At 62.9% G+C, this 115,343-nt stretch carries 97 protein-coding genes, 5 tRNA genes, 1 pseudogene, 1 CRISPR repeat array and 1 riboswitch (2 of these 105 cut by a window edge); of the genes and pseudogenes, 70 read left to right on the plus strand and 33 right to left on the minus strand.

The genetic code is table 11. The annotated features are described in order from the left end of the window. Positions 1 to 656, minus strand: partial view of a hypothetical protein gene (locus O6R08_RS09930; protein ID WP_271417959.1) — the beginning only. 1,780 nt of this gene lie to the left of the window's left edge; only the first 656 of its 2,436 coding nucleotides appear in the window; its start codon is at positions 654 to 656; its stop codon lies beyond the left edge, outside the window. Positions 657 to 1,237: 581 nt separating this feature from the next. Here O6R08_RS09930 and O6R08_RS09935 point away from each other — a divergent pair. The 3 genes from O6R08_RS09935 (at position 1,238) to O6R08_RS09945 (ending at position 4,644) form a co-directional block, all read left to right on the plus strand. Continuing rightward, positions 1,238 to 3,199, plus strand: coding sequence for a serine/threonine-protein kinase (locus O6R08_RS09935; RefSeq protein ID WP_271417960.1), 1,962 nt, complete (start codon positions 1,238 to 1,240; stop codon positions 3,197 to 3,199). A gap of 151 nt (positions 3,200 to 3,350) precedes the next feature. Further along, entirely contained in the window at positions 3,351 to 3,632 is a 282-nt protein-coding gene (locus O6R08_RS09940) for a pyrophosphorylase (RefSeq protein WP_271417961.1), read from the plus strand. Between the two features lie 487 nt (positions 3,633 to 4,119). Then, positions 4,120 to 4,644: a hypothetical protein gene (locus O6R08_RS09945; RefSeq protein WP_271417962.1), complete on the plus strand. Its 525-nt coding sequence runs from the start codon at positions 4,120 to 4,122 to the stop codon at positions 4,642 to 4,644. A gap of 147 nt (positions 4,645 to 4,791) precedes the next feature. On the opposite strand, the gene argS is transcribed toward O6R08_RS09945, so the two are convergent. After that, on the minus strand, positions 4,792 to 6,462 hold the full coding sequence (argS, locus tag O6R08_RS09950; RefSeq protein ID WP_271417963.1) for an arginine--tRNA ligase: 1,671 nt from the start codon (positions 6,460 to 6,462) through the stop codon (positions 4,792 to 4,794). A gap of 219 nt (positions 6,463 to 6,681) precedes the next feature. On the opposite strand from argS, the gene O6R08_RS09955 reads away from it, so the two are divergent. Beyond that, positions 6,682 to 7,503: an aldo/keto reductase gene (locus O6R08_RS09955; protein WP_271417964.1), complete on the plus strand. Its 822-nt coding sequence runs from the start codon at positions 6,682 to 6,684 to the stop codon at positions 7,501 to 7,503. Between the two features lie 114 nt (positions 7,504 to 7,617). Here the strand turns inward: O6R08_RS09955 and O6R08_RS09960 are convergent, their stop codons facing one another. After that, positions 7,618 to 8,247 (minus strand): SanA/YdcF family protein, encoded by a 630-nt coding sequence (locus tag O6R08_RS09960; RefSeq protein WP_271419361.1) that lies wholly within the window; start codon positions 8,245 to 8,247, stop codon positions 7,618 to 7,620. Between the two features lie 449 nt (positions 8,248 to 8,696). Then, the gene (gene pgi, locus O6R08_RS09965) at positions 8,697 to 10,379 is read right to left on the minus strand and encodes a glucose-6-phosphate isomerase (protein WP_271417965.1); all 1,683 of its coding nucleotides are present in this window, start codon (positions 10,377 to 10,379) and stop codon (positions 8,697 to 8,699) included. A gap of 255 nt (positions 10,380 to 10,634) precedes the next feature. Here pgi and O6R08_RS09970 point away from each other — a divergent pair, with 255 nt between their 5' ends. After that, complete coding sequence (locus tag O6R08_RS09970) at positions 10,635 to 11,564, plus strand: hypothetical protein (protein WP_271419362.1); 930 nt, start codon at positions 10,635 to 10,637, stop codon at positions 11,562 to 11,564. Positions 11,565 to 11,613: 49 nt separating this feature from the next. Here O6R08_RS09970 and O6R08_RS09975 read toward each other — a convergent pair whose 3' ends face one another. Then, complete coding sequence (locus O6R08_RS09975; RefSeq protein WP_271417966.1) at positions 11,614 to 12,291, minus strand: bifunctional 4-hydroxy-2-oxoglutarate aldolase/2-dehydro-3-deoxy-phosphogluconate aldolase; 678 nt, start codon at positions 12,289 to 12,291, stop codon at positions 11,614 to 11,616. 406 nt (positions 12,292 to 12,697) lie between these two features. Here O6R08_RS09975 and O6R08_RS09980 point away from each other — a divergent pair, with 406 nt between their 5' ends. Next, positions 12,698 to 15,289, plus strand: coding sequence for a DEAD/DEAH box helicase (locus O6R08_RS09980; RefSeq protein WP_271417967.1), 2,592 nt, complete (start codon positions 12,698 to 12,700; stop codon positions 15,287 to 15,289). Here O6R08_RS09980 and nrdG read toward each other — a convergent pair. Both nrdG and O6R08_RS09990 read right to left on the minus strand, forming a co-directional pair. Beyond that, the gene (gene nrdG, locus O6R08_RS09985; RefSeq protein ID WP_271417968.1) at positions 15,273 to 15,794 is read right to left on the minus strand and encodes an anaerobic ribonucleoside-triphosphate reductase activating protein; all 522 of its coding nucleotides are present in this window, start codon (positions 15,792 to 15,794) and stop codon (positions 15,273 to 15,275) included. The two genes, O6R08_RS09980 and nrdG, sit on opposite strands and share 17 nt — an antisense overlap. Before the next feature lie 10 nt (positions 15,795 to 15,804). Further along, positions 15,805 to 18,156 carry an anaerobic ribonucleoside triphosphate reductase gene (locus tag O6R08_RS09990; protein ID WP_271417969.1) on the minus strand — a complete coding sequence of 784 codons (2,352 nt, stop codon included), beginning with the start codon at positions 18,154 to 18,156 and terminating at the stop codon, positions 15,805 to 15,807. A 75-nt stretch (positions 18,157 to 18,231) separates the two neighbouring features. Beyond that, positions 18,232 to 18,434, minus strand: a riboswitch (cobalamin riboswitch). Positions 18,435 to 18,597: 163 nt separating this feature from the next. On the opposite strand from O6R08_RS09990, the gene O6R08_RS09995 reads away from it, so the two are divergent. Then, the gene (locus O6R08_RS09995) at positions 18,598 to 19,059 is read left to right on the plus strand and encodes a YbhB/YbcL family Raf kinase inhibitor-like protein (protein WP_271417970.1); all 462 of its coding nucleotides are present in this window, start codon (positions 18,598 to 18,600) and stop codon (positions 19,057 to 19,059) included. 265 nt (positions 19,060 to 19,324) lie between these two features. Next, on the plus strand, positions 19,325 to 20,380 hold the full coding sequence (locus tag O6R08_RS10000; RefSeq protein ID WP_271419363.1) for a cutinase family protein: 1,056 nt from the start codon (positions 19,325 to 19,327) through the stop codon (positions 20,378 to 20,380). A 4-nt stretch (positions 20,381 to 20,384) separates the two neighbouring features. Here O6R08_RS10000 and O6R08_RS10005 read toward each other — a convergent pair whose 3' ends face one another. Next, entirely contained in the window at positions 20,385 to 21,083 is a 699-nt protein-coding gene (locus O6R08_RS10005) for a hypothetical protein (RefSeq protein WP_271417971.1), read from the minus strand. Positions 21,084 to 21,209: 126 nt separating this feature from the next. Here O6R08_RS10005 and O6R08_RS10010 point away from each other — a divergent pair. Beyond that, positions 21,210 to 21,292 (plus strand) — tRNA-Leu (locus O6R08_RS10010). A gap of 1,074 nt (positions 21,293 to 22,366) precedes the next feature. On the opposite strand, the gene O6R08_RS10015 is transcribed toward O6R08_RS10010, so the two are convergent. After that, entirely contained in the window at positions 22,367 to 22,798 is a 432-nt protein-coding gene (locus O6R08_RS10015; protein ID WP_271417972.1) for a MarR family winged helix-turn-helix transcriptional regulator, read from the minus strand. 118 nt (positions 22,799 to 22,916) lie between these two features. Here O6R08_RS10015 and O6R08_RS10020 point away from each other — a divergent pair, with 118 nt between their 5' ends. Continuing rightward, the gene (locus tag O6R08_RS10020) at positions 22,917 to 23,345 is read left to right on the plus strand and encodes an organic hydroperoxide resistance protein (RefSeq protein ID WP_271417973.1); all 429 of its coding nucleotides are present in this window, start codon (positions 22,917 to 22,919) and stop codon (positions 23,343 to 23,345) included. An 83-nt stretch (positions 23,346 to 23,428) separates the two neighbouring features. Beyond that, the gene (locus tag O6R08_RS10025) at positions 23,429 to 24,433 is read left to right on the plus strand and encodes an NADP-dependent oxidoreductase (RefSeq protein ID WP_271417974.1); all 1,005 of its coding nucleotides are present in this window, start codon (positions 23,429 to 23,431) and stop codon (positions 24,431 to 24,433) included. 39 nt (positions 24,434 to 24,472) lie between these two features. On the opposite strand, the gene O6R08_RS10030 is transcribed toward O6R08_RS10025, so the two are convergent. Further along, complete coding sequence (locus O6R08_RS10030) at positions 24,473 to 24,817, minus strand: ArsR/SmtB family transcription factor (RefSeq protein ID WP_271417975.1); 345 nt, start codon at positions 24,815 to 24,817, stop codon at positions 24,473 to 24,475. A 95-nt stretch (positions 24,818 to 24,912) separates the two neighbouring features. On the opposite strand from O6R08_RS10030, the gene arsD reads away from it, so the two are divergent. The 9 genes from arsD to O6R08_RS10075 all read left to right on the plus strand — a co-directional run bounded on the left by arsD (position 24,913) and on the right by O6R08_RS10075 (position 35,601). Continuing rightward, positions 24,913 to 25,323, plus strand: a complete 411-nt coding sequence (gene arsD / locus O6R08_RS10035) for an arsenite efflux transporter metallochaperone ArsD (protein WP_271417976.1) — start codon at positions 24,913 to 24,915, stop codon at positions 25,321 to 25,323. 39 nt (positions 25,324 to 25,362) lie between these two features. Beyond that, complete coding sequence (gene arsA / locus O6R08_RS10040) at positions 25,363 to 27,132, plus strand: arsenical pump-driving ATPase (protein WP_271417977.1); 1,770 nt, start codon at positions 25,363 to 25,365, stop codon at positions 27,130 to 27,132. A 184-nt stretch (positions 27,133 to 27,316) separates the two neighbouring features. After that, on the plus strand, positions 27,317 to 27,889 hold the full coding sequence (locus O6R08_RS10045; protein WP_271417978.1) for a hypothetical protein: 573 nt from the start codon (positions 27,317 to 27,319) through the stop codon (positions 27,887 to 27,889). Positions 27,890 to 28,196: 307 nt separating this feature from the next. Then, entirely contained in the window at positions 28,197 to 29,321 is a 1,125-nt protein-coding gene (locus O6R08_RS10050) for an alpha/beta hydrolase (RefSeq protein ID WP_271417979.1), read from the plus strand. Between the two features lie 303 nt (positions 29,322 to 29,624). Then, the gene (locus tag O6R08_RS10055; RefSeq protein WP_271417980.1) at positions 29,625 to 30,383 is read left to right on the plus strand and encodes a hypothetical protein; all 759 of its coding nucleotides are present in this window, start codon (positions 29,625 to 29,627) and stop codon (positions 30,381 to 30,383) included. A 204-nt stretch (positions 30,384 to 30,587) separates the two neighbouring features. Then, positions 30,588 to 32,093 carry a polysaccharide deacetylase family protein gene (locus tag O6R08_RS10060; protein WP_271417981.1) on the plus strand — a complete coding sequence of 502 codons (1,506 nt, stop codon included), beginning with the start codon at positions 30,588 to 30,590 and terminating at the stop codon, positions 32,091 to 32,093. Further along, positions 32,090 to 32,956 (plus strand): TIGR03943 family putative permease subunit, encoded by an 867-nt coding sequence (locus tag O6R08_RS10065; protein ID WP_271417982.1) that lies wholly within the window; start codon positions 32,090 to 32,092, stop codon positions 32,954 to 32,956. The genes O6R08_RS10060 and O6R08_RS10065 overlap by 4 nt, the downstream gene beginning before the upstream one ends. Then, the gene (locus O6R08_RS10070) at positions 32,953 to 33,885 is read left to right on the plus strand and encodes a permease (protein ID WP_271417983.1); all 933 of its coding nucleotides are present in this window, start codon (positions 32,953 to 32,955) and stop codon (positions 33,883 to 33,885) included. Before O6R08_RS10065 ends, O6R08_RS10070 begins: the two co-directional genes overlap by 4 nt. A gap of 156 nt (positions 33,886 to 34,041) precedes the next feature. Beyond that, a complete protein-coding gene (locus O6R08_RS10075; RefSeq protein ID WP_333907895.1) occupies positions 34,042 to 35,601 on the plus strand; it encodes a polysaccharide deacetylase family protein in 1,560 nt (519 codons plus the stop codon). Positions 35,602 to 35,699: 98 nt separating this feature from the next. Here the strand turns inward: O6R08_RS10075 and murJ are convergent, their stop codons facing one another. Together murJ and O6R08_RS10085 are read right to left on the minus strand one after the other, a co-directional pair. After that, the gene (gene murJ, locus O6R08_RS10080; protein WP_271419365.1) at positions 35,700 to 37,508 is read right to left on the minus strand and encodes a murein biosynthesis integral membrane protein MurJ; all 1,809 of its coding nucleotides are present in this window, start codon (positions 37,506 to 37,508) and stop codon (positions 35,700 to 35,702) included. A gap of 7 nt (positions 37,509 to 37,515) precedes the next feature. After that, complete coding sequence (locus O6R08_RS10085; protein ID WP_271417984.1) at positions 37,516 to 38,790, minus strand: aspartate kinase; 1,275 nt, start codon at positions 38,788 to 38,790, stop codon at positions 37,516 to 37,518. A gap of 286 nt (positions 38,791 to 39,076) precedes the next feature. Here O6R08_RS10085 and O6R08_RS10090 point away from each other — a divergent pair, with 286 nt between their 5' ends. The 6 genes from O6R08_RS10090 to O6R08_RS10115 all read left to right on the plus strand — a co-directional run bounded on the left by O6R08_RS10090 (position 39,077) and on the right by O6R08_RS10115 (position 44,268). Next, the gene (locus O6R08_RS10090; RefSeq protein ID WP_271417985.1) at positions 39,077 to 41,605 is read left to right on the plus strand and encodes a transglycosylase domain-containing protein; all 2,529 of its coding nucleotides are present in this window, start codon (positions 39,077 to 39,079) and stop codon (positions 41,603 to 41,605) included. Between the two features lies 1 nt (position 41,606). Continuing rightward, positions 41,607 to 42,509 (plus strand): metallophosphoesterase, encoded by a 903-nt coding sequence (locus O6R08_RS10095; protein WP_271417986.1) that lies wholly within the window; start codon positions 41,607 to 41,609, stop codon positions 42,507 to 42,509. Between the two features lie 170 nt (positions 42,510 to 42,679). Next, positions 42,680 to 42,913, plus strand: coding sequence for a ribbon-helix-helix domain-containing protein (locus tag O6R08_RS10100; protein WP_271417987.1), 234 nt, complete (start codon positions 42,680 to 42,682; stop codon positions 42,911 to 42,913). A 79-nt stretch (positions 42,914 to 42,992) separates the two neighbouring features. Next, a complete protein-coding gene (locus O6R08_RS10105) occupies positions 42,993 to 43,232 on the plus strand; it encodes a type II toxin-antitoxin system PemK/MazF family toxin (RefSeq protein WP_271417988.1) in 240 nt (79 codons plus the stop codon). A 126-nt stretch (positions 43,233 to 43,358) separates the two neighbouring features. Next, a tRNA-Pro gene (locus O6R08_RS10110) sits at positions 43,359 to 43,435 on the plus strand. Positions 43,436 to 43,503: 68 nt separating this feature from the next. Continuing rightward, on the plus strand, positions 43,504 to 44,268 hold the full coding sequence (locus O6R08_RS10115; protein WP_271417989.1) for a YaaA family protein: 765 nt from the start codon (positions 43,504 to 43,506) through the stop codon (positions 44,266 to 44,268). Positions 44,269 to 44,542: 274 nt separating this feature from the next. On the opposite strand, the gene O6R08_RS10120 is transcribed toward O6R08_RS10115, so the two are convergent. After that, the gene (locus tag O6R08_RS10120; protein ID WP_271417990.1) at positions 44,543 to 44,788 is read right to left on the minus strand and encodes a type B 50S ribosomal protein L31; all 246 of its coding nucleotides are present in this window, start codon (positions 44,786 to 44,788) and stop codon (positions 44,543 to 44,545) included. A gap of 109 nt (positions 44,789 to 44,897) precedes the next feature. On the opposite strand from O6R08_RS10120, the gene rpmB reads away from it, so the two are divergent. From rpmB to O6R08_RS10230, 22 genes are all read left to right on the plus strand, one after another. After that, entirely contained in the window at positions 44,898 to 45,134 is a 237-nt protein-coding gene (gene rpmB, locus O6R08_RS10125) for a 50S ribosomal protein L28 (RefSeq protein ID WP_271417991.1), read from the plus strand. After that, positions 45,134 to 45,304: a 50S ribosomal protein L33 gene (rpmG, locus tag O6R08_RS10130; protein ID WP_002528180.1), complete on the plus strand. Its 171-nt coding sequence runs from the start codon at positions 45,134 to 45,136 to the stop codon at positions 45,302 to 45,304. The genes rpmB and rpmG overlap by 1 nt, the downstream gene beginning before the upstream one ends. Further along, positions 45,304 to 45,609 (plus strand): 30S ribosomal protein S14, encoded by a 306-nt coding sequence (gene rpsN, locus O6R08_RS10135; RefSeq protein ID WP_271417992.1) that lies wholly within the window; start codon positions 45,304 to 45,306, stop codon positions 45,607 to 45,609. Before rpmG ends, rpsN begins: the two co-directional genes overlap by 1 nt. Positions 45,610 to 45,613: 4 nt before the next feature. Next, positions 45,614 to 45,784, plus strand: a complete 171-nt coding sequence (gene rpmF / locus O6R08_RS10140) for a 50S ribosomal protein L32 (protein ID WP_271417993.1) — start codon at positions 45,614 to 45,616, stop codon at positions 45,782 to 45,784. Positions 45,785 to 45,858: 74 nt separating this feature from the next. Next, a complete protein-coding gene (locus tag O6R08_RS10145) occupies positions 45,859 to 46,224 on the plus strand; it encodes an FKBP-type peptidyl-prolyl cis-trans isomerase (protein ID WP_271417994.1) in 366 nt (121 codons plus the stop codon). Positions 46,225 to 46,248: 24 nt separating this feature from the next. After that, entirely contained in the window at positions 46,249 to 46,863 is a 615-nt protein-coding gene (locus tag O6R08_RS10150; protein WP_271417995.1) for a nucleoside/nucleotide kinase family protein, read from the plus strand. 187 nt (positions 46,864 to 47,050) lie between these two features. Further along, complete coding sequence (locus O6R08_RS10155) at positions 47,051 to 49,057, plus strand: urocanate hydratase (RefSeq protein WP_271419366.1); 2,007 nt, start codon at positions 47,051 to 47,053, stop codon at positions 49,055 to 49,057. After that, positions 49,057 to 50,259, plus strand: a complete 1,203-nt coding sequence (locus O6R08_RS10160; protein WP_271417996.1) for an allantoate amidohydrolase — start codon at positions 49,057 to 49,059, stop codon at positions 50,257 to 50,259. Before O6R08_RS10155 ends, O6R08_RS10160 begins: the two co-directional genes overlap by 1 nt. Next, positions 50,256 to 51,596, plus strand: a complete 1,341-nt coding sequence (locus tag O6R08_RS10165; protein ID WP_271417997.1) for a formimidoylglutamate deiminase — start codon at positions 50,256 to 50,258, stop codon at positions 51,594 to 51,596. Before O6R08_RS10160 ends, O6R08_RS10165 begins: the two co-directional genes overlap by 4 nt. Beyond that, complete coding sequence (gene hutI, locus O6R08_RS10170; RefSeq protein ID WP_271417998.1) at positions 51,593 to 52,783, plus strand: imidazolonepropionase; 1,191 nt, start codon at positions 51,593 to 51,595, stop codon at positions 52,781 to 52,783. The genes O6R08_RS10165 and hutI overlap by 4 nt, the downstream gene beginning before the upstream one ends. Before the next feature lie 137 nt (positions 52,784 to 52,920). Then, positions 52,921 to 54,456 carry a histidine ammonia-lyase gene (gene hutH / locus O6R08_RS10175; protein ID WP_271417999.1) on the plus strand — a complete coding sequence of 512 codons (1,536 nt, stop codon included), beginning with the start codon at positions 52,921 to 52,923 and terminating at the stop codon, positions 54,454 to 54,456. A 136-nt stretch (positions 54,457 to 54,592) separates the two neighbouring features. Then, positions 54,593 to 57,379, plus strand: coding sequence for a CRISPR-associated helicase Cas3' (gene cas3, locus O6R08_RS10180; protein WP_271418000.1), 2,787 nt, complete (start codon positions 54,593 to 54,595; stop codon positions 57,377 to 57,379). Then, positions 57,376 to 59,034 (plus strand): type I-E CRISPR-associated protein Cse1/CasA, encoded by a 1,659-nt coding sequence (casA, locus tag O6R08_RS10185; protein ID WP_271418001.1) that lies wholly within the window; start codon positions 57,376 to 57,378, stop codon positions 59,032 to 59,034. Before cas3 ends, casA begins: the two co-directional genes overlap by 4 nt. After that, positions 59,034 to 59,657, plus strand: a complete 624-nt coding sequence (gene casB / locus O6R08_RS10190) for a type I-E CRISPR-associated protein Cse2/CasB (RefSeq protein WP_271418002.1) — start codon at positions 59,034 to 59,036, stop codon at positions 59,655 to 59,657. Before casA ends, casB begins: the two co-directional genes overlap by 1 nt. Beyond that, positions 59,654 to 60,778 (plus strand): type I-E CRISPR-associated protein Cas7/Cse4/CasC, encoded by a 1,125-nt coding sequence (gene cas7e, locus O6R08_RS10195; RefSeq protein ID WP_271418003.1) that lies wholly within the window; start codon positions 59,654 to 59,656, stop codon positions 60,776 to 60,778. Before casB ends, cas7e begins: the two co-directional genes overlap by 4 nt. Before the next feature lie 29 nt (positions 60,779 to 60,807). Further along, a complete protein-coding gene (gene cas5e, locus O6R08_RS10200) occupies positions 60,808 to 61,482 on the plus strand; it encodes a type I-E CRISPR-associated protein Cas5/CasD (protein ID WP_271419367.1) in 675 nt (224 codons plus the stop codon). Next, the gene (gene cas6e, locus O6R08_RS10205) at positions 61,479 to 62,150 is read left to right on the plus strand and encodes a type I-E CRISPR-associated protein Cas6/Cse3/CasE (protein WP_271418004.1); all 672 of its coding nucleotides are present in this window, start codon (positions 61,479 to 61,481) and stop codon (positions 62,148 to 62,150) included. Before cas5e ends, cas6e begins: the two co-directional genes overlap by 4 nt. Positions 62,151 to 62,235: 85 nt before the next feature. Continuing rightward, positions 62,236 to 63,093 (plus strand): type I-E CRISPR-associated endonuclease Cas1e, encoded by an 858-nt coding sequence (gene cas1e / locus O6R08_RS10210; protein WP_271419368.1) that lies wholly within the window; start codon positions 62,236 to 62,238, stop codon positions 63,091 to 63,093. Positions 63,094 to 63,095: 2 nt separating this feature from the next. After that, the gene (gene cas2e / locus O6R08_RS10215; protein ID WP_271418005.1) at positions 63,096 to 63,440 is read left to right on the plus strand and encodes a type I-E CRISPR-associated endoribonuclease Cas2e; all 345 of its coding nucleotides are present in this window, start codon (positions 63,096 to 63,098) and stop codon (positions 63,438 to 63,440) included. Positions 63,441 to 63,494: 54 nt separating this feature from the next. Continuing rightward, a CRISPR array of direct repeats spans positions 63,495 to 67,428; the repeat unit is 28 nt; unit sequence GTTTTCCCCGCCTATGCGGGGGTGAGCC. A gap of 146 nt (positions 67,429 to 67,574) precedes the next feature. Continuing rightward, the gene (locus tag O6R08_RS10220; protein WP_271418006.1) at positions 67,575 to 67,880 is read left to right on the plus strand and encodes a hypothetical protein; all 306 of its coding nucleotides are present in this window, start codon (positions 67,575 to 67,577) and stop codon (positions 67,878 to 67,880) included. Positions 67,881 to 68,429: 549 nt separating this feature from the next. Next, positions 68,430 to 69,221: an ABC transporter ATP-binding protein gene (locus tag O6R08_RS10225; RefSeq protein ID WP_271418007.1), complete on the plus strand. Its 792-nt coding sequence runs from the start codon at positions 68,430 to 68,432 to the stop codon at positions 69,219 to 69,221. A gap of 6 nt (positions 69,222 to 69,227) precedes the next feature. Continuing rightward, complete coding sequence (locus O6R08_RS10230; protein WP_271418008.1) at positions 69,228 to 71,828, plus strand: ABC transporter permease; 2,601 nt, start codon at positions 69,228 to 69,230, stop codon at positions 71,826 to 71,828. A 146-nt stretch (positions 71,829 to 71,974) separates the two neighbouring features. Here O6R08_RS10230 and O6R08_RS10235 read toward each other — a convergent pair whose 3' ends face one another. The 3 genes from O6R08_RS10235 to O6R08_RS10245 form a co-directional block, all read right to left on the minus strand. After that, on the minus strand, positions 71,975 to 72,700 hold the full coding sequence (locus O6R08_RS10235; protein ID WP_271418009.1) for a hypothetical protein: 726 nt from the start codon (positions 72,698 to 72,700) through the stop codon (positions 71,975 to 71,977). After that, complete coding sequence (locus tag O6R08_RS10240) at positions 72,697 to 73,293, minus strand: sugar O-acetyltransferase (RefSeq protein WP_271418010.1); 597 nt, start codon at positions 73,291 to 73,293, stop codon at positions 72,697 to 72,699. The genes O6R08_RS10235 and O6R08_RS10240 overlap by 4 nt, the downstream gene beginning before the upstream one ends. Before the next feature lie 494 nt (positions 73,294 to 73,787). Next, complete coding sequence (locus O6R08_RS10245) at positions 73,788 to 75,035, minus strand: alpha/beta fold hydrolase (RefSeq protein ID WP_271418011.1); 1,248 nt, start codon at positions 75,033 to 75,035, stop codon at positions 73,788 to 73,790. A gap of 257 nt (positions 75,036 to 75,292) precedes the next feature. Between O6R08_RS10245 and O6R08_RS10250 the strand changes: the two genes are divergently transcribed. Next, the gene (locus tag O6R08_RS10250) at positions 75,293 to 76,315 is read left to right on the plus strand and encodes a septal ring lytic transglycosylase RlpA family protein (RefSeq protein ID WP_271418012.1); all 1,023 of its coding nucleotides are present in this window, start codon (positions 75,293 to 75,295) and stop codon (positions 76,313 to 76,315) included. Positions 76,316 to 76,460: 145 nt separating this feature from the next. Here O6R08_RS10250 and O6R08_RS10255 read toward each other — a convergent pair whose 3' ends face one another. Both O6R08_RS10255 and O6R08_RS10260 read right to left on the minus strand, forming a co-directional pair. Then, positions 76,461 to 77,390, minus strand: coding sequence for a PRC-barrel domain-containing protein (locus tag O6R08_RS10255; RefSeq protein WP_271418013.1), 930 nt, complete (start codon positions 77,388 to 77,390; stop codon positions 76,461 to 76,463). 206 nt (positions 77,391 to 77,596) lie between these two features. Further along, complete coding sequence (locus tag O6R08_RS10260; protein WP_271418014.1) at positions 77,597 to 78,766, minus strand: MalY/PatB family protein; 1,170 nt, start codon at positions 78,764 to 78,766, stop codon at positions 77,597 to 77,599. Positions 78,767 to 78,936: 170 nt separating this feature from the next. Between O6R08_RS10260 and O6R08_RS10265 the strand changes: the two genes are divergently transcribed. Both O6R08_RS10265 and O6R08_RS10270 read left to right on the plus strand, forming a co-directional pair. Then, positions 78,937 to 79,230, plus strand: a complete 294-nt coding sequence (locus tag O6R08_RS10265) for a type II toxin-antitoxin system VapB family antitoxin (RefSeq protein WP_271418015.1) — start codon at positions 78,937 to 78,939, stop codon at positions 79,228 to 79,230. A gap of 9 nt (positions 79,231 to 79,239) precedes the next feature. Beyond that, positions 79,240 to 79,791, plus strand: a complete 552-nt coding sequence (locus tag O6R08_RS10270; protein ID WP_271418016.1) for a LytR C-terminal domain-containing protein — start codon at positions 79,240 to 79,242, stop codon at positions 79,789 to 79,791. Positions 79,792 to 79,888: 97 nt separating this feature from the next. On the opposite strand, the gene O6R08_RS10275 is transcribed toward O6R08_RS10270, so the two are convergent. The 5 genes from O6R08_RS10275 to O6R08_RS10295 all read right to left on the minus strand — a co-directional run bounded on the left by O6R08_RS10275 (position 79,889) and on the right by O6R08_RS10295 (position 84,228). Then, entirely contained in the window at positions 79,889 to 81,391 is a 1,503-nt protein-coding gene (locus tag O6R08_RS10275; protein ID WP_271418017.1) for a potassium/proton antiporter, read from the minus strand. 125 nt (positions 81,392 to 81,516) lie between these two features. Next, positions 81,517 to 81,601 (minus strand) — tRNA-Ser (locus O6R08_RS10280). Positions 81,602 to 81,679: 78 nt separating this feature from the next. Continuing rightward, entirely contained in the window at positions 81,680 to 83,107 is a 1,428-nt protein-coding gene (locus O6R08_RS10285; protein WP_408640106.1) for a lipopolysaccharide biosynthesis protein, read from the minus strand. Further along, a complete protein-coding gene (locus O6R08_RS10290) occupies positions 83,104 to 83,553 on the minus strand; it encodes a nucleoside deaminase (RefSeq protein WP_271418019.1) in 450 nt (149 codons plus the stop codon). The genes O6R08_RS10285 and O6R08_RS10290 overlap by 4 nt, the downstream gene beginning before the upstream one ends. Before the next feature lie 36 nt (positions 83,554 to 83,589). Further along, entirely contained in the window at positions 83,590 to 84,228 is a 639-nt protein-coding gene (locus O6R08_RS10295) for a tRNA adenosine deaminase-associated protein (RefSeq protein ID WP_271418020.1), read from the minus strand. A gap of 575 nt (positions 84,229 to 84,803) precedes the next feature. Here O6R08_RS10295 and upp point away from each other — a divergent pair. From upp to O6R08_RS10310, 3 genes are all read left to right on the plus strand, one after another. Beyond that, complete coding sequence (gene upp, locus O6R08_RS10300; protein WP_271419369.1) at positions 84,804 to 85,430, plus strand: uracil phosphoribosyltransferase; 627 nt, start codon at positions 84,804 to 84,806, stop codon at positions 85,428 to 85,430. Beyond that, positions 85,427 to 86,170 (plus strand): acyl dehydratase, encoded by a 744-nt coding sequence (locus O6R08_RS10305; protein WP_271418021.1) that lies wholly within the window; start codon positions 85,427 to 85,429, stop codon positions 86,168 to 86,170. The genes upp and O6R08_RS10305 overlap by 4 nt, the downstream gene beginning before the upstream one ends. Before the next feature lie 214 nt (positions 86,171 to 86,384). Beyond that, the gene (locus O6R08_RS10310; RefSeq protein WP_271418022.1) at positions 86,385 to 87,569 is read left to right on the plus strand and encodes a tyrosine-type recombinase/integrase; all 1,185 of its coding nucleotides are present in this window, start codon (positions 86,385 to 86,387) and stop codon (positions 87,567 to 87,569) included. Here the strand turns inward: O6R08_RS10310 and O6R08_RS10315 are convergent. The 4 genes and pseudogenes from O6R08_RS10315 to O6R08_RS11470 form a co-directional block, all read right to left on the minus strand. Then, on the minus strand, positions 87,551 to 88,441 hold the full coding sequence (locus O6R08_RS10315; protein WP_271418023.1) for a P-loop NTPase family protein: 891 nt from the start codon (positions 88,439 to 88,441) through the stop codon (positions 87,551 to 87,553). The two genes, O6R08_RS10310 and O6R08_RS10315, sit on opposite strands and share 19 nt — an antisense overlap. A 243-nt stretch (positions 88,442 to 88,684) precedes the next feature. Continuing rightward, positions 88,685 to 89,779, minus strand: coding sequence for an FtsK/SpoIIIE domain-containing protein (locus tag O6R08_RS10320; RefSeq protein ID WP_271418024.1), 1,095 nt, complete (start codon positions 89,777 to 89,779; stop codon positions 88,685 to 88,687). A 421-nt stretch (positions 89,780 to 90,200) separates the two neighbouring features. Then, on the minus strand, positions 90,201 to 90,719 hold the full coding sequence (locus O6R08_RS10325; RefSeq protein ID WP_271418025.1) for a hypothetical protein: 519 nt from the start codon (positions 90,717 to 90,719) through the stop codon (positions 90,201 to 90,203). 172 nt (positions 90,720 to 90,891) lie between these two features. Continuing rightward, a pseudogene (locus O6R08_RS11470) lies at positions 90,892 to 91,083 on the minus strand (hypothetical protein); the annotation flags it as partial. A 467-nt stretch (positions 91,084 to 91,550) separates the two neighbouring features. Here O6R08_RS11470 and O6R08_RS10330 point away from each other — a divergent pair. The 12 genes from O6R08_RS10330 (at position 91,551) to O6R08_RS10385 (ending at position 103,228) form a co-directional block, all read left to right on the plus strand. Next, positions 91,551 to 92,966 carry a hypothetical protein gene (locus O6R08_RS10330; protein WP_271418026.1) on the plus strand — a complete coding sequence of 472 codons (1,416 nt, stop codon included), beginning with the start codon at positions 91,551 to 91,553 and terminating at the stop codon, positions 92,964 to 92,966. A 76-nt stretch (positions 92,967 to 93,042) separates the two neighbouring features. Beyond that, positions 93,043 to 93,888, plus strand: a complete 846-nt coding sequence (locus O6R08_RS10335) for a hypothetical protein (RefSeq protein WP_271418027.1) — start codon at positions 93,043 to 93,045, stop codon at positions 93,886 to 93,888. Continuing rightward, entirely contained in the window at positions 93,888 to 94,787 is a 900-nt protein-coding gene (locus O6R08_RS10340) for a hypothetical protein (RefSeq protein ID WP_271418028.1), read from the plus strand. The genes O6R08_RS10335 and O6R08_RS10340 overlap by 1 nt, the downstream gene beginning before the upstream one ends. Further along, a complete protein-coding gene (locus O6R08_RS10345; RefSeq protein WP_271418029.1) occupies positions 94,774 to 96,120 on the plus strand; it encodes an ATP-binding cassette domain-containing protein in 1,347 nt (448 codons plus the stop codon). Before O6R08_RS10340 ends, O6R08_RS10345 begins: the two co-directional genes overlap by 14 nt. A gap of 67 nt (positions 96,121 to 96,187) precedes the next feature. Next, positions 96,188 to 96,988 carry a hypothetical protein gene (locus O6R08_RS10350; protein ID WP_271418030.1) on the plus strand — a complete coding sequence of 267 codons (801 nt, stop codon included), beginning with the start codon at positions 96,188 to 96,190 and terminating at the stop codon, positions 96,986 to 96,988. Then, positions 96,981 to 97,970 carry an AAA family ATPase gene (locus O6R08_RS10355; RefSeq protein ID WP_271418031.1) on the plus strand — a complete coding sequence of 330 codons (990 nt, stop codon included), beginning with the start codon at positions 96,981 to 96,983 and terminating at the stop codon, positions 97,968 to 97,970. The genes O6R08_RS10350 and O6R08_RS10355 overlap by 8 nt, the downstream gene beginning before the upstream one ends. 2 nt (positions 97,971 to 97,972) lie before the next feature. Further along, positions 97,973 to 98,848 carry a DUF58 domain-containing protein gene (locus O6R08_RS10360; RefSeq protein ID WP_271418032.1) on the plus strand — a complete coding sequence of 292 codons (876 nt, stop codon included), beginning with the start codon at positions 97,973 to 97,975 and terminating at the stop codon, positions 98,846 to 98,848. Positions 98,849 to 98,850: 2 nt separating this feature from the next. Next, entirely contained in the window at positions 98,851 to 99,294 is a 444-nt protein-coding gene (locus O6R08_RS10365) for a hypothetical protein (RefSeq protein ID WP_271418033.1), read from the plus strand. Then, complete coding sequence (locus O6R08_RS10370) at positions 99,291 to 100,244, plus strand: vWA domain-containing protein (protein WP_271418034.1); 954 nt, start codon at positions 99,291 to 99,293, stop codon at positions 100,242 to 100,244. Before O6R08_RS10365 ends, O6R08_RS10370 begins: the two co-directional genes overlap by 4 nt. Then, positions 100,237 to 101,184 carry a vWA domain-containing protein gene (locus O6R08_RS10375; protein ID WP_271418035.1) on the plus strand — a complete coding sequence of 316 codons (948 nt, stop codon included), beginning with the start codon at positions 100,237 to 100,239 and terminating at the stop codon, positions 101,182 to 101,184. The genes O6R08_RS10370 and O6R08_RS10375 overlap by 8 nt, the downstream gene beginning before the upstream one ends. Next, complete coding sequence (locus O6R08_RS10380; protein ID WP_271418036.1) at positions 101,181 to 101,915, plus strand: hypothetical protein; 735 nt, start codon at positions 101,181 to 101,183, stop codon at positions 101,913 to 101,915. The genes O6R08_RS10375 and O6R08_RS10380 overlap by 4 nt, the downstream gene beginning before the upstream one ends. Then, entirely contained in the window at positions 101,909 to 103,228 is a 1,320-nt protein-coding gene (locus tag O6R08_RS10385) for a hypothetical protein (protein ID WP_271418037.1), read from the plus strand. Before O6R08_RS10380 ends, O6R08_RS10385 begins: the two co-directional genes overlap by 7 nt. A gap of 253 nt (positions 103,229 to 103,481) precedes the next feature. Here O6R08_RS10385 and O6R08_RS10390 read toward each other — a convergent pair whose 3' ends face one another. After that, the gene (locus O6R08_RS10390) at positions 103,482 to 105,899 is read right to left on the minus strand and encodes an immunoglobulin domain-containing protein (protein WP_271418038.1); all 2,418 of its coding nucleotides are present in this window, start codon (positions 105,897 to 105,899) and stop codon (positions 103,482 to 103,484) included. Positions 105,900 to 106,560: 661 nt separating this feature from the next. Here O6R08_RS10390 and O6R08_RS10395 point away from each other — a divergent pair. Next, complete coding sequence (locus O6R08_RS10395) at positions 106,561 to 109,878, plus strand: LPXTG cell wall anchor domain-containing protein (protein WP_271418039.1); 3,318 nt, start codon at positions 106,561 to 106,563, stop codon at positions 109,876 to 109,878. A 144-nt stretch (positions 109,879 to 110,022) separates the two neighbouring features. Here O6R08_RS10395 and O6R08_RS10400 read toward each other — a convergent pair whose 3' ends face one another. Beyond that, complete coding sequence (locus tag O6R08_RS10400; RefSeq protein ID WP_271418040.1) at positions 110,023 to 110,544, minus strand: YbaK/EbsC family protein; 522 nt, start codon at positions 110,542 to 110,544, stop codon at positions 110,023 to 110,025. 114 nt (positions 110,545 to 110,658) lie between these two features. Here O6R08_RS10400 and O6R08_RS10405 point away from each other — a divergent pair, with 114 nt between their 5' ends. Continuing rightward, positions 110,659 to 112,554, plus strand: coding sequence for an alpha-amylase family glycosyl hydrolase (locus O6R08_RS10405; protein WP_271418041.1), 1,896 nt, complete (start codon positions 110,659 to 110,661; stop codon positions 112,552 to 112,554). A gap of 73 nt (positions 112,555 to 112,627) precedes the next feature. On the opposite strand, the gene O6R08_RS10410 is transcribed toward O6R08_RS10405, so the two are convergent. After that, complete coding sequence (locus tag O6R08_RS10410; RefSeq protein WP_271419370.1) at positions 112,628 to 113,341, minus strand: type 1 glutamine amidotransferase; 714 nt, start codon at positions 113,339 to 113,341, stop codon at positions 112,628 to 112,630. 11 nt (positions 113,342 to 113,352) lie between these two features. Continuing rightward, positions 113,353 to 114,072 carry a glycerophosphodiester phosphodiesterase gene (locus O6R08_RS10415; RefSeq protein WP_271418042.1) on the minus strand — a complete coding sequence of 240 codons (720 nt, stop codon included), beginning with the start codon at positions 114,070 to 114,072 and terminating at the stop codon, positions 113,353 to 113,355. A 56-nt stretch (positions 114,073 to 114,128) separates the two neighbouring features. Here O6R08_RS10415 and O6R08_RS10420 point away from each other — a divergent pair, with 56 nt between their 5' ends. After that, positions 114,129 to 114,338, plus strand: a complete 210-nt coding sequence (locus O6R08_RS10420) for a PLDc N-terminal domain-containing protein (protein ID WP_271418043.1) — start codon at positions 114,129 to 114,131, stop codon at positions 114,336 to 114,338. 81 nt (positions 114,339 to 114,419) lie between these two features. Here the strand turns inward: O6R08_RS10420 and O6R08_RS10425 are convergent. Together O6R08_RS10425 and O6R08_RS10430 are read right to left on the minus strand one after the other, a co-directional pair. Further along, positions 114,420 to 114,492: transfer RNA gene (locus O6R08_RS10425), tRNA-Arg, on the minus strand. A 207-nt stretch (positions 114,493 to 114,699) separates the two neighbouring features. Continuing rightward, positions 114,700 to 114,792 (minus strand) — tRNA-Ser (locus O6R08_RS10430). Positions 114,793 to 115,041: 249 nt separating this feature from the next. Between O6R08_RS10430 and O6R08_RS10435 the strand changes: the two genes are divergently transcribed. Then, on the plus strand, positions 115,042 to 115,343 hold the 5' portion of the coding sequence (locus O6R08_RS10435; RefSeq protein WP_333907896.1) for an LCP family protein. 1,564 nt of this gene lie beyond the right edge of the window; the window shows 302 of its 1,866 coding nt (coding positions 1-302); the start codon lies at positions 115,042 to 115,044; its stop codon lies off the right edge, out of view.

Raw genomic sequence — 115,343 nt, forward strand, 5'->3', positions numbered from 1 at the left:
GACGCGCAGCCCTTCGAGTCGACACTCGGGGTGGGCGGCGTAGCTGTCGTATCGCCGAGCATGGCGTCCATCATGGCCACCGTCGACTGCATCTTGGAGAGCAGCATAGAGCGGCTGCTATTGAGAGTCGTAGACAACTGCTGATTGAGGCTCTTGAGTTGCTGGTCAAGGTACTTGACCGATGCCGCGACAGACGTCGTCGACCTGTTCAACTCGGCGATGGACTTGTCGCCCAGTGTCTTGGACGAGGCATCAAGATTAGAGCGAACATCGCCGATGGTCTTAGACGAGCGCGCCAGAACTTCATTGACCTGGCCGATGAGTTCGATGGTCTTGCGTTGCAACTCAATCTCAGAACCGGTGTCCTGATTAAACGACGAGTCCAGCAGAGCGGCGACAGAAGGATCGGTGACTAGGCCAGGCTGGACCGAAACGTTGAAGGTGGGGATCTCAAAGTCCTTGACGTCGGCGACCATGCGCAAAGTGGCGTTGGCATTCAACTGTGGCGGCGCCAGGATGGTCGCCCACTGCACGGTGGCCATTCCCCGCGAGTTGCGGCTAAGAAGCCCGTTTGTAACCTTGGCGTCGGTGAGGTCACCTGTGACAACGCCACCCGCAGGAGTGTTGTTCAAGACAGTGGAAGCGACGACTGTCATCGGAGCGCCAATGAGCGCAGTGCGGGTCTTACGGACGCCTGCGACGTCGTAGGCGACCTCGCGGGGTTTGACAGTGAGGTTCTCTACGGCCAGATCAATCTCGATTCGGCCACTGTAGCCCTTGAGCTCGTCAAGATTGGTGCCCGACCTATCCTTCGTTCGATAGGCGGTCTGAACGCGTACTGGCAGGTCACCTACGACCTCGCGTGGAGGGAAGGACGTTGTTACCGTGGTGGCCTTGGCAGGATCATCGGCAACCGACACGGTGGTGCTGCCGATGGTCTGGATCGACGCATCAGGCCCCATTCCCACCTCAACTGACTGCAGGACTCTGTGGACCGGCCCTTGACCCACATCCTTGGCACCGCACCCAGTACCTGCGGCCATCAACGCGATTGCTACAGCACCTGCGACAAGTCTGCTGCGTAGCGATGATCGTCCAGAGTCCTGTGAAGTCATACCGGTCCCTTCCAGATGCCAAAATCCCCGCTAAAGCATAGGCCCTGGAGGTTCACCGCCACACGATAGTCTGAGGCGCGACAGGATTTCGGGCCGGCGTCGGCATCGTGAGGATGAAGAACATGGAGTTCACTGCCCCGTTGGGGGCCAACTACCGCCTCGGGGACACACTGGGCCGTGGTGCGGCTGGTGAGGTACGGCTAGCCCAAGACGCCCGCACTGGCGAGGTGTTGGCGGCGAAACTCTTACACCGCGAACATGCGCAGGATCCCAAGTTGGTTGAGCGCTTTGTCCGAGAGCGTTCGCTGCTCATGAATCTTCATCACCCGAACGTCGTCGCGATCCACGACCTTGTCGTCGAGGGCGAGCAGTTGGCCATCGTGATGGATTACATGGACGACGGCTCCCTGCGCGATGTTCTACAGCATCGTCGAACCCTTCCCCCGGCACTCGCCCTGGTTGTCATGTCGCAGGTCTTTGACGCCATGGCAGCAGCTCACGCTCAAGGCATAATTCATCGCGACATCAAGCCGGACAACGTGCTGCTGGAGAAGGGCTGGGAAGACCTCCCCGGCGACGCAATCAAGGTCAGCGACTTTGGCATTGCTGGCATCCTGACTGCTCGTGTTCGCGCTACCACAGGCCTCCTCGGGACGCCGGAGTACATGGCACCTGAGATGATCACGACGGGCGACGGTGGCGCAGCAGCAGACGTCTACGCAGCTGGCGTCATGCTCTACGAGTTACTGGGAGGTCGCACCCCATTCGCCGGGCCCGGAACAGACTTTGCCGTCGCATACCGGCATGTAAGTGCCCTCGTGCCGCCCTTGCCGGTTTCTGAGGAGGTGGCGTCTCTTCTTACCAGGCTCCTTGACAAGGCGCCCGCCAACCGTCCCACCGCCAGTCAGGCTGCGGCGGCGCTGCGGAACGCTTCGGCCCACTGCCAGAACCAACCTGCGCTAACGCCGATAAGTGGCCCCGAAGACTTCGTGATGGAAGAACGGCCAGCAACCGCAGTTCGTGGCATCGTCACGGAGCGGCCCGCTGAGTCGCATGCGCCCATCACAATGGGAGAGGCACCCGATGTCGGCCGCGCCGAGGGTGCAACGATGCTTCGGTCTATGGCCCTAGTCCGAGCGCCGGAGCCCATCGCTGACCAGCCAGAACCCGCCCTGGTACTCGAGGACAACGAAGCCCCTTGGTACAAGAAGCCACAGCAACTCATCAGCGTGATTCTCGGGACTGTGCTGGTGGTAGGTGGTCTTGTGTGGCTGTCAATGACCATGAACAATCATGGCGACAAGCCGACCAACACGGTCAGCGCGAAGGCGGCTTCCGTCGATACCACGCTACCCAGCGGCCTGACGGTGCAGCGGTCCGCTGAGTCCAATGAATCTGGTGGGGCCGTCCTCACTTTTACCTTCTCCGCTCAGAAGGCTGAACTGCACGGCCCGATTCTCCAAGTCATCGGACCTTTAGAACAGGGCAAGCCCTGCCCGACCCTGTCATGGCAGGGAGATGTCAAGGCGACCCCCCACAAGGCGTCAACTACTGGCATCCAGGCCACGTGCGGCTGGAGTATCGATGATCTCACCATCCATAAAGGGGCCAGCGTCACCGTGAAGGCGGAGATCCTACCGGAGAATGGCTCAGCTCAGGACCTCCAAAAGTGGCTCGATGATCAGGCTACGGCTACGCAGAAAGCGATCACTGACGCGGAAACCAAGTCGGTGGCCTACCCTGTCCAGCGCCTCACTGATATCCAATTGATCGTCCCGAAACGCGCGGTTGGAGGCGAGACGATCCGCATCAGTCTAGTGCCTGTGTGGCCGAGCGGACCTGACCAGTTGAACGTGCTCTATCGCAGTCCCGCAATGGGGGAGGCCTCGACGATGCTCCAGACGGTGGGCGGCGAGAACACTGTTCGATTTGTGGATGGATGTGGCGGGGCTGTCAACGTCTCCGCCGATGGCCTCGTCGTCACAGCGGTCAACCCGAATCCCAAGTGTACGGTGCGAGCCAGCGTGGGTAACTTCACTGACCTCACGTCGCCTGAGTTTGCGATCGTCCCTCGAGGCGGCTAACAGGTAGTTATTGGGGAAGGCGAACCGGTTGAACCATCTCCCTGATAACGTCCTGCTTGTCTTACGCAGTTGGCTTTCCCACCGGGTAGGCCCTCCGCTAGACGTACATCATTAGCCCCGGCCCCACGGCCATCTAACCCAGGAGCAAAGAATGTCCCGAGTTCTTTCTACGGAAGAGGCCAAGTCGGCCATCAGCCAGATCCAGAGAATCATCCAGGGTGGTCTCAACGACCAGATCCAGGCGCTCGACGTCCAGGGCCAGATCCTGAGCCAGCCGAATGTCTGGGACGGCCCCCTGGCCCAGCAGTTCCGCTCAGAGACGTGGCCGCAGACCAAGTCCGCCCTTGACAAGGCCCAGCAGGAACTCGAGGAGTTGCGTGCCCAGTTGGAGAAGATCTCTCACGACATCTTCACTGCTGGCGGCGGCGCCTGAGCGACGCACCTCACGCTACTCGGCGTCGGCGGCCAGCTGGGCCGCCGACGCTTTTTGTTATCGCCCGTCATCGGCCCTTGGATCGCCTGGACATCTGGCGCCAATCACGGATAGACACGTGCTCTGCCGTACAAGGCGTTCTGAGCCCGACGATGAGATGGACCTTGCGTAGTTGAGCCGTCATACTGCCCCCTGGGAACAATGTGAGGGCTCAACTCCTGGGCGCGACTTGATCGAGTATGTCCTCCCAGTACCCAGTACTGCGGGCGTTGTCCACCATTGCAATCGCTATATCGATCGGCGGACTCTCGCGCCTATGAGCTGCAGATCACAGGCCGGGCTGACGGCTGCTGAGGCGGTGCGTCGGTTAGTTCCTGTGAAGATTAAGATCAGTCATGTCCTTGTATTCGATAATCTCGTTGTCTTGAACAGGAGATGATTTGTGATGTGGTCACTGGAGTGTGCTTGGCGGCCGTCTTCTCCGAGAATGGAGGAGGTTGCTGCGCGCGTGGTTGAGTGGTGTAACCAGGTAGGTGGTCTTTATCCTGAGTTGAGCGAATGGCGATTTACCGCAGACTCGAAACGGGCGGAGTTGGCCACACAATTGGCTACCGAGCATGAGTTGGCCCGAAGTCTCGTGGCCGACGGGGGCGTCGCGTCTATCTGGGCCCCGCAGGGTCATCTGCGCGTGGATGTCAACGCGGATGAGTATGCGAAGCGGAAGAATTTGTTTCGCTTTGTGGCAATGGGGAGATCACCGGGCGCCGTGGACGAGGATGATGAGGATGTGGCCATGATGATGACAGAGATGGCCTGTCGCATTTTTTCGCCTGAGTATGTCAACTGCGGGAACGCGAAAGCGGAGCCGATGATTGACGACGATGCTCTTGTGTCAGCGGTGAACTATGCGCGGCGAGACATATATGATTCGTATCCGGATTTCGTGCGGGCGGCGCGGGTCATACGTACCACAGCGGAGGGAGTGTTCTTCGCTCGCCCCGAGGAGGACTAACAGGTACTCGCGGATTGAAGGCCTCGACACCCTCATCTGTGAAAAGCCCATATACCGCGCAACACATACCTTTTCCCACCGCACCGCAAACGTGAATACCGCGGCCACAATGGGCCGCGGCATTCACATCGTCAGAACGTACAATGATCACATTCGATCCGGGGCGTCAATACCCAACAAGTCCAGACCGCGAGCGAGAACTCGACGAGTAGCCGCGCACAGAGCCAGGCGGGACCCGCGCACCTCACCGGTACTACGAAGCACCGGGCACTGCTCGTAGAAGACCGAGTAGGCGCCAGCCAGCTCGTAGAGGTAGGTGCACAACTTGTGCGGGGTCAGGTCGTTGGCGACGACCTCGACAACCTCACCGAAGCGCGACAGCAGCAGGGCCAGCTGCTGCTCGGCCGGCTCGTCGAGGACGCTGATGCGACCCCACACCATGGACTCCAGGTCGGCCTCGGGGTCGACGTTCGGGTTCGCCTCGGCGGCCGCCTTGCGCAGGATCTGGGACACGCGGGCGTGGGCGTACTGCAAGTATGGGCCGGTATCACCGGTGGTCTGCACCATCCGCTCGGCGTCGAAAACGTAGTCCTTTTGCAGACCGTTCGACAGATCGGAGTACTTGATGGCGGCCAGGGCGATATTCGGCGCGGCGTGGGTCTCGGCCTCGTCGAGCAGACTGGCCAGGCTGACCGTGCCACCCTCACGAGTCTTGAACGGACGACCGTCGCGGCCAAGAACCATGCCGTAGCCGACATGCTGGGCCTCGACGTCGTCAGGCAGGAATCCGGCCATCTGAGCGACCTGGAAGAGCATCTCGAAGTGGTGACTCTGACGCACGTCGGTGACATAAATGATGCGGTCGGCCTTGAGCGTGTTGACGCGACGACGAATAGCGGCCAGATCAGTAGCGTCGTAACCGAATCCGCCGTCCTTCTTGCGGACGATCATCGGGGCGTCCTGGCCCTCGACGAAGACACACAGGGCACCGTTGTCCTCGACGGCCAGGCCGTCGGCCTCAAGCTCGTCGACAACCCTCGGCAGATCGTCGTTGTAGGTGGACTCACCAGCGAGGTCCTCGTCAGTCAGCAGCACCGAGAGTCGAGCGTAGTTGGCGTTGAATCCCTGGAGGGAGACGTCGATGAGGATGCGCCAGATGCGCAGGGTCTCCTCGTCGCCACCCTGCAACTTGACGACGCGACGACGGGCGCGGTCAGCGAACTCGGGATCGGCATCGAAGGTCTTCTTGGAATCCTTGTAGAGCTGCTCGACCTCGGGCAGGTCGAAGGTGGAGACGTCCAACCGGTTCTCGACGATGTACTCCACGAGCATGCCGAACTGAGTGCCCCAGTCGCCCAGATGGTTCTGCGGAATGACGGTGTGACCCTGGGAGCTGAGTACCCGATTGAAGCAGTCGCCGATGATGGTCGAGCGCAGATGGCCGACGTGCATCTGCTTGGCGACGTTGGGGGCCGAGTAGTCGATGACGACGCGCTGAGGCTGCTCGACCTGGACGATACCGACGTGGGGGTCGGTGATGAGGTCGGATGCGACGCGGGCCAGCACGTCGGAACGCAGCCGCAGGTTGATGAATCCCGGGCCGGCAATGTCAGGGGTCTCACACAGGTCCTCGACATCGAGCTTGGCGACGATATCGGCAGCGACGTCGCGAGGCGGGCGTCCTTCCTCCTTGGCCAGCCGCAGGGCGACGTTGGACTGGAAATGCCCGAACTGTGGCTTGGTGGCGGGGCGCAACTGAGGATCAGTACCGGTGACGGCCTGGATCCGGGCAGCAAGCTGAGTAGGAAGAGACGACATGGCGCCATTCTCCCACGGCGTCGATCAGCTTCTCCACCCGGCGCGAGGCGGGCTGGAGAGGGGTCGGCATGGGCGGTGACACCGCGGAACTCCCATACTGACGCCCAGACGATGAGCGGAGGGGGACAAGGGTCGACGCCACCGTCGGGGAACAGATGAGACCGTTCCTACGTTGTCCTTGATGACCAAGCACGCGATCACCGATTCACAAGGAGGATCATGAGCGTTCCCACCATCACTCTCAACGACGGAATTACCATCCCCCAGCTCGGCTTCGGCACCTGGCAGGTTCCCGCCGACGAGGCTGAAAAGGCCGTCAGCAGCGCCTTGGAGGCCGGTTTCCGTCACATCGACACTGCCGCCATCTACGGCAACGAGGAGGGAGTTGGTCGTGCTCTCGCCGCCTCTGGTCTGGATCGCAAGGACCTCTTCGTCACCACCAAGCTGTGGAATGACGCCCACCACGCCGACGATGCCCGCAAGGCCATCGAGACCAGCCTGTCCAAGCTGGGCCTCGACCACGTCGACCTCTACCTCATCCACTGGCCTGCCACCGTCAAGTACGGAGACGCCTACATCGAGGCCTGGAACGCCCTGCAGGAGTTCAAGTCCGAGGGACTGACCCGTTCCATCGGCGTCTCCAACTTCAAGACCGAGCACCTCGACGCCATCGAGGGGGCCACCCCGAGCGTCGATCAGATCGAGATGCACCCGTCGTTCAACCAGGCGAGCTTCCGCAAGGAGCTGGCCGAGCGCGGCATCAACCCGGAGGCGTGGAGCCCGCTGGGCCAGTCGAAGGACCTCGACAACCCGGTGCTCGCCGACATCGCCACAGCGACCGGCAAATCCCCGGCCCAGGTCGTCATCCGCTGGCATCTGCAGATTGGCAACATCGTCTTCCCGAAGTCGGTGACCCCCTCGCGCATCGTCGAGAACTTCGACGTTTTCGACTTCGAGCTGTCCGACGAGCAGGTTGCCGCCATCGACGGCCTGGATCACGGCAACCGCATTGGTGGCGACCCGGCCACTGCCGACTTCTGATCCGACGCGAACTGAGGCGACGCGGGGACGGCTCGTCCCCGCGTCGTCGTTGGTGAACCTGCGTGGTTTTGTGACCCTGTCAGCGCTGCGGTCCCGCATGTGACGGGTTCCGCGTCAGGCTGCTTTGAGGGCTTTCTCCACACCGTCCTCATGCTTGCCCAGAACCGGGTCGCGGTGGGAGATGACGTCGATGATCATCTTTCCGCGCGCCCCGAACTCGCGGGCCCATCCTTTCCACCACACCTTGTCGCGAGGCTGCGAACGGTCCGGGGTGCCAGTGGCGTCCAGACCGGTCATTCGGCAGGTCGCGACGGTACGAACCTCGTGGTAGTCCTGGGTCACCATGATCGCTCGATCAACCCCGAAGATCCGTCGAGCCCGAACACAGGTGTCGTAGGTGTCGAAGCCAGCGAAATCCTCGACGATCTTGGCTTCCGGAACCCCTTTGCTGATGAGGTAGTCCCTCATCGCCTTGGGCTCGTTGTAATGGGTTTCTCGGTTGTCCCCGGATACCAGGATCACCTTGGCCTTGCCGCTGCGGTAAAGATCCGCGGCCACGTCGAGGCGTCCTCGCAAATAGGCCGACGGCGCGCCCGAGGGCAGGACTTGGGCGCCCAGGACGATGGCGACGTCGCGCGGTTCGGTGTCAGCGACGTCGTGGATACGCCCGGCACTGAGCCCTCCCGCCAGCCCCCAAGGCCCCAACAGCGCGACAAGGGCAACAATGCATGTCGACACGATCACGGTGCGAATTGGGTGTCGGCGGCGCGAACTCACCCTCCCACTGTATAACCCGTGTGCCACCTGCGGCGTGCGCCCCTGCGATGGCGTGTGGGAGCACGAAAGAGGTCACGACCACGCCAGGCCGCCTACCCAAAACCCTGTCGCTCGTCCTAACGCTTGCCGATCTTGCGAAGGATCGCCACCAGGAGACCAATGATGACCGCGAGAATAACGACTGCGACAACCAGCACCGCGATGATCAACAAATCATTCGACATCAACTACACACCAATGACCTAGACCTTTCATTCAGCCAACAAACAGTAATACTCATTAAGTATTACTTCCTCGTTGAAGAATCTTGTCACGGCCACAGATCAAACGAAACGTTCACGACCTGTACGAAAGTACAGATTTTCTCGGGGTGGTGTTTGACGGCATTAACACCGCCAAACACCACCCCGCCGTGATCACTGCCGATGCTCGCGGTACCAGGTCACCAACGAGGCTGTGGAGGAATCCTGGGCCTTCAGGGCGTCGTCGTCACCGGAAACGGCCGGGGCGATCTGGAGAGCCAGCTTCTTGCCCAGCTCGACACCCCACTGGTCGAAGGAGTCGATACCCCAGACGACGCCCTGCACGAAGGTGATGTGCTCGTAGAGGGCGATGAGCTCTCCAAGAACCTTCGGGGACAGTTCGTCGGCCATGATCGACGTCGTCGGCTTGTCGCCAGAGAACATGCGAGCCGGGACGATGGCCTCATCAGTGCCCTCCGCGCGCACCTCGTCAGCAGTCTTGCCGAAGGCCAGGGCAGCCGTCTGCGCGAAGAAGTTGCTCAGGAACAACTCGTGGACGTCGGTGCCGCCGTCCTTGGTCGGGTGGGCCGGGTTGGCCACCGCGATGAAGTCGGCGGGGATGAGGCGGGTGCCCTGATGGATGAGCTGGTAGAAGGCGTGCTGGCCGTTGGTGCCCGGCTCGCCCCAGAAGATCTCACCGGTGTCGGTGGTCACCGCCGAGCCGTCCCAGCGCACCGATTTGCCATTGGACTCCATCGTCAGCTGCTGCAGGTAGGCCGGGAAGCGGTGCAGGTACTGGGCGTACGGCAGCACTGCGTGGGAATGGGCATTCCAGAAGTTGACGTACCAAATGTTGAGCATTCCCATGAGCAGCGGGACATTCTGCTGGGGGGCAGCGGTGGCGAAATGCTCGTCGACGGCGTGGAAACCAGCCAGGAACTCCTCGAATCCCTTCGGGCCGATGGCCACGGCCAGCGAGGTGCCGACGGCCGAGTCGACCGAGTAACGCCCGCCGACCCAGCTCCAGAATCCGAAGGCGTTGACCGGGTCGATACCGAACTCCTCAACCTTGTCCAGGGCGGTCGAGACGGCGACGAAGTGCTTGGCGACGGCTGCGCGACGAGCGTCCTCGCTGTCCTCGATGGCACCGGAGGCGACCAGGCCGTCGAGCAGCCAGGCGCGCACGCACCGAGCGTTGGTGAGGGTCTCGAGGGTGGTGAAGGTCTTGGAGGCGATGATGACCAGGGTGGTCTCGGGGTCAAGATCAGCGGTCTTGACGGCGGCGTCCGTCGGGTCGATGTTGGAGATGAAGCGGCACTCCAGCCCCTCCTTGACGTAAGGCTTGAGAGCCTCATAGGCCATCACAGGGCCAAGGTCGGAGCCGCCGATACCAACATTGACAACGGTGCGGATCGGCTTGCCCGTGACCCCCTTCCACTGGCCAGAACGGACCTTGTCAGCAAAGGCATAGACCTTCTTGAGCACCTCGTGAACATCGGCGACGGCCTCCTGCCCATCGACGGTGAGGGAGTCGGACTCGGGTCGACGCAGAGCTGTGTGGAGGACGGCGCGGTCCTCGGTGACGTTGATGTGCTCACCGGAGTACATGGCGTCGCGACGCTCAGCGACCTTGGTCTGGTCGGCAAGCTCGAGGAGGACGTCTCGGATCTCGTCAGTGAGGAGGTTCTTGGACAGGTCGACGTGCAGGTCGGCGACGTCGAGGGTGTAACGCTCGGCGCGTTTCGGATCAGCGTCGAACAGGCGGCGGAGCTTGTGCGGTCCGTCGGCGAAGGCCGTCCTCAGGTCAGTGAGCTTTGCCCATGCGGGAGTCTTGGTGGCATCAATGGGAGTCTGCATACCCCCAGCCTAGGAGATGGGGTGGGCATGGTGCCCTCGATGCCTGTCATCAGCTGCTCTCGCCTATCATGTTTCCGATCAACCAAAGGAGGACGCGTGGCCGCGAGGTATCGCCGGGCTCTGGCCCTGACGTCGGTTCTCGTCGTCTTCACCATGACGATGCTGACCGGGTCAGTGTGGTCGGTTCACCTGCCCTGGTCGGCGTCGACGGCCCACGCCGCCCCGCCAGGCGCAACCCCACCTGGCGATCTGTCGGTGAGCGCAACCTTCGACCCCTCAGGCACCATGCGCACCACAGGGACCTTGAAAACCCAGACCGGACAAGCAGTTTCGGGTGCTCCCATCAACCTGGCGGTGGACGGCAAGATTCTCGCCGTCGCGGTGACGAACAACGACGGAACATGGGCCAACACCTTCCGGCTACCGGCCTCGATCCAGGGCGGCAGCCACGAGCTGTCAGCGACATTCGATGGCGGCGCTGGTATCGGGGCAGCCTCAGCGAGAGGCAGTTTCACAATCGCTCCAAAGGCCACCGTCCTGACGGCAACCGTGACACCGCCGACGGCCACGCCAGGAACGTTGCTCAACATCACAGGGGTGGTGACCCTGCCAAACCACCACCCTGTCACCGATGGTGCGGTGACGATTTTGCTTGGCCCTGACGGCCGTGATGCTCTCACCGCCCCCACAGATGCGCGGGGCAATTACCACGTCACGGCCCAGGTGCCGATGGACGCCCCCGATGGTCCCTTCACGGTCACAGTCAAGCTCGTGGACTCTCGGTACGCACCGTCTCAGAAAACCATGACGGTGCAGGTGAAGTCAGCAACTCCAACCCCCACCCCGACGCCAACCCCAACTCCCACGCCGACCCCGACTCCAACCCCCACGCCAACGTCGGCAACCCCGACCCCGACACCCACCGAGGACAACGGGGAATCCCAGGACGGGCGGATACCGTCGACCTCATCCAGCCCGGTTCCGGTGACGCACCGCAGCGTGCTGGATGCCTTCGGCGGGAGCACACGGTTGTTGATATTCGGTGTCGTTCTCGGCTTCCTGGTGCTCGGGGTTCTCGTCGGGTCGTTCACCTACAACCGCGGCGGCAAGGGCAAGGGCCGCTCACAGAACCCTGATGACGCCGGCTCCCTCTTCGACGACTGGGACCACTCACAGCGACACTGACACCGGGCAGCCCGGCACAGCAACGCCGGCGCCCAAGACGTGACCCGGATCAGGCCTCGGCGTCGGCAACGACCTGCAGAACCGACCGGCAACGCTCACGCAACGCCGAGACGACTCCGTCCGCGCACACATCCCCGACGAGAACCTCGTCCAGACAGACCGCCAGGGCACCGGAGGCCAGCCACCGACGCAGTGCGTAGGACCCGACTCCACCGCGCGGAACAAGGGCAACGCCAGGTGCCATGGCGGTGAGGATGTCGCCGTAACTGGCCGAGCCCATGTCGGCGGGGGCGACCTGGACGGCATCGGCACCGGCAGCCCACGCTGCGCGGACCTCGGTGGGCGTCAGGGCGTCGGGGGCAGACGGGATCCCGGCCTGCCGTAGGGCGTCAAGGAGTTCGGGTGTGGCGGCAACGGGAAGGGCGAAGGCGACCTTGTCGTCAACAAGTCCTTGAACGTCGTCGACGGTCATGACGCCGTGGACACCAATGACGGCGCGACGACGGTAAATCTTGAGCACCGCGCGACGGCGTTCGGCGTCGGCAACGGGGAGGGTGAAGGCACGGACCTTCTCCTGAATCATGACCTCGATCGGAGCCATGAGGTCCGACGAGGCGACGTCGGGGAGAACGGCGATGATCTTGGACGCCCTCACCTCGTCGGGGAACACCAGTCGTCCGTCGGTGGGGACGTCGATGGGACCAGGCTCGTCAACCTCTGCGCTCATGGATCACATCATGCCCCATCCTGGCGTCGGGGGTGAGGCCCGACCAGCTGAACCGTGGTGAGACCCAACCAGCCGAACCAGGGTGAGACCCCGACCAGCCGAACCAGGGTGAGACCCCGACCAACCAAATCCCTGCGCCGTGCATCCGATTCACCCCCTCTCCCCCTAGCTGCGCCAGTTGTGTCCCACCTGCGCCTCAAAAACCTGGCGCAGGTGGGACACAACTGGCGCAGCTGGAACCGGAGCGACGGTCGGTCGACGCAGGAGAACCCAGGTTGACGCAGGAGGACGCAGGTTAACCCGGGACAACTCGGAGGAACACAGGAGAACACAACCGGCACCGGTCACGTCCGAGCCCACCACTACATTGGAAGCCGTCCTGCCCGCCCCGACCCGAGGAGATACCGTGCGCCTGGCCGAAGCCCTTGACGACATGGTCGACGGCCGCGCACCCGTCACCACCGACCGTGGGGAGCGCGAACCGGGCTGGGACTCCCCCGGCGCCCGTCCCCTCGACCCCGACATGGCCCTAGACCACATCGAGCGGGCCGTTGCCCGTGACGGCATCTCCATGTACGAGCACCAGGAAGAGGCGATCCTGGAGATTCTGTCGGGCAACCACGTCATCGTCACCACCCCGACGGGGTCCGGGAAATCACTCATCGCCACCGCAGCACACTTCGCCTGCGTGGCCGCAGGTGGGCGCTCCTACTACACCGCCCCCATCAAGGCCCTCGTCAGCGAGAAGTTCTTCAGCCTGTGCGAAATCTTCGGAGCCGCCAATGTCGGCATGGTGACCGGCGACGCCTCGGTCAACGCTGACGCCCCCATCATCTGCTGTACCGCCGAGATCCTCGCCAACATTGCCCTGCGCGAAGGCCGTCACGCCCGCATCGACCAGGTCGTCATGGACGAGTTCCACTTCATCGGGGACCCCGATCGCGGCTGGGCCTGGCAGGTGCCGCTGTCGGAACTCCCCCAAGCCCAGCAGATCATCATGAGCGCCACCCTCGGCGACGTCACCGACCTGTCCGAGGCCCTGACGACCATTACCGGACGCCCCACCAGCGTCATCACCGGAGTCGTCCGACCCGTCCCGCTGCAGTACTCCTGGTCGATGCAGCCCGTTCACGAGGCCATTGAGGAACTCGTTGAGCAGCAGAAAGCCCCGGTTTACATCGTCCACCCCTCCCAGAAGCAGGCCCTGGAACGCGCCCAGTCCATGACGTCGATGAAGCTGGTGAGCACCGAGGAGCGTCACGCCATCGCCGCCGAGATCGCTGATTTCCGCTTCGCCAAGGGGTTCGGCTCGACGGTGCGCAAGTTCATCACCTCGGGCATCGGCGTCCACCACGCCGGGATGCTGCCGAAGTATCGACGCCTCGTCGAAACCCTCGCCCAGCAGGGCAAGCTCAAGGTCATCTGCGGTACCGACACCCTCGGTGTCGGGATCAATGTGCCGATCCGCACCGTCATGTTCACCTCCCTGACGAAGTTCGATGGCCGTCGCACCCGGGTACTGAAGTCCCGCGAGTTCCACCAGATTGCCGGTCGCGCTGGTCGCGCCGGGTTCGACACCGTCGGCTACGTCGTCGCCCAGGCACCCGAGCACGTCATCGCCAACGACAAGGCCCTTGCCAAGGCCGGGGACGACCCCAAGAAGCGTCGCAAGGTGCAGCGCGCCAAGCCCCCGGAGGGGTTCGTCAACTACTCCGAGGAGACCTTCACCAAGCTCATCGAGTCCACCCCGGAGACCCTGCACGCCCGGATGAAGATCACCGAGGCGATGCTGCTCAATCTGCTGCAGCGTGACGAGGACACCGCGCGGGCCGTCCAGCACCTGGTCGACGCCGCCACACCGGTCGTGGCCGAGCGTCGACGTCTCTACCGCCGCGCCGTGCAGATCGGCCTGTCCCTGCTGCGCTCCGAAGTCGTCCACCGCCTCCATGAACCGACCCCTGGTGGCCGCAAGTTCGCCATGAATGAGGCCCTGCAGGACGACTTTGCCCTCAACCAGCCTCTGTCAGCCTTCGCCAGCGAGGCCGTCGCAACCCTGGACCCGGAGTCCCCAACCCACGCCCTCGACGTCGTCAGCGTCATCGAGGCGACCCTTGACAATCCGATGACGGTCCTCATCGCCCAGCAGCACGCGGCTCGCGGCGAGGCCATCGCGCGCATGAAGGAGGACGGCTACGACTACGAGGACCGGATGGCCGCCGTCGAGGAGATCGAGTGGCCGCGTCCCCTCGAGGAGTCCCTCAACGCCTTGTTCGAGATTTTCGCTCCAAGCCACCCGTGGATTCCCGCCGACGCTCTGCAGCCCAAGTCGGTGGTGCGCGACATGTACGAACGCGCCATGACCTTCGGTGAGTTCTGCGCCCATTACAAGGTGCAACGCAGTGAGGGACTGGTGCTGCGCTACCTCACCGACGCCTACCGTGCGCTGCGTCAGACGGTGCCCGAGTCCGAGCGCACCGAGGAACTTGCCGACCTCATCTTCTGGCTGGGGGAGGTCGTCCGCTCCACCGACTCCTCCCTCATCGACGAGTGGGAGGAACTCACCCATCCCGTCGACGAGGAGCCTGAGGAGGTCCGTCCGGCGCGGACCTTCACCTCCAACCAGCGGGCCTTCACCGTCATGGTGCGCAATGCCATGTTCCGCAAGGTCATCCTGGCTGCCGACGACGACTTCGAGGCCCTCGGGGAACTCGAGCCTGACGGTTCTGCCATGACGACCAACGCCTGGGAGGACACCCTGGGCGACTACTGGGACGAGCATGACGAGATCAACGATGGCCCCGACGCCCGCGCACCGGGTCTGTTCATGATCGAGAAGGAGTCGGGACGCCGCGACAGCCGGATCTGGCTGGTTCGTCAGATCATCGACGATCCCGAAGGCAACCATGACTGGTCGATCACCGCAACCGTCGACCTCGACGAGTGCGACGAGGCCGAGGATCTGGTGTTGCGGACACGGGCTTTCAGCCGACTCGACTGACGGCTCCGTCCCCGGCCCACTCGACCGTCCGCCCCTCGCGCAGGGTCGCGGGGACGTCGACGATCCGCTGGTTGCTGCTTCCCCGCCACGGCAGGGTGAGAGTGCGGTGGGGCAGCTGGAAGGGCCCGTCGACGAGGACGTCCACCTGACCCAGCATCTGCGCCAACTCGTCACTATGGCGGGCCTGGCGCAGCAGGGCGTCCATGGTGAATCCGGACCACGCCCAGACGTCCCACCCCATCTGATGGGCGGCACGGGCCAACCTCGCGCACTCACCCGGTTGACGACTCGCCTCACCGCCTGACAGCGTCAATCCGCTGGCCAGCACTGACGACCTCATCGCAGAGATGATCTCCTTGACGTCAACCTCCTGGCCACCGCAGGGGTCCCAGGTGCCGGGATTCTGACACCCGGGACATTGCAGCGGGCACCCCTGCGCGAAGACCGTGAAGCGGATGCCGGGACCGTCGACGATCGACTCCGGCTCGATCCCGGCAACCCTCATCGGCGCGACCTCATCCGTGCTTGACCCGGTCGCGGACCTCGGCGCGTTTGGCGTCGTTGAATCGGTCCAGCCCGCCGACGAGGTAGCCCGTGATGCGGCGAATCCGATCGAAGGGCCCGGAATCCTCACCACGGCCGCACTGGGGGCACTCGTCGTCAATGATCCCGGTGTATCCGCACTGCGGATCCCGGTCGACCGGGTGGTTGATCGACCCGTACCCGATCCCGCTGGCAGCCATGTACCGCACGATCGCCTCGAAGGCGTCGACGTTGCGTGCTGGATCGCCTGCCAGTTCGACGTAGGAGATGTGGCCTCCGTTGGTGAAGGCGTGGTAGGGCGCCTCGATGCGAATCTTGTCCGCAGCGCCGATGCGGTACCAGACCGGCACGTGGAAACTGTTGGTGTAGTACTCCCGGTCAGTGACCCCCGGAATCTCCCCATAGCGCTGCCGGTCCATGCGCACGAACCGTCCCGACAGGCCCTCGGCGGGAGTGGCCAGGGCCGAGAAGTTCAATCCGGTGCGCTCAGCAGCCTCGTCCATCCGCTCACGCAGATGAGAGACGATCCGCAGGCCAAGCTGCTGGGCTTCCTCGGACTCGCCGTGATGAGAACCGATGAGGGCCGTCAGGGTCTCGGCCAGCCCGATGAACCCCACCGACAGGGTTCCGTGCTTGAGCACCTCGGCGACAGCGTCGTCAGCTCCCAGCCCCTCCGAGTCGATCCAGACCCCCTGCCCCATGAGGAAGGGGAAATTGCGCACCAGCTTGTGGGACTGGATCTTGAGCCGGTCAAGAAGCTGGTCAATGACGAGGTCGATCATCTGGTCAAATGAGGTGAAGAAGGCATCGACGTCGTGGTCGGCCTCGATGGCCAGCCTCGGCAGGTTGATCGAGGTGAAGGACAGATTTCCGCGTCCCCAGGTCTGTGCCCGCGAGGGGTCGTGGACGTTCGACATGACCCGGGTGCGGCAGCCCATGTAGGCGATCTCGGTCTCGGGGTGACCGGGCCGGTAGTACTCGGCGTTGAACGGGGCGTCCTGGAAGGAGAAGTTCGGGAACAGACGTTTGGCGCTCACCCGGCAGGCCAACCGGAACAGGTCGTGGTTGGGGTCACCGTCGTCGAGGTTGACCCCCTTGCACACCCGGAAGATCTGGATCGGGAAGATCGCGGTCTCCCCGCCACCCAGTCCAGCCTCGGTGGCCTCCAGCAGGCAGCGCATCACCATCCGCGCCTCCGGGCTGGTGTCGGTGCCGTAATTGATCGACGAGAACGGGGTCTGGGCTCCGGCCCGCGAGTTCATGGTGTTGAGGTTGGCGATGAGGGCTTCCATCGCCTGAGAGGTCTGACGACGAGTTTCCTCGACGGCCTGACGACGGATCCTCTCGGCAACACGGTCGGTGTCGTCAACGAGCCCGGCGAACAGGTGCGCCACCTGCTCCCTCTCCTGGGCCAGCGCGGCAGCATCTGGTTCCAGCACCCACCCAGACGCCGCCGAACGCACCTCGTCGAGACGGTCCGCGTCACCTCCAAGCACCTCAAATGTCCTTGTCAGCCCGGTTTGGGCAGCCTTGACGAAGGTCTTGGCAACACCTGGAGCCATGTCCCGGTCAAAGTTGGGCACTGCCTGGCCACCGTGCTGGTCATTCTGGTTGGACTGGATGGCGATGCAGGCCAGGGCGGCATAGGAGCCGATGGATTGCGGGGTTCGCAGCACACCGTGGCCGGTGGAGAAACCGTGCTCGAACAGATCGGTGAGGTTGATCTGGCAGCAGGTGGTCGTCAGGGTGAGGAAGTCGAGGTCGTGGATGTGAATGTCCCCGTCGCGATGGGCGGCAGCGTGGGCCGGGTCGAGTACCTCCAGCAGGTTGAACTGTTTGGCCGACTCGGTTCCGTAACGCAGCATCGACCCCATCGCGGAGTTGCCGTCGACGTTGGCGTTCTCCCGCTTGGCGTCAGCCTCCTCGGCCGATGCGAACGTGATCTCGCGCAGGGTGCGCATGAGGGCCGACTGCTGGTCACGAGCGACGGTGCGACGCTGACGGTAGAGGATGTAGGCCTTGGCGACGTCGTCATGCCCCTGGTTCATGAGGGCCTTTTCGACGAGGTCTTGGATGTCCTCGACGTCAGGGGTGTTCTCACCCCTCTCACTCAGTCGGGACAGCACCTCGAGGGCGACCTCGGAGGCCAATAGTTCGGGACCCTCAACCCCGCAGGCGACGAAGGCCTTACGGACGGCCTCGACGATCTTCGTCGAGTCGAATCCAATGACTCGCCCGTCCCTCTTGCGGATCGACGTTGGCACTGCTCGCTGCTGGCTGGTGGACGTGGGGTGGAAGGACGCGGAATGAAGGGTCGTCGACATGCTCTCTCCTCGAAGCAGCGCACGAGTGGAGCAGGTTCACCCCAAGACGTCCCGCGCGCCTGTTGTCGTACCGGGTCGCTGACCCGGGTCCTGGCAGGTCTTCGGACTTCAGGGCTCTCCGTCGTCAGACGGGTTCCTACCAAGCGATGCTTCCCAGCCGGATGGCCAGTGCGTGTGTCGCCGTCGTTCCCTGTCACCGCTGCGGGGCAGTTCCGGTTTCCCACCGGATTCCCTCTTTCCTCCCATCACCGCCGGATGCCGGGAAACCCCTACATCTGGTGTCTGGCGATGGGAACCAGCACAAGATGAAGGGTATACGCAGTTCGGGTCATGGGCACACTCGCCCCCCGCAATTCATCGTCGTCGCCCCTGGCCCGCCATGATGGCCCTTCATATCCCACAGCCGGCTGGCATCCTGGACACAAGGAAAGGACACACCTCATGGAGATCACCAGCACGTCCATCACCGAAGGCCAGCCGATCGACCTGGCCTACGCCCACGCCGATGCGGGCGGCAAGAACGTCAGCCCCCAGCTGAGCTGGACCCCCGGCCCAGATGGCACCAAGTCCTACGCGATCACCATTTACGACCCTGATGCCCCGACCGGATCCGGTTTCTGGCATTGGATCCTCGCCGACATCCCGGCCGACGTCACCTCCCTCGACGAGGGCGGCCCACTTCCCGCTGGGGTGCGCGAGTGGAGCAATGATTACCAGGAGGACGGGTACTCCGGCGCCTGTCCGCCTCCCGGACCGGCCCACCGCTACATCCACACCGTTCATGCCATGCCCAGCGAACATCTCGACATTCCTGACGATGCCGCCAATGTCCAGGTGCGCTTTGCCATCCACACCACGCAGTTGGATTCCGCGTCGATCACCGGAACCTTCCAGCAGTCCTGACGATCACTGGGGCGCCTGACCGGCCTCCCGCCAACGGGAACGGAACAGGTGCCGTCGACGACGTGTCGGCGGCACCTGCTTGACTGGCGTCGTGAAGCTTCGGCAGACCTTGCTCACCCTCCTCGTCACCCTCGGCCTGATGACGATGCCGCTTGCTGCCCGGGCGGAGCCATCAATCCCCACCCCGACGACCACGAGCACCAGCTACGCCAGCGAATCCGCCGAGTCGCCCACACCTGTGGCCCCCATCACTCCTGGAGCAGGGATGGGCTGGGACTCAGACCCGGTGTCGTCACAACAGGCATCCCAGATGGAGTGCGCCTCCGTGATGTTCGTCGGCGTCCGCGGCTCGGGAGAAACCCCTCCCTACGGCACCACCATCACGTCGATCCGCGACGCTCTGGCCCAGAAGTGGAAGAACAAGGGAACCGTCCGTCAGGTCTACCTGGACTATCCGGCGGCCGACCCTCACACCTTGCAAGACGCATCCTTGAGCGGTCTGCTCTTCGACGCCACCATGCCGTCGACCGAATACTTCGACTCGGCGGCTCTGGGAGCCACGAAACTCACCGCCCTCCTCAACGCCGAGAAGAAACAGTGCCCCGACGAGTGGGTCATTCTCGCCGGATTCTCGCAAGGCTCCCAGGCCATCACCCAGGCCCTCGCCTCGACCGACACCCCACAGCGTCTGGCAGGTGCCATTCTGGCCGGCAATCCCGACCACTACCCAGGCCAGAACGTCCAGGAACTCAGTGGAGATGCCGGTAAGTCGGCCATTGGTACCGCGGCCATCCTCTACTACCTGCGCGAGCGCGCCAATGCGACTCCCGGGGCCAACCGCGATGACCAGATGCGGGCCATCATCAAGGCCACCCTGGGGCTGAGCCAGGAGTCGGTCGACCAGGAGGCCCTGGAAGCTGACATGGCCAACGCCGGGGCCGCGATTCCCCCCGAGGCCTACGCGGAAACCTACTCGGTGTGCATGAAGGGTGATCCCGTCTGTGACACCGCGCCAGCCCTGACGCGCATTCTCACATTGCAATCGACGTGGCAAGACGAGCTCAATCAAGGTCGTCCGATCCACATGGGGTACACCCGCACTGTCCTGGAGGCTCCTCTGGATCGCATCGCCCAGCGCGCGAATGCCGTGGGAGCCGCCGAGGCCAAGGGCGCTCCCATCCCTCATGGACAGACGGTGACGGTCACAACTCGCGAATGGGGCCCGTGGCAGATCGGGGTCGCGGTCGGCGCCGGAGTGCTCGGCCTGGCACTGGGATGGCTCCTGGGACGAGCCGGCCGCCGTCGTCACCGCGGGAGGTGAATGTTCACAGCTGGAAGAACCACTGCCCAGTGGCCAGCACGCCCGTGACATCGGCCAATAGAAAGCATCCGCAAGCAGCAAGTAGTGCAGAGATCCCGCGATGGACCGCGACGGCGTGATCCTCGCGAATGCTCGTCACCATTTCGGTGACTCGGCCAGGCCCGCCGAGAAGGTAGGCGATGACGAGGCCGATGAGCAAGCTGTGACTGCAGGCAACCCAGATGAGGGATTCGACGACGGCCCAGCTGGCATGAGGAAGGTGTGCGGCATGGACGAGCATCGCCCAGAACGCCGGGTCAATGAGCGAGGACATCCCCACCAGGAGACCGCTGATGGCCAGAGCCCCGGGCGCCGTCGAACGAGGCGCAGCTGAGGTGTCCTCGTCGAGTTCCTGTGTGGCTGCCCCTGGACGCAGACGCCATGCCGCCCAGCCCAGAGAGCCCGCGCCAAGGATTGCCACCAGCCACACCCACACCACGTGCGGAACATGTAGCCCATGAATGCCCAGCCGGGCCAGCAAGGTTCCCAGACCGAGCACTCCGGCAACCCCGAAGATGGCAGAGGTTCCCACCGAGGTGAGCAGCAGGATGACGACGCCGCGACGTTTGACGCCCAGACCGAGAGCCGCCAGGAGTACGAAGGAGCCCAATGGGTCGAAACCGGCGATGCCCAGGGCGAGGGCCGCGGCAAGGAAGGACAGCACGGAGCAAGGCTACTCGGTAGGTGAAGCCATGTCGGCCCGCCGTGACGCGGCCCAGCCCTCTCGATTTCACTTCGGCGCCCGATCCGTGCTATCTTCTGCGAGTTGGGTTCGTCCAGCGAACTCAATGCGCGAGTGGCGGAATGGCAGACGCGCTGGCTTCAGGTGCCAGTGTCCCTTGGGACGTGGAGGTTCAACTCCTCTCTCGCGCACAGTGACCAGGCCCCCGCTGACTACGTAAAACACCAAGTCAGCGGGGGTTTCTTCTTGCCCTCATCTTCGCCATGAAGCGACACGCCTCGACATCAAATACCACTTGGAAGCATCCCGTTGAGCATCCCGCAACGGCGAGGGATGGCTGAACCGCGACCAGCGACGTATCGAGCGTGGCGACTGGGACGAGCCAGAGAGGCCGGGCGGCTCCGATGAGACGCCCCGCGTGCCCACTGTTGCCAAGCGGCTGGACGGGGCCATCGACCAGCTCACGCGCGGGCATGAGAAAACCCCGCAGGATCACCTACGGGGTTTCGGCTAGCTTGGTACTGCCGGTTCTACTCGTAGCACCAGATCAGGTCCGCGTCTTCACTGGGCCTTACGATCGTGCCGGAGTCTATGGCGTGTGTCCGCTTGTTGACGCTAGTCGTCCACATGAGGCCAGCGTCACTAATCTGGTCACCAGTGAGCTCCGACGGATATCCGAAGGTGAAGAACGTCTCAGTGTCGGACTCGTAGATGCCCAGCAGTGGAGCCTTGTTCCCTTGGCACATCCGAGCATCGTCGAGCCGCCACAATACGTCTGCCGGCACGGGCAGCTCGAGGTCAATGGGAAGCAGGGCATAGATATCGACAGGCAGGTCTCTGAGGTCTGCCCTGCCGGTCTTTTACCGGTCCGGGAACATCTCCGGCAGCCGCTTTCGCGCTGACTGATCCTTCTCCCACAAGACCCCCTAGCCTTGTAAATATCCTCGAACTCTGCCTGCTCCTTGTCGAATCGGCCTACGACTTCTTCATAAGCTGCACGACCGCGCCGGACGTCCTCCACGATACGCCGCGCTTCTGGGATATTCTTCCGATCCTCGGGCGTGAGGAGGGCTCGCTTGGCGTCCTCGATCACGATCTGGTCCGCTCGGGCTTCCACCTCGTCAAGATACATGCCCTTCATGGCTCTCCGGTTGGGAATAAGTCCTAGCCAGAGACCCTTTGTCATGTCTGGGAACACGCCACGCCTGGGAACATGCGCACGCGGCAATGTGGACCTGGCCCCCTGAATGGCGAGCTGACTGTCGTCACTCAAGTTGGCTGGACAGGTCGTCCAAGAATGCCTTCACCTGGACGAGTTTTTCTGGTGAGGCCGGGTACAGCGCGAGCACCTGCTCGGGCACTCCGGCTGCCTTGCCACGCAAGGATCGCCCCTCCGACGTCAGGCTGATCAGACGACGCCGGCCGTCATTGTCGCTCCAGGTGCGAGTGACGAAACCAGCTTGCTCCAGCCGTCGCAGCAGCGGGGTCAAGGTGCCGCTGTCGAGGTGCAACCGGGCTCCGATGTCATTGACGCCGACGGGGCCGTCGGCTTGCCACAGGACGAGCATGACGAGGTACTGGGGGTAGGTGAGACCGATGTTCTCGAGCAGCGGCCGGTAGGCGCGCGTCACCGCTCTGCTGGCCCGGTACAGGGAGAAGCAGAGCTGATGATCAAGGTCGGGAGTCGGGTTGCTCACATCCCAAAGCTACCGTGGGCACAGATGATTGTGCACAATTTAGTTGTGCGCTACGTTGTTGGTGGGACCGCCAAACACAGGCGGTCTCACAGCCAGATCACGCCAGCCAGGAGGCATCATGATTGAGATCGAGCCCGTATACACCACTGAGGCCATCGCCACCGGAGCCGGCCGCAATGGCCACGTCCAGACCGCTGACGGCCGGTTCTCGGAGGACTTGGCCGTCCCGGTCGAGATGGGTGGCAGCGGCAGGGGGATGAACCCGGAACAGCTGTTTGCCTCCGGCTATGCCGCGTGCTTCCACTCTGCGCTGCAGCTGGTGGCTCGTCAGGCACACAAGGACCTGGGTGACTCCTCGGTGGGTGCGCGGGTCTCGATCGGCCGGGCAGGACAGGGGTTCGGTCTGGCCGTTGCCCTGGAGGTCGTCGTCCCGAACCTGCCACATGACGAGGCGCAGCAGCTGGCCGATCAGGCCCATCAGGTCTGCCCCTACTCCAATGCCACCCGCGGCAACATCCGCGTCGACGTCACCGTCGTCGACGACTGACTCGACGAACAACGCCCTGACCAACAGCGCCCTGACCAACAGCGCCCTGACCAACAGCGCCCTGACCAACAGCGAGGAGAACGATGACCACCCGAACCCGCGAGATTCACCTTGCCTCCCGCCCCGTCGGGAAACCCACCCTGGACAACTTCCGCACCGTTGAGGTGGACCTCCCCGATCTTGACGACGGGCAGGTCCTCGTCCGCAACACCATCATGTCCGTGGACCCGTACATGCGGGGCCGGATGAACGATGTCGAGTCCTACGTGCCTCCCTTCCAGATTGACCGACCGCTGGACGGCGGGGCCATCGGTGAGGTGATCGAGTCACGTGTGGAACAGCTACCGGTGGGCACCAAGGTGGCGCACGGTCTAGGCTGGCGCGAACACGCCATCCTGGCTGGCGACGCGGTGCGACCGCTCACCGATCAGGGAGTGCCGGACAGCGCGTACCTCGGTGTGCTGGGCATGCCGGGCCTGACCGCTTACGCGGGCTTGTTGCTGGCCGGTGAGATGCACGAAGGCGATGTCGTCTTCGTCTCCGGCGCGGCAGGAGCGGTCGGCTCGGCCGTGGGGCAGATCGCCAAGCTCAAGGGCGCTTCCCGAGTCGTTGGGTCAGCCGGCACTGCTGAGAAGATCGCCCGTCTCAAGGAGCTGGGTTTCGACGCCGCCTTCAACTATCGCGACGGTGACGTCACCGAGCAGCTCAGGAAGGCCGCCCCCGAGGGCATCGACGTCTACTTCGACAACGTCGGCGGTGACCACCTGGAGGCAGCGATCGCGAACCTGCGTACCGACGGCCGCGTGGCGATGTGCGGGGCGATCAGCCAGTACAACACCACCGAACCGACACCCGCACCGCGCAACCTGGCGCTGGCCATCGGCAAGCGCCTGACGCTGCGCGGCTTCGTCATCGCCAAGTACGCCGAGCAGGCCAGAGCAGACTTCCAGAAGGACATGGCCACATGGATCGCCGACGGCTCCATCCAGTGGGACGAAACCACTCGCGACGGCCTCGACGCTGCACCCCAGGCCTTCATTGACATGCTGGACGGCGCCAACACCGGAAAGATGATCGTGAACCTGTGACCAGTTCACCAGAGGGTGTGGGAGCTCTTCGACCCAAGATCAAGGAAGATCAGCCAGAAAGGCACGAAGAGCTTCCAGCCCCTCTGGGCGCACCGTGAAATGGGCCCAGCGTCCCCGCATTTCCTTGTCGACCAGTCCCGCCGCAACGAGTTTCTTGAGGTGATGGGACAGGGTCGGTTGGCTCACCCCGAACAGGCCGTCAAGATGGCAGGCGCACACGCTGGCGCCGCTATTCGCTGCGATGTGATGGAAGATTCTCAACCGCACCGGGTCTGACAACGCCTTCGCCACGACAGAGAGCTCCTCGGCACGCGAAACTGGCAGAGGTGACGAGTCGGGCTCGCACTCATCGTCAGCCGACACAACGGGCAGCGTCGTCTTCATGCCGATCATCCTACCGTCGCCATATTGACGCCCATCAATACGACCTCCTATCATCCACATATCGACGTTTGTCAATGTGACCACAGGAGGTCCAGATGCCCACCATCCGCGTCTACGAACCCGCGCTGTGTTGCAACACCGGGGTGTGCGGCACCGACGTCGACCAGGAACTCGTGACCTTCACCGCCGACATCAAGGCCCTCCAGTCCCACGGAATCGACGTGGAGCGGGCCAACCTGGCCACCGACCCAACCCGGTTCGCCGAGAACCCGGTCGTCGTCAGTTTCCTCCAGACCGCCGGTTCCGAGGCCCTCCCCCTCACCCTCGTCGACGACGTCACCGTGCTCACCGGTCGTCACCCCAGCCGCGACGAGATGCTGCGATGGGCCGGCCGTACTGACAGCTCGCCACGTATGGAACTGCCCGTCATCGAGGACTGCTGCTCAGGCCAAGGGGCATCCGCGTCCTGCTGTGGTGATTCCCAACAGTCCTCCGGTTGCTGCTGACAAACCCCGCTGACAACACCACAACGCCAGGAGGTCCCGATGGCCACATTCCTCGACGACGCCCCTCGTCACATCTTCTTCACCGGAAAAGGCGGGGTCGGAAAGACGAGCGTCGCGTGTGCCACTGCGGTCGAACTCGCGCACTGCGGCAAACGAGTCCTCCTCGTCAGCACTGACCCCGCAAGCAATGTCGGCCACGTCTTTGGCCAGACGATTGGCAACCGCATCACCCCGATCGACGCCGTCCCCGGACTCGACGCCCTCGACATTGACCCGCAGCAGGCGGCGGAGGACTACCGCAATCGGATCATCGACCCGGTGCGCGCCATTCTTCCCCCCAGCGAGATCGCCGCGATCACCGAACAACTCTCCGGGTCATGCACCGTCGAGATCGCGTCATTCAACGAGTTCACCAACCTGCTGGCCGATCCGTCACGTACCGCCGACTACGACCACGTCATCTTCGACACCGCACCCACCGGCCACACCATCCGCCTTCTCCAGCTACCGGGCGACTGGACCGCCTACCTTGACGACGGCAAGGGTGACGCCTCCTGCCTGGGCCCCATGTCTGGCCTTGACAAGGCCAAGAGCACCTATCGAGCCGCCGTCGAGGCCCTCACGGACCCCGAGGTCACCCGACTTGTTCTCGTGGCGCGGGCCCAGCCGTCGAGCCTGCGCGAAACACACCGCACTCTCACGGAACTCGCCGAGATCGGCATACAGACCTCCCACCTCGTCATCAATGGCCTTCTTCCTCACGCCGACGACGCCGATCCCCTCCACCGCGCCATCGTGGAACGCGAACGCGCCGCCCTGGAGACCATGCCCACCAGCCTCGCTACCCTTCAACGCGACGACATAACCCTCAAGGCGACGACCATGATCGGTGTCGATGCCCTGTCCCACATGTTCGCCAGGGACGAGACCGATCACCGTGACGACGACGCCGACATCCATCTACCCGAACAGCCAGGTCTTGACCGGCTCGTCGACGATCTTGCCGACCAAGATCACGGCCTTGTCATGACGATGGGCAAAGGTGGGGTCGGAAAGACGACGATTGCTGCCGCCATCGCGACGGAACTGGCTCGGCGCGGCAAGAAGGTCCTTCTCACGACCAGCGACCCGGCGACTCACCTTGCCGCCACACTGGCTGGGGAGGTGGCCGGTTTGACGGTTGACTCCATTGACCCCGACAGGGCCACCGCAGCCTATCGCGAGCGCGTCATGGCAGCCCGGGGAAGCAGCCTTGACGAGGAGGGCCGCGCCGCACTTGCCGAGGACCTACGCAGCCCCTGCACCGAGGAGATCGCGGTGTTCCAGGAGTTCAGCCACGCGGTCAACATGGCGCGTCAGCAATTCGTCATCATGGACACCGCCCCAACCGGACACACCCTCCTTCTCATGGACGCCACCGGCTCCTACCACCGGGATGTCCTGCGTCACATGGATTCCACGCAACGGCTCCATGCGACGACCCCGCTCATGCGTCTTCAGGACCCCGAGCACACCAAGATCATCGTCGTCACCCTGCCGGACACCACACCTGTCCTTGAGGCGACATCTCTGGTGACCGATCTTGCTCGCGCCGACATCCACCCCTGGGCGTGGGTCATCAACAATTCGCTGGCAGCCGCCCGCCCCAGCAGCGCCCTCCTCAAATCTCGGGCCCGTCACGAAGTCGAACAGATCACAACCGTGACCGCACAGGCCCCGCGATGGGCTGTCGTGGCGACCCAGGCCGACGAACCCATGGGCCAAACACGCCTCAGGGCTCTCGTTTCGGGGTCGAGAAAGCCTTCCTGACGGCCACTCGTGCAGGTCCTCCCTCATCTGGGTGACCGTTCGTTTCCCCTTATCAGACGAAAGTGCAACAGTCTCGCCGCACGGTGGACCCGCCGAGCCTGAGCTTCTTACGTTAGTGGCGTCAGCCGGACCCCCGGCCAATGCACCCCACCAGGTGCCAACCACCACACAAGGAGGACACCCCATGATCAAGAATCGACTCATCGCCGCCAGTGCAGCTGCTGCCATCGCCACCGGAACCGCCGTCATGGCTGTCCCAGCCCACGCTGCCGAGGCCACGCCCGCCCCGGCTCCGTCTGCTCCGGCTCCGTCCGCCCCGGCCTTCGACACCTCGAAGCTCCCGATCCAGATCGACTTCGAGTGCCTCAAGAACAACGCCCACGAGCGTCACCAGATCGAGGCCAAGATCGCCAAGATCCTCTTCGAGAATGGCGCCACGAAGACCAAGACTGCGGCCCTGCACTCCGCCAAGGAGATCGTCAGCACCATTTTGAAGAACCCATCCCTGCTGGCCAACAAGCCCGCCGCTGCCGCGAAGATCGTCAAGATCATCGCCGACAATGCGCTCAAGGCCTTCGGCGACACCTCCGACCTCGCAGACCTGAAGCCACTGGCCGAGCAGATTGTCGCCAATCTCAAGGACGCCAAGACCTGCGTCACCATCAATCTGCCCGGCCTGCCCAGCAGGACCGAGCACGTCGGCAACCTCAGCGACATCCAGACCGCCGCCTGGGTTCCTGCCAGCCAGGTCCGCTGAATCCTGACCGCACACGACCTGAGCCAGGCAACCGTGTGACTTACGTCGCCTGACACCGATGGGGCTGCGGGACCATCCTGCAGCCCCATCTGGTCACCTCAGCGCCAAGTGCCATCGCCAATCCCCTTCTCCCAATTCCCCGACCACCTCATGCCTGCACAGTTGTGCACGCACTACTTTCACCCCACGCCCATCTGACCGATTCCAGACGTGCACACGGTCATACGCCTGACGAATGGACCTGCAATCCCCTAGTCTCACGACACAAGCCACACGGCTAGCCACTTCACAGCAAAGGAGCTTGGACATGACCTTCACGAAGAAAATGAGCGCATTGGCCATCGCCGGCACCATGGCCATCACCGGAGTCTCCATGGCGGCGTCTCCCGCCCTGGCGTCCGACAACGCCACAGCACCCGTTGCCGCAGTCTCCGCCCAGCCGAAGCTGGAAACCGGATACGTCACCAGCACCGACCACTGGGGCACCAAGCTCTTCTTCCGCAAGAACATCGTTCCGAACGCCAAGGGAGCTGTCGTCATCGTCCACGGCGCCGCTGAGCACTCGGGCCGTTACGACTACCTGGCCAAGCGCCTCAATGACGCCGGCTACTCCACCTACCGCTTCGATCATCGCGGCCACGGACGCAGCGCCCGCCCGTACGCCGACAACGTCATCCCGCGCGGCAACATCGACGACTGGCACAACCTCGTCAATGACGTCCACCAGTTCGTCAACATCGCCCACACCGAGAACCAGGGCAAGAAGGTCTTCCTCTTCGGTCATTCGATGGGTGGCTTCGCCGTCCAGTCCTACGGCGCCAAGTACCCGGGAACCGTTGACGGCATCGTGAGCAACGGCGGCGGCATTGCCACGAACCCGTGGGGCCGCGACACCGAGTCCCCCGAGATCATCACGGCTCACGACCTCACCGAGGCCGAGCAGAATGCCGCTCCGACCATCAGCCAGAAACTGCCCATGGAGAAGCTCACCAGCTTCAACGGCACCCTGCTGACCCACGCCGTGCACAATCCGAAGGCGATTCACCTGCCCTCGACCCTCGCTGAGTCCGTGATGAAGGTCAAGAACCCGCTGTCGGGCGGCGTGTGCACCGACCCGGCCGTCGTCGAGGACTACAAGAACGATCCGTACAACAACAAGTACATGACCCTCGGCATGGTCAAGCAGATGGGCGTCGCTCAGGTTTTCAACACCTTCAACGCTCCGTCCTTCACCGAGCCGACCCTCATCATGCACGGTGCGAATGACGGCATCGTCCCGGCCTACTTCGACACCAACTGGTACAACGCCATTGGCTCCAAGGACAAGAAGATCATCCAGTGGAAGGGCCTGATGCACGAGACCATCAACGAGCCCGTCAAGGATCAGGTCGACGACACGATCATCAACTGGATTGACGCCCACAACAAGTGAACTGCTGAGTGAACTGCTCAGCCGTGAGGCCATGAGAGCGCTGGGCCGGGGGTTCGCCCCCGGCCCAGTTGTATGTCCCAGCGGTGATCTCACCACGGTGGCTGGCCCGTTGGATGATCACATTCATCATTCGTGTCAGCGTCATTCGTGTCAGCGAACTGTCGATTCGTCTTCAATGATGTGACGACAGTACAGGTAGTCGTGTTCGAGGTAGCCGATAGCAGACGTCGGTTCCTAACGTAAGTCATGACAGTGGTCCCCGATATTCGCACCCGCCAGGGTGACCATCATCAGGAGGAACTCGTGAAACACATCCGCCTCGTCGCCGCCAGCGCAGCCGTCTCCGTCGCCGCTGGATCCGCCCTCATGGCCGCCCCCGCTCGCGCCGCTGAGCCCGTTCCGGCCCCCACCCCCGCCCCCTCCAAGATCGACACCTCCAAGCTCCCCCTCAAGATCGACCGTGACTGCCTGAAGAAGTACCACGAGGATCGCGTCCCGGCCGAGAAGCAGATCGCCGACCTGCTGCTCAAGAAGGGGGCCGCCGTCACCGCCGACATCGCCGTGAAGTCCGCCAAGGACATCGTCAACCTGGCCCTCAAGAACCCGGAGCTCCTCTCGGACCCGCAGGGCTTCGGCATTGAGGTCGGCAAGATCGTCGCCAAGCACGCTGCCAGCCACCTCGGCGAGGGCCTCGACGACCAGGAGCTCAAGCCGCTCGTCGAGAAGATCATCGAGAACCTCAAGGCGTCCAAGGTTTGCTACACCTTCACCCTGCCGAACCACGACAAGCCCACCACCACGGTCGCCGAGCTCGGTGACTACGACAACGCCGGTTTCGTCGGTGACGTTAATAACGCCGACGTTTCCCAGGACTTCTCGAAGCTCCAGATCATCAGCGACCTCGAGAAGAAGATCGCTGACCTCAAGGAGAAGATCTCCAACAGCCAGATCATCAAGGACATCGAGGCCAAGCTCGCCCACTTCAAGAAGCACCTGAGCAACGGCCACCTCCTGGCCGATCTCGAGAAGATCATCGGCGACCTGACCGCCAAGGCCGCCTGAGGTTCACCGACATCGTGACCTTCATCGCGTGATTTCCCGACAGCGGTTGGGCCGGCTTCGTTCCGGCCCAACCGCTTGTTCGTGTAGCCACAGATCAGCGTCAACTCGCCCTCGCAGTGGCCTCACAGGAGGATCTGATCCGGGTTCCCGTGAGCCGGAAGGTCCGCTTTTCGGAGACCCGAACATCACTGTAAGGTCTCCCTCATGGTGTTGAAGCCCGCCCTTCCTCGACGAATCGCTGCCGCCGCACTCGCGGCCTGTCTGGCGCTGACCGCCTGCTCCTCAGACGGTGCCTCCGAGGGCTCTACCCCGTCCGGCACCTCGTCAGGGGCCTCGTCGAGTTCCGGCTCGGTCGACGCCACCTTGGCGAAGGTCCCCGCAACACAAGTCGGCGCAACTGACATCACCTTCAAGTCCGCCGCACAGAAGGTCAGGGCCACCTATCCCCGCTTCGCCAAGGCACGCAACCTCAGCATGGCCGTCGAGGTCATCAAGGGCCGCATGCAGCGCGAGTCCTGGCACCACGACGCCTCCGATGTCACCATCACCTCCCAGGTCATCGCCTCCAGCGACGCCGTCGTGGGTGTTCTGATGACCAACACGTCCACCATCGGGGGCAAGAAGCAGACGATCCCAGCGACCGTCTGGTACTCCACTGCGGCCAAGCAGTCCTACTCCTCCCCGGCCTTGGTCAAGGCTGACCAGTGGGCCACCCTGACGACGGCCCTGCAGGAGGCTGGCAAGGACCATTCCCTCGACGCCGGCAAGATCGCCACGGCCACCAAGGCCACCTCCGCCCCGTACGGCAACGGCCCCGCACTGGGCTTTGACCACAGTGGTGACCTCCTGGCCACCTTCGGCTCGGGCGTCCTCAGCGACAACCCCGTCACCCTCGTCGTGAAGTCCGAGAGGGTCAAGGGGATGCTCACCACCTTCGGCACCCAGGCCCAGAAAGCCTCGATGAAACCGAGCACCTTCACTGGCACGACGTCGCAGCCGGTCGACAAGTCCCTCACGTCCACCGACGCCTCGACTCGCCCCTCGACGGCCGTCGGACCAGATTGCCGTGTGCTGCATTGCGTCGCGGTCACCTATGACGATGGCCCCAGCGACATGACCCCACAACTGCTCGACACCATCAAGAAGTTCAAGGTCTCGATCACGTTCTTCCAGATGGGCGACAGCATCAAGGCCTTCCCAAAGACTGCCCAACAAGTGGCTGCTGTTGGTATGGAGATCGGAAACCACACGGTGACTCACCCGAATCTTCCGGCCAAGACCCCGGACCGTATTCGTCGCGAGCTGGAGCACAATTCCCAGCTCATCAAGGAGTTCACCGGGGCCACCCCGCTGCTCTTCCGTCCGCCCTACGGCGCCCACAACGACACCGTCGACAAGGTCGCCAAGGACAACGGCATGGCGATCATGCAGTGGCAGATCGACAGCGAGGACTGGAAGAACCGCAACCCTGACACGACGTACACCAACGTCATGACGGCCCTGCCCTACACCGCTCCCATCATCCTCGAACACGACATCCAGAAGGCGTCGATCGAGGCCGCGCCGCGCATCTACAAGGATCTGATCGCCAAGGGCAAGACGCTGGTCAGCGTCAGCGAGATGTCGGTCAACACTGGCGGTTACCAAGCCGGCCATGCCTACTGCAACGGCACGGTCAAAGAGCAGAGCGGCTACAACTGCAAGGGATGAGAACCTCATCGGGAGCGCGCACAGCCTGGGAGGGCCTTGCCCTGCTGGCCTGTGCCGCGCTCGGGTTCCAGCTGCTCATCAGCGGCCGGGTGCACCTGTTCGTGGGCACCATCATCACCACCTTGTTGTGGATCGCATGTCCGATCCTCACGGTGATGGGGTTGTGGACCCTCGTCCGGGCGGTGCGTCACCCCGATACCGCCGCGCCCCACCGGAACCGGATCGGCGTCCTCATCGCCGCCCCCGTCGCGGTGGGCATGATCGTCCCGTTGCAGCCACTGGGCCTTGTGGGGACGGCGAGTTACCGTCCGGCAGTCCGCAGTGCCAGCCCGTCCCCGGACCAAGACTTCTCGGACTCGTGGAATGACCGCCTGCCCGAGGCCCCCGCGCCAGTCTCTCCGGTGGCCATTGACACCAAGACCGGCAAGACCATCGGGGGCTACGACAACGGCGGCGACAACATCGGCTCGGAGCGCAACGGTCCGATGGGTCCACCGCCGCGCAACTGGCCCGCGCTTCAGGGCAATCCATCCCAGCTCACCGTCTACGACTACGTGCAACGGGCAGACGATCCCCGCGGCATCGCCAGCCTCAAGGGCCGCACACTGACGATGATCGGTTTCGTCAGCGCCGCCCCTGAGGACCCCGACCACGCCTGGGTGCTCGCCCGGCTCAAGATGTGGTGTTGCGTCGCCGACGCCCTGCCCTTCATGACAACGATGGTCGATGCCCCGTCGCGTCCCGAGGATGGCTCGTGGATCCGCGTTACCGGCACCTACCTTCCCAGTGCTGCCAACGGCGACACCCGTTTCAAGGTGGATCGCGTCGAGAAGATCCCCGTCCCACAGAATCCCTACATATGAGCGAGCTGCCACCCCAGGTCAATGCCTGGCTCGTCATCGCGGTCGGCATCTGGCTGCAAGCACTGCCCTTCCTCCTGCTGGGGACGATCATCTCGGCGACCCTGACGGCTGTCCTGACACCGCGCGCCCTGGCACGTTTCCTGCCTCGCCGTACCGCCCTGGCCGTGCCGGTGGCTGGTCTGGCCGGTATTGCTCTTCCCGCCTGCGAGTGCGCGTCTGTACCCACGACGAGATCCCTGGTGCGAGCAGGGGTCCCGACCGCCGCAGCGTTGACCTTCATGGCGGCATCCCCTGCGATCAACCCGGTCGTCATCACCGCCACCGCCATCGCCTACACCGTCCACCCCACGATGGCCCTGGCCCGATTCGTGGCTGGCCTCCTGGCGGCCATCCTCATCGGCCTGGGATGGATCTGGTTGGGGAGACCACTGCGCGGGGTCGATGACGGATCGCACGGATCGGCCACTGACGCGGACTCCTGCACGACCCATGACCACACCCCGCAACCTCGCACGGTCTCGGCGATGGGGGAAACCTTCCGCAGCGAGTTCGCCCATGATTTCATCCAGTCGTGCGGATTCCTCGTCATCGGTGCTGCCGTTGCCGCCACCATCAAGGTTTTCGTCCCCACTGCCTGGATGCAGGCCATGACGAGCAATGTCCTGCTCGAGGCTGGTGTGCTGAGCCTGTTGGCGGTCATCGTCGCGCTGTGTTCGGAGGCCGACGCCTTCATGGCTGTCTCCCTGACGAGCTTCTCCCCGACCGCTCAGCTCGCCTTCCTGGCCATCGGACCGGTCGTCGACGTCAAGCTCATGGCGATGGAGGGTGGGGCCTTCGGGGCGGCGTTCCTGAGACGATTCGTCCCCTTGGCCGTGGGCTGCTGCTTCGTCTCGGCTCTTCTCGTCGGTACGGTGATGTTCCCCTCCTGAGGGGTCCTGCACGGATACTCACCTCGGCTTGTCCCGGACCGGCCACTGTGCACCGGGAGGCGCGGTCATCTGAGAATCCGAAGAACTCCCCCAGAATGTCAGGCGCGCCCGGCGTTGTGTTTTTCCCCGCCGGAGAGTCGACCCTAATCTACAAGTGTGAGTCTCTTTCCGCGTCGCTCGATCCGAGCCCTGGCCATCGCCCTGGTGGCCCTGCTCCCTCTGGGAGCCTGCTCGCACGACGACCGAACACCTGAGGCCTCACCCTCGGACATCCATTCCAACGTGAAGTCCACCTCAGTTGCCACCGCCACCGTGTCGGGGGCGTCTATGACGACGACCTCCTTGCAGGAGCCCTCAGACATCTCCGTCAAGGTGCCCACCGTCACCAAGGCACGCAATCTCAGCCAGGCCATCGAGGTCGTCCGGGAGCGCACGTTGCGCGCCGCGTCCTGGCAGTCGGCGTCGAAGGTGACCATGACAGGCCATTTCACCTCGTCGACGACTGATCTGCTGGGCGTGGAACTCCACGCTGACATCACCAAGGACAAGACAACTTCCCAGGCGACGACGACCCTGTGGTACGACGCCACGATGAAGCAAACCTTGTCTGCCAGCGCCCTCATTTCCTGGCCCGGGTGGCCAAAGTTCAGCCAGCAGGTCGTCAAGGTTGCCACGACTGACGGACTCGACGCCAAGAAAGCGGCTGCCGCGCTCCAGCAGCCGCAGGCTCCTTACGGAACCGGGCCTGCCCTGTCCTTCGACAGCAAGGGAGACATGCTCGTCCGCTTCCCTGCCGGAGCTGTGGACAAGGTGCAACGCACCGTCGTGATCGATTCCAAGACGGTCGCACCCATGCTCAGCGAACTGGGCCAGAAGGCGCTGGGAGCGTCGTTGCACCCCACTCCTTTCACCGGCACACCGTCGGCGAATGTGGCCTGGTTCACCAAGCTCAAGACCAGCCCGAAACCAGCGGATTCCCCCAACACCAAACCGCTTCCGGGCGAGTCAGGTGCCACGTCGACCGGTAAGCCGTCTCATCCCTCGACTGCGGTTGGTGTTGACTGCATCGTCAACGAGTGCGTCGCACTGACCTATGACGACGGCCCCGCTGACACCACGGCCAAGATTGCGAAGAGCTTGTCGTCGGCCAAGGCGACGGCCACCTTCTTCCAGTTGGGAACCAACGTCGACGCCCACCCGGACACCACCAAACTCCTGGCCGGTTCGGGGTTTGAGGTCGGGAGCCACTCGATGAGCAATCAGACCCTGACCGAGCTTGGCCCCAAGGGACGGACCTCCGAGATCACTGACGCGGCCACTGCCCTCAGCAAACTCACCGGCCGTCCGACGATGCTCTTTCGACCTCCGTACGGCACGCACAACGAACGAGTTGACGACACCATGGCCCAACATGGTCTCGCCATGGTCAACTGGACGGCTGACTCCAACGACTGGAGGGATCACGACGCGGCCACGATCACCAAGACCGTCACCCAGTACGCGACGACGTACACCCAGCCCATCATCGTGCTGCGTGACACCTACGCCTCGACTGCTGATGCCACCAGCGGACTCATCGAGGCCCTGCGCAAGGAAGGCATGACGTTGGTCACCGTCTCCGAGTTGACGGTCAACACCGGCGGCTTGGATGCCGGCAAGGTCTACTGCCGTGGCACTGCCGTCAACCAGAGTGGTTCCGGCTGCGCAACCTCCTGAGCCAGACGCGGCCAACCTCACGGCCTGGGACCACGACCTCGCGTGCGCCCGTTCCAAGGTGCGTCGCAACCCTGCTGATCGTCTCCCTGCTGATCGTCTCAGGCCTTGCGCAGCACCGGCCTGAGTAGGTCGGTAATCTCGTCGATGTGCAGCACCTTCGCCATCGCGAGAACAATGGCGACGAAGAGTACCCCGCCGACGACGGTCCCACCGGCATGGCCAATCCAGGCGCCGTGTCCTGCGGCGTCGATGGCATGGGCGACGACATAGGTCGGGACAGCAGCAACGACGGAGGCCAGGAACAGCTTGAGCCACTGCCGGCAGACCTCTGCCATGCCAATCCCGCCGAGCTGACGAGAGGCGACGACGATCCATGCCGTGGCTCCCACGAGGCTGGCGATGGACTGAGCTGCCGCCACGACGAGCAGGGCCGCCTGCGGCGGAAAGATGAACATCGTCACCAAAATGATGAGCTGGGTGCCAGTGGTGGCCGTCTGCATGATGAGGTTGAGCTTGCCGTCCTCACGGGCGAAGCAGTAGCGCTGCTGCAAGGTCGTGATACCGAAGGGCAACAGGCCAACACCCATGATCGCCACGGCCCAGGCGAGCGCATCCACCTGTCCCGGTTCCAGGGAGAAGACCGTCTGGACGCCGGGGCGAGCCAGCACCACCATCGCCAGGGAGCACGGAATGATGGCCAGGGCCGGCATCTCCAATCCCTGCCGCAGCAGTTTCTTCATCGCGGTGTCGTCGCCGTCGGCATTGGCCCGGCTCATCTTGGGGAACAACGCGGTGAGAATCGACGTGGTGATCAAGCTCTGCGGCAGCATGAAGATGAGGAAAGCGTTGTCGTAGGCGCTGATGGACGACGACACCTCAGGATGCACCAACCGCACGTGGGAGAGCATCTTCTTCATGATGATGCCGGCGAGCTGGGCGATCACCAGGGCTGTGAAGGTCCACACCGTGATCCGCGCAGCCGCGCCCAGCCCGTAGCCGCGCACACCCCAGCGAGGTCGCCAGCGGAAACCTCCGCGGTGCAACGGGATGATGAGGAACAACCCTTGGACGACGATGCCCAGGGTCGTCGTCCCGGCCAGCACCCAGACCATCTCGGGCGTCCACGTTGCCGGGTCCGGGTGAGCACCAAACTGCACCAGGAACCACACCAGACCGGCGATCTGCACCACATTGGCCAGCACCGGGCTCCACATGAACGACGCGAACTGATTGCGCGCGTTGAGGACCTGCCCGAGGATCGCGTACAGGCCGTAGAAGAAGATCTGCGGCATACAGATGAAGCCGAAGAAGATGGTCAGGTGACGGGTCGCGCCGCTGGAGGAGAAGTAGAGGTCCAGCAGCCACGGCGAGGCAGCGGTTGCCACCACCGTGACGACGAGAACGGACACGAATGACACCGTCAGTAATCGGTCGACGAATTCCTGGCCTCCGTCGGGCTGCTTCATCGCCTTGGTGATCTGCGGAATGAGGATGGCGTTGAGCACTCCTGCACTGAGCAGGATGAACACCACATTCGGCAAGGTGTTGGCCGCCTGGAAGGCGTCGAGGGCCAGCGAGGTACCTGCGGCGATGACGGTGAGGAGGTAGGTGCGGACGAATCCGAGGATTCGCGAGACCATCGTCCCGGCCGCCATCACCATGCTGGCGCGACGCAGCGACCCTTCGGCGGGGACTTTGCCGGGCGCAGGAGCACCTTCGGCGTCGATACGAGGAATGACCCGAGTCCGATCAAGGTCCTCGTCGGAATCCAGCTGGGTCAGCGCGTGGGTCGAGACATCGGCGCCGAAGGTGACAGCGTCGATGTCGAGACTGTCGTAGACGTCGACTGGTGGAGCCGCCGGTGGCAGGCGAAGGAGGTCATAGACGTCGTCGCGAGGTTCGGGCATCGTCGCCTCAGCGGCCAGTCCCGGCGTAGACGACGGCTTCACCCTCGGCGTCCAGTCCGAAAGCACTGTGGGCGACGAGGACGGCCTGGTCAACTTGGTCGGCATCGACGACCACCGAGATCCGAATCTCGGAGGTCGAGATCATCTGCAGGTTGATTCCGGAGTCGGCCAAGGCGCGGAAGAAGGTCGAGGTGACGCCGGGGTGGGACCTCATACCCACGCCGACGACGGACACCTTGCCGATCTGGTCGTTGTAGAGAACCTGCTCGTAACCGATCTCGTCCTTGACGGCCGTCAGAGCGCGCACCGCACTCGGGCCGTCACTCATCGGCAGGGTGAAGGACAGATCGGTGCGACCATTCATGACTCGCGAGGCGTTCTGGACGATCATGTCGATGTTGATGTCGGCGCGCGCGATGATGTCGAAGATCTGGGCGGCGCGGCCCACCGTGTCGGGAATCCCGGCGATGGTGATCTTGGCCTCCGAGCGGTCGTGGGCCACACCCGAGATGATGGCCTCTTCCATGTCAGGTCCCTTCGTGATGTCGGCAAGGTCGGTGACCCAGGTGCCGGGTTTGTCGGAGAACGAGGAGCGCACATGGACCGGCACATCCTCACGGCGGGCGTACTCGACGCAACGCAGGTGGAGAATCTTGGCGCCGCAAGCGGCCATTTCGAGCATCTCCTCGTAGGAGATCTGAGGAATGCGACGGGCCCCCTTGACGATGCGTGGGTCAGCGGTGAACACCCCATCGACGTCGGAGTAGATCTCGCAGAAATCGGCGCCCAGCGAGCTCGCGAGCGCCACCGCAGTGGTGTCGGAGGCGCCACGTCCGAGGGTGGTGACGTCCTTCGTCGTTTGTGAAACGCCCTGGAAGCCCGCAACGATGACGACGTCGCCGTCGTCCAGAGATTTTTCGATGCGCCCGGGGGTGATGTCGATGATGCGGGCATTTCCGTGGGCAGCGGTCGTGATGACGCCGGCCTGCGAACCGGTGTATGACCGGGCCGGGATTCCCAGGTCGGACAGGGCCATGGCCAGCAGCGCAGCAGACTGACGCTCGCCAGTCGTCAGGAGCATGTCGAGTTCTCTGGGGGCCGGCTGGGGGGAGACCTCAAGGGCCAGATCCATGAGATCGTCAGTGGTGTCACCCATCGCGGAGATGACGACGACGACGTCATTGCAGTTCTGCTTGGTTGCTGCAATCCGGCGCGCCACGCGCTTGATCGATGCGGCGTCGGCCACCGAGGACCCACCGAATTTCTGGACGACTCGCGTCATCAACCCTCCTGCCACGTTCGGCAGACCACAGTCTAACCGGCGTCAGATAGCGACCCTTCCGTGGTCGGGATGGGAGCGCTCCGGCCTGTTGCTGAGCCACCGTGACGCGGCCGGGACCGTCAGGCGCGAGTGCCACGATAGTAGGGGCACCGGGGTGAAACGGTGAAAGACTGGCCTGTGGAGCGTCGTCGAGGCGTTGTCGAGCCCGACGCTTGCCTGCCTACAGCCCACACCGACGGCGTCGCCGCGTCGTTACATCCGTTGTCCCGGCCGTTGATACTCGGGTGTGTCTGAACCCTCACGTATTCTTGGGGCCATGCGCTCAGACAGGCACGGCAAGCTATACCCCTTGGCCATGTTCGGAATCGTCAGCATCCTGGCCGGATTGCTGGCGGCCGGATTCGTCGTGCCCGTCGCCGCTCTGGCTGGTGGCGGCTTGAAGATGGTGGCTGACAGCATGGAGGAACTGCCTGCGGAATTGATGAGCACCCCGCAGGCCCAGAAGTCCCACATCCTCATGGCGGATGGGTCGGTGTTGGCCACCTTCTACGACGAGAACCGTGAGTACGTCCCGTTGTCGAAGATCTCCAAGCAGATGCAGACCGCCCAGGTGGCCATTGAGGACAACCGCTTCTTCTCCCACGGTGCGATCGACCTCAAGGGCACCTCCCGTGCTTTCGTGACGAATGTTGCTGGATCGGCTCGTCAGGGCGGTTCAACCCTGACCCAGCAGTACGTGAAGCAGATCCGCATCGAGGCTGCCGTCGCGGCTGGCAATGAGGCGGGCGTGCAAGCTGCCCAGGAGCCGACGATCACCCGAAAAGTGCAGGAGTTGCGCTACGCGGTGGCGATGGAGAAGAAGCTGTCCAAGGAACAGATCCTGGAGCGTTATCTCAACATCGCCTACTACGGTGACGGCGCATATGGCGTCGAGGCTGCGGCCCGTCACTACTTTGGGACGACGGCGGCCAACCTCGATCTCCCACAGTCAGCGATGCTTGCTGGCCTGGTGCAGAACCCGGTCGCCTACGACCCGGTGAACCATCCTGAGGCCGCCATGAACCGCCGAAACATCGTGTTGGGCCGCATGGCTCAGCTCAACCTCATCAGTACTGACGAGGCTCGCAAGGCCGAAGCGGTCGTCTTCGACAAGTCGAAGGTCGTCTACCCGAAGAATGGCTGCATCTCCTCGAAGTACCCCTTCATCTGTGACTACGCCTACCGCACGCTGCTCACGATGCCCAGCCTGGGCAAGAACCCCTCCGAGCGGGCCAAGATGGTCAAGCGTGGCGGTCTGACGATTCAGACCAGTATCGACCCGAAGGTCCAGGACGCTGCTCAGAAGGCTGTCTCGGATGTCGTCGGTCCCAGGGATCCCGTCCTCGCCGGGACTGCGATCGTCCAGCCTGGCACCGGCTTGCTCATGGCCATGGCGCAGTCACGGCCTGTCATGGGCGCGAAGTCCGGACAGACCTATTACAACTATCTGGTTCCCGCTTCGATGGGCGGCGCCACGGGTTTCCAGGCAGGATCAACCTTCAAGGCCTTCACGATGGCGGCGGCCCTCGCGAAGGGAATACCCATCAGCAAGCACTACACGGCCTCGTCCCCCATGGATTTCACCGGGGAGAAGTTCACCAACTGCAAGGGCACCTTCAAGTCCGGTCCCTTCCGGGTGCGCAACTCGACTGGTCACTCGTGGAACATCGGTCTGCGTGAGGCTGCGGCATGGTCGGTGAACACCTACTTCGTCCAGTTGGAGCAGGACGTCGGCATGTGTGAGGTCACCAAGATGGCCAAGAACTCCGGGGTCAAACTCTCCAGCGGCAAGGACGTGGTGACGACCTTCCAGAACGTTCCGTCGTTCACCCTCGGTACCGCGTTCGTGTCGCCGCTGTCGATGGCATCGGCCTACGCAACCTTTGCGTCGCGCGGTGTCCAGTGCGATCCGATCATCCTCAAGTCGGTCAAGAGTCGTAATGGTTCTGCCATCAAGGTGCCGACCGGCAACTGCAAGCGGGTCATGTCACAGAAGGTCGCCGACGGCGTCAACTCCGTGCTCTCCGATGTGATGGATGCCACCGGTAGACATGCCACGATCCCAGGTGGTTTCCCACAAGCGGGCAAGACCGGTACGACCGACGACCACGAGGCTGCCTGGTTCGACGGCTACACCCCGCACGCCGCTGGTGTGGCCATGGTCGCGGCTGACCTCGGCAACCCCTACTTCCGTGGTGACAAGGCGCGGTCCATCAAGGGAATCCGGACATCAACCGGGGTCCACCTCAATGGTTCCGGTGGCAGTGACGCCGGAAAGATTTACCGGGCTGCCATGGCAGGTGCCCTCAAGGACAAACCCCCGACGAAGTTCCACTCACCGACTGCTGAGCTTCGCTACGGCAAGCTCGTGGCGATCCCGAACACGGACGGCATGAGCTATTCCGAGGCCAAGGAAGCTATCCGCAAGGCTGGGTTCCGGACGAGGATGTGGCATGTCTGGGACGACACCGAACCGGGGACTTATCTCGGTTCGGATCCAGACGACAAGGCCCGTTCCGGAGAGACCATCGCCCTCAAGGTGTCGAAGGGGCCCGAGCCCGAGCCTGAGCGGACTTTCGCTCCGCGGTCACGGTCACAGGATCAGCCGGGCACCCCCGACAGCAACCCGCCTGGCAGTCAGGTGAATCCGCCTGACGCCCAGAACCCCTCTGGAGCTCAGAACCCTCCTGGAGCTCAGAACCCACCCCGCCCCAAACCAGGACCCCGACGTGGCGGCGACCAGCAGAATCCACCTGGTCTGACGAGGCCACGCTGACATGAAGACGTGGGTGAAAGCAGCCGCCGGGATGGTTGGCCTCGGCCTGTCTGGCCTGACCTATGGTGTCGTTGAGGCCCATCGTTTCGTGGTGCGCCATCTCGAGGTGCCGGTACTCAAGCCAGGCAGCTCACTGCTTCGGGTGCTCCACGTCTCCGACTTCCACGCGCTGGCTCGTCAGAAGGACAAACGCCAGTTCATCCGTGGGCTGGCTGACCTCGAGCCGGACCTCGTCATCGACACTGGGGACAATTTCTGCTCGGCTGACTCCCTACAGCCTCTCCTCGATGACATGGCCGGACTCTTGGAGCGTCCGGGCGCATTCGTGTTCGGATCGAATGACTACTTGGCGCCATCCTTCACGAACCCGTTCACGTATCTGTTACGGGGGCGTTCGCGCGCACCGGAGAAGCCCGTACCAGAACTCCCCCACGAGCAGTTGAGGCAGGCGTTCACGTCGGCGGGGTGGTTGGACCTCAACGACAAGTCGGGGACCTTGGAGGTGGAGGGCCATCGTCTGGCTTTCCGCGGTACTGACGATGCCCATCATCACCGCGACCATTACGAGAAGGTCGCGGGACCTGCCGATGGTGAGGCGAGCCTCAATATCGGCGTCACCCATGCGCCGTACCTCAAGATCCTTGACGCCATGATCGGTGACGGCATGGACATCGTGTTCGCGGGCCACACCCATGGCGGACAGGTGTGCCTTCCCGTCAAGGGAGCCATCATCACCAATTGTGATCTCGACACAGACCGCGTCAAGGGATTGTCACAACACAGCAGCGGCGGGCGCACCGGATGGCTTCATGTCTCGGCCGGAGTGGGGTCCTCTCCTTACGCCCCATACCGGACATTCTGCCGACCGGAAGTGACTCTCCTGACCCTCGTACCACGGTCCTGACGGTCAGCTCGTGGTGCCCCACGGTCAAGTCCGCACACAGGGGGCAGCGATCTTGTGCCGGTTCACAACCGTGGACCGCCACGGCACACTCATCGGTAGCGGGACGTGCGCGGACTATTACCGTTCGCGACTGAATCCCAGTTTGGGATTCGACTTGGTATCATGGTCACGTGACGACACAGATTGCAGTGCGGCTTCCTGACGAGCTCGTCAGATTCTTGGATCAGAGTGTCGCCGATGGCATCGTCACGAGTCGGGCGGAGATGGTGAGTCGGGCCGTTGAGCGCGAGATGCGACACCAGGCGGCTGTTGCAGATGCCGCGATTCTTACCACCGACGGCCCCCGAGACGACCTCGACGAGTTAGTCGCATGGGCCGCCACCAACGCATTTCTTGAGGACTGACGTGCGCGAAATCTGCCTGGCCAAGCTGGACAAAACCCGGCCGGTACTCGTCCTCACACGCGAAGCGGCACGAGGTGCGATGACCAAGGTGACAGTCGCGCCCATCACGTCAACGCTGAAGGGCTTGTCGAGCGAGGTACCACTGGACACCCGCAATGGAGTCGACCATGCATGTGCGGCGTCCCTCGACAACGTGATGACGATTCCGGTATCCCTCCTAGGGCGCACCGTCGGCTTCCTTCGCCCTGAGCAGGAGCATGACTTGGCCGTGGCGATGGTTCTTGCCTACGACTTGGAGATCTCCATTCTTGGCAATTGACGGGGAGCCACAGGCTCGACCCACGCGGGGACTACAGGTGAGACTGGTCACAGCGGCTTGGCGCTTTCAGCCAAGCTGCGTTAGAGTATCCGTCGGCCCTTCCGCCAGGGAGGACGACCGTGGTCGCGGGGTGTGGCGCAGTTTGGTAGCGCGCTTCGTTCGGGACGAAGAGGTCGCAGGTTCAAATCCTGTCACCCCGACCATCTGGTTCTTCACTCCTGACAGCGATCGTCAGAGCGTATCTCCTCCACCACCGGGCTAGGCTGTCGGGGTGTTGACCCTCATCTCCCCCGCCAAGTCGCTGGACCTTGAGAGCCCCGCTCCCAGGAACCCATCCACTGAGCCCCGACTGCTCGACGAGACTGCCAAGCTCGCAGCGATCATGGCCAAGAAAACGGTTTCTGACCTGCGCACCCTCATGGGGGTCTCCGAAGAGATCGCCACCCTCAACGTCGAGCGCTACCGTGCCTTCCAGCCTGGCACCCCCGACAACGCGCGTCCCGCTGGCGTCACCTTCGACGGAGCCGTCTATCGAGGCATGGACCCGCAGTCCTTCGACACCCGGGACTGGACCGAAGCCCAGAAAACCGTGCGCATTCTGTCGGGTCTCTACGGCGTCCTGCGTCCCCTCGACCTCATCCAGCCTTACCGCCTCGAGATGGGCACCGCCCTGCGCACCGAGCGCGGCAACACCCTGGTCAGCTGGTGGAAGGATCAGATCCGCGATCTGGTCGCCGCTGATCTTGAGGACTCCCCCGGCCCGAAGGTCATCGTCAACCTGGCCTCGGCCGAGTACTTCCAGGCTGTCGAGGGAATCGACGCCACGATCATCTCCCCGCGCTTCGAGTCACGGGATCGTCAGGGCCGTTGGAAGGTCATATCGTTCACCGCCAAGACGGCGCGCGGCCTCATGGCGGGATGGATGATCCGTAACCGTGTTCGCACGGTCAAGGCGCTCACCGACTTTCACGACGGGTGGGAGTACTGCGCTGACGTCTCCTCCTCGGATATCCCCGTCTTCCGCAAGCTCGACTGATTCGGGGCCTGACACAGCGGCTGTGCCGGGCGGATACCCCGCTGACGACGCGCGACACCCGCCACCCCAGGGATCACCAAGGTGGCGGGTGTCGCGTTCAGGGACCGGACCGATGCCAGGGATCAGTCGGCATGTCGATCAGCAATGGCACACTCTTCACTGCCGATCGGGTCCAGGTCGACCTGCATCATCAGCGAGTCAATGAATCACCTCCAGTCCCACCTCGTTGCATGTCGTTCATTCCGGAATACGCGCCGTGCGCGATCCCGAGGTCTTACTTCTTGCCGTAGCGGCGGTTGAACTTCTCGACACGTCCAGCGGTGTCAACGATCTTGGCCTTGCCCGTGTAGAAGGGATGGCTGGCCGAGGTGATGTCGACGTCGATGACCGGGTAGGTGTTTCCGTCCTCCCACTCGATCTGTTTGGAACTGGTGGCAGTGGACCTGGTCAAGAAGGCCATGTCCGCCGAGATGTCACGGAAGACCACGGGGTGGTAGTCGGGGTGAATGCCTTGCTTCATCGGTGTCCTTCCGGCCTGGGCGTCTGTCTGTTCAAGCGACGAGTTCGCATCTCGTCGACAACAGTATATGATAATGGTTCTCATCTGCAAACAACGACAGGAGATGCCCATGTCACGACGCTGCCAGGTCCGCGGCACCAAGCCAGGATTCGGTAACAACGTCTCGCACTCCCAACGCCACACGAAACGTCGCTGGAACCCAAACATCCAGAAGAAGCGCTACTGGGTGCCGTCGTTGGGTAGGAAAGTCACCCTGACCCTGACCCCCAAGGCGATGAAGGAAATTGATCGTCGTGGCGTCGACGTCGTCGTCGCCGAGATGCTCGCTCGAGGAGAGAAGATCTGATGGCCAAGAAATCCACACAGCTACGCCCCATCATCAAGCTGCGGTCGACAGCTGGAACCGGTTACACCTACGTCACCCGCAAGAACCGACGCAACACCCCGGATCGTCTCGTCCTCAAGAAGTTCGACCCCATCGTGCGTCGTCACGTCGAGTTCAAGGAGACCCGCTGATGGCCAAGAAGTCCAAGATCGCCGCCCAGAAGAAGCGCGAGAAGTTGGTCGCCCAGTACGCCGAACGACGCGCCGAACTCAAGGCCATCATCACGTCTCCTACCGCCTCATTGGACGAACGCATGGAGGCATCGCGTAGACTATCCACCCTGCCGCGCGATTCATCCCCCGTGCGGCTGCGTAACCGTGACCAAGTCGACGGACGTCCTCGTGGCTATGTCGGCAAGGCCGGTGTGTCCCGTATCCGTTTCCGTGAGATGGCCCACCGCGGCGAACTCCCCGGAATCACGAAGTCAAGCTGGTGAGACCATGGCAGTACCGAAGCGAAAGAAGTCCCGTTCGACCACGCGTCATAGGCGGGCCCAGTGGAAGACCACGCCAACACAGTTGGTTGAGATCCGCGTTGAGGGCAAGGTCCTGCGGGTCCCGCGAAATCTGGTCAAGGCCTACCACTCTGGGCTGATCGACGCCGAGAACTGAGTCCTCGCGGGTTCAGCGCTGCGGTGTGGCCGGTCAGGTCCCTCGAACAGCGTTGATCCCGTAGGGTTGTCGTCATGAACAAGCCCGAAGTGACCCTGCCCGATTCCGCCCCTGACGACCTCGTCATCGAGGACATCACGGTCGGCGACGGCCCCGAGGCCTCCGCCGGCAACCTCGTCGAGGTGCATTACGTCGGGGTGGCCCTCAGCAATGGCCGTGAGTTCGATGCCTCGTGGAACCGTGGAGAACCGCTGACCTTCCAACTGGGAGCCGGCCAGGTGATCCCCGGATGGGATGAGGGTGTTCAGGGCATGAAGGTCGGTGGACGACGCAAGCTCGTCATCCCCCACCACCTCGCCTACGGTTCGCAGGGTATTCCCGGCGTGATCGCTGGCGGTGAGACGCTGGTCTTCGTCTGCGACCTTGTCAACGTCATCTGACGACATTCGACCAGGCCATCTGAGGTGACCCCGGATCAAGCAATCGCTCGCGCCCGGACTCTCGTCGAGTCCGGGCGTCGTTGCATCCTCGGACTGTGTGGCGAACCGGGTGCTGGCAAGACGACCCTGTCCCATCTTCTCGGGAAGGAGCTGGGACAGACCTGCGCCGTCGTCCCCATGGACGGGTTCCACCTTGCCCAGGCCGAGATCGAGCGACGCGGCCGCGCCGACCGCAAGGGGGCTCCCGACACCTTTGACGGCTGGGGTTTCCTGTCCTTGGTGCGACGTCTGGCCGCCGCCGACGAGCCGGTGGTCTATGCACCGATGTACCAACACGGGTGCGGCGAGCCCATCGCCGGGGCCATCCCGATACCGCGCGAGGTGCCGCTCGTCATCGTTGAAGGTAATTACCTCCTGCTGGCCGAGGAGCCGTGGTGCCTGTTGGCGCCGCTGTTCACCCAGACCTGGTACGTCGAGGTCGATCCTCAGCTACGGATGCAGCGACTCATTTCTCGGCATGTGGCCGCAGGAAAGCCACCCGAAGACGCCGCGACCTGGGCCAATGGCCCCGACGAACGCAATGCCGCGCTGATTCGAACGACGAAAACCCGTGCCGATGATGTCGTCCTGATGAACTGACGACGACCTCTCACCCTGCGCACCACCCGTGGTGATACCGTCGAGATGTCTCACTGGCGAGACGATCCACGGCGATCACACCGACGCGATTCGCCTCAACCCTGGCGGTTGCGCGTGCTCCCTCGTCGGCGTCGTCACGCCAAGACGTCACCACACCCGTATGAGTACACATCTGGGGGCACCACTGATGTACGACAACAGCAGCACTGCCGCAGCCATGACGATCAAACTCGACGCCGAGTTCCCACCCGACCCGGTTTTCCAACCCGGCATCCGACGCGCACCCTCGCGTGGATTCCACCTCACCCCTGACCAGACCAAGATCGCACTGCGCAATGCCCTGCGTTATCTGCCCCCGGAACTGCACGAGAAGGCCGCGCCAGAGTTCCTCGAGGAACTGCGCACCTACGGCCGCATCTACGCCTACCGGTGGCGACCGGCCGGCCACATCAAGGGCCGCCCGATCGACGAGTACGAGGGCCGCTGCATCGAGGGCAAGGCCTTCCAGGTGCAGATCGACAACAACCTCGACTTCGACGTCGCCCTCTACCCCTACGAGCTCGTCACCTATGGTGAAACTGGCAGTGTCTGCCAGAACTGGCTGCAGTACCGACTCATCAAGAAATACCTCGCCCAACTCACCGAGGACACCACCCTGGTCGTCATGAGCGGCCATCCGCTGGGTCTGTTCCCCTCCCGCCCGCAGTCCCCGCGCGTCATCATCACCAACTCCCTCATGGTCGGCCACTTCGACAACCAGAAGGACTGGGAGATCTGCGAGGAGATGGGCGTCGCCAACTACGGCCAGATGACCGCCGGTGGCTGGATGTACATCGGCCCGCAGGGCATCGTCCACGGCACCTTCAACACCATCCTCAACGCTGGGCGCCTCCGTCTGGGCATCCCTGCTGACGGCGACCTGTCCGGGGTGCTCTTCGTGTCGTCAGGGTTGGGCGGCATGTCGGGCGCCCAACCCAAGGCTGCCGAGATCGCCCACGCCGTCGGAATCATTGCCGAAGTGGACATGTCGCGCATCCAGACCCGACTCGACCAGGGCTGGGTGGGGCATGTCTCCGACGACCTCGACGAGGTCTTCACCCTGGCCAGGAAGCACGTCGAGCAGCGCACCCCGATCTCGATCGCCTACCACGGCAATATCGTCGATCTGTTGCAGTACGCCGTCGACAACGACATCGACATCCCGCTGCTGTCGGATCAAACCTCCTGCCATGCCGCCTACGACGGCGGTTACTGCCCGCAGGGATTGACCTTCGAGGAGCGCACCGAGCTGCTGGCCCGCGACCGTGACGAGTACGCCCGCCGCGTTGACCAGACCCTGCGCAAGCACTTCGAGCTCATCCGCACCCTCACCGAACGCGGCACATACTTCTTCGACTACGGCAATGCCTTCATGGCCACCGTCTTCGAGTCTGGGGTGACGCAGATCGCCAAGGACGGGGACTCCCGAAACGGATTCATCTGGCCTTCCTACGTCGAGGACATCATGGGGCCTGAGCTGTTCGACTACGGCTACGGACCTTTCCGGTGGGTGTGTTTGTCGGGCAGGCACGAGGACCTCATCGCTACCGACCATGCTGCGATGGACTGCATCGACCCGGATCGCTGCGGCCAGGACCGGGACAATTACATCTGGATTCGTGACGCCGAGGCCAACGACCTCGTCGTCGGTACTCAGGCTCGGATCCTGTATCAGGACGCCAAGGGTCGCATGGACATCGCGTTGCGGTTCAACGAGATGGTGCGCAATGGCGAGATCGGACCGGTCATGCTGGGACGAGATCACCACGACGTCTCGGGCACCGACTCCCCCTTCCGCGAGACCTCCAACATCAAGGACGGCTCCAACCTCATGGCGGACATGGCCACCCAGTGCTTCGCCGGCAATGCCGCGCGCGGTATGAGCCTGGTGACCCTGCACAACGGCGGTGGAACTGGGATCGGTAACGCCATCAATGGCGGGTTTGGGCTGGTCCTGGACGGTTCGCAGCGGGTCGACGGGGTCATCCGCAGTTCTCTGCTGTGGGACGTCATGTGCGGTGTCGCCCGACGCGGCTGGGCCCGTAACGACCACTCCATCGAGACGGCCACCGAGTTCAACCAAGAACACGACGACGCCCAGATCACCCTGCCCTATCTGGTCGATGACGCCCTCATCGACGGATTGGTGGCGTGATGACGACTTGGACAGCCTCGGCCCTGCTCGCCGAGATCGCACAGATCGGACGCAACGACGACGGGTCCTACTCCCGGTTGTGTCTTCAGCATGACGAGGTGGCTTTGCGCGAATGGTTCGTTGCAAAGGCCACCGAGTTGGGTCTGACGATCGTCACGGACATGAATGCCAATATCTGGGCGTGGTGGGGACAGCCCGGGCCGCACGCCGTCCTGACGGGCTCGCACCTGGACTCGGTGCCCGGCGGAGGTGCCTACGACGGGCCGCTGGGTGTCATCTGCGCCCTGGTGGCCGTGGCGCAGATGAAGGACGCCGGGGTCGAGCCGTCGAAACCCTTCGCCGTCGTCGTGATGGCTGACGAGGAGGGTGCCCGGTTCGGGATGCCGTGCCTGGGGTCGCGATTGGCCTCGGGCAAGCTCAGCAAGGACGGGGCTCACAAGCTCGTGGCCCGGGATGGCCAGCCCCTGCCCGAGGCCTGGCGACAGGCCGGCCTGGACCCTGATCTCATCGGGCCTGACGACGCTGTGCTCCATGCCTCGTGCTTCATCGAGTTGCATGTCGAGCAAGGGCGCGGACTGGCCGATCTGGGCCGCCCAGTCGCGATTGCCACGGCGGTGCGACCGCACGGACGCTGGCGCGCCGAGTTCACCGGGCAAGGAAACCATGCCGGAACCACCCTCATCCCCGATCGCCACGACCCCGTCCTTCCCGTGGCAGAAACCATCCTGGCGGCCCGCCAAGCCGCCGAGCAGGCTGGCTGTGTGACGACTGTCGGACGGATCAATGTCGAGCCGGGTGGGACAAACGTCATCGCCTCGGCCGCGACGATGTGGCTGGACTGCCGAGCCGAGGAGGCCCAGACCGTCACGATGGTCGTCGAGGGCATCCAGAAGACCGCGCACGAGGCCGCCGACAAGCACGGATGCCACGTCGTGTGGACTCGCGAGTCGTGGACCGACCGCACCGCCTTCGACGACGGCCTGCGCCATCGGATGCTGCAGGTCCTCGGCGAGGACACCCCGCAATTGTCGACCGGGGCAGGCCACGACGCCGCCACCTTGGCTGCGACGATGCCTACCGGGATGCTCTTCGTCCGCAATCCCACCGGAGCGTCCCACTGCCCAGCCGAATCAGCCAGCGACGAGGATTGCGAGGCGGGGGCGCAGGCTCTGCGGGCCGTGGTCGAGGAGCTGGTCAAGTGAGTGAGTGGTTCTTCCCGAAGGCCCTCGTCGGGGGGCAGATCGCTCACAACGTGCGCATTGTGAGCGGTGAGGGCGTCATCACTGAGGTCACCGTCGACGCCCCAGCGTCTCGTCACAGCTTCAATGGAGTCGCCGTTCCCGGATTTGCCAACACCCACTCCCACGTCTTCCACCGCGGGCTGCGAGGAGCCGGTGCAGGTGAGGATTTCTGGTCCTGGCGTAGCGAGATGTACCGGCTGGCCAACCGCCTCGACCCGGACTCCTACTACCGGCTGGCACGATCGGCCTTCGCCGAGATGGTGGCGGCCGGGTACACCAGCGTGGGCGAGTTCCACTACGTCCACCACCAGCCCGACGGCACCCCCTACCCGCATCACGACATGGAATTGGCCGTTGTCAACGCCGCCGTCGACGCGGGTATCCGGATCACCCTGCTCGACACCTGCTACCTGCACGCCGGGCCGGGGGCCCCGCTCGGGGCGGACCAGGCGAGGTTTGGTGACGGCAGCGTCGAGGAATGGTTGGAGCGCTGGGATGCCCTGAGAGACGCCCTGCCAGCCTCCCCGGTGGTGAGGCTGGGAGCGGCCCTGCATTCGGTGCGAGCCGTCAGCCCTGACGAGATGGCCACAGCTGTCTGTGGGGTGCCCGACCGTACCCCTATCCACATCCACGTCTCCGAACAACCCCGTGAGAACGAGGAATGCCTGGCCGCCCATGGATTGACGCCCACCGCCGTCCTGGAGCGTGCCGGGGCGCTGTCCGACCGCACCACCGTCGTCCACGCCACTCACCTCAGCGACGACGACATCGCCATGATCGCCCGCTCGAACACCATCGTCTCGCTGTGTCCGACCACCGAAGCTGATCTGGGTGACGGCATCGCACGGATCAAGGACATGCTCGACGCCGGGGTGCGCCTGACAATCGGCACTGACGAGGACGTCGTCACCGACCCCTTCACCGAGCTGAGGATGCTGGAGTCCACCGCCCGGCTGGCCACTGGGACTCGAGGAGTCGCCGGCTGCGATGAGCTGTGGACGATTGGTTGTCGAAACGGGGTGGAGAGCGTGCGCCCGGCCGCCGACCCAACCCCGCGCCGAGCTTCCACATCCGATTCCGACCTCGCCGGGCTGGCCGTGGGTGATCCGGCAGACATCGTCGTCGTCGACCCGTCATCTCCTCGATTGGCCGGGGTGGACCCGACACGCTGGCCATTGACGGCAACCGCCCAGGACATCGCCGCCACCATCATCGCGGGCGAGTGGGTGCGGCCCGACGACGCCACCGCCGAGGATTTGCGTCATGTGCTGGACGAGCTGAGAGGTTGTAAGTCGTGAGCGTCGTCATCAACAACATCGGTCTGCTGGTCACCAACGACCCATCGGTCGGCAGTGACGATCTCGGACAGATCCGTGACGCGGCCGTCGTCATCGACGCGGACCGGATCGTGTGGGTGGGGCGCGGCGTCGAGGCCCCCGCCGCTGATTACCAGGCCGACATGACGGGAGCCTGCGTCATCCCCGGATTCGTTGATTCGCACAGCCATCCGGTCTTCGCTGGGGATCGTAGCGACGAGTTCGACGCGCGGATGAACGGGCAGAAGTATGAGGCCGGCGGGATCTTACGTACTGTGCGCCGCACCCGGGAGGCGTCGGTCGGGGTTCTCGATGCCGTCATGACCGGGATTCTCGACGAGATGGCCCGCAGCGGGACGACGACGGTGGAGGCCAAGACGGGCTATGGCCTCGACGTCGAGACCGAGGTCAAGTTGGCCCGCATCGCCAGTTCCCACACCGACGAGGTGACCTTCCTGGGCGCCCACGTCGTCGGGCCCGGGTTCGAGCCTGACGAGTACGTCCGGCTGGTGTGCGGGGAGATGCTGCAAGCTGTGCGCCCTTATGCGCGCTGGATTGACGTGTTCTGCGAAACCGGCGCCTTCGACCGCGACCAGACCTTGGAGATTCTGCGCGCAGGCAAGGATGCCGGGCTGGGGCTTCGCCTCCATGCCGCTCAATTGGGGCCTTCCGAGGTCATTGCGCAGGCCTGCGAGCTGGGTGTGGCGTCGATCGACCACTGCACCTTCCTGTCCGAGAAGGACATCGACGTCATGCAGGCCACCGGCACCGTGGCGACCCTGCTACCGGCTGCCGAGTTCAGCACCAAGCAGCCCTATCCTGACGCCAGACGTCTCCTCGACGCCGGGGTGACGGTGGCCCTGGCCACCGACTGCAATCCCGGCACCGCCTTCACATCGTCCATGCCGTTCTGCCTTGCCATCGCGGTGCGAGAGATGGGCATGACGCCCGAACAAGCCCTGTGGTCGGCGACGGCGGGCGGGGCCGCAGCCCTTCGCCGTGACGACGTGGGTGTCATCAGGCCGGGAGCCCGTGCAGATCTGGTGAGTGTGGCTGCCCCGTCGTGGCTGCACCTCATGTACCGCCCAGGAGTTCCCCTCATCGACACGGTCTGGCGGGGTGGACGCATGCTCAGCCTGACCCAGCCACGGCTGAGGCTCGACGGCTGACGAGCATGATCCCATCGTTTCTGACCCGCCCGAGTCCACCACGGGGGCAGTCACGGTGACGATCTCATCACACCCGACATATCCACGAACACGGGATTGCCACGATGCCGTGGTCCCACAAGGAAGGACAGACGACCATGAATCCAGCCACCATTGACGTCGGCGCTCCACTGACTCCTCACGACATCATCGCCGTCGCCCGTCTAGGCGCCCAGGTGAGCGTCGGTGAGGACGCCATGAAGCGGGTCAAACGAGCCTCCGACCTCGTGGAGAGCCTGGCTGACGACCCCAATCCCCACTACGGCATCTCCACCGGCTTCGGCGCCTTGGCCTCCACGCGCGTGCCACGAGACCATCGCGTCGCCTTGCAGCACTCCCTCATCCGTTCCCATGCCGCCTCCACCGGGCCTCGCGTGGAGACCGAGGTCATCCGAGCCATGATGACCCTGCGTCTCAAGACCATGGCATCTGGGCACACCGGAGTGCGCCCAGAGGTCGTCAGTGCGTACGCCGACCTGCTCAATTCCGGGCTCGTCCCGATCGTCGGGGAGTACGGGTCGCTGGGATGCTCGGGAGATTTGGCGCCGCTGGCCCACTGTGCCCTGGTTCTGACCGGGGAGGGGACGGTGTTGACTCCTGTCGGTGACGAGGTCGACGCCGCCACCGGCTTGGCTCACGCCGGGCTCACGCCTGTCAGTCTGCGGGAGAAGGAGGGGCTGGCCCTCATCAACGGCACGGACGGCATGCTCGGCCAGCTCATCATGGCCCTGGCGGACCTCGACGTCCTCGTCCCGACGGCTGACCTGGCCGCTGCCATGAGCGTCCAAGCCCTCTGTGGCATCGACCGGGTGTTCGCCCCTGATCTGCAGGCGCTGCGACCTCACCCGGGCCAGGGCATCTCAGCGGCCAACATCCTCACCTTGTTGGACGGCTCCGACCTCATCCAGGCCGGTCGCGAGGGAGCTGCCAAGCGGGTCCAGGACGCCTACTCGCTGCGTTGCGCCCCGCAGGTCCACGGGGCGGTGCGCGACACCATGACCCATGCCCTGCAGGTGGCGAAGGTCGAGCTGGCCTCGTCCGTCGACAACCCTGTCATCACTGACGACATGCGTGTGGAGTCCAACGGCAACTTCCACGGCGCTCCTGTGGCATACGTGCTCGACTTCCTGGCGATTGCCGCAGCAGACCTCGCGTCCATGAGTGAGCGTCGAACAGACCGTATGCTCGACCCAGCCCGCAACCGCGACCTGCATCCTTTCCTCGCCGACGATCCCGGCGTCGACTCGGGGCACATGATTGCCCAGTACACCCAGGCCGGCATCGTCTCGGAGATGAAGAGACTGGCTGTCCCGGCCTCGGTGGACTCCATCCCGACCTCGGCCATGCAGGAAGACCACGTCTCGATGGGATGGTCGGCCGCCCGCAAGCTGCGTCGCGCCATCGACGGGATGGGAGCGGTCATCGGAATCGAGATTCTCACTGCCGCCAGGGCCATCCAGATGCGCGGTGTGGACCCCTCCAAACCGGTTGCTGACGTCATCGACAGGATGCGCCGGACGATCCCCGGCCCCGGACCGGACCGTTACCTGGCCCCCGAGATCGACGAGGCACACCGCCTGGTGGCTTCTGGTGAACTTCTCGAGGTCGTGCGGCAGAGCGTGGAGGTGGGCTGAACCGGGGGTAACGACTCGGCACCCCCGGTCGCGTCGGAACCATTGGCGCCTTGACTCCAGGCGGCCCCCTGACCACAGGTTTCGTCAGCCACCTGGCGCTATGATTCCTGTCAACATCAATCGCGAAGGGGCGAGAGTGCTCAACACCTGGTCCGGACCGGCCCGGTCCTGCTGGGGAAAGACCAACGCATCTGGAGACTGGCTGCCTGTGGTCCAGCATCTCGAGGACGCCGCTGGAGTCATGGACGAGGTGTGGGCCGTCCAGCCGAGATCCATCAGATCCCTGTTGTCGGACAGTCTCGGCGGCCCGCACGCCGCCTCCACGTTCGCACGTTTCCTGGCTGGGATTCACGACGTCGGCAAGATCAGCGCGGATTTCGCACACAAGGCACGGTTCTCACGCCCCGATGGCACGTCGACGAGCTACCTGTGCGATCAGATGGAACGCCAGGGGTTCGTCATCACCGCGCCACAGCGCCCAATCCCCCACGGCGCGATGGGCCAGATGCACGTCCAGGATTGGCTGCTCAGCCGCTACCCTGATGCACCGCGTCGGTGCGCCCGCAACATCGCATCGATCGTCGGGGGTCATCACGGGATGAACCCGACGGACGGCGACATCGAGGAGATGGCATCCGGATTGGACCAAGAGGACGACCTGTGGAGGATCACCCGAGACGAGGTCGTCGACACCATGGCCACACACACGGGAGCCGACGCGTTCCTTGGCGACTGGATGCGCTCTCCCATCCCGGTTCAGGTACAGGTGCTCACTGAGGCCCTCGTCATCATGGCTGACTGGATCGCCAGCTCGGAGTCCCTCTTCCCCTACGACCTCACCACATCGACACCCGACCGCGTGCGCCGCGCCACCGCCCAACTCCACCTCCCTCGTCCGTGGCAGCCACTGCCGGGACCGAACGAGGCCACCGATCTCTTCCGACGGAGTTTCCCTTCGATTCCACACGGCAAGCCCAATGCCATGCAGGTGACTGCCATCGAGGCAGCCGAAGCCATGACTGAACCGGGCCTGCTCGTCATCGAAGCCCCTATGGGGCAGGGGAAGACCGAAGCAGCCCTGATGTGCGCCGAAGTGCTGGCCCTCAAGTTTGGGCAGGGAGGGGTCTTCTTCGGTCTGCCGACGATGGCGACGTCCAACCCGATGTTCCCCCGCGTCCGTCAGTGGCTCGATGCCGTGCCCACCACGGACTCATCGAGCATCACCCTGGCTCACTCGAAGGCCGGACTCAACGAGGACTACCAGCAGCTCATGCCATGGAACGCGCACATGGATGTCCACGACGATGACGCGGCCACCCATCGCGAGGCCTCGGCGATCGTCCACGAATGGTTCCTCGGCCGCAAACGCGCCATTCTCGCCAACCACGTCGTCGGCACCATAGACCAAGCCCTCTTTGCTGGCCTGAAAGCCAAGCATGTGGTGCTGCGTCATCTCGGTCTGGCGAGCAAGGTCGTCATCATCGATGAGGTCCATGCCGCTGACGTCTACATGCGCGAGTACCTCAAGGTTGTCCTCGAGTGGCTTGGGGCTTACCGGACGCCTGTCATCCTCATGTCGGCCACGCTGCCACCGGCGCAACGGCATGAATTGGCGCAGGCTTACTCTCGCGGACGCCACGGTGGCAGCGCACAGGTCACCCTGGCCGACAACGACGACTATCCGCTCATGACATCGGTCGTGGACGACGCTGTGCAAACCGGAGTGTCGAGTACCACAGCGCCTCGGCGCGTCGCCATCCAGCATATGGGTGACTCGCTCGACGACCTCGTCACTCTTATCGAGGAGCGGACGTCCGAGGGTGGTTGCGTCGGAATCATCCGTGACACCGTCGCCCGCGCCCAAGAAACCTTCGACGTACTCGAGTCCCGACTCGACTGCGAGGTGCTACTCGTCCACTCCCGCTTCCTGGCTCCGCAACGCGCCCGACGCGAGGCCGACCTCGTGCGGCGTCTCGGGCGCTCGGGCGAGGACCGTCCGAGACGCATCGTCGTCGTGGGCACCCAGGTCCTCGAGCAATCCCTCGATGTCGATTTCGACCTGCTCGTCAGTGACATCGCACCCATGGACCTGTTACTCCAGCGCATCGGACGATTGCATCGACATGATCGACCGCGGCCCGCGAGACTGCATGATGCCGCATGCTTCATCACCGGGATTGCCGACTGGCAGGATGACGGCCCGCTGTTCAGCCGAGGAGTCGACTCCGTCTATACCGAGAACACACTCCTTCGTACCTCCGCGCTCCTGAGTGCCCTGCCGGACAGCATCGCGACGGTGCCCCAGGACATCCCGCGACTCGTCCGCGAGGCCTACGCGGAGTCCTTCCCATGGCCGGCGACGTGGACCACGCGCGGCGAGAAGGCCGACGAAACGGCACACACGAGTCATTCCAAGGCCGTCTCCCGGGCGAAGACGTTCAGAGTGGCCGACCCATACGTCGCATCGAGTCTCATGAAGGGGCTCACCGATACCTCGACCGTCGACCCGGAGAACTCCTCAGGCCGTGCGACGGTGCGCGACACCGAGGACTCGATCGAGGTCATCGTCATCCAAGAGTCCGATGGCGGCCATCGGCTCCCCTCCGACATTGGGGAGTTCTCCGATGCCGAACTTCCGCTATTCGGGGCACCGGATGGTGCGCTGGCCCGGGCGATCGCATCGTGCACCGTCTCGTTGCCGAGGTCGCTGTCGAACCCCTGGGACATCGACAAGACGATCCAGGAGCTCGAGTCTCCACCGATAGACCTCAGCTCGTGGCAGTCATCCCCGTGGCTTCGGGGCCAGCTCGTCCTCGTACTGGACGCCGAGGGGCATTCGGCGCTGCTGGGACACCCCATACGCTACGATTCCCGTCGTGGACTCATCGTGGAGCCCAGCCCTGGAAAGGAAGCGCTGGCATGACAGGTGCCTTCAACCTCATAGACGAGCCGTGGATCATCACGCGGACACCAGACAACCAGATCACCGAGGTGTCGATACGCGAAGCTTTCCACCGCGCAACCGAGTTGAGGGGACTCGCCGGGGAGATCCCGACCCAGGAGGTGGCGGTCCTACGGCTTCTGCTGGCCATCGCCATACGGGCCACAGCCCGCGAGCGCAGTGACGACGAGAAAGCCGACGACTGGGCGCAGTGGTGGAAGTCAGGGTTGCCGCTGCAAGAGATCGACGAGTACTTGGATCGCTGCCACGATCGGTTCTTCCTCTTTGACGACCACATGCCCTTCATGCAGGTCGCCGACTTACACACGGCCAAAGGTGGGTTCTCGGGCCTGACGAAGATCATCAGCGAGGTGCCGGCCAACGACAAGTTCTTCACCACCCGAGACGGAGCAGGTATCGCGAACCTGTCCTTCGCAGAAGCCGCACGATGGCTCGTCCACACCCATGCTTTCGACGTGTCGGGCATCAAGTCGGGCGCGGTGGGTGACTCCCGGGTCAAGGGCGGAAGGGGCTACCCCATTGGTACGGGGATGAGTGGACCCATGGGAATAGTCATAGTCGAGGGTGCAAACCTGTCCGAGACAATTCTGCTCAACCTCTTCCTGGAAGATGACCCCACTGGCGACGTCCCGGTCTGGGAGCGACCTTCACAGGACGCTGCACCGGATTCTCAACACCCGGTACCGACGGGTTGCGCCGACCTCTTCACGTGGCAAAGCCGCCGGGTGCGGCTCATCGCCGACGGCGGGCGCGTCACGGACGTCCTGTTGTGCAACGGAGACAAGGTCGAGTGGAGGGACCTCCTACACAAGGACTCGTCGACCGCCTGGCGATTCAGCGCTCCCCAGACCAAGGCTGCCGGGCAGATCGTCTACATGCCGCGTAGTCATGACGCGGCCAAGGCCATGTGGCGAGGGCTTGAACCGCTGCTGGCCCGTGAACCGTCCCCCGAGGACCATCGCAAGCGCAAACCGGGCGAGCCGGACCACCAGTGGCTGAGACCCGACATCTTTGAACAGTTGGCCGTACTCACCGCAGAAGGCGTCCTGCCCCGTGACCATATGGCGAAAATCCGCACGATCGGCATGGAGTACGGGTCACAGAGTGCGGTCGTGACGACGACAATTGACGACTCCCTCCCAATGTCAATGGCCGTACTCTCGGAAGAGCGGCTCGCCCGACTAGCGGTCGACTGTGCCAGGACGGCGGAGGGGCTCGTCTTCGCCTTGCAGAACCTCGCGACCGACCTGGCCTCCGCTACCGGCAGTGAGGCGGAAGGGGTGCGACCGCACGCTGCCGAGGTCGGCTTCGCATCTCTCGACCCTGCCTACCGCGACTGGTTCAGCCGCCTCTCCGCCACGACCGACATCGATGACGCCCGCGTCTCGTGGCACCGCAAGGCGCGCCACACCGTGCGCGACGCCGGCCGCCAGTTGTGCCGCGATGCCGGCCCGATGGCGTTGACCGGGCGCATGATCACAGTGCCAAACACCGAACGCGAAGACCTCATGGATGTTGCACGAGCGTGGCAGCGTTTCGTGATGAGGCTACGCTCGTCAGCCCCGTTGCCGGACGATCCCAAACCCCGATCCGAGACCTCCTCGAAGGAGAAGTGATGCCTGAACCATGGAATGACGTGACCTCGGCGGCGGTGTCATCCATCAACCGCCTGCAACATGGGTATCTCGCGGCACCGCGGGACCCGTGGGCGGTCCGTAGCCTGGCGTCGTTGCGTCGCGCCGATGCGACGAGGCCGGGTGCCGACCCAGGTCTGTGGGATGTCATCCTTGGCCATCTACCCGATTATCTTTTGGGGCAGGGCACGGCTCCTGCAACGCCGGCGGAACGGGCGGTCCATGCTGCCGTCGTGCTCTACGCCGTCCACCAGCAATCCCGGTCCGAACCCATGCACGTGCGTGGCATCGGGCTTGGGCAAGCTGTGCGCACACTGTCGATGCGACGCTCGAGCAGCACCGAGTGGGATCCCGGAACGATCTCGCGCTTCCAACACATGTGCCGCGCTCAACAGTGGGCCATCCGCGTCGGCAACCTGCGAGGACTCGTCACCCTCATGCGGTCCGAAGCGGTCCCCCTTGACTACGGACACCTGGCAGCCGATCTGTGGCGACTCCAGGTGTCGTCCCCCGATCAGGTACTCCTCGAGTGGGGACGCCAACTTCACAGAATCCCTGCCAATCAGACCACCTCCGCCGAAACCGACCAAGGAGAACCCCGATGAGCTCGTACTACGTCGACATCCACGTCATCCAGAGTGTCCCGCCCTCCAACGTCAACCGCGACGACACCGGATCACCAAAGTCTGCCCTGTACGGCGGGGTCCGTCGGGCTCGAGTCAGCTCGCAGGCATGGAAGAAGGCCGTGCGAACTTCTTTCAAGAGTTTCCTGCCCGCGTCCCAGACCGGCGCGCGGACACTGCGCGTCGTCGAGCTGCTCATGAACCGGCTCACCACCGATCCGTATGGCCTGAGTGAGGAGGAAGCCCGCGACAGGGCCCTCGCCGTCGTCAAGGCCCTCGGGCTCAAGGCCGAGAAGCCCCGGGCCAAGAGTGAATCTGCCAAGGAACCAGTCGAGCGCACCCAGTACTTGGTGTTCTACTCGAACCAGCAACTGGACCGCCTGGCCGACCTCGCCGCCAGTACTGAGGGGAAGGTCTCGGGCACCGACGCGAAGAAGGCCGCCGATTCCGATCACGGGATCGAGGTGGCCTTGTTCGGCCGCATGGTCGCCGACTCCAAGGATCTCAACGTCGACTCGGCGGTTCAGGTCGCCCACGCGCTGAGCACTCACGCCGTGGAGACCGAGGCCGACTACTTCACCGCCGTCGACGACTACAAGCTCGACGAAGACGACGCGGGTGCCGGCATGATTGGCACCGTCGAGTTCACCTCGGAGACTCTGTACCGCTTCGCCACCGTCGCCGTCTCCACTTTGGAAGGCAACCTCGGGGACGTCGATCTCACTGCCGATGCCGCTGCCGCCTTCGTCCGTGGGTTCGTCATGTCGATGCCAACGGGCAAGCAGAACACGTTTGCCAATAACACCGTCCCCGATGCCGTCGTCGTCCAAGTCCGTAAGGGCCGTTCCGCGAGCTTCGTCGGAGCTTTCGAGGAACCGGTGCGGTCGGACAACGGCGGGTTCGTCGCCGCCTCGTGCCGAGCGCTCGCGAGCTACGCCCACGACTGTGAGGATGCGTTCCTGGGAGTGCCCGAGGCCTCCTTCGTGACCCGTGTCGGCTCCCGCACCGATGCCGTCGACGCCATGGGCACCCAGATGCCGATGGACGAGCTCGTCTCCTCGGTGCGTGACACGGTTGCAACCCTTCTGCGGGACGAGTCGTGAGCGTCTTGGTCCTCAGGCTCGCCGGGCCGATGCAGTCGTGGGGTGATTCCAGTCGCTTCACGACACGGGCGACGCGCCGGGAGCCTACTAAGTCCGGGGTACTCGGGCTTCTGGCAGCGGCTCAGGGACGTCGGCGCACCGACAGTATCGAGGACCTCTTGTCGCTACGGTTCGGCGTTCGCACCGATCAACCCGGCTCCGTAGTCCGGGATTTCCAGACCGCTATGGACTGGTCACATCCGAAGAAGGACGGCAGCGTGAACTCGATGCCCCTCTCGAATCGCTACTACCTGGCTGACGCCATCTTCGTGGCGGCAGTCGAGGGCGATCCGTCATTGCTGCACGCACTGGACGAGGCCATCACCGAACCGGTGTTCCCGCTCTACCTTGGCCGGAGGTCCTGCCCCACAGAAGGACGGGTGTCCCTCGGCGTTCGCGACGGCGACCTGCTGACCGTCCTGGCCAACGAGCCGTGGCATGCCAAGCCGTGGCACCAGCGTCGGCTGCCGCGATCTGTACGACTCCAGATCGCTTACGACACCGAGTCGGGGCAGGTCGGCGACACCGTCCGCGATATTCCGCTGAGCTTCGACCCGCAGCGGCGCGAGTACGGGTGGCGCGACATCACGACGACGACGACCACCGTCGACAACCCCCATGGCAATGACGAACCCGACTGGTTCGCTGGTCTGGAAGGAGCGTGACGTTGTTTCTCACCCAGTTCGACGTCAACGTCGCCCGTCGAGACGCCGCACGTCTCCTCGCATCCCCGGAGCGGCTCCACGCCGCGGTCCTGGCATCGTTCCCGCCCGGCCAGTCCGCATCTGAATCCGCGCGAACCCTGTGGCGGCTGGACCGTGGACCTGCAAACCACGACGCCCGCATCATGATCGTCAGCCCGCTTCAGCCCGACCTCACCGTTCTCAACGAGCAGGCCGGCTGGTCGACAGGTGTGCCGGGCAGATCGGCCGACTACGACCCGTTCCTACGAGACCTTCGTGCTGGATCAGTGTGGCGATTCCGCTGCACCGTCAACCCGACGACTGCCGTGCGACAGCCAGGGGCCTCGCGGGGCCGACGGGTCGCGGAGGTCACAGCCGAGCAGCAACTGGAGTGGTTCGTCACCCGCTTGGAACGTCGCGGATTCCGCCTGCCGGAGGATCCCTCTGGGGCTCCGTCGGCGCGGGTGACGCGGCGGGAGGTCCTGAGATTCCGACGTCAGTCCTCCACAGTGACACTGTCGGTCGCCCAGGTCGACGGCATCCTCGAAATCACCGACCCTGATGCTGCACGATCGGCGCTGACCAGCGGGATCGGGCCTGCCAAGGGGTACGGCTGCGGTCTGTTGACACTGGCGCCCCTCGCGAGGTGATCCCGTGGTTAAGCCGATCCCGGGCGCGCGACCCGCCGAGGTGCAGGAGCTGGCGCGCGCCCAGGACCGACTGAGTTTCATCTACATGGAACACTGCGTCGTCAACCGGGACTCGAACGCCATCACAGCGGCGAATCAGCAGGGCATAGTGCACGTTCCAGCGTCGATGATCGGAGCGCTCCTCTTGGGGCCGGGAACGAACGTGACCCATCACGCGATGATGCTTCTGGGCGAGTCTGGTGCCTCGACGGTGTGGGTCGGGGAGCACGGCGTCCGTTATTACGCTCATGGACGGCCACTGGCCCGAACGACCCGACTGCTACAACTCCAGGCAGAGGCCGTCACGGATCGAACGAAGCGGCTGGCCGTCGCGCGACGCATGTACGAGATGCGATTCCCTGACGACGTGGCCACTGGTCTGACGCTGCAGGAACTGCGAGGACATGAGGGAGCGAGGGTCCGGCAGGCGTACCGCGATGCGTCCCTCAAGTTTGGTGTCGACTGGGACAAGCGCAGCTACAAGGTTGAGGACTTTTCTGCATCTGATCCCGCAAATCAGGCGCTCACCGCTGCGACGGCATGCCTGTACGGGGTGGTTCACTCGGTCGTAGCCGCGTTGGGACTGTCTGCAGGTCTCGGGTTCGTTCACACGGGCAAGGACTGTTCGTTTGTCTACGATGTCGCCGACTTATACAAGACATCTCTTGCCGTCCCAGTCGCCTTTCACTGCGCTGCGACCGATGACCTCGACGATCTGCCCGGAGTGACTCGACGTGCCATGCGTGATGCCATCCACGAATCTAAATTGCTGACCCGGTGCGTCGAGGACATCCACACCATTCTTGACGCCCCCGGAGACCCGGATGACGGATACGGCTGGGATGTCATCGACTTATGGGATGACCGCCAAGATGTCGTACCCGGCGGTAGGTCCTGGGGGTAGGCATGGTTGTCTTGGTCCTCACCGCGTGCCCTGCCGGTCTGCGTGGCCACCTCACGAGGTGGCTTCTCGAGATCAGTCCGGGAGTGTTCGTCGGTCACGTATCGGCCCGTATCAGAGACGCACTGTGGGGCAGGGTCATAGAAATGTGTCGGGACGGCCGCGCGATCTTGGTGTATACAGTCCGCGGCGAACAGCACTTCGAGTTCCGAGTGCACCGACACGACTGGGACGTGGTTGACTTCGACGGATTGAAGCTCATGAGAAGGCCGAACAGCAAAGGCCAGTCATCGACTCTCCGACCGGGTTGGAGTTCTGCCGCGCGACGTCGTAGATTATCTCATCGATGATGCGAGGGCACTCGCATCTCAGTAAGGCTCCTGCATCAGCCCTAGCCAGTTGGTGTTTTCCCCGCCTATGCGGGGGTGAGCCTTGAACGGTATGGGCAAGAATCAGATGTAAGCCGTTTTCCCCGCCTATGCGGGGGTGAGCCGTCGAGTTCGGTCCAACCGCCGAAAACTTCGATGTTTTCCCCGCCTATGCGGGGGTGAGCCAGACATTCCAAGTATCATTCCTGCCGGAATTGAAGTTTTCCCCGCCTATGCGGGGGTGAGCCTAACCGCCACAATTACCCAATTTATCGAAAGGTGTTTTCCCCGCCTATGCGGGGGTGAGCCCTGCCGCGTGTATGGCGGCTGTGGCTGCGATGAGTTTTCCCCGCCTATGCGGGGGTGAGCCCAACGCGCCACAGTCGTTAGAAAAAACCCTCGAGTTTTCCCCGCCTATGCGGGGGTGAGCCCCACAACGTTGTGGGGCGCGGACCTCTACGAGTGTTTTCCCCGCCTATGCGGGGGTGAGCCTTGGACGACGACCATTACGACAATGAGGAGGGCGTTTTCCCCGCCTATGCGGGGGTGAGCCCCGCTGCATGGAAATTGACGATTACCGCGATTCGTTTTCCCCGCCTATGCGGGGGTGAGCCTCATTGAGGGCCGTATAGCTGTCATGAGTTCTTGTTTTCCCCGCCTATGCGGGGGTGAGCCCATTGACGACGATCTGAGGCTGTCCGGGCATGTGTTTTCCCCGCCTATGCGGGGGTGAGCCCAAACCGGGTTCAGTCGCCTAACCGCGAAAGCGGTTTTCCCCGCCTATGCGGGGGTGAGCCTCCCAGTCTGACCCTGACCACGCGGGAACAAGAGTTTTCCCCGCCTATGCGGGGGTGAGCCATGCCGGCGTTGATACTTGTCCACGCCTGTTGGGTTTTCCCCGCCTATGCGGGGGTGAGCCGAGCGTTTGACAAGGAGTTTTGGTCAAGAATGAGTTTTCCCCGCCTATGCGGGGGTGAGCCTACGGGCTACAAATGATGGGTGTCCTCGGCTACGTTTTCCCCGCCTATGCGGGGGTGAGCCGGAGCGCGCCTACCGAGCCCGACGAGAGAGGAAGTTTTCCCCGCCTATGCGGGGGTGAGCCGACCCTCAGTCAATCTGCCGTGGGCCGCAACGTGTTTTCCCCGCCTATGCGGGGGTGAGCCATGGTACGACACTCAAGAACCATCGTTCGTGGAGTTTTCCCCGCCTATGCGGGGGTGAGCCTCTGGAGTTCGCTCGTCTGTGCGGTTGCCGCGTGTTTTCCCCGCCTATGCGGGGGTGAGCCTCAGCAATAACGTGGCTCCTACCGCGCGGAAACGTTTTCCCCGCCTATGCGGGGGTGAGCCCATGCCGCCCGCTGGACTCGATCACCGTCACGGGTTTTCCCCGCCTATGCGGGGGTGAGCCGACGACCTAGGGATGCCCAAAACCACCTGGGTAGTTTTCCCCGCCTATGCGGGGGTGAGCCCGCGCAAGAAGCTCGATCATTCGATCGATGGCCGTTTTCCCCGCCTATGCGGGGGTGAGCCTCGGTGTGGGATGCCATTTCTGGGGCGGCGTCGGTTTTCCCCGCCTATGCGGGGGTGAGCCGCTCTTTGCGCGTCTCAGAGACAAAAACAGCAGGTTTTCCCCGCCTATGCGGGGGTGAGCCCCTCACAGCCAAAGAGGCAGCCCGCAGGGTCGGGTTTTCCCCGCCTATGCGGGGGTGAGCCGGCGGCTGCGATGCTGAGGGTTAGCTTGTCCATGTTTTCCCTGCCTATGCGGGGGTGAGCCTATTGACGGTGAGATCGTCGGTAGCGTCACGTCGTTTTCCCCGCCTATGCGGGGGTGAGCCCAGGTCTGGGGACGCCAAAAGACCATCTACCGGGTTTTCCCCGCCTATGCGGGGGTGAGCCCTCGGTCGGAAATGTGACCGGGTTTACTAAACTGTTTTCCCCGCCTATGCGGGGGTGAGCCTCCATCGTTTGTGGCAGGACGTGGCGCGGTCACGTTTTCCCCGCCTATGCGGGGGTGAGCCTGCCTCGGATACCTCGTTATGGCCACAAATGCCGTTTTCCCCGCCTATGCGGGGGTGAGCCTAGACCCCACTACTGAAAACACAAAACCAATTTGTTTTCCCCGCCTATGCGGGGGTGAGCCTCGGACCCTCACGGGGTCTCCTGTCTCCTCTTTGTTTTCCCCGCCTATGCGGGGGTGAGCCGGGCGTATAGCTGTCATGAGTTCTTCGCCGGAAGTTTTCCCCGCCTATGCGGGGGTGAGCCGCCGTCGTAAGGGCGGGAGGACGGAAAGCGCCAGTTTTCCCCGCCTATGCGGGGGTGAGCCTGGCAACCCAGACAGGGACTTTTGTCCGCCAAAGTTTTCCCCGCCTATGCGGGGGTGAGCCTGGCAACCCAGACAGGGACTTTTGTCCGCCAAAGTTTTCCCCGCCTATGCGGGGGTGAGCCGATACCGCTGGCCGTGAGGGAGAACGGGGAACCGTTTTCCCCGCCTATGCGGGGGTGAGCCGTTTTGTCTCATCCGACCGAGTAGCTCTGTGTCGTTTTCCCCGCCTATGCGGGGGTGAGCCTTGTTGCGTTGTCGACTTGACACCCTCCAGTGTGTTTTCCCCGCCTATGCGGGGGTGAGCCCCCCGGACCCTATCAGCCGCGCAGACCTCGACCGTTTTCCCCGCCTATGCGGGGGTGAGCCCCTCACGCGGCATATCGGGCGTTCTATCGTATGGTTTTCCCCGCCTATGCGGGGGTGAGCCTCAAGGGCAACACGGACCCCGGCAAAGTCCATGGTTTTCCCCGCCTATGCGGGGGTGAGCCTGGGTCGGGGAAAACTTTGACGGCGGTTGCGGAGTTTTCCCCGCCTATGCGGGGGTGAGCCTGTCTTCGAGGGTGGCGCCCTTGTATTCTCGGGGTTTTCCCCGCCTATGCGGGGGTGAGCCCATCACGCGGCATATCGGGCGTCCTGTCCTATGGTTTTCCCCGCCTATGCGGGGGTGAGCCCCCGGGATAGACCCCCACAGCCTCTAACAGCTCGTTTTCCCCGCCTATGCGGGGGTGAGCCTGCACCGCTACATAGATGCATTGGTGCAGGTGTGTTTTCCCCGCCTATGCGGGGGTGAGCCCACAGATAGGGAAGGCGCAACCTATGGCTAAGGGTTTTCCCCGCCTATGCGGGGGTGAGCCCCTCAACCCTCGTAACACGCTTCAGCGCAGACAGTTTTCCCCGCCTATGCGGGGGTGAGCCGGTTATTGCGGCCATACGGACCACGGCACCAATGTTTTCCCCGCCTATGCGGGGGTGAGCCGACTCATCACGGACAGCGACAACCCGGCATTACGTTTTCCCCGCCTATGCGGGGGTGAGCCTGCTCGTTCTCGTCTTTACGAGCAAGCTCAGTCGTTTTCCCCGCCTATGCGGGGGTGAGCCTCCCCACGGTCCCCCGACAGCAAGCGGGACGCCGTTTTCCCCGCCTATGCGGGGGTGAGCCGTCCGGCTTGGCGATGCAGGGGGCGACCTGGATGTTTTCCCCGCCTATGCGGGGGTGAGCCGTTCCAGTCCGCGTCGGTGCACTTGACCGTTCGGTTTTCCCCGCCTATGCGGGGGTGAGCCCCCGAAAATCAGGGCGTCCAGGTGGGCGGCACCGGTTTTCCCCGCCTATGCGGGGGTGAGCCGCGCTATTACTAATGCCGCCCCGCCACCGGGCCGTTTTCCCCGCCTATGCGGGGGTGAGCCGCGTCGCTTTTCGACCATCTGAAAATGGCTGCAGTTTTCCCCGCCTATGCGGGGGTGAGCCTACCCAGCGCGGTGGCGGTAGTGCGGCCTTGGGGTTTTCCCCGCCTATGCGGGGGTGAGCCGCTGCTGTCGGGGTGCTCATCGCGGACCCCTGTGTTTTCCCCGCCTATGCGGGGGTGAGCCGCTCCCGCGCATCCACTGTACGAGCCTTAATCAGTTTTCCCCGCCTATGCGGGGGTGAGCCGGGTGCTCAGAAACGGAGCTGCCACCCGCATGCCGAACGGTTTCTTGTCGTATACTGGACGCTACGACGGTGCGAGACTCGTCGTTGTCGTCGACTCAGATGGTCGTAAAGTCCGCACGGTTCATCCCGCAAAGTAGGTGGTTGGCATGTCTGACGTCGCTGACGACGATGATTTGTATGTCGATGACCTTGTTGACGAACTGCGCGACGAAATGCGCAAGCGTGGATACACTGAAACCCTTGAGTTCCTGGACGAGGAAGCCGACCATGACAACGGCTATGACATCAGCCTTGCTGTCTCTGCAGCGTACGGTCATGGCATACCGATTCCAGAACATTTCATTGAGGATTTCAAGACCCTGGATCGCATCGGTGACATCCAGCCTGGTGACGTTGATCACCTCAACGACGTCTTGGCGTTACAGCGTGAACGTGGTCTGATCTCGTACTAATCCGTGCCGGAACTGTTCCGGTAACCCTATTTTTCGAGCCCTTGCACCTCATGTGTGAGGGCTTGTTGTCATGCCCTGCCGCACGGTGGGGCTCCCTGTGCCGCACGGCGCACTCCGTCATCGACTACACTCGCACCCCTGAGCCCCCCGCTATGCAGAGCTAGCCGATGAGCTACGTCGTGGACCTCGGACACCGCGAACTCGCCGAGCTGCCGGGCTCCTACAACCTCGACCCAACCCATCTACCACTAGATGAGCTGTGGGTCCACAGTCGGGGAACTCTTCATCGGATCACACTCCGACAAAAGTAAGCGGCCAGGGGTTTTCCTCGACAACCGAGGCTCCCTGGCCTGCTTTAAGCGTAGCACAGACCACTCTCGCCACGTCATGGCGAAGGAACGCCCACGCGAGGCGGGACCACGACACAGAGGAACCCGAATGGTCGTCACCCGTCAAGGCACACCGACGTGACACGGGCAGCTACGTCACCCATCTGTACACTGTGACCTGACGCCACGCCCCGTCATTCATCCCTCGAAGGAGACCGTCATGGCGCCGACCGCCGCTTCCGCCGATGAACTCGTCAAGACTTATGGCACCGGAGACGCCGTCGTCAAGGCCCTCGACGAGGTGAGTGTCACCATCGAGGCCGGCGCCCTCACCGCAGTCATGGGTCCGTCGGGATCGGGCAAGTCGACACTCATGCACTGCATGGCCGGGCTCGACCGCCCCACCTCGGGACGCGCCTTCATCGGTCAGACCGATGTCACCACCCTCACCGACAAGAAACTGACTCTGCTGCGACGTGAACGGGTCGGGTTCATCTTCCAGCAGTTCAACCTCGTGCCAACCCTCACGGCACGCGAGAACATCCTCCTGCCCCTGGCCATCGCCGGACGCAAACCCGACCCGCAGTGGTGGGACACCGTCATCGACGTCGTCGGACTGGCCGACCGGCTCGACCACAAACCCTCCGAACTGTCAGGCGGACAGCAGCAGCGCGTCGCCTGCGCACGCGCCCTCGTGGGCCGGCCCGAGATCATCTTCGCCGACGAACCCACCGGCAATCTCGACTCCGTGAGTGCCACCGAGGTGCTCGGCTTCCTGCGTCAGTCGGTCGACGAGTTCGGCCAAACCATCGTCATGGTCACCCACGACCCCGTCTCCGCCTCCTATGCCGACCGGGCCCTCTTCCTCGCCGACGGACGCATCGTCGACGACATCTCCCATCCCACCCATGACGCCGTGCTCACGACGATGGGCCGCCTGGACCCCCGCCGAGCGGGGACGAGCGCCGGTGACGATCACGTGCCGGTCCCCCGCCGCGCCGAAAGGTCCTGAACCACCATGTGGAAGGCCACGTTCACCTCTCTGTGGAGCCGCAAGCTACGACTGTTCATGTCCACCTTGGCCATCGTCCTGGGGGTCGCCTTCGTCTCGGGATCGTTCGTGTTCGGCGACATGCTCCGGTCCACCTTCAATTCCATCATCTCGGGGTCCGTCTCGGACGTCGAGGTGTCCAAGAACACCGAGGACGCGGTACAGGGCGACACGACGAGTCCCTACCCGCTGACACAGGCCGTCGTCGACAAGATTCGCACGGTCGACGGCGTCAAGGATGCCCAGGGCACCGTCTTTGAGACAGGTACCGTCCTCATCGGCCGCGACGGCAAGGCGATCACGAGTTTCGGACCGCCCCAGCTGGGCTTCGGCTGGCAGACGACCCCGGCCCTCGGCGGCCAGCCGGGCGTCCACGTCGAGTCAGGACACGAACCGCGCGCCGACGACGAGGTGGCCGTCGACCCCGCCACCTTTGACAAGTCGGGCTACCAGCTGGGCGACGTGGTCAAGGTCGTCACGAGCCGGGCCGGCACCGTCGAGGCGAAGCTCGTGGGCACCGCTACCTTTGGGCAGGGCGGGTCAGCCGGGGCCAGCTACGTGTTCTTCACGACCCACCGCGCCCAGCAGCTCTTCCTCAAGGGCCACGACGCGTTCACCGGTATCGCCACGGTCGTCGAACCGGGTGCCGACCGGGCGACCGTCGCCAAGGCTGTCCAGAAGGTCCTGCCGAAGGGATACCAGGCCAAGGACGGCAAGGTCGTCGCCGATGAGCAGATGAGCGCCGTCGGCAAGGCCCTCAGCTTTGTCGACATCTTCCTGCTCGTCTTCGCAGGCATCTCCCTGCTCGTCGCAAGCTTCCTCATCGTCAACACCTTCAACATCCTCGTCGCCCAGCGCTCCTCCGAGCTGGCGCTGTACCGGGCTATGGGGGCCAGTCGCGGCCAGATCAGAGCGACCGTCCTGGTCGAGGCCCTCGTCGTGGGCGCCATCGGGTCGGTGCTGGGTCTCTTCGGCGGTCTCGGTCTGGCCATGGCTATCAAGGCGATCATGTTCGCCGCCGGGTGGGACATTGGGCAGACGACGCTCTCCTTGGGTCTCAAGGCCGTCGTCGCCTCACTGGTCACGGGCATCCTCGTCACGCTTGTCGCCGCCCTACTGCCGGCAGCCCGAGCCTCACGAATCCCACCGGTGCAAGCCATGACCTCGGCCCGCACCGAGTCCGAGGTCGGGCTGGGCAAGCGGGCCGTCGTCGGCGTCGCCATGGCCGCCGTGGGCGTCGTGGGGATCGTTCTGGGAGTTTTCGACGTCGTCCCCAAGCCGGTGGCTTGGGCCGGAGGCGGCATGGCCCTGACGATGATCGGCATCGCCCTGTCCTCCCCTCTCCTCGGCCGTCCGGTCATCTGGATCGTCGGCAAGGTGTACCGGGCAGTCTTCGGTGAGGTCGGCAAATTGGCCGAACTCAACTCGATCCGTCAGCCCCGACGCACCGCCGCAACCGCGTCGGCTCTCATGATCGGCCTCACCCTGGTCTCCCTCATGGCCGTCTTCGGGGCCTCCTCGACCCGCTCGGTGACCAGCCAGATCACCGACACGGTTCGTGGCGACTTCATGGTCGGCCGACAGGGGTTCCAGGGATTCCCCGACCAGGTCCGCACCAAGGTGTCCGCCGTCCCACAGGTCAAGGACGTCCACACCATGACGATCGCGCAGATGCTCGAAATCCCCGCCGGCCACACCACCCCGCCCAAGGAGTACTTCACCGACGCCATGGGACGTCACACGCGCGGCATCGCGGGCATGGAGGCGACCTCGCTGGACAAGATGTTCCCCCAGAAGATGACGAAGGGGCGCATGTTCCGCGCCGACGGCGAGATGATCGTCGAGGAGAAGGACGCGGAGAAGTACCACCTGAAGGTGGGGTCGTCCTACCGGTTGTGGTCAGTGGAGGCCCAGCGTCCCATGACACTGTCCGTCGTCGGCATCTACACGACCGGCAAGGGACAGCCCATCGCCACCATGTGGGTCTCGACGACCACCCTCACCTCGGTCGGTCTGGGCGACAAGGATGCCTTCCTGTCGATCTACCTCAAGCCGGGCACCGACCACGAGCAGGCCCGCAAGGCCCTGGACGCGGCGTTGGCCGACATGCCGCTGGTGAGCGTCATGGACGTCGACCAGTACACCGACCAGATCCTTGTCAACGTCAACCGGACCATGGCGCTGCTCTACGCCCTGCTCGGGTTGAGCATTGTCATAGCCGTGCTCGGCATCGTCAACACCCTGGGGTTGAGCATCATCGAGCGGACACGGGAGCTCGGCGTCCTGCGCGCCATCGCCCTCACCCGTTCCCAGGTGCGACGGATGATCACCTTGGAGTCGGTCGTCATCGCCCTGCTCGGGGCCGTGGTGGGAGTCGGCCTGGGAACCGTCTTCGGCATGGTGTTGCAACGCCTGCTATCCGACCAGGGCATCGACCGACTCTCGATCCCGTGGCTGCAGCTCCTAGCCTTCCTCGTGGCCGCAGCGCTCGTCGGGGTGCTCGCCGCGCTGTGGCCGGCGCACCGAGCCGCCCGCACGAACATCCTCAAAGCCATCGCCACCGAGTGACCATCGCCACCGAGTGACCATCGCCACCCAGTGAGGGATGGCGCCCGTGCCCCGTCCCTTGATTCGGTGACTGCACTCGCCGATTCAACGAGCGTCACTCGCCGGGTTCGGCGAGCTTCAGTCGCCGGGGCCGGAAGCGGTCTAGGTTAGCGGCGGACTTGCCTCAACAGGGTGCGGACGCGGTCGGGATCGTCGGTCATGTCAAGGCTGGCGAAGACGTTGGAGACGTCGACCTCGGGACGCTGCCAGCCGATGGTCGCGGCGTGGGCGGCCAGGGCGACGCAGATCTCCTGGCAGCCGTCGATGATCCACTCGGGATCGACGTCCGGGTTGACGTGGCGGGAGAACTCAGCAGCGTCACGCTGTTGGGCTGCCAAAATTGCAGACAGACCACTTCGCAACTGCTCGACGGCCTCCTCCCCCATGGTGGAGACGACAACCGGGTCGGCCAAGTCGCGACGAACCCGCTCAACCACCAGGCCAGGAACCTCGTCGGAGGTCAACCCGTCGTGGTCGAAGAGCCAGTCGGGCAGGTACACCTCGACGGAGTCGTCGTCGGCCTGCTCAACCCGCTTGACCACGGCATCGAGCAAGCTGACGCCGAGCATGACCGCGCCCTCGAGCTGGCACAGCGGGGTGAGTGCGATGGCGATTGCGGCCCGTCCTGACTCCAACGGGTCGATCTGTTCCCCGCGCTCCTGGGCTCGCAACTCCTCCTCGCTGGCCCGGCGCAGCACCTCGAAGGACTCAGCCGGCGGGATCTGCACGGATTGCGGATCGGCCTCGACGTCGTCAGTCTCGGGCAGCTCGGCTCCGACGCCGTCAGGGTCGCACCAGGCGACCGGGATTTCTGGGATGTCATTCATCCTCATTCGCCTTTCCTGTCGTAGACCGATCCGGTGACGCGCGCGGGATTGCCGACGGCGATGGACCCAGCCGGGATGTCCTTGGTGACGACGGCACCGGCCCCGATGACGCTGTCGTCGCCGATGGTGACGCCGGGGCAGACGATCACTCCACCGCCCAACCAGACGTTGTTGCCGATCGTGATGGGTTTGGCCGCCTCCAGGCGATCTCGACGCAGATCCGGGTCGATGGGGTGGGTGGGAGTCAACAACTGGACGTTGGGTCCGATCTGGCAGTCGGCGCCAATGCGAATCTCGGCGACGTCGAGGGCCGTCAGGTTGTAATTGGCGAAGCTACGGGCGCCGAAGTGGATGTTCTCGCCATAGTCGACATACAGCGGTGGCTTGATGACGGCGTCCTCGCCGAGGTCACCGAGGAGTTCTGCAAGTAACGGACGGGCACTGTCAGGGTCGTTGAGGAAGGCCCGATGGTAGGCGTCGGCCAGCCTGGCCCCGCGGTCGGCGATCCGGGAGTTCTCCGGGTCGTCAGCAATGTAGAGGTCCCCGGCGAGCATCCGCTCCCGGTTCGTGCGAGGGTCCCCTGCAAAATGGTCGGTCATGGGGTCAACGGTACCGGGAGGGCGTCGAGCCGTTTCTGAACCCGCGCGTACCGGCCAAGACCCCCGCGTCGTGTATCCCATTACCCAGTTTTCCGCCGCCCCCGTCCCCCCAGCATGTCCCACCTGCGCCAGTTGTGCCTCACCTGCGCCCCGATTCCCCGATTCCCCCCAACATTTCCCACCTGCGCCAGTTGTGCCTCACCTGCGCCAAAATTTTTGGCGCAGGTGAGGCACAACTGGCGCAACTAAATCGGGACTGGCGCAGGTGGGGCACAACTGGCGCAGCAAGCTCGCAACCACATCACGGCTAACCACGACCACATGACAGCACCCCCGGCGAGCCCACACCCACATGGCAGCACCCCCACGACAGGGTCTCACCACGACACCGCGACAGCAGGAGCGCGGGGCGCCCACCCCAGGATGCTCCACAAAGCCCGGCGCCCCACACAGGACCGGACGCCCCATACAGGACCGGACTCAGCTCCCAGACCTCACCTGACGAGCTCACCCTTGGCGAGTTTGATGAGACGGTCGAGCACCGCACCCCCGGAGGCATTCGACCCGTTGTGCTCGTACTCAGTCGTCACCCAGGCATGCATCTGGGGAAGCAGGGCCGCGGTCTCCAGTGAGAACTCGCGCGGCACGTAGGCGTCGTCGTGGTACACCGCCGCTGCGCACGGGACCTCGGCAGATCGCAACGTGTCGGCGTCATACAGCTTCGGCCACGGATGGTTGGCGATGAGGTTCGCGACCTCCTTCCACGGCCGCAGCTCCTGGTCGGTGTCGAACCATTCCGGCATCACGTGTTCGCCGGTCAACAGGGTCGGATCCTCCTGGAAATCCTCGGGCAGCATCCGGGCAGCCGACCAGCCGGTGACGACACCGTCGGCATAGGACGACTCGTGGATGACGGCGTACAGCGGGTTTCGTCCGCCATAGGGCAGCAGCTCGGCCAAGTCGTGGCGGAACGACCGCGAGGTGTGGGGATACTCCAGCAGGTAGTGCAGCTTCTCAGCCCCACCCGAGCCACCCAGCAGATGCCCCAACGACCGCAGCCGAGACGGCGTCACGACGTCACCGTTCGGGGTGGTGATCTCACCGGACTCGGCCAGCGCCACAAGCTCCGCGAACCGCGCCCGATCCGCCGGGAACCGCTTGTAGTACTCCAGCGACTTGGCGCGCATCTGGTCGTAACACGCGGTGTAGACCTCGTCGGCAGAACGCCCGACCGCCGACAAACCGCCCGTGAAGTACCCCGCCGACAGCGACTCCGGATGGGTGGACAGGTACCTCAGCAGGGTGAATCCGCCAAAGGACTGCCCCAGGACCGCCCACTTCTCGATGCCGAGGTGACGCCGGATGTCCTCGCAGTCCTCGACGATCTCGTCGGCACGCAGGTGGGTGAGGTACTCGGCCTGGCTGGCAGCATCTCCCACCGGCTCACTGACCGGGGAGGACAGTCCGGTGCCTCGCTGGTCCAGCAGCACGAGCTGGTAGTCCTGCAGGGCCCGGGCCAGCCAACCTGGGAATCCCGGGTCGCGCAGGGTCGGACGCGGGGACTCACACCCCGGTCCGCCTTGCAGAAAAACCAGGTACGGCTTGTCGATGCCGTCGGGGGTGGCGACCAGACGCGCATAGACCTCGATGGTGCGCAGGTCCTGCGGGTTGGTGTGGTCCAACGGGACCCTCAGGCGAATGTCGTCAGTGAGCAGGCCAGGGATGGTGCGGTTCCACGTCATGACGTCAGCCTATGAGGTTGACACCGACCCCACGCTCCATGGGCCTGCATCCCTCAGCGTTTTCTCAGTTTTCTCATGACGCTCACCGCCCTCCGCGCCGCCCGCCATGACGCATCTCCCGCCCCCGAAGCCCGTTCTCAGCAAGCAACCGAAGCGCCGACCGCTCAACCATGCTGAACTCATTTTGAGAATCTCTCAGGATTATGTACAGTTCATCGAGCCTCGGAAGTTGGGGCAACACTCGGAAGGAACATCGCATGACCAACACCTCGACCAACGCCGGGACGGCCCTCAAGCGCACCGTCGCCCTGACCGCTGCGGCCGGACTCGCCGTCATGGGCACCATCGCCGAGGAGGCCCACGCCGCCCCCACCGGCAACCCAGGGGCCCATGCCGAGAAGGCTCCCGCCCAACAAGCCACGAAAGCACCGGCCAAGCAGGCCGAGCGCGCCACCGCGTACAAGACCCAGTTCGCCCAGTCTCGCGTCCACCTCAACGTGCGCTCCGGACGCGGCACCCAGTACAAGCGTCACGGACTCATCCACCCCGGCGACCGTCTCCTCATCGTTGGCAAGGACGTCCAGGGCTGGACCCCCGTCAACTATCGCGGCAAGACCTCCTGGGTTGCTACCCGTTACATCAGCAAGGTCACCCGCACGGTCGGCATCTACGCCCAGCGCGGCGACCACAACGCCCGCACCAAGGCCGTTCAGCGCGACCTGTCGACCCTCCACTACTTCCCGGAAATGTGGGTCGGGCTTCCTTACGGCCCCGCCACCACCAACGCAGTCAAGGTCTTTCAGAAGGCCAACGCTCTCAAGCAGACCGGTGTCGCCGATGCCGTCACCATGAGCCTGCTGCGCTCGAAGGCCAGCGAGAAGCGTGCCGCGGCGCCCACCAAGGCTGCCGTCCAGGAGTCCACGCGGTCTCATTCCGAGGACTCCTCGCGCGTCTCCCGTTCGTCTGAGCGCTCGGCCCGCAGCGCAGTCTCCACCAGCGGTATTGCCGGAAGCTGCGAGGCCTCCTTCTACACCGATTCCCGGACCGCCTCCGGTGAGTCCTTCAGTTCCTCGGCCCTGACGGCTGCCTCCAAGACCTACTCCTTCGGCACCCGTCTCAAGGTGACCAACAAGGCCAACGGACGCTCCGTCGTCGTGCGCATCAACGACCGTGGACCCTACGTGTCAGGTCGCTGCCTCGACCTGTCCCCGGCCGCTTTCAGCCAGATCTCCTCGCTCGGCGCCGGCGTTGCCGATGTCACCTACGAGAAGGTCTCCTGACCGAACGAGACGTCAGGACACGCGCATCCCATAACAGCGTCAGCCCCCGATCCCGTGCGGATTGGGGGCTGACGCCATGTTCACGTCTGCTCAAGCCACAGATCTCAAGCCACAGATCTCGGGCCGCAGATCTCGGGGCGCACAATCAGCCGACGGGTGCCTCCGGACCGTCGTTGAACCACCAGGTCGCCTGTCCGGGGACTCCGGCCTTCTTGGCCTCCTCCGGGGCCTCGACCTTGTCGAACTCGTGAATGTTGCCCTCGGCGTCCTCCCAGCACACCACCTCGCGGCGCACCGGGATCTGCACGGTCACCAGGTCGGTGACGACGTAGCGACGCAGCTTCGCACCAGCCGGCAAGCCCATCGCGGGGGCGGGCTCAGCCGAGCGGACCTCGTCGTCAGAGTCGTCATCGTCATCAGTGGAGTGGCCGTCGCTGAGCACCTCGGGACGGCTCTCCTCGTCGACGTCGGCATCCTCAGGGAAGTCGTCATCGTCGAAGGGGGCAGAAGGAAGGACGATCGGGCTGATGGCGGTGTCCTGTCCGGCCTCGTCGTCACCGCGCTCGTCGTCACCGGACACGGCTTCTTCGGACTCGGCCTCACCGGCCTCGACATCCACATCCTCCTCGACGACATCGGCATCGAGGACCTCATCGTCGACCTCTTGCGCATCAACGGCGTCAGACTCGTTGACGACACCGCGGCCTGGCTGGGCAATGACGATGTCGTCATCGTCGATCTCCAGCCCGGAGCGACGAGCAGGCTCCATGCCGTAGTGGCCGTAGACCTCGACCTCACGGTCACGCGAGAGGTCTTCCTCCTGGGACGCCTCGGGAGCGGTCTTGATGACGTCACGGTCGAATGGCACGTTGACGTGGCTGGTTGAGTATTCGGCACCGCGTACCGGGATGAAGTACTCGTGGCCCTCGGAAAGTACGGTGACGAAGGTCACGGCACCGGTGACCTCGTCGGCAAAGATCTGCTGGATCGTCCCGACCTTCTCACCGTCCGGTCCGACGACCTCGGCGTCGAACAGTCCGGGGATGTCCTTGGGATCCATGGCGCTGATGTCCATGTATCGACCTCTCGCTAGGGGCTGGAACGTACGCGCATACACGCGTTCTTCACTCCAGCGTTTCACACAACAGACGCCAACTGGCGGATCGCAGCCGGGCGCGTCTCGAAGTGAGTGCACGCCCGGTGGGCATCGACATGCCCTGCTCAGGAGCCAGGGGCTCTCACACCAAGGGGGTGACGGTCACCAAGCCACCGGTCACCGATTCACCGGCTGTTGATCGCGCTGACCATCCGGTCGACGGCCTCCTCAAGCAGGTAGCGCGGGGTGGCGAAGTTGATACGTGCGTGCCCCTCGCCGCCGGGTCCGAAGGTTGGACCATCATTGAGGCGGATACGGGCATGACGCAGCAGCCACTGGCCTGGTGAGGTTGGCAACTCGTAGGCGGAGAAGTCGAGCCAGCCGAGGTAAGTACCCTCGGGCACCCGATAATCCACTGCCGGCAACTGGTCGGCCAGGGTCTCTGAGAGCCACACCGCGTTGTCGTGGATGTAGCGGTTGGCGGCGTCCAACCATTCCTGGCCGGAGTCGAAAGCTGCCTTGTTGGCGGCCAAACCGATGGTGGTGGCCCCTGCGGCGTCGAGCGGATGGACCTTCTCGTCCCACAGCTTGGCCTGCTCAGGGGTGAAGAGGGTGATGAAGGCGGTCATGAGGCCGGGGATGTTGAACGACTTCGACGCCGAGGACACCAGTACCGAGTGGGCTGCCGCGGCCTCGCTGACGGTGGCGTAAGGCACCGAGGCCTTGCGTTCCGGGCAGGCCGGGACGAGGGGTCCGTGAATCTCGTCGGAGATGACGAACCCGTGGTGACTCTCGACGACCTCGGCGAGTGCGCCCAGCTCGTCGGCGGTGAAGACGCGACCCAATGGGTTGTAGGGCTGGCACAGGATGAGTGACCCGGCGCCCCTGCCGAAGGCCGCGTCGATACCGTCGAGGTCGAGGGTCCAACCCAGATCGGAGTCAATCATCGGCACCGCGATGATCTCGCGGCCTTCCAGTCCCGGCACCTCCCAGAAGGGCATGTATGCCGGGGAGGGGACGATCACCGGACTTCCGGGAGCGCTGTAGGTGCGGATGGCCAGCTGGACTCCCGACAAGACATTGCGCAGGTAACGGACTTTGAGCGGGTCGATCGTCAAGCCCTGAACCTTCTTCACCCATGCCGCCCAGGAGTGACGCAGTCCGTTGTCGCACGGGTATCCATAGGCGTGATTGGCAACGGTGTCCTCGATGGCCCGCTGGATAGGTGGGGCAACCCGGAAGTCCATCTCGGCCACCCACAACGGGATGACATCCTCGGCGACGTCTTGCCACCTGGCCGTGCCGCGAGAACGCAACCACTCGACAGTGGGGCTGTCGAAGTCAAAATCAGTCATGACCGTCCTTCCAGAGTCTCAGGCCCGGGCGCTGCCCCGGTGCAACGCCCACGTGCTGAACATGACCGTGTGATGGCAGTCAAGCAGCCACATGCCCTCCCACCTCAGCTTGTCACATACCCACGGCAGGTCTGCCAAGATCGCCGTCGAGAAGCTTGTAGGATCGTCGTGTGATCTTCAAACGTGTCGGTGATTCCCGCCCCTACCCTGACCACGGGTACACGCAGAAGCAGTGGTCCCAGTTGGCACCTGTGCAGGTGCGCCTGGACCAGCTCGTCACGACGAAGAGCAATCTTGACCTGGCGAACCTTCTCGAGGACGACTCCACCTTCTACGGGGATCTCTTCGCCCACGTCGTGTCCTGGCATGGCGATCTCTATCTTGAGGACGGCCTGCATCGGGCTCTGCGTGCTGCCCTTCAGCAGCGTCAGACCCTCCATGCCCGTGTCCTCGAACTGAACTGACGGCCGGTCATGACTTCCGATGAACGTCGCCGCTATGTGAGGATGGCAGGCACCCCGATCACCCTGCTGGCCCTGGTCGTCCTCATCGTGGTGGCCATCCGCGCCGGCTGGAAGGCCGTCAGTGCCCCTATTCCCCCGCCACCGATCACCCCCTGCGTCACTCAAGACGTCCAGGGCACGTTGAAGACGACGGATGTCACGGTGTCGGTGTACAACTCCGGCCACACCCGTGGGCTGGCTAGCAGCGTGTCGAAACAGCTTGCCAATGTCGGGTTCATCATCGACTCCGTGGCCAACCGTGAACCCATGGTCAAGAAGGTGACGATCATCGGCCAGGACGCCAAGGACCCTGAGGTTGCCCTGGTGGCCGGCTACTTCCCGGGAGCTGTGCTGAAGTCGGACCCCAAGCGCGTCGACCATGAGGTCGAAGTGGTGCTCGGCGATCGCAACCCGGAGTTCAAGACGAATGCCCCAAAGTCGGTGAAGGTTGCCGGGCCGGTGTGCCTGCCCTCACCAACCCCGTCGGTGCTGGCGGAGACACCCGAGGCACAGCACTCCTGAGGGTCACCGCTTGCTGTGCAATGGCCACGGGTCGTCACGGATCCGTGGCCTTCTCGTTAGTCGTACCCGCTCGGGGCGGTGAGCGCGGTCGGCGTCGTCATTCGGCCTGGATTCGCAGCCCGTACCAGCGCGCCAGCCGGCCTCCTCGACCGATTTCAGTCAGCCTCTCGACGACGTAGCGGCGCTGTCCCTGGGGGACGACGATGAGCAGCTCGTCACCTTGCTCCAGCTTGGTCTCGGCACGCGGGGCGAAGGATCTGTCGCCACGGATGATGAGGGAGACGACGCAGTTGCGCGGCAGCCTCAGTTCGCGGATTCTCACCCCGGCGAGCCTGGAGCCCTCCGGGACGTCAGCCTGCAACAGGTCGGCGGCGATCTCGTCGAGAGGTGCGACCTCGATCGTGACGTCCTTGGCCGTCTGTGGATCGACGACACCAAGGAGTTTCGCGGCGTCCGGCAGGGTTGGACCCTGAAGGCATGTGCAGACGACGACGAGGACCAGGATGACGTCGAAGAACTTGTCGGCACGGTCCATGTGGGAGGCCATGGGGATGGTCGCCAGGATAATGGGAACGGCTCCACGTAAGCCTGCCCAGGACAGGAAGAACCGCTCGTTGCGCCGGATCCCGAACCAGGTTGTACAGGCAAGGACGGCCAGGGGCCGGGCGACGAAGGTCAGCAGCAGGCCGGCGGCAGCACCAGAACCCACGGAGGCCCAGGTGAGGCGGTCGGGATTGGCCAGCAGACCGAGCATGACGAACAGGCCGATCTGGCAGATCCAGCCGATGCCTTCGGAAAAGGCCCTCGTGGTGTGCTGGTAGGGCAGATCGCCGTTGCCGATCATGACGGAGGCGACGTAGACGGCGGCAAATCCGGAGACCCCGATCCACACACCGACGCCGTAGGCGGTGACCGCCCAGGCCATCGCGGCAATGGCGTAAAGGTTTCCGGAGGGCAGGTTGATGCGTCGTCCGATCTTGACAGCCACCCATCCCACGGTCAGACCGACGAGGATGCCGCCGACGAGCTCCAGGGCGATGGATCCAAGAAGGGGCAGGACCCCGATCTGTGATTCCCCGGTTGCGACCCCGGTCAAGGCGATGACGACGAGGACGGTCGGGGCATCGTTGAGGCCTGACTCGGCCTCGAGCACGGATCTGAGGCGACTGGGCAGGGCAACCCCTCGGAGCACGGAGAACACGGCGGCAGAGTCGGTCGGGGTGGTGGCCGCGCCGAGGAGGGCTGCGACGCTCCAGTGCAGGCCAAGCACGTAATGGCCCAGCAGAGTCATGACGGCGAAGGAGACGCCGACTCCGACGGTCGCCAACAGGGCCGCTGGGCCCAGCGCTGGTCGGATGTCTTTCCAGTTGGTCGACAGTCCACCGTCGGCAAGGATGAGGACGAGGGCGGCGAAACCGATGGCGTGTGCGGCGTCCAGGTCGTTGAAGTCAATGCCGAAACCCACGGGGCCAAGGACCATGCCGACCAACAGGAACAGCAACAGGGCGGGAAGCCCCAGACGGGTGCCGATCCGGGCCAGGAAGACGGCCAGCAACACGACGACAGCGCCAATGAACAGGGCGAGGTCAGAGGGTTGCACGGGGTCATTATCCCAGCCCGGCGACGTCGGTCGTGCTTATGGACACCCTGAGAGACGCTGTTCCCTCACGAACACCAAAAAAGATCAAGGCCCTGGGGGCTTCTCAACTCCCAGGGCCCTCTCGGCGGTGACGGAGGGATTTGAACCCTCGGTAGCTCTCGCTACACCCGCTTTCGAGGCGGGCACTTTCGGCCGCTCAGACACGTCACCGTCGTCAAGCGTAGCGAATCGGTCACTCCTGACCAAAATCCGGGTGTCGGGAACACGTCGTCAAGGTGTCAGAGCACGTCAGGGACGGCTGTCCGCGTCCTCGCTGTTGACCTCAGCCTCCTCGGCCGTCTCGACTGCCGGATCGACCTTCATGTTCTTCTTGTCGAACCTCTTGGCCACCACGAGCGCCAGCCCGATGTAGAACACCAGCAGCCCGGCCATGATGAAGGACATCTGGTAAATCGTCCCGACGATCGACCGGTCGCTGAGGTTGAGGTAGGTCAATGGCACGACCGCGTACACAATCGCAAAGGCCAAGGCGATCCCGTTGTTACGAGTCACGATGAACATGTTCGAGATCGGTGAGGTGACGAAGTTGACGTACAACCACGGCACCAGGGCCACCGCAATCTCGGCCGACTGATGGAACTTCGCGCCCAACAGCCACGGCAACACCGGCGGGATGAGCACATAGAGCAGCCCGAACGGAATGATGCCGATGAGGAACGACCTCACGACCGACTTCTTGATGGTCTGGTAGAACTTTCCCGCGTCCGAGACCGACAACTTCTGGAAGAACACCTGGGCCAGCGCCTGGTTGATGACCGACGCCGGCATCTGCATCAACGTCCATGCGATGTTGAATCGTCCGTAGCCAGCCGTCGAGAACTTCACCATGATGATCATGTTGACGCCCTGCTGTCGGATGGCATCGACGATGGCGTTGGGGGCCGTCAGCAACGGCAACTGCCGGTACTTGCGCATCACCGCACGCATCGGCATGTCGGATTCCTTGATGCTGCGCAGGTCCGGCCCCAGGCGGCGTCGGAAATTGTTGAGGGCCAGGCACTTGCCCAGGAAGGTCGCGACGACCTGACCAAAGGCTGCCGCATTGATGGCACACGAGGTGATACGTCCGACTGCCGTTGTCGACTGACACCACACCGCGTTGGCACCAATGACGCCAAACCGTTTGCGTCGATTCGCCCAGTAATTGACGACGTTGACCTGGGTGTAGGTGAAGACGATCGGTCCGACCGCCAGCAACCACCACCGGGCCTCCGGCTTGCCGAGCAGCCCGCTGAGGAATCCGCCCAGGGGGATCATCGCCAGCATTGCCAGCGTCGAGACGATTGCGTTGATCCGGGTTGCCAACCGGAGCACCCGTTTGGCCTCGGAGTTGTCGCGCGGCAGCACGATGGCCATGTCGTAGCGCAGGGCTGCAGCGGGGATGACGAACTGGGAGACGGCCATGATGGCGCCGTAAATACCCCAGTCAGAGGGGTCAATGTGGTGGGTGACGTAGAGGGTGGCCAGAGCAGCGATCAACTGGGCCAAGCCGGTCCCACTCATGACCTTCGTCACAGAGGCGAGGAATTCGTGGCGCTGGACGTAGGCGCGCACGCGCGGAAACCGCACCCGTTTCTCCTCGGTCGCCGGAGCTTGATCGGACGGCGTCTGCCCCCCGGGTCCCGACGGCGTCACTTCCGTTGGCGTATTGGTCACCCGTCCACGGTACAGGCCCGATGCCGGGCAAAGAATTCGCCCAACAGGGCCGACGACTCCTCAGCCATGACGCCACAGACCACGTCGGGCCGGTGCGGAAGTCTCGGATCGCGCATGACGTCGAACAGGGAGCTGACGGCTCCAGCCTTGGGATCGAACGCCCCGAAGACCACCCTCGGGATCCTCGCCGCGACGATCGTGCCGGCACACATCGTGCACGGCTCCAACGTGACGACAAGCGTGCAGTCGTCCAGACGCCAACCGTCTCGCGCCTGCGCCGCGCGTCGAATCGCGAGCACCTCGGCGTGGGCGGTCGGGTCACCGGTCAGCTCGCGCTCATTACCGGCCTCCGAGAGGACCTCGCCGTCAGGTCCGAGGATCACCGCGCCAATGGGGACGTCACCCCACTGAGCAGCACGACGGGCCACGTCAAGAGCCTGGGCCATGGCCTGACGCCAACCCGGCATCGGGCCAGCCACGGCTCAGCGCACCGACGTGTTGGCGGCCCGCTCGAACTGCGGCCCGAAGTGAACCCGGGCGGCAATGTCGGACAGGATCTCGTCGGAATCCTCGTCGGCCTCAGCGAAGGCCTCCATGTCGAACTCGCCCAGTCCAGCGTCGGCAAGCATGTCGCCGTCGCCCATGGTCTCCGGGTCGTCGTCGGGGTCAGGAATGTCCTCGCCCAGGAAGTCGGCGACGTCACGGGCGATCGGCCAGTCGTTGGCCTGGGTGGCGTCGGACAGGAAGACCTGCACGTTGCGGCCGCGAACCCGCACGATGACGTAGAACTGGTGATCGATGGAGACCATGCCGACAGCCCCCGCGTCGCCGGGCAGACGACGTAGCTGGGTGATGAGCTCGTCAAGATCGTTGGCAAGCATCGGCTCCATCGGCACCGCGACCCGCTCGCCGTCATCGTTGTAGAGGGCTACGACGAAGTCGATCTCGTCCTCGCCGGCGTCCTCGAGATCGTCGTCATAGTCATCATCGTCGTCGTAATCGTCCTCGTCATCGGGCACGTCGTCGTAATCGTCAAGATCGTCATAGTCATCGACATCATCAGCGTCGAAGGACTTGACGTCATCGTCGGGTACGAATTCGTCATCACTGAACCGGGACATGACGACCTCCTTGAGGGGTGAACATGTCCATCGTGGCAGACATCTGGCCGCGGAAACAGCAGCAGGCCCGATTTGAGCGCGAACTACTCAGAGGAGGAGGGTTCTCGGTGGTGCGTCGGTGATGTGGACGGGGTTGCGGTTCATCTGGGATCGCACCGGATTCCGCAGCTAGCCTCCGACCCGGTCACCCCAGCCAGCGTGACCCCAGCCAGCGTGACCCCGGCCAGCTGCGCCAGGTGTGTCTCACCTGCGCCACCCCTCCACCAGCTGCGCCAGGTGTGTCTCACCTGCGCCACCCCTCCACCAGCTGCGCCAGGTGTGTCTCACCTGCGCCAAAAAAATTGGCGCAGATGAGACACACCTGGCGCAGGTACGGTCAGGAGCAGAGCCAAGGCCGCACCCCGGCCCCACTCCACCAGCGCCCCCATAGTCACCCCGGCCGCACTGCCCACCACCACCGGCTCCCCTGTCCAGCACCACCCACGACCTAACCCCCGACCAACCTCCAAAACCGGTGGCCGAGTCCCGTCAACAACCCCTCATGTGCGAAGGTTGGTCTCGTGGAACTCAATGTCATGGATCACCCCCTCGTCTCTCACAAGCTGACCCTGCTGCGCTCCGTGGACACCCCCAGTCCCGTCTTCCGCCAGCTTGTCGAGGAGCTCGTCACCCTCATGGCCTACGAGGCCACCCGCGAGGTACGCATCGAGCCGACCACCGTCACCACCCCGCTCATCACCACCGAGGGGGTCGCCCTGGCCCGCCCCAAGCCGCTCGTTGTCCCGATCCTTCGTGCTGGCCTGGGAATGCTCGAAGGCATGATGCGCCTCGTCCCATCAGCCGAAGTCGGCTTCGTCGGCATGGCTCGCGACGAGGAAACCCTCCAGCCGATGACCTACGCCGAGCGCCTTCCCAAGGACCTCTCCGGTCGTCAGTGCTACGTCCTGGACCCGATGCTGGCCACCGGCGGTTCGCTGGGCGGCACCGTTGAGTTCCTGGTCCGCCGCGGCGCCGACCACATCACCTGCCTGTGCATCCTGGCCGCCCCAGAAGGCATCGAGAACTTCCGCAAACTCGTGAGCGACCTCGACGTCCCCTGCCACCTCGTCGTTGCCGGCGTCGATGATCACCTCAACGAGCACGGCTACATCGTCCCCGGTCTCGGTGACGCAGGCGACCGTCTCTACGGCTTGGCCGAATGACCCACCTGCGCCCCGACGACCTGCGCGGCCTGGCAGCACTGCTGGATTCCCCCGAACCCAGCGACGTCGTTCCGCCGTGCTGGCACTGGGTACTCCTCCTCGATCCTGTCGACCCCGCCAACCTCGACGAGGACGGGTACACTATCGGCTCCCCTATCACCCCAAAACCGGGGATGACAAGGATGTTTGCGGGTGGTCGGATTCGCACCTTCGCCCCGCTGTCCCTCAATTGCGAGACCAGTCGAACCACTGAGATCGCCTCGGTCGCAGACAAGCAGGGGCGCCGCGGCCCCCTTCACTTCGTGACGATGAGATCCGTCTGGACCCAAGACGGCCATGATTGCCTCGTTGACGAGCAGGACTACGTCTTCCTGCCAGCCCACTCCTCGGTTCCTTCTCCCGAGGATGCCGGGCAGACCGACGGTGACGGATTCCTAGCTACCGAACCTCTCCTGGTGACCTTCTCAGCCCTCACAGCCAACCCGTATCGCATTCATTGGGACCGCGACTTCTGCCGTCGCAAGGGCCATGACGGTTTGGTGATCCACGGACCGCTGCAGGCCCTTCTCCTTGCGCAGGCTTTCGCGGACGAGGACTTCATCGGTAAAGAGTTTTCCTACAGATTCCCCGCGCCCGCGACCGCCCCAACTCGACTGACGGTTGACGTCGACAACGGGGAAGCCCAGGTCCGTCGCCCCGACGGCACGGTCACGGCGACAGCAACTCTCACAGAGTTTTGACCTGGGGGACGCCGCAGAGGCTTCCTACGGCGCGCGCCAAAACGGGAAGTGACGTCAGTTCGCCAATCCCTCGACGAGCTCAGCCCTAGGCAAGGACGCCAGGTCGACCCCACTGAGGATGACAGACTGGATGAAAAAGCGCGGTAAACCGCGCTCTGCGGAGACTATGTGAGCCACGTTTGACGCCTAATACGACGCCTAATATGCTGACGACATGGCGAGCCTCTACCAGCGTAGCGAGACGGTCATGTCCAGCAACGGCACTGAACATACGTATGATTATTGGATTGCTGAGGAAGTCTTGAAAGACGAAGAAGGAAGACGCCTACAAGTTAGAGGGCGAGGACGCACTCCGCGTCAAGCTAACCAGCGACTCAGGAACAACCTTCAGAAGCGTTTAGGAAGGCCCAGCAGGCGACGAGGCGGTATAACTACCGACCAGTACGTAGAACGTTGGTTAGAGCAGTCTTTAGACGCCCACAGCATCAAACCGCAGACCGCTGAAGCGCACAAGCGACGCTATCGCAAGTGGGCAAGCCCTCAGATAGGAAGCACTCCACTGGAAGAGCTGACGCCCGATACACTGAAGACGCTTCTTCACAACCCTGAACTTGTCCACGCAGGACCAAGCGCTGTGGAAGCTGTCTACAAGACACTTAAAGCGCTTCTTAATCACGCCGTGAAAAATGAAGTCCTAAAGACTAATCCCATGAACAGTGTTTCAACGCCTAAAGCGCGGTCAAAAGTCAATGAAGAAGATATAGCTCACGCTGACAAGCGCGCCACCATCGCCCGCTATCTCATCAGATGGCTCAAAAATCCCGATTGTCCATATCATGAGCATTACCCACTCATCTTCGCAATGTTTCTTGGGCTCCGTAGAGCAGAAACACTCGGAATTACCTGGGACTGCTTTCATCAGCGGATGACTCAACTCGAGATTAAACAACAGCTCATCAGACGCAACGATGGAACTTACTTCATCCAGCCTGAGACGAAGACGAAGCAAGCTCGAACGTTGATTCTACCAAAAGATTGGATAGCAGCTTTTAAGCTTCAACGAGACAAGAAGATTGAAGCCCAGGAAGAATGGGCGCAAAATCTCGTCTTCTTAAAGAACAATGGTAAACCAATCACATACCCCGAGTACAGCCGTATATGGCACAAAACCCTGGAAGCCTACATGACTAAAGACGGTAAGAAACTCCGAGAAGACGACATCTGGAGACCACACTCTAACCGAAAAATCACAGCATCCCTGTTGGCATCTCAAGGCGTATCACCACAAATCGCACAAACCATTTTGGGACACCAATCTGAAGCGATGACTCATTACTACACGACCATCAGCAAACAGGCGCAAAAAGACGCCATGAACGTTTACGCGGAAGTCTTCTGAACCCTATCTAACCGAGATTCACACACACCACGAGAAACCATCTCCTCGTACACATCAATCCTACGAAGAAGCGCCGCCCACTTAGACGCAGACACCCTATCTCGATACGGCAGACATTCCAACGGGTTGTTGCTCACCATAATCACAGTATCCCACGCCGCATACTTGTTTTGATAACGACACGGGAGAGTTAACGGGTAGATATCCAAGACCTTGAGCAGCAGCTCAAACTCAATCTGTCCATCGAACTCATCCAACAATAGAACACGTTGAGATTGATACTCATCCCACGGGTGGATGTAGGTCCCAGGGGAATACACATCCGGATAGCCGAACTCCTCGTATACACCCCAGGTCTTCCCTACGCCCGGAGCGCCATACACATAACGCACATTAACCGACTCTCGTGGAGAACGCCCAAACTTAGACGCATCTCTAATCCTCTCCAGCTCTTTGGCGTAAGCGACGTATGGACGATAGCGCCCATCAGAAAGTATCAACTCATCAGCAGACTTGTCCTCAAACAAAATCGAATGGCGAAGGTCGCTCACAGCGTCTCCTAACACTTCCTTGGTTTCGGGCTCCCAATTAACAAACTTACCACCACGCAACAACTCTTCACCTGGAACGCGCGTCTCTTCCTTAGACACGTACTTCCGGCAAGCAGCAGGGTTCTTAGCCACTTCACAGTGAGCAGTCCTGAACTTGTTTTTCAGCGTCTCAAACTTGATAGCGGTTTTGTTCTCAATAAGAACTTGCCAATGAAGATAGCCCGACTCTTCCCCACATTCAAGCTGCCCCAGATAGTCGTATTTCTTCAGCTTTTCCTCTACCTCCTCACGGGTAAAGTCATCAGCCTTGATGGTCAGCATCCAATTCCTTGACCGTCCGTTCCCCATAAAAATCACACCTCAAAAATCACAAAATCTAAAAAGTCACAAATTTTCATCGGCCTACAACTCGCATTCTACCGAACTTTTTTCCCAAAAATCACAAGTCACAAGCCCCCCTGTAATACTATGGGGGGCCCATCTTGTAAGCCATTCTACGGAGAGGGCTTGTCGCTTCGCTCCGCTGACGCGTCGCGCAGCTGGCCCTCTCCGCATCCTTACAATTCACATACCGTTGTGAGATTGATAATTTATCTGCCTCAAGTAGTTCTTGATGTCGTTCTCATCGAAGAAGTAGAACCTAAACTCTGTTCTTTCTCCGTTCTCAGACTCCGCAACAGCCCCGCCAGGACGACTCAAAGGAATGTTCGTTGCTCGTGGAACATCAATAGCATCATCAGGTGAGCTACCGAGAATTGCTTTCTCCGTCTCGGGAGTTGACACCCTCAATGAGATTTTTAGAGCACAGTTGTCTCTAATGGCAGTTGGCAACGATTCAGAAGTAGGTTTCTGGGTGATGAAGATTGTAAAGAATCCAGCGCTTCGTCCTCGTTTTATCAGGTCGGTACAAGCACGGATTATCTCGTTTCTCAAGGCCTTTTCTTCTTTGTCGTTGACTCCTGTCATATCAAACAACGCCTGACATTCGTCAATCACAATCAGCTTGAGTTTAACCCCAGCTTGTCGCCGTGTTTCAGGGCTCACACTCCAAAAGTTTGAGTGCCCAAGAACATCGGCGTTAGATTGTATCCGCTCATTCATTTCCTGGACAGCGTTGACTAACTCATCTCTAACGGATTCAAACGAAGTTGACTCGGAGATGAACTTGGAGACCAGATTCTCGTAAGCACTCCAATCCGCGCCACCTTTACCGTCAATAATCATCATGTCAACATCGTCTTTTGCCAGCGCGAGAGGCAAGACGAACGTCGAAGCGGCAGCAGTCTTTCCACCACCCGGCAAACCACCCAGCAGTAAGCCAGACGCATTTTTCAGTTTCACTTTGAAGGTTTCACCGTCTGCGTCTCGTCCTACATCTACACTCATGATGTTTAAATTAAGCGGCGAAGGCTCAAAGATGGGAAGTGCTTCATCCAAGGGGTCTTCCTGGATGAAATGAATCTCCATTTTGCCAGCGCCCAGATTCTTTACTCTAACGCGCTTAGCATCTAATTGTGATTGAAATGACCGACAGGCAGCTACAAGTCGCTCAGGAGGCAATCCATCGATGGTTTCATTGTAATGGAGAATGCTCTCGGTGTCTTTAGTTTCAAGTCCGACCCCGTAAATTGTATCGTCAGAAGCGTTGACGAGACCCATCTTCCGAATTAACGCGTTTCCCTGTGTTATTTCCCTCATTGCTGTTCTGCGAGTCATCCATCTCCGCCAGTCTCTTATAAGAAATGAGTAAACGCGAGTCTGTGGAATCATCATTGGCGCGACTAAGATGAGTAAAGCTGGTATCCATCCATAGCGAAAGTTCGTCGTCAAGAAAATTGCCACTGTTAGATAGAGAAGCGAACTCCAGAATGTGCGAACGAAAGCTATAATCAGCCAAATAATCCTGCCAAGCATCCAGCCAAGAGCCCAGAAGAATCTTTCCATTAGAGTCTTTTTCTCAGGGCGAGACTCTTCGACGTGTTCATATCTGTTTAACGTTATCATGTTCAATCCTTCCATATACAATAATGGGGAGGCGCAGACCTTCAGCGACCCACGCCCCCCAAATGTTTACTATCTCTTACTTGTTTTCTCCGAGCGGTACAATCTTGTCCGCTTGAATAGTCGTCAGGAGACCATCCCTACCGGAGAAGGACTCCACAACAATCAGCCCTTCAAGTCGGTACTTTTTCAGCGGCTCAACATCTTGAGGCTCCACTACCGACACATAGGTGTTTCTCTCTTCCTTGAAAGCTTTGGTCTCGAAATCCTTCGCCAGGACTTTCACGCCACTGAGACTGTACAACGGCTTGCCGTCAATCCGTGTTTTCATCCCAATAGTTTTGCCGTCTTTATCTTTCTTCTCCTTGGGAGTCATTGAAGCGGCTTCCAAGCCAGTCAGAGAGATTAGCTCTACATACTGAGAGAGCTTGTTTCCATCAGTTATGATTTTCATTTCTTTTCCTTCCAATTTTCTGTTGACTCCGCATTTCAGAGCCAGAAGTAATATCAAAGAGCTTTCTAACAACACCAAAAAAGCTGCCTCAGCGCGGGAAGGATTGAAAACGCGCCAAGGCAACTTGAGAGTCAATATCAACATCTGGGGCCGCACCCCCGCTGGCCCCAGACCCCGAGGGCGCGAGCGAAGCTCGAAACGGTCCCCCAAAGAGGGACCTGAAGGAAGGAGAAGGCTACGCCTAACTTGACGCCTAATCCTACTTGTGAGACGCTCAAACCGCGTCAGAATGCGATTAAATCTTGAATAGGTCGACCCCACTGAGGATGACACAGTTGCCGCAGGTCTCAAGTCCCTCGCCGAGGGCCTCACCAAAAGCTTCGGCGTCGGCAATCCCGGGATCAATACTGAAAACGACTACCGAAGGCAACTCGACGACTCGACCGGTGACCGGAGTTGCACGTTCGGGAGCGCAAGTGCTGGGTCGTAGCGCCCGACGCCGACTCATTCACTACAGCCACCATCGCAACCTGAAGGGTGATTCCTAGGCAGCTTGCAGGCCTCGGCACACCTAATATCACAGCGAGCGAAAGGCCCGACCTACCGGCATCCTCAGCAACGTTTCAGCAGCGCCACTCGCTCGGTGCAGACGAGCAGTGAAGCACCCCGATGGGCCTCGTCAGCCAGATGAGTAGTAGCATAGGCTTGTCTACGTTTTCGGGCGAAACCTGGTGTGAATCCAGGGCTGGCCAGCAACCGTGAGTGGGTACGCCCACAAGCCGGAAGCCCAGACTGCAGGCGACGGTAGTGCTCCTTGGGCCGGGCGCTCCGTCCATCTTTGCGGCCCAAGCGTGATGGGCCAAAACCCAACACCCGCGGCGAGGCGCCATCGTTTTGGTGGGGCCACGAGTTGTGCGTTTGCGACACACCAAAGATTTGCACCCCGCGTGACGACGTTGAAGAAGGCAAAGAGACATGCGAAACGTGTTTGTGCGGTTGCTGACGGCATTGCTGCTTGCGGTTGGCTCGCCTGTGCTGATGTCCGTCCCCGCTCATGCAGACGACGAAGGCCCCTACTCGGTGCGATGGTGCAAGTACAACGAAGGCCTGACCGTGGTGATGGATTACAAGGCGATCCCCTACCGCGACCTGCTGCCCAAGGACTGGCCAGGCGGGCACGGCCGCAAGGCGAAGTATCTGCAGGCCTGGTGCTTGCGTGACCTCAGCCGGATCTCGGACAACGGCCCCTACAAGGCTTACGAAATCGAGAAACGTGCCGTCATGGCAGTTGACATCCCGGCGGACAAGGAAATTTACAACAATGTGACCACCTGGATCTACGAGGACAACCCAGACTTCAAGCAAAGTTGGTACTGGGGTGTGGGAGACGAGAACCAGTGGTGGTCATGGAAGACAGAATTGGACCCCAACCGCCCGAAATTGAGCGGCGATCCGTCCAATCTGGACCACAACATCAACCTGTTCGTATTCGTCAAAATCCGCGACGACACCGGTTTTAGCGACGACAAGATAGTCCCATTCGAAGGCCCACAGTTTGAGCCCGGCGGCGGGGACGGCCCAGGCGGCGGGGACGGCCCCGGTCGCGGCGACGGCAACGGGCCGGGTGCTGGAGACGGCAACGGCAACGGCCCGGGCGCCGGAAACGGCGACGAAAACAGCAACGGCGGCAGCACCGGTGGTGAGGACAGTCCAGGTAACACCTCTGGCGGCGAGGTCCCCAACCCCAGCGACAAACCTGGCGACGAGGACAAGCCTGGCGAGCACACTGGCGGCGATGTCCCTGACCCCGGCGAGAACCCGCCGACGGTGCCGCCGTCGAAGAAACCCACCGTGCAACCGACGGTGCCACCAACCAGCAAACCCACGGTGCCGCCGTCGAAGAAACCCACCGTCCCACCGACGGTGCCACCGTCCAAGAAACCCACCGTCCCACCGACGGTGCCACCAACCAAGAAACCCACCGTCCCACCCACGGTGCCACCAACCCAGCAACCGACGGCTCCGACTCCCCTGCCTACCCAAAGCCAGCAGCCGGAGCCCTCGCGATCGCCTGAGCAGCCTCAGGCCTCGCACACGCCCGAGCCGTCGAGTACACCGGCACAGCCGACGCCATCTGAATCACCCGAGCCCTCCTCCCCGAGCAAGCCCGAGTCGACGTCGAGTAACTCTGCGGCGGCCATCCCCAGTCCTCCGGCCACCCCGCAGGTGACACCGTCGGCAGTGTTTGGTGACGAGCGGCCCACGTCGGCAGGTGACGAATTGAGCGATGACCAGGCCCAGTCGCAGTTGGCAGCCTTGATTGGCTCGGTGATTTTGATCACAGCATGCGCCGGCGGCTGGATTTGGATGAGCAGGAGGCAGCGTGGCTAGGGGCTACCTATCCCGTATTTCGGCAGCGTTGTTGATAATGCTGATCTGGGCGCCAGCAACCCCCGCCCACGCGAACGTGTCAAACGAGACCGCGGCCTTGTGCTACAACACGTCGGTCACCTGCTCGGTCTCCACCAAGCGTGACGTCTACGAAAACTCCGTCATCAAAGTGATCGTCACCGGCAAGGAGAACACCTCCGCCCGATTGCGGATGTTCCAAATCAAGGTGGTCGACGGCGTGGCGGACGGGCTGACCCCGCTGGGCAAACCGTTCACCGTCAACTTGGACGCACAAGGCCGAGGCGAAGGCTGGATGCCCGGCCCGTCCCCGTCACCGGGCGGAGGGTGGGTGTTGGTCAGCCTTGAGGACACCACATGGACGGGCAACCCGGCCGACATCATCGGGTCGGCCGCCCATTTCGGCTCCAAGAATCCGACTGTTCTGGGCGACGGTTTCGGCACGGACAAGCCGGTCGGCCAGCCCATCCAGATGGATTTCATCAATTCGTTGAGCTCAATGGAATATGTCGTCGAATACCAGGCCGACGACAAGGCGTGGTATCAGGTTGGCTCCGGCGAGCCCACCACGGCAAAGAAGGCCACTGAGGTCACCTCCATCGAATACCAAGTACCGCAAGGGCTGGCACCCCGCGACTACATGTTCAGGCTGCGAAACATCACTGCGGACTCCTCCACCCCCTACTACTGGCATGTGCGCCCGTCCAAGAACGCGCAGCCCCAGCCCCGCAAGAAACCCCTCGACTTCAACTCGGTAGGCAGCAACTTTGACACCGTGCAAGTGACGACCCACCACCCAGTCAAGCCGGCGCTGATTGGCCTCGGTTCAGCCCTGGCCGCCAGTTGCGCCCTGGCGGCTGTTACCCCGGTGATAAAAGGCCGTCGCAGATCGGGGGACCACTGATGCGACACCTGTCCGGCGTGGTCTGGCTAGGCTTCTTCATCCAGGTCTGCCTGACCCTGATCTCACGCCCCGACACCTGGGTGACCATTTTCGTCATTGTCGGCACGATGATCTTGTCGATGTTGCGCTCCGGGCCACGCTTCAGCTTCACCGGGCAGGCCATGGGGTTGGGGTTGGTGCTCGCCCTGCTCACCTTCACAGCCAGACTGGTGGCCAGCGGGCAAGCCAACGGCAAAGCGGTCCTGGTGATACCGCAGTTCTCACTTGGCTCGGGGGCTGAGTTCGGCGGCGTGATCACAGCCAAGACCATGTTGGCCACAGCCACCTCGAGCGCGGTGGTTTTCGCCATCTTCGTCATGGCCGGACTGTTGGTGCAGGCCTGCCCGTCGGGGGAATACGCCGACATCGTCGACTGGCTGTTCGGTAGCGCCGCCGAGTTGTGTTACCCCTGGCTGTTCGCTGCCGACGCCTACGCCCAGTCGCGCAACGCCAACCCGCCCGCTGGCGCCCAACTACGTGCCCAATGGCAAGGTGCCAACCCTGGACAAACCAGCCGGCGCACGATGAACCTGGCGATAGTGGTGTTCTGGCTCATCGTCGTCCTGTCGGTGCTCTACTTCTCATTCTTCGGCGGGCTGCGTATCCACGGGATGTCAACGCCCATCACCGGTGGTCAGATGCTGGCGGTACTGGCCTTGCTCTGGCTGACGGTGCGCTCCTTCCGCCGTCCGAGCAGGGTCCGGGTGGACGTGCTGGACGCAATTGTGCTGTGGCTGGCGCTGCTACCACTGGGTTTACCGGACAACCTGCTGTTCGTCGGGGAGATCTTGGCTTTCAGCGCTGTCGCCCTGGGCCAGATCGCCTTCGCATCCGGGAAGGTTCGACGTGCTGAAATTTGACAATCTTGGCCTGTGGATGCCCCACTCAGGGCTGGTTTTCCACGGTGTCAACGCTGAGGTCGAGCCCGGCGAAATCCTGGTCATTGCGGGCCGCAACGGCTCGGGAGCCTCCATGCTGCTCAACGCCCTGCTGGCCCAGTTGCCGCCCGGCTCCAGACGGCAGGGACGGATCAGCATCGGCGGCCAAGACGTCACCTCCAGCCACCCGGGGGAATACGCCAGCCAGATTTCGGCCTTCTCCAGCCAGTGGGTCAACCCGTCGGCACGCATTGGAGAGGTCTGCAGGCGAGCGGACCCGAGAATCGTTGCCGAGTTGGACGCCAACGCCAACCCCGAGGTGCGGGTGCGCCAGGCCACCGACTCGCAGCGGGTGAGGGCGAACCTGGCCGTCGCACTCAGCCACCCAGGGCCAGTGCTGCTGCTGGACCAACCCCTGACCCTGCTGGAATCACGTTGGCATGCCACGGTGGCCGACCTGATCGCCGAACAGGCCAGCGCCGGGAAGGCCGTGGTCGTCAGCGACCACACCCTCACCTGGCTGTTGGAGCGGGCAAGCAAGGTGCTGGAACTGGGGCCGACCCCTCGCGTCTGCTCCCCCGACGACTGGTGGCCCTCCACCATTGCGCCAACCAGCGCCCAGATCTTGGCTCGGCACCTCGGGGTGAAGCTGAGCGAACTCGGCGGGGCCACGAAAGGCGTCGATTTCGGCCCGCGTCCGCATCTGCCTCACAGCACCAATCTTGAAAGCCTTGACCTGGACTGCGGCCAGTTGCTTCGCCCGATGGACGCCCCGTCGGTGATCTACAGCCCTTCGGCTGAGAGTCTGGCCGAGTTTCAGGCTGAGCTGACCGAGGCCACCCAGGTGACGGCCCTGGCCAAACCTGACCGTGCGACCTCCGTCGCCAAGGCCTGCCGCAAGGCTGAGAAAGCCAGTGGCTTGGCCAAATACGAGGCACTGAACCACATTGTCAAAGCTGGTTTGAACGCCAATATGCCGTTCTCCAAGCTGTCCGGGGGCCACCAGCGGCTGCTCATCCGCGAGCTCGCCCTACTCACCGGGACACTGATCGTCGAACCCGACCACATGATCAGCCCCAATCTGTGGCTCGCACCGACCAACCTGGTTGGCAACCAGTCCCCCATCATCCTGACCACCAACATCGAGACGGCCACCCGGTTTCGGCAGGTGGCAGTGGTCAACCAGGGCAAGATCATCGCCCAGGGCAGCCCAAGCGCCACCTTGGCCCACATCGACGAGCGCCCCTACTTCTTCCATCTGACATCGCGGATCAGTTGGCAGGACATCTCTACAGATTGGCGACCCCATGGTTAGACGATTCGGATTGACCTCGGGCTGGCGAACCTGGTCGAGCCTGACGGTGTGCGTCGGCATCTTGACGGTGTTCCTGTTCGCCCCGATCCTGTGGCCCAGGCACGCCGCGACCGCAGAACAATACGCTGACGAGAGCCTGCTGGTGCTGTTACTGGCCGCGGTGTGGCTGCTGATCACCTGGTGTTGTCTATGGCTCGACTCCTACCGCGACAGCTCCGCACTCAGCTGGGCAGTCCTCATGGTGGTGGCGAATACCCTCATCAGGCAGCTGTTGAATGCTGGCGGGGGGTTCGAGTTCAACTACGCCTTGCCGATGCTTGCGGGCCTCGCGGGCGGAGCCCCCGTCGGTTTTCTCGTGGGAGGGACGAGTGCGCTGCTGTCCCATCTGACCCTCAACCTAGTCACCACACCGATGCCCGGCCAGATCTTGGCATGGGGGCTGTTCGGGCTGCTCGGCGGTCTCCTGCACAAGCTGCCCTCGGTGTGGGCGTGGTTGGTGGCCTGCCCCGTCTCGGTGGCCGGTGGCGTTGTGGCCGGTGTGCTGTTGAACCTGACAGGCTGGCCCACCCAGGAGCCGGAGGGCTCATACTTCTTCTTCCCGATGCTGGATTCCTGGACGAACCTGGTACGGCTGTGGGGCTATTCGGCCTCCACGTCGTTCGGCTGGGATCTGGCCCGGGGGATCTGCTCGGGCATCCTCATCGCCGTCGTGGGCCTGCCTGCCCTGATCAAACTGAGAGCGGTGTGGGGGTTCCAGCCCCAACTCACCGAATTTGATCTTCCCGCTGAATCGCCGGACGAAAAACTGAAACTTCACGAAAAGCAGCTCGATTTTCGCGAGCATTGGAAAGGAAAACCAGGTGAATAACGAGATCACTGCCAAGGATTTTGACAGGGCTCGAGAGATCACGAGATCAATCGAGGCTGCCGTGTCGTCGCGGTTGGTTGGCCAGCATCGCCTGCTGCGTAGCCTGCTGGTCGCGCTGATCAGCGACGGCCACATCTTGCTGGAATCCGTGCCCGGCCTGGCGAAAACCCTGGCAGCATCGACCCTGGCCAAATCGGTGTCAGCCAGCTACGGACGCGTCCAGTGCACCCCCGACCTGCTGCCGGCCGACATCATCGGCTCTCAGATCTACAACGCCAAGACTGGTGCGTTCAGCACCGAGTTGGGGCCAGTGCACGTCAACTTCTTACTGCTCGACGAGCTGAATCGCTCCAGCGCGAAAACCCAGTCAGCGATGCTGGAGGCGATGCAGGAGCGCCAAACCTCGATCGGCAACGAAACCTACCCGCTGCCCAAACCCTTCCTGGTGATGGCCACCCAGAACCCGATCGAGGAGGAGGGCACCTACGTACTGCCCTTCGCCCAGATGGATCGGTTCATGCTCAAGGAGGTGCTGACCTACCCCAGCCCCGACGAGGAACTGACGATTCTCGACCGGGTGGTGGATCAGGTGTTCGAGCAGCCGGTACCGGCTTCGGGGGTCACCTTGGACGACATCCTGGTGCTGCAGCAGGCGGTGAAACATGTCACGATCAGCCCCGAGTTGAAGAAATACATCATCGACATCGTCGGCGTCACCCGCGACCCGGGCTATTTCCTGCAGGCCGAGAAGGCCAAATACCTCGAACTGGGGGCTTCTCCTCGCGCCGCCATCGCCTTCTTGAACGCGGCCCGGGCGTCGGCCTTGTTGGACGGACGCGACCACGTGCTGCCCGAGGACATCGTCGACTTCCGCTATTCCGTCCTGCGTCACCGACTGATCCTGACCTTCGAAGCCACCGCCGAGCAGGTCAAGCACGAGGATCTGATCGACGCCATCTTCGACGTCATCCCCACCCCGTAATCATGGCGCACCTGACCAGAATCAAGACATCGCTGACCATCCCGGCCAGGCGTAAGGTGGCCGGGCTGTTGGACGGCCAATACGCCTCGACGGTGGCCGGACGCAGCCTCGATTATTCCGACCTGCGCGAATATGTCGTCGGCGATGACGTCAAGGACATCGACTGGAAGGCCTCCGCCAGGCTCAACTCAGTGCTGGTGAAGCGCTACATCGCCGACCGCAAACACACTGTCCAACTGGTGGTAGCCGGCGGTGCCGAGATGTCGGCAAGCTCTCAAACCCCTGGCGAGGCCAAGAGTTCGGTGGCGATCATGGCTGCCGGACTGTTGGGTTTCCTGGCCACCCAGCATTCCGACTATGTCGGCCTGAGCCTGGGTGTGGGCACTGATGTGACCTGGGCCAGGCCGTCGACCAAGGAAACCGAATTGGAGCGGATGCTGAACCAGATCGAGGCAGGATGCCAGCCCGGGCAGCCTCAGGCGGTGCTGGACGAACTGTTCGGCCAAATCATCTCGGGACTGAAGAAACGCACCATCATGATCTTGGTGATGTGCCTGGAGAGGTTCAGCGCCGCCCAGGTCAGCCTGCTGGGCCGGTTGTCGATCCAGCATGAGATCTTCGCGGTGGTGGTGGGAGACCTCGGTTTGGATGAGGCCCGAGCCTCCGGCCAGTCCGTGATGGGTGCCTCGGACGCGTTGCAGGTGCCGTCATTCCTGCTGGCCGATACCCAGTTGGCCAGCCAATTACAACAATCGGATGCCGCCGTGTGGGCGCAGATGCAGTCAACTTTCACCAAGCTGGGCATCCCCAGCCAGTTGATCGGCTCCACCGACCAGGTGATCAGCGCCGTCAACTCCCTGTTGGCAAGGGCAGGGTGACCATGGGGTTGGAGACGAAGATTTTCCCGGCATACCCGGCGTGGACAGGATGGCTGTGGATCGGCATCGGTTTGTTCTGCCTGGCGGGCCTGACGGTTGCGGCTCTGGTGTGGACCGCTCGACGAAAGACTGTCAGCACCCCCTCGCTCAAGCCCCGATATCTGGAGCGTATCGACCGTCTGGTCGAGCAGCATCAGCAAGGCACGGTGACAGACGAGGAGTTGATCTCGCGGGTGGGACTGGTGGCAAGACAGTTCATCGGTGTGATGACTGGACTGAACCCCGAGACGTCCACCCTCAGCCAGAATGACCTGGCGGTGCTCACCCACCCCGAAATCGCGAAGATGGTGGAGTTGCACCGGCTGAGTTACACCCGGTTCGGCTCCACCCCGGTGGACCCCATGCAGTTCACCAAGCAGGCGAAGGAGCTGATCCAATGCTGGTGAAATCACTTTGGCTGGGCATTGTGCTGCTCGTCCTGGCAGTCGCGGCAGCCGTGGCTGGCTGGTACTGGCGTCGACAGCGCGCCGAGTTGACGCTTGGGCGGGTGAGCCAACTGCGAGCCCTGCCCCGATTCCAACAGCTGATTCGCGACCACACTCGCCGCGGGCTGGCCGGTTTCGTGGCCCTCACCACTGCCCTGCTCGGATGCGCCTGGCTACTGGCTCGTCCAGGCTGGGTGACCAGCGACTCCAAACAGTGGTCGGGCCGTGACGTCATCTTGTGTGTGGACGTTTCCGGGTCCATGTCTGAGGTGGACGCATACGTCGTGGAGAGCTTGCAGGTGTTGGCCAAGAACCTCACCGAGGAGCGGATCGGTTTTGTTGCCTTCGATTCAGCGGCAGCCACCTATTTTCCGCTCACCAACGACTACGAATTCGTCGAGAACGCCCTGGCCGACGCCCTGACGTCCTTCCGCAACAAGGAACGCACCCCCGTTTGGGAGGCAACCCAGGTGGGCGGGCGCGGCTCGTCCCTCATCGGGGACGGCCTGGCCAGTTGCGTGCAGCGCTTCGACAAGGTGGACGAGGATCGCCCGCGCACCATCGTGTTGGCGACTGACAACAAGCTGGCCGGCACCCCGATCTTTTCGCTGTCCGAGGCCAACCGGCTGGCGGCCAAGATTCATGCCAACATTTTCGCGGTGGCGCCGTTCGGAACTGGCAATGTGGAGAAGCGCGAGCTGGAGGCGGAGTTCGGCAAGGACAACGTGATGGTTCTCGAACCCAAAGCCCGGGCAGTGCCGCAGCGAATCGCCAAACAGATCCGGCGCTCCCAGGCCAAGCACATCTTGGCTCTGCCCGGCGCTCGATCCTTCGACCAGCCGGCGATCGGCCTGGGGGCGGCCGTGGTCGGGGTATTTGCCCTGGTGGCGTTGAGGAGACGGGATGATTAACTTTCTGCCCAACTGGTGGTTGACGGTGCCGTCCGCAGCAGTGCTGGCCTATTGCACGTGGCGCTGGGCATCGAGCCGGGCGCGCAGTTGGCGTTGGGGACGCATGGTGGTGATCGGGCTGTGCCTGACCATGATCGGATTGCGTCCGATCGCAGGTCAGGTGATGACCACGGAATACCAGTCAGGTGCCGACGTGGTGATGTTGATTGACAAGACCACCTCGATGGCTGCCGAGGATTTCGACGGCAACCATCCACGCATGGACGCGGTGCGTAAGGACGCGTTGAATCTGGTTCAGCAACTGAATGGTGCCCGGTTCGCGGTCGTCGTGTTCGACAACAACGCCAGGGTGGTGTTGCCGTTCACCACGGACGCCTCCGCGGTGGCTTCCCTGCTGGAGACGATGGACTGGCGTCGAGCCGAGGACGGCAACGGTTCAGACATTGGGATCGCCAGCAGCGAGGCCCAGAAATTGCTGGAGAATTCAAAGAAGCGGCGTCCGGACGGATATCGTCAGCTGATCTATTTCGGCGATGGCGAACAAACCAAGAAATCGGAACCCACTTCGTTCCAGAATCTTCGCGGGCTGATCAGCAACGGGCTATTCATTTCATATGGGACATCGACAGGCGGAAGGATGAAGATATCGCCGTTGAGTTCGCAATATGTTAAATACAAGGACAAGGATGCCATCTCCAAAGCCAACCCGGCAGCGGTGAAAAACCTCGCCGTCCAAGCCGGGGGCATCTTTACTGAGCGCACCTCAAACAACCAGCCGCTGACCGTCGACACCAGTGACGTCAAGACAATCGAGGTCACCAGAAAAGATCCTCGCGGCTTCGAGTTGTACCCATTCTTCGCTGGTCCACTAGGTCTTTTGCTGATCTTTGAGTTGTTTGGCCAAGCCCGAGCGTTCCGCCTGACAAGGAGCTGGAAATGAACTTGGAACCCCCGTCACGAAGGCCGACGACCCGGCGAGTCCTGCGATATATTGCAGCCGGGCTGACAGCTCTAATAATTCTGCTCGCAATCAAATTCATTGCCCTGGTCGCTTTCGACCATCTTGGCCGAAAGAGCATGGACGAAAACAAATTTGAGCAAGCCAAGACCTATTTCAGCCTGAATCTGATTGCGAATTTCTTCGACCCGTGGCAGCCACATTTCAATACAGGGGTGGCGCAGTTCAAGCTACACGATTTTCAGGCTGCAGAGAAGCAATTTCGGCTGGCCCTCGACCAGGCGCCCGATGACAAAGTGTGCATGGTGAGCTTGAATCTGGCCGTCACCTTGGAGACTCGGGGCGACGGACTGAAAGCCATGGGCGACCTGCAAGGCGCACAGCAGCTCTACGGTGAGGCCAGCATGATCGCGACAAAAACCGAGTGCAGGTCGAATTCGGGCTCGTCGAACTCCAGCTCCTCCGACTCGAAGTCCAACTCCGAGCCAAACCAGAAAGACATCAAGGAGCGGATCGAGAAGAAGAAGCAAGAGGTGGCCCAGGACACCCAGGACATGTCCGACCAGCCGATGGAGGATACCCCGCAGACTGAGGACAAAAAATTGCAGGATTTGAAAGACACCAACTCCGACGCTGAGCAGGCCAAACAGTCGCATCAGGACAAGAACGGTGCTTCCGGGCCGGGCAAGCAAGAGCAGGAGCCACAATGGTGAAACGCATACTGGCCACCCTGTTTGCCCTAGTCGCCTGCTGGTCGGTTGTGTGTCCCAGCCCAGCCTGGGCGGACGGGGACGACTCCCGGCTGTGGCTGGAGCAGGCACGTCCCGGCACCACCCTCAACGAGAACATCGACATTGCCCTCGGCTTGGTGGCTGCCGGATCCAGTCGACAGGTGGTGGATCAGCAACTGGCGATCGTGGCTTTCCTGTATGCCGCCACCGGGAAGCCGGGCAATCTCGAGGTGGCGAAACTGACCGTCCTGTCGCACGCGTTGAACAAGCCCACCGATCAGTGGTTGGGGGCAAAGCTGCCGGCGTTGGCGTCAGAGCCCGCCTCCGGGCAGTTTGAGTCGCCCTTCGGACTGGAGATCCACACCCAGTCCTGGGGCATCATGGCCAAGATTGCCACCGGACAACCCTTCGACGCAGAGGCGAAGTACCTCGTGTCTCGGCAATGCCCGGACGGCTCGATGGTGGCTGACCCGAGCCACCAAAACTGCCACGGTGGTGCGAACAAGGCAGCACAGGCACTGGCGCTCAACGCCCTGGCTTGGGCGCAGTCCGTGGCACCCAATTACGGTTCGGCGCTGACGAAGTTGACCCAGTGGCACCAGGTTGAGTTGGGTCGGGCTGGCCTTCCGGGTTCTGGCCTGGCCTATGCTGCTGGGGCTTTGGCCTACTCGGGCGAGAAGGCCCTGTCGAGCCAGGCGGTGCAACAGTTGGCCGCTTTGAAGCTGACCACGTGGCAGCCCGGTGCGATGGGCGGTCAGACCAAGGATTTGGCCGATGATTTGGTCAAGCAGCAGCTTTACCCAAGCCCTTCAGCCACCGCTGAGATGATCATCGGGCTGCATGCCACTTCAATACCCCAATTGCACTATCGCCCCACCACCGCCAGCAAGCCCAGCCCAAAGATGGTGGTGGCCACCCCGGTGGTGGCGTCCGGCAGTCCCATCGCCGTGTTAGGCACCGGTTTGAAGCCCAACACCAGTTACGAGTTGAAGACGTCGTCGCCGACCTCCGCCCTGGAGACCCGCACCACGGATGCCACCGGTTCGGCCAAGTTCAATCCCAAGATCACCCTGAACCCAGGCCAATACCGACTCTCACTAGGCACTTTGATTGACCACATCGAGGTCACTGGACAGGCCAGCGATCCCTACACCGATACCGAGGACACTTCAGCCCTGCTTCGCCCTCCAACCTTGTCCTGGCCGACTCTCGGAAGCATTCTCGCAGCGATCATGGCGTTCATGGTGGCAGCCTCTCTCCACATGTCGAGGCGCAACCACGATGATCGAAAGTGACCCCATCGACGCACCTAACATTGGTGAACAACTCACGCATGAGCTGCCCCGAGCATTGTTGTTCCTCTGGGTCACAACGGCGCCGGACAAGAACATATAGTCAAGATTGACCACGCCCGGGCAAGGATGAGCCTATCGATGGAGAAGAAACCTCTCTGGAGCCCTTCGTAGGACTCAATGGTATGGGTGGGCCCGCCGATTTCCGAGGGGGAGATCGGCGGGCCCATGTCCAATGCGACTCAGTGCGCCAACATCAGACGCCGGACTTGGGCAATGCCCTCTTCCACTGCTTCGTCACAGGCTTAGAAGCGTCGGGCTTGGGCTGGGAACCATCGGTCTTGGCAACCACCTTGCCAGTCGACGCCCCGACCTCGACACGCGTTTCCGGAGTCGGGAGTGAGGTAGGAGTAGATATCACGCTTGGAACAGGAGCCGGCGTCACACTCGGAACGAGGGTAGGCGTCACGCTCGGTGCAGGCGTCGGCGTCACACTCGGAACAAGGGTAGGCGTCACACTCGGTGCAGGCGTCGGCGTCACACTCGGAACAAGGGTAGGCGTCACACTCGGCGTAGGAGTCGGCGTCACACTCGGCGTAGGAGTCGGCGTCACACTCGGCGTAGGAGTCGGCGTCACACTCGGAACAAGGGTAGGCGTCACACTCGGAGTAGGAGCAGGCTTCTTCGACACCGTCAACGAAACCTCATCAGACGTAGCCGAACCAGCCGAATTCGACGCAACCGCACGCACCTTCAAACCACTATCCGTAAGCGCGGCCTTATCAATCGTGTACACAAGCCCAGTCGCACCCTCAATATCGGTCCAAGCACCACCAGACACAGACGACTGCCACCGAACCGAAGGCGCAGGCTCACCCACAACCCCAACACAGAACTCAGCACGATCACCCTCAACCACACTCACAGCCACCGGCTGCTCAACAAACGACGGCACCACAGGCTTCTTCGACACCGTCAACGTGGCCTCACGCGAAATCGCCTCAGGACCTTGATTGTTCTTTGCCCTGACCCGAATCTTCCAGCCATTCATATCGGCTGTGACATTCTTAAGAGTCAAACTCCTGAATTTGACATCGTCACTCTTCCCACTGGCGCCTTCGATCGGCTCCCATTTTCCGTCGTCAGAAGTTTTCTTTTCCCAGACCATATCGGCGGCGGGGAATGGCGGCTCACCGTTGAAGTAGAACACAAATTTGGCATCTTCACCGGCAGTTACAGTGACATCTTCCGGGAATCCTGGTAGAGCTTGCGCCTCCTTGAATTCACCAACATGCACCCTGGCTGGATTCGATTCCACACACCCGGCGGAATTACAAACCATGACCTTGATCATGTCTCCGTCATACGACTCATAGAAATGCATGCCCAGCTTGGGTTCCTTCGTGGACCACTTGGGCACCCAGGTGCTGGTGGTGTGCGACCACCAATACCAGTTGTAGGTCAGCGGCTCGGCACCGGTGGCCTCAAGGGTGATTTCCCCGCGCTTATCCTTGGCAAAGAAATAGTCCGCATCCAGATCCTTGGTGATAGTCGGCTTGACCGGTTGCGGTGCACTCGCCCCAGGACAGGTGAACGTTGGGGCGTTGATCGCGTTGCCCTGGGATGGCACCCAGTAGTCGATCGAAGAATCTGCCGGCGTCTGCTTGGCGCTATTTGAGGTGTCGGTCGGGTTCTTCCACGCACCGCACCCCGATTCCGTCCATGGCTGGTTGTGCACCCGCCACTGGCGCAGGCTGAAGCTACCGAATCGCAACCCGTTGATGCCTTGCACGTCCTCCACGATGCCGCCGATCTCGACGCTCGCTCCGGCCGATTCCAGGGCCTCCTTACTGGTGGCGTGTTTTTCAGCGCATCCTTGCCACGGATCACTGCCGTCCTGCTTGTCAACGACCACCCACACGTGGCCCGCCTTCAGGCAGTCGGTGGGATCTGCGGCGGGCGGTGCAGGCGCCTTGTTCACACTCAGGGTGACTTCGTTCGACTCGGCCTGCCCACTGAAGTTGCTGGCCACGGCGCGCACCTTGAGCCCATGTTGGACGAAAGCGGCCTGGTCGACGGTGTAGGACTTGCCGGTGGCGCCAGGAATGTCTTTCCACGCCGCGCCGTCGAACGACTGCCACCGCACACTCGGCTCAGGTTCGCCAGCCACCTCAACGCTGAAGGTCGCCGACTGGCCCTCATCAACAGTCACGTCCTTAGGCTGGCTGGTGAAGGACGGCGCCTGGCCGGTTTCCTCCTTCGGGCAGATCAGCGGCCCCTTGTACACCTCGCCGTCGCGAGCCAGATGGAACATCAACACGTCTTGCATGTCCTTGTCACCTGACGGGATGAAGTCGCCGGGCCGGGTGCCCTGGTCTTTCCAGTTCCGGCAATCGCCGCCCATCCGGGTGGAGACACTCAAGGTCCATTCCTCGGGCGCTGATGCGGTGACGCCGTTGATGCTGTTGACGCCGACCTTTACGAATTCGAGCTTGCTCGGCACCGTCAGGGCACCCGACGACAGCAGCGCCTCGGCGGCGGTGCCATATTTGTCAGCGCACCCGCCCCAGACTGAGTTGCCGTTGTCGACCGCCACCCACACTTTGCCCTGTTGGGCGCACTGGAAGGGGGTCAGATCAGAATTAGGTGTCGGGTCCCCCTGGGCCGTCGACACACCGGCCTCATTTGGCACCGACGTCTCGGGTTGAGCTTGGGCAATCAGCCCGATAGGTACTGCCAGGCTCAGGGCTAACCCGGCCCCAAGCACCCTCAAACTACGCGCGATTTTCACAATTCGCCTTCCGTCCACCCCGCCGGGATCGCACAATGGACGTCACAAGCGACACCGCTCGCAGCACCCGACGAGTCTTTTTCTAGGAACACGGGTGAAGGTCCGACTCCTGGCGGCGGTGACGCCATCAGACACGGTTGCGGGTCAGCGCGAGATTCACACTCGCTTCAACACTCGATGAACGGCACGCTACCACCGCCGACCCCGGTGTGTCGTCGCAGCGATCGTGGCGTTCATGATGGCAGCCTCACTAGGAATGTCGAGGCGCAACCACGATGATCGAAAGTGACCACACCAACACACGCTGACGTACACTCTCAGCGGATGTATACGGGGCGAAACTCGGTGTGATTCCGAGACTGGCCAGCAACCGTGATCGCTCGAGCGTAAGTCGGGAGCCCCCACTATCTGGGACAGGTATGCCTGGGGCCGCAACCTCCTCCCGCCCCCAGGCCCTACTCAGGTGCCTGGCCAGGCAGGTCAGCCACCTCGTTGAAAGGAACTGACCTTGAGAGTGTTCAAATCTGCGGCGATAGCGGGGGCCGTGACCCTGACTGTCGCCTCCTTCGCACCCTTCACGTCGCCAGGTACGGCATTTGCAGCCGACGACCTGAAGGTTGAAGTAAGCCAGAACGCGGTCAACATGGGCCAGCAGGCCACCCTGAACGCCGATCTGGAAGGGACCGCTGCCACACTGGTGGACGGCTACCAGTGGTACGCCGACGGCAAGCCCTTGGCTGGCGAGACGTCTCAGAAATTGGTGATCGACAAGCTGACCCGCACCGAAGCACTGAAGAAGTACTCTGTCGAGGTCAACGTCAAGGGCCAGGGAAAGCAGAAGAGTGCCGAAGCTGCACCGAATGCACAGCTATATTTCCCGGACGCCAATATGGCGAAATGTATTTTCGAGAACGCAAAATTCCCGAAGTCTTTCGCCGAGGCTGAAAAATTCAGGCCCGATGGGTGGACCGGTGTCAACTGCAAGGACATGGATATCAAGAGCATCGAAGGCATCCAGTACATGAATGCGCCGAAGCTCGGCGGGTTCATGTTTGCCGGCAATCATATCACCGATATCAGCCCACTCAAAGGCATGAATTTGCAAAGCAAGTTGAACCTTGATGAGCAGGTTCTCGACGATATCGTGGTCAAGGATTATGCTGCGGTTCCGCTACCCAAGCTCATCTCTTCCGACGACTCGGATGTTCCCTTCACCACCAAAGCCAACGCACATGTTTCCGAAACCTACACCCCGGTGAACAATGACGGCGACACCCTGACGTGGTATCTCTTCGTCGAGAACGCCGAAGAGGACACCATCATTGAATTCGGCGGCACCTTGAAGGTCGTCAGCCAGATCCCGGCTGGCTTGCCGAAGTTCAGCTTGAGCAAGGCACAGGCCGGTTTGGATGAAACCGTTGAGGTGCAGTTGGACGGCTTCAAGCCCAACACCACCGTCCAGTTGAAGATGGACGGCAAGCCTTGGACCACCATCACCGTGGACGACCTCGGCAAGAAGACTGAGAATGTGACGGTGCCCGGCGACATCACGGTGGGCAAACACACCGTGACGACTGAGGGCCAGTTGAAGGACACCACCCAGAAGCTACCCGCCCGCAATCTGGAGGTCACCAACCCGTACGTCACCGATGACGTGATGCCGGACAAGAATCTTCAGGCATGCTTCCGTAAGCATTTGAAGCTGGGCAAGAACGACAAGATGCGAATCGACGCGGTCGCAAACATGACCGCCGGCGGCGAGAAATTCGATAAGTTGGATTGCTCCAACATGGGAATCAAGAACCTGAAGGGGCTGGAACTCTACAAGGCCACCGTCAAGGATCACGGATCCAATGCCGCGTTGGCAGTTGACTACAATTTCTCAGGAAACGACATCGAAACCCTAGAAGGCCTACCACATCTGAATCCAGATAGTTCGCATGGTATTTTAGATTTGTCGGACAATAACATCACAGACCTGGGTGACACCTCCAAGTTGGCCAAGCAAAATCGTTTCAAGACGATAAAGCTAGAGGGAAATCACATCTGGGACTTCAACAAGGTTGAATACGTTTTCCACGGCGATGGTTCCGGTCAGGATATTCTGGCTGGACACCAGACCGTCGTCGTCGATCAGCCCTACCGAGTGGGTGGCACATACGCATTTCCTGTGACAGACGGCCGCTACCCGATGACCCTTACGGGGAAAACCAGCGATTCCACGTACTCGATTGACAATAGCCATAGAGAGCTGACATTCCATGGCCCGGGCTGCTACCCTCTGACCTTCCGCAACGTTCCCAAGCCAAACACTGGCGACATCGAATACCTCACTGCGGGCAATATCGATCTGGTCGCGCAGGCCCTACCTAGTTTCACGGCCGCACCGGCGTCCTCGCTGTCGGTCACTGACAAGCTCAGCGCCACCGTCAAGGATTTCGACTCGGGCGAGAAGGTCACGGTGAAACTGGTTCCGGCCTCCGGCGACCCAATCGAACTCGGGTCTGTGAATGCCAGCGCCGCTGACCCCGAGGCTGACCCCTGCGACACTCCGTCCGCACTGGGCGGTTCGGCAGAGTTCACCAACCTCACCATCCCACTTGACACCCCGGCCGGTAAGTACAAGCTCGTCGCCAGCGGACAGGACAGCGAGCTGAGCGTTCAGGCTGATCTGACGGTCACCCGTCCGGCCCTCACTCTGACCGTCGAGCCCTCCCCTGCCAAGGCGGGCCAAACCATCAAGGTCGGCGCCGCGAACCTGTTCCCGCGTGAGCGGGCGACCTTCACCCTGGCCGCCAACGGCGAAGACGCATCCGTCACTGTGGACACCGACGTGAACGCAGATGGCACTGCCACTGCCAATCTGGCCGTGCCTGCCGACGCCAAGCCCGGGCAGTACACCGTGGCAGTTAAGGGCGAGACCAGCCGTCTAGAAGCACACCAGGATGTTCTGATGTTGAGCGCGTCCGCGCCACAATTGACCGCATCGGCCCAGACCGTGCGCGCCGGGGACAAGACAACCCTGACCGTCGATCACATGCTTCCGGCCGAGAACGTCCTGTTCTCCCTCGTGAAGGATGACAAGTCCGAACCGATTGAGTTGGGCAAGGTGGCAGCCGGGCAGGACGGCACCACCAAGTTTGAGGCCACCATGCCCGCCGATCTGGCGGCCGGACAATACCGTGCCATTGCCGCAGGTGAGACCAGCGAGCTTCAGTCGGACACCGAGATCATCGTGTTGAGCGCTACCCCAGCAAGCTTGAAGGTGGACCCGACTTCAGCCGCACCTGGCGAGCAGGTGAAGCTGACCGGCGCGAACTTCCTGCCCGGTGAGAACGTCGACGTCAACCTGCTGGGAGCGGACGGCAGCCTGGTCAAGGCGGTGAGCAGCGCGACGGCAGGTCCGGACGGCAGCGTGTCACCGACCGTCACCCTCCCGGCAGACCTCACCCCTGGCACGTACACCATTCAGGCGTCCGGCAAACGCAGCGAGCAGATTGCCGAGACCGCGTTTGAGGTTGTCAAGGCCCAGGATGAGGCTGGTGACCAGCCTGGCGACGAATCCGGAAATGAGCCCGGTACCCAGCCCGAGCCCAGCACTCAACCCAGCACCGGCACCCTGCCCAGCGCCAAGCCCAGCACCGGTACTCAACCCAGCACCAGTGCCCAGCCCGGCACCGAGACCAAGCCCAGTGCCGAGGCCAAGCCCAGCACCCAGCCCAGCACCCCGAAGAAGCTGCCCAACACCGGCGCTTCCAACAGTTCAATGCCTCTGGCAGGAGTGTTGGCAGGGATGGCCTTGTTCGCTGCTGTAGGCGCAGCAGCCGGGCGCGCTCGCCACAACCGACGCTCATCCCGATAGGACAATGAGCTGACAGAATCGGGGCCTGACACAATGCGTGTCAGGCCCCGATTCTGTTGGCGCACCGAGTACGCGGTTCAACCGTTCACCCGCCTGTGCCCCCGCAGACCTCCTGGTCCACCTGGTCACGGGGAGGGGGCGAACTCAGTTCGCCAATCCCTCGACAACCTCAGCCCCTGGCAGGGACACCAGGTCAGCCCCACTGACGATGAGCTTTGAGCTGCGCAGCCCCGACCCGATGCACACGGCCTCGGCTTCTGCGACGCGAGGGTCGATCCAGATCGGCCACTCGGCGGGCAGGCCCACCGGGGTGATCCCGCCGTACTCCATTCCGGACATGCTGACGGCCTCGTCCATGGGTGCAAAGGACGCCTTGCGGACGTCGAGCCTCTTGCGCACCACCTTGTTGACGTCAACCCTTGTCGTCGCGAGAGCCAGGCAGGCGACGTACTTCTCAACATCGCCTCGCTTGCCCTTGACGATGACGCAGTTGCCACACGTCTCAGGCCCCTCACCGAAAGCCTCACATAGGGCATCCGTGTCAGCGATCTGGGGATCAATACTGAAGACGACTGCCGAAGGTAGCTCGGCGACTCGGCCGGCGACCGTCGCGGCCAGCAACTCAGGGTGATCGGCAGCGGGAAGATGTTCAACTGAGTCATACATGGGCCCCACCGTAGTCAGTGTCGATCACGCATTGGGGCCACCTCTCACACCGCGGACGGATACCGTTGGCTGTGGTTGTTTCTGACCGTGGTTGTTTCGACGACAAGGAGAACCATGACCGACGACACGACGACAGCGAGCGGCGCTTCTCGCCCCAATGCCAATGATCCAATTCCCTCCGATTACGCCAACCGTGCCAAGGGCATGGGCGTGTCTCTCATCGACGGTGGCGCCGCGTTCCGAGTGTGGGCCCCGCATGCGCAGACCGTCGCCGTCACCGGAACCTTCGACGACTGGGCAGCCCAGCCCAACGGTGACAAGGACGACGCCGAGAGGGTTCGCTCGGCTCAATTCCAGCTCGTCAGCGAGGACAACGGGTACTGGTACGGCCAGGCCGCCGGCGCCAAGGTGGGAGACGAGTACCGTTTCGTCCTCATCAACGGCGATCAGGTGATCTCCCGCATCGACCCGTACGCCCGCCACGTGACGAGCTCGGTCGGCAATGGCATCATCACCGATCCCGACGCCTACGACTGGGAAGGTGACGACTTCACTCCCCCAACCCTCAACGAGCTCGTCATCTACGAGATGCACGTCGGCACCTTCTTTGACAAGGACCCCGACGACGACAAGCCCGCCGACCTGGCAGACGTCGAGGCCAAGATCGACCACCTCGTCCACCTGGGCGTCAACGCCGTCGAGCTCATGCCCCTCATGGAGTTCGCCGGGGACTACTCGTGGGGTTACAACCCGGCCCACATCTTCGCCGTCGAGAGCGCTTACGGCGGCCCGGAGAAGCTGCGCGACCTCGTCAAGACCTGCCACAAGCACGGCCTGGCAGTCATCATCGACGTCGTCTACAACCACTTCGGCCCCTCCGACCTCGACCTGTGGCAATTCGATGGCTGGAGCGAGAACGACAAGGGCGGCATCTACTTCTACAACGACTGGAAGTCCTCGACGCCGTGGGGAGACACCCGCCCCGACTACGGCCGAGGCGAGGTCCGGGAGTTCATCCGCGACAACGCCATGATGTGGCTGGAGGAGTTCCACGCCGACGGCCTGCGCTACGACATGACCCCGTACATGCGCAGCGTCGACGCCGGTGAGATGAACATCCCCGAGGGCTGGAGCCTCTCCCACTGGATCAACACCGAGATCCGCGAGAAGTACCCGCGCGCCATCACCATCGCCGAGGACCTGCACGGCGAGCCCAAGGTCGTCTCGACCGCTGACGACGGCGCCGCCTTCCACGCCCAGTGGGACAACCATTTCGTCCACCCGATCCGCGCTGCCGTCATCGCCTCATCCGACGAGGCCCGCGATATGGAGTCCGTGCGCGATGCCGTCGAGTTCTCCTACGGTGACGCCTTCTCCCGCGTCATTTACACCGAGTCCCACGACGAGGTCGCCAACGGTTCTGCCCGCGTCCCCCAGGAGGTCAACGACGACGACCCGACCGGCTACTACGCCCAGAAGCGCTCCACCCTGGGAGCGGCCCTGGTGCTGACATCGCCGGGTCTGCCGATGATCTTCCAGGGCCAGGAGTTGCTGGAGGGCGAGTGGTTCCGCGACACCGTGCCGCTGCATTGGGATCAGGGTGACCAGTTCAAGGGCATCTTCCGGATGTACCGCGATCTGGTCGGTCTGCGCCTCAACGCGGAGGGCCACACCAAGGGGCTCACCGGCCAGCACGTCAACACCCTGCACCTGCACCCGGACAACCACGTCTACGCCTTCCACCGCTGGGCTGACGGCGGTCCGCACGACGATGTCGTGGTGGCGGTGAATCTCGACTCCAAGACTTGGGGCGAGTACACCATCGGGATGCCGGCGCCCGGCCGCTGGGTGACCCGGTTCAACTCCGACGCGAAGGTGTACTCGGATGCCTTCGACGGGGTGGACGTCCCGGAATGGTTTGACGCCGCCGAGGACGATTACGACGGCCACCCAGCCTCCGCGACCCTCGTCCTGCCCCCGTACAGCGCGGTCATCCTGTCGCGGGCCTGAGTCCGTCGAGCTGTGACGATCCGGCGTTGATGACCAGGACCGTGTGATTCCCGGGGCTCGTGGGCCTCGGGAATCACACTGCCTTGGGGGCGACGAGTTCCAGGAATCGCGCCGCGAAGGCCTTTTCTGCGTCGACGACATCCGCGTCGCGACGCACCGCCTCAGCCATCGTCACGGCCTGTGACCAGGGGAGACGCTGTTTCCATTCCTTCTGCGTGTGGCCGATGGTCCAGCTGTCGAAAATCTCGGGTGTGCATTCCGGGTGGAATTGGACTCCCCAGGCTCGTTCGGCGAATCGGACCGCCTCGACCTGACCCGTGGGGTCGCGAGCCAGCAGCACGGCGTCCTCGGGCAACTCGACCGCGACGTCATTGTTGAAGTGGATACCGCGGTGGCCGGCGTAGACCGACATCAGAGGGTCTTTTTCGCCTTCTGGTGTGAGGTGCATCTCGGCCGACCCAAGGCACAGGTGGTCGGAGGTGCACACTCGACCGCCGAGGGCGACGGTGGCGAGCTGGTGGCCCAGGCAGACGCCCAGGAACGGGATACCCGCGTGTACGGTGCGCGAAATGAGTTGTCGGGTGGGCACGAGCCAGGGGGCCTCGGCGTCATCGTGGCAGCCCATGGACCCGCCCAGCACCACGAGGGCGTCAGCGTCGACACTCGGCGGCACCGGATGGTTCCAGGCATTGACCTCGACGACGTCTGCCCCGGCGTCGCGCCACAGTTGCCCCAGTCTGCCGGGATCGCAGGAGGACTCGTGAACGATGACCAGGATCCGCGTCATGACGGACTCACTCACGCCAACACCTGCCGGGCAGTGGCCGGGTCGTTGGTGATGACGGCGTCAACGCCGAGGGCCTGGGCGGCGCGCAGGTGATCGGGTGAATCCAGGGTCCAGGTGCGCACCCTGAGACCGGCATCGTGAAACTTCGCAACGTCGTCGCGGCCGACCAGAAGGTGGGCTCCCGGGTGGACGGCCTGGACGTCAAGATGGCGGGCGTAATCCCAGGGATCGGCGATGTCGTCGGCATAGAGAATGGCGCGTTCGACGCCGTTGTGGGTGCGCTCGGCAACCTCGGCCATGCAGCGGTGGTTGAACGAGGAGATGACGATTCGGTCGGCCATGTGGTGGGCGTCGATGACGCGCGCGACGGCATCGACGAGACCCGGGTAGCGCTCGACGCTGTTCTTGAGTTCGATGTTCAACCCGACGGTGGAGGGGGCGAGCAGATCGAGAACCTCATCAAGCAGGGGGATCTGTGCGCGCGGGTGATCGGTGTGGGCGGCCGCATTGAGGCTACGCACTTGCTCGAGGGTCATGGAGACGATGGGTCCGTGGCCGTCGGTGGTGCGGTCGACGGTCTCGTCGTGACAGACGACGACGTGGCCGTCGCTGGTGAGTTGAACGTCAAGTTCGATGCCGTCGGAGTCGAGGTCGATGGCGTTCTGGAAGGCGGGGAGGGTGTTTTCCGGGAAGTGCATACTCGCGCCGCGATGGGCCCACACGGTGGTCATGTGGTCATGATGCCACGGACATTGAGCGCACCGACGGCGCCGGTAGGCTTGATTGCATGGTCACGACCAGTGTCTTCGTCATCATCATCAGCATCCTGGCCATTGTTGTGCCAGTCGCACTATTCATCCTTGCCCTGCTGTCGATCCTCGGTTCGGACATGCTGACAGGCGCCGGGAAGCTCATCTGGATCGTGATCTGCTTCTGCTTCCCGATCATTGGGCCAATCGTGTGGTTCATCGCCGGAAAGAACAAGGCGCTGAGCTGACGAACCTGTTCACACTGACGAACCTGTTCACGCAGCCCAGATACGACGAAACCCCGCCACAAAGGCGGGGTTTCCTTCTTGCGCGCCCGGAGGGATTCGAACCCCCAACCTTCTGATCCGTAGTCAGATGCTCTATCCGTTGAGCCACGGGCGCTTGGCTTTGCGCGCGTTGCTAAACATTACAACGCTCAACCACCCAATGCAAATTCGCGAACCTCTGATCCGTCCAAATCCGCTTGAACAGCGGAGTTGAGGGCCATCAGCACACGGCCATGGGGAGGCGGGCATCCACGGCTGAGGGGGACTGTGAACGGATCATCCCCGTCCATGAACAGGCCCCAGCAGACGCCAACCAGGCGCTTGGCGGAGGTGGCGGGATTTGAACCCGCGATGGGATTACCTCCCAAACCCGCTTAGCAGGCGGGCGCCATAGACCTGACTAGGCGACACCTCCAAGTGCCGTGTCAGCCTACCGTCTCAACCCCCGTCTCTCCAATTCCGGGTCTCCCTTCACCATCCACATCCCCATCAGATCACTCCGACAAGGGCATTCGTTGCGGATCTGTCCCCTGGTGCGCGCACGATGCCCAACCCCCGTGCGCTCACGATTCCCAACCCCCTCGCTGGGCGGTCCCACACCCCAGTGGTGCCAGCGGCTACCATGGGGTCCACCCCCCACGAAGTTTTGCGGAAAGGGACAAGCATGGCTGACGAGTCGCACGGCGCCACACGGCCGTCCCCACGTCATGCCGCCGGCCCGTCCTGGATGAACGATCCGGAGGCCAACGAGGACACCCATGTCCTGCGACGAGCGGACCTCGAGGCCGCGGCATCGCAACCCGCGTCCTTCCCCCGTCCACGTCGCTCGGCCACCGAGCCACCCATCAGCACCCCGCAACCACGCAAGCAACCAACGCAGCCACGCAAGCAACCAACGTCGCGTCCCACCCCCGCCCGCCGCGCGGCCTCGTCATCGACAAGTCGGGGCCGCCGCACCCCGTCGCG

Origin of the sequence: Cutibacterium equinum (assembly GCF_028021195.1) — a bacterium.
Taxonomy (GTDB): Bacteria; Actinomycetota; Actinomycetes; order Propionibacteriales; family Propionibacteriaceae; genus Cutibacterium; species Cutibacterium equinum.

What these genes read in the sequence shown, in the direction of transcription:
- O6R08_RS09935 (WP_271417960.1), top strand. Translation starts at nt 1,238, where the DNA reads ATGGAGTTCACTGCCCCGTTGGGGGCCAACTACCGCCTCGGGGACACA.
- O6R08_RS09940 (WP_271417961.1), top strand. Translation starts at nt 3,351, where the DNA reads ATGTCCCGAGTTCTTTCTACGGAAGAGGCCAAGTCGGCCATCAGCCAG.
- O6R08_RS09945 (WP_271417962.1), top strand. Translation starts at nt 4,120, where the DNA reads ATGGAGGAGGTTGCTGCGCGCGTGGTTGAGTGGTGTAACCAGGTAGGT.
- argS (WP_271417963.1), bottom strand. Translation starts at nt 6,462, where the DNA reads ATGTCGTCTCTTCCTACTCAGCTTGCTGCCCGGATCCAGGCCGTCACC.
- O6R08_RS09955 (WP_271417964.1), top strand. Translation starts at nt 6,682, where the DNA reads ATGAGCGTTCCCACCATCACTCTCAACGACGGAATTACCATCCCCCAG.
- pgi (WP_271417965.1), bottom strand. Translation starts at nt 10,379, where the DNA reads ATGCAGACTCCCATTGATGCCACCAAGACTCCCGCATGGGCAAAGCTC.
- O6R08_RS09975 (WP_271417966.1), bottom strand. Translation starts at nt 12,291, where the DNA reads ATGAGCGCAGAGGTTGACGAGCCTGGTCCCATCGACGTCCCCACCGAC.
- nrdG (WP_271417968.1), bottom strand. Translation starts at nt 15,794, where the DNA reads ATGAGGGTTGCCGGGATCGAGCCGGAGTCGATCGTCGACGGTCCCGGC.
- O6R08_RS09990 (WP_271417969.1), bottom strand. Translation starts at nt 18,156, where the DNA reads ATGTCGACGACCCTTCATTCCGCGTCCTTCCACCCCACGTCCACCAGC.
- O6R08_RS09995 (WP_271417970.1), top strand. Translation starts at nt 18,598, where the DNA reads ATGGAGATCACCAGCACGTCCATCACCGAAGGCCAGCCGATCGACCTG.
- O6R08_RS10000 (WP_271419363.1), top strand. Translation starts at nt 19,325, where the DNA reads ATGGGCTGGGACTCAGACCCGGTGTCGTCACAACAGGCATCCCAGATG.
- O6R08_RS10020 (WP_271417973.1), top strand. Translation starts at nt 22,917, where the DNA reads ATGATTGAGATCGAGCCCGTATACACCACTGAGGCCATCGCCACCGGA.
- O6R08_RS10025 (WP_271417974.1), top strand. Translation starts at nt 23,429, where the DNA reads ATGACCACCCGAACCCGCGAGATTCACCTTGCCTCCCGCCCCGTCGGG.
- O6R08_RS10030 (WP_271417975.1), bottom strand. Translation starts at nt 24,817, where the DNA reads ATGAAGACGACGCTGCCCGTTGTGTCGGCTGACGATGAGTGCGAGCCC.
- arsD (WP_271417976.1), top strand. Translation starts at nt 24,913, where the DNA reads ATGCCCACCATCCGCGTCTACGAACCCGCGCTGTGTTGCAACACCGGG.
- arsA (WP_271417977.1), top strand. Translation starts at nt 25,363, where the DNA reads ATGGCCACATTCCTCGACGACGCCCCTCGTCACATCTTCTTCACCGGA.
- O6R08_RS10045 (WP_271417978.1), top strand. Translation starts at nt 27,317, where the DNA reads ATGATCAAGAATCGACTCATCGCCGCCAGTGCAGCTGCTGCCATCGCC.
- O6R08_RS10050 (WP_271417979.1), top strand. Translation starts at nt 28,197, where the DNA reads ATGACCTTCACGAAGAAAATGAGCGCATTGGCCATCGCCGGCACCATG.
- O6R08_RS10060 (WP_271417981.1), top strand. Translation starts at nt 30,588, where the DNA reads ATGGTGTTGAAGCCCGCCCTTCCTCGACGAATCGCTGCCGCCGCACTC.
- O6R08_RS10065 (WP_271417982.1), top strand. Translation starts at nt 32,090, where the DNA reads ATGAGAACCTCATCGGGAGCGCGCACAGCCTGGGAGGGCCTTGCCCTG.
- O6R08_RS10070 (WP_271417983.1), top strand. Translation starts at nt 32,953, where the DNA reads ATGAGCGAGCTGCCACCCCAGGTCAATGCCTGGCTCGTCATCGCGGTC.
- murJ (WP_271419365.1), bottom strand. Translation starts at nt 37,508, where the DNA reads ATGCCCGAACCTCGCGACGACGTCTATGACCTCCTTCGCCTGCCACCG.
- O6R08_RS10085 (WP_271417984.1), bottom strand. Translation starts at nt 38,790, where the DNA reads ATGACGCGAGTCGTCCAGAAATTCGGTGGGTCCTCGGTGGCCGACGCC.
- O6R08_RS10095 (WP_271417986.1), top strand. Translation starts at nt 41,607, where the DNA reads ATGAAGACGTGGGTGAAAGCAGCCGCCGGGATGGTTGGCCTCGGCCTG.
- O6R08_RS10105 (WP_271417988.1), top strand. Translation starts at nt 42,993, where the DNA reads ATGACCAAGGTGACAGTCGCGCCCATCACGTCAACGCTGAAGGGCTTG.
- O6R08_RS10120 (WP_271417990.1), bottom strand. Translation starts at nt 44,788, where the DNA reads ATGAAGCAAGGCATTCACCCCGACTACCACCCCGTGGTCTTCCGTGAC.
- rpmB (WP_271417991.1), top strand. Translation starts at nt 44,898, where the DNA reads ATGTCACGACGCTGCCAGGTCCGCGGCACCAAGCCAGGATTCGGTAAC.
- rpmG (WP_002528180.1), top strand. Translation starts at nt 45,134, where the DNA reads ATGGCCAAGAAATCCACACAGCTACGCCCCATCATCAAGCTGCGGTCG.
- rpsN (WP_271417992.1), top strand. Translation starts at nt 45,304, where the DNA reads ATGGCCAAGAAGTCCAAGATCGCCGCCCAGAAGAAGCGCGAGAAGTTG.
- rpmF (WP_271417993.1), top strand. Translation starts at nt 45,614, where the DNA reads ATGGCAGTACCGAAGCGAAAGAAGTCCCGTTCGACCACGCGTCATAGG.
- O6R08_RS10145 (WP_271417994.1), top strand. Translation starts at nt 45,859, where the DNA reads ATGAACAAGCCCGAAGTGACCCTGCCCGATTCCGCCCCTGACGACCTC.
- O6R08_RS10155 (WP_271419366.1), top strand. Translation starts at nt 47,051, where the DNA reads ATGTACGACAACAGCAGCACTGCCGCAGCCATGACGATCAAACTCGAC.
- O6R08_RS10160 (WP_271417996.1), top strand. Translation starts at nt 49,057, where the DNA reads ATGACGACTTGGACAGCCTCGGCCCTGCTCGCCGAGATCGCACAGATC.
- hutH (WP_271417999.1), top strand. Translation starts at nt 52,921, where the DNA reads ATGAATCCAGCCACCATTGACGTCGGCGCTCCACTGACTCCTCACGAC.
- casA (WP_271418001.1), top strand. Translation starts at nt 57,376, where the DNA reads ATGACAGGTGCCTTCAACCTCATAGACGAGCCGTGGATCATCACGCGG.
- casB (WP_271418002.1), top strand. Translation starts at nt 59,034, where the DNA reads ATGCCTGAACCATGGAATGACGTGACCTCGGCGGCGGTGTCATCCATC.
- cas7e (WP_271418003.1), top strand. Translation starts at nt 59,654, where the DNA reads ATGAGCTCGTACTACGTCGACATCCACGTCATCCAGAGTGTCCCGCCC.
- cas5e (WP_271419367.1), top strand. Translation starts at nt 60,808, where the DNA reads ATGCAGTCGTGGGGTGATTCCAGTCGCTTCACGACACGGGCGACGCGC.
- cas1e (WP_271419368.1), top strand. Translation starts at nt 62,236, where the DNA reads ATGGAACACTGCGTCGTCAACCGGGACTCGAACGCCATCACAGCGGCG.
- cas2e (WP_271418005.1), top strand. Translation starts at nt 63,096, where the DNA reads ATGGTTGTCTTGGTCCTCACCGCGTGCCCTGCCGGTCTGCGTGGCCAC.
- O6R08_RS10220 (WP_271418006.1), top strand. Translation starts at nt 67,575, where the DNA reads ATGTCTGACGTCGCTGACGACGATGATTTGTATGTCGATGACCTTGTT.
- O6R08_RS10225 (WP_271418007.1), top strand. Translation starts at nt 68,430, where the DNA reads ATGGCGCCGACCGCCGCTTCCGCCGATGAACTCGTCAAGACTTATGGC.
- O6R08_RS10230 (WP_271418008.1), top strand. Translation starts at nt 69,228, where the DNA reads ATGTGGAAGGCCACGTTCACCTCTCTGTGGAGCCGCAAGCTACGACTG.
- O6R08_RS10235 (WP_271418009.1), bottom strand. Translation starts at nt 72,700, where the DNA reads ATGAGGATGAATGACATCCCAGAAATCCCGGTCGCCTGGTGCGACCCT.
- O6R08_RS10240 (WP_271418010.1), bottom strand. Translation starts at nt 73,293, where the DNA reads ATGACCGACCATTTTGCAGGGGACCCTCGCACGAACCGGGAGCGGATG.
- O6R08_RS10245 (WP_271418011.1), bottom strand. Translation starts at nt 75,035, where the DNA reads ATGACGTGGAACCGCACCATCCCTGGCCTGCTCACTGACGACATTCGC.
- O6R08_RS10250 (WP_271418012.1), top strand. Translation starts at nt 75,293, where the DNA reads ATGACCAACACCTCGACCAACGCCGGGACGGCCCTCAAGCGCACCGTC.
- O6R08_RS10255 (WP_271418013.1), bottom strand. Translation starts at nt 77,390, where the DNA reads ATGGACATCAGCGCCATGGATCCCAAGGACATCCCCGGACTGTTCGAC.
- O6R08_RS10260 (WP_271418014.1), bottom strand. Translation starts at nt 78,766, where the DNA reads ATGACTGATTTTGACTTCGACAGCCCCACTGTCGAGTGGTTGCGTTCT.
- O6R08_RS10270 (WP_271418016.1), top strand. Translation starts at nt 79,240, where the DNA reads ATGACTTCCGATGAACGTCGCCGCTATGTGAGGATGGCAGGCACCCCG.
- O6R08_RS10290 (WP_271418019.1), bottom strand. Translation starts at nt 83,553, where the DNA reads ATGGCCCAGGCTCTTGACGTGGCCCGTCGTGCTGCTCAGTGGGGTGAC.
- O6R08_RS10295 (WP_271418020.1), bottom strand. Translation starts at nt 84,228, where the DNA reads ATGTCCCGGTTCAGTGATGACGAATTCGTACCCGACGATGACGTCAAG.
- upp (WP_271419369.1), top strand. Translation starts at nt 84,804, where the DNA reads ATGGATCACCCCCTCGTCTCTCACAAGCTGACCCTGCTGCGCTCCGTG.
- O6R08_RS10305 (WP_271418021.1), top strand. Translation starts at nt 85,427, where the DNA reads ATGACCCACCTGCGCCCCGACGACCTGCGCGGCCTGGCAGCACTGCTG.
- O6R08_RS10310 (WP_271418022.1), top strand. Translation starts at nt 86,385, where the DNA reads ATGGCGAGCCTCTACCAGCGTAGCGAGACGGTCATGTCCAGCAACGGC.
- O6R08_RS10315 (WP_271418023.1), bottom strand. Translation starts at nt 88,441, where the DNA reads ATGCTGACCATCAAGGCTGATGACTTTACCCGTGAGGAGGTAGAGGAA.
- O6R08_RS10320 (WP_271418024.1), bottom strand. Translation starts at nt 89,779, where the DNA reads ATGGGTCTCGTCAACGCTTCTGACGATACAATTTACGGGGTCGGACTT.
- O6R08_RS10325 (WP_271418025.1), bottom strand. Translation starts at nt 90,719, where the DNA reads ATGTTGATATTGACTCTCAAGTTGCCTTGGCGCGTTTTCAATCCTTCC.
- O6R08_RS10330 (WP_271418026.1), top strand. Translation starts at nt 91,551, where the DNA reads ATGCGAAACGTGTTTGTGCGGTTGCTGACGGCATTGCTGCTTGCGGTT.
- O6R08_RS10340 (WP_271418028.1), top strand. Translation starts at nt 93,888, where the DNA reads ATGCGACACCTGTCCGGCGTGGTCTGGCTAGGCTTCTTCATCCAGGTC.
- O6R08_RS10360 (WP_271418032.1), top strand. Translation starts at nt 97,973, where the DNA reads ATGGCGCACCTGACCAGAATCAAGACATCGCTGACCATCCCGGCCAGG.
- O6R08_RS10365 (WP_271418033.1), top strand. Translation starts at nt 98,851, where the DNA reads ATGGGGTTGGAGACGAAGATTTTCCCGGCATACCCGGCGTGGACAGGA.
- O6R08_RS10375 (WP_271418035.1), top strand. Translation starts at nt 100,237, where the DNA reads ATGATTAACTTTCTGCCCAACTGGTGGTTGACGGTGCCGTCCGCAGCA.
- O6R08_RS10380 (WP_271418036.1), top strand. Translation starts at nt 101,181, where the DNA reads ATGAACTTGGAACCCCCGTCACGAAGGCCGACGACCCGGCGAGTCCTG.
- O6R08_RS10385 (WP_271418037.1), top strand. Translation starts at nt 101,909, where the DNA reads ATGGTGAAACGCATACTGGCCACCCTGTTTGCCCTAGTCGCCTGCTGG.
- O6R08_RS10400 (WP_271418040.1), bottom strand. Translation starts at nt 110,544, where the DNA reads ATGTATGACTCAGTTGAACATCTTCCCGCTGCCGATCACCCTGAGTTG.
- O6R08_RS10405 (WP_271418041.1), top strand. Translation starts at nt 110,659, where the DNA reads ATGACCGACGACACGACGACAGCGAGCGGCGCTTCTCGCCCCAATGCC.
- O6R08_RS10410 (WP_271419370.1), bottom strand. Translation starts at nt 113,341, where the DNA reads ATGACGCGGATCCTGGTCATCGTTCACGAGTCCTCCTGCGATCCCGGC.
- O6R08_RS10415 (WP_271418042.1), bottom strand. Translation starts at nt 114,072, where the DNA reads ATGACCACCGTGTGGGCCCATCGCGGCGCGAGTATGCACTTCCCGGAA.
- O6R08_RS10420 (WP_271418043.1), top strand. Translation starts at nt 114,129, where the DNA reads ATGGTCACGACCAGTGTCTTCGTCATCATCATCAGCATCCTGGCCATT.